The sequence below is a fragment of the Streptomyces sp. TSRI0107 genome (assembly GCF_001905845.1).
Taxonomy (GTDB): domain Bacteria; phylum Actinomycetota; class Actinomycetes; order Streptomycetales; family Streptomycetaceae; genus Streptomyces.
Genome location: NZ_LIVZ01000016.1, coordinates 57,672 through 143,898, shown reverse-complemented (window position 1 = coordinate 143,898; position 86,227 = coordinate 57,672). Strand labels below are relative to the sequence as shown.

Genomic DNA, 86,227 nt, shown 5'->3' with positions numbered 1-86,227 from the left:
GTTGACGTTGCCGGCGGTGATCGTGAAGGCGAGCGGCCGGCCCTGCCCGTCGCAGGCGAGGTGGATCTTTGTGGTCAGCCCGCCGCGGGACCGGCCGATCGCCTCGCCCGGCCAGAGCCCCCTTTTCGGGCCCCGGCCGCATGCTGGTGGGCCCGCACGGTCGTGGAGTCGACACATGCCACGGTCCAGTCGACGGCACCGACGGCGTCGGAGTGCTGTTGGACGTGGGCCAGCAGCCGGTCCCAGGTGCCGTCGGCCGACCAGCGGCGGAAGCGTTCGTAGACCGTCTTCCACGGGCCGTAGCGTTCGGGCAGGTCCCGCCACGCCGCCCCGGTGGACAGCTTCCACAGGACACCGTTGACCACCTGACGGCGATCACGCACCGGACGGCCCATTCGAGGCGGGGCCAGCAACGGCTCGATCACCGCCCACAACTCATCAGTCAGCTCATGACGACGCACCACGAACAGACCAACGCGCCAACCACTTTGCGGACACGCCCTAGGGCCTGCCCCAGTCGTAGGCTGCGATCATGGCACCGAACATCGCGACCAACACCCGCGTATCGCTGACCGAGCTGCTGGACTTCGTACGTCCCCGCCACCGTGCCCTGCTGATCACCCGCCGTGCCGACGGCAGCCCCCAGGCGTCCCCGCTGACCTGCGGTGTCGACGACTCCGGGCGGATCGTGGTGTCCACCTACCCCGAGCGCGCCAAGACCCGGAACGCCAAGCGGGACGCCCGGGTCAGCGTGGTCGTGCTGAGCGACGACTGGAACGGGCCCTGGGTACAGATCGACGGGACCGCCGAGGTCGTCGACTCGCCCGAGTCCGTCGAGCCGCTCGTGGAGTACTACCGGAACATCGCCGGTGAGCACCCGGACTGGGACGAGTACCGGGAGGCGATGGTCAAGCAGGGCAAGTCGATCATCCGGATCACCCCCGAGCGGTGGGGGCCGGTCGCGACGGGCGGGTTCCCGGCGCGGCTGGTGTCCGGCGAGGGCGGGCAGTAGGCCGGGCTCAGCCCCGTTCGACCATCGCCTCGATGCCCGCGACCAGCAGGTCCAGGGCGTAGGTGAAGTCCCGGTCCAGCATCTCCTCGACCGTGTCGCCGCCGCGGGCCGCCATGATGTCCTTGGACTCCTGGAGGACCTCGGCGGTCTCCGGCACCTCGCTCACCGAGCGCATGGCCTGCTCGAAGTAGTCGTCCGGGCTCACCCCGGCGTCCGCGACGCGGGCGAAGAAGTGGCCCTCGATCGTGCCGTAGCCGTAGACGAACTGGAAGACCGCCGAGATCGCGCTGGTCACCCGGTGCGCGGGCATTCCGGTCCGGCGGATCACCCGCTGCACGACCCGGGAGAAGGCGAGCGAGTTGGGGCCGATGTTGAGGTACGTGCCGGCGAGCGGCGACAGCCATGGGTGGCGCACCAGCAGCGAGCGGTACTCGGCGGCCAGCCCGCGCAGCTGGTCGCGCCAGTCGTCGCCGGCGTCCGGGTCGGGCAGCCGCAGCTCGCCGTAGACGGCGTCCAGGGCGAGTTCGAGCAGGTCGTCCTTGGTGTCGACGTACCAGTACACGGACATGGCCGTCACGTTCAGCTCGGCGGCCAGCCGCCGCATGGAGAACCTGGCCAGTCCCTCCGCGTCCAGCAGCCGCACGGTCACCTCGGTGATCCGCTCCCGGTCCAGCCCGGACGGCTGCCCCCCGCCGCGCCGACGACGCGCCTCGCCCAGCCAGACGCTGGCCCGCGCCCCCGAGTCCTTCGCCATACCGTTCCTCACCTTCCAGCGCGGGTTCCGTGAGGCACCCTAGGGGGTCTGCGCGAACGACCGCGACGAACCCGCGGCCGCCGACGCGCGGCGTCCCCCAGGCTCTCAGGCCTCTTCCCGCTCGGCCCGCCGCAGCAACACCGCGGCGACCACACCACCGAGCAACACCGCCACGGCACCGACCAGCTGACTGACCGACAACCCGTCGGCATACGCGTCGATCACCCGCTCCCGCTCCGCGGCGGTGCCGGCCGCCGCCAGCGCCACCGGCAGGGATACCGCCGCGAACCGGGAGTTCAGCACCGCGCCCAGCACGGCCACCCCCAGCCCGTTGCCGAACTCGGCCAGCGTGCCGTTGACGCCGGCGCCGACCCCGGCCTTGGCCGGCGGGATGGCGCTCATGACGGCGTGGGCCATCGCGGGGTTGGCGACCGCGCAGCCCACCCCGATCAGCACCAGCCCGAGCAGCATCCCGGCGTATCCGGCGGATCCGAGCGTGGCGATCGACACCAGGCCCGCGGACATCAGCACCATGCCGAGCGCGACGGACACCGGGGTGCCGAGCCTGGTCAGCCACTTGGCGGACAGCCCGGAGAAGTTCAGCACGACGACCACCAGCGCCAGCGGCGCCGTCCGCAGCCCCGCCTCCAGGGGGCCGTAGCCGAGTACGAACTGCAGGTGCTGGGTGAGCAGGAACAGCGCTCCGCCCATGCCGAAGGTGATCAGCACCGCGCCGGCGACCGCGCCGGTGAACCGGCGGTCGCGGAAGAAGTGCATGTCGAGCATGGGGTACGGGATCCGGCTCTCCCACCAGGCGAACAGGGCGAGTACGACGACGGCGACGCCGCCGCTGGACAGCACCCGGCCCGAGGACCAGCCGTGCTCCGGCCCGGAGATGATCGCGAAGACCAGCGACGACATGCCGATGGTGGAGAGCACCGCGCCGAGCAGGTCCGGCCGGTCGCCCCGCGGATTCCTGGACTCGGGGACCAGCGCGACCACGGCGGCCAGTCCGAGCGCCGCCACGGGGAGGTTGATCAGGAAGATCGCGCCCCACCAGTAGTGGTCGAGCATGAAACCGCCGACCAGCGGGCCGGTCGCGAAGCCGAGCGCGTTGACCGCGCTCCAGATGCCGATCGCCTTGGGGTGCTCCTCCGGCGTGAAGATCTGCATGGCGACGGCGAGGGTGGTGGTCAGCAGCAGCGCGCCGCCCACGCCCATGCCGGCCCGCGCCGCGATGAGCTGGGCGGTGGAGTCGGCGAGTCCGGCGGCCAGCGAGCCCGCGCCGAACAGGGCGAGCCCGGTGATCAGCATCTTCTTGCGGCCGTAGCGGTCGGCGGCGCTGCCCGCGGTGAGCAGCAGACCCGACTGGACCAGCGAGTAGGCGTTGATCATCCACTGGATGTCGGACGTGGCGGCCCCCAGTTCCTCGGTGAGGGAGGGGATCGCCACGTTCAGGACGGTGTTGTCGAGCAGCACCGTGAGCTGTGCGAGACAGATGACGCCGAGGATCAGCCAGCGTTGCGGGTGGCCGCCCCGGGTGTCCTGCGGGGACCGCACCTGGGAGGTCGATGACATGCTGTACACCGTATAGGGACTCCCATACGGTGTACAGCAATTATCGGGCCGAGGGCCGAGATGTCGGTGCCGGTCAGCTCCCGCTCTTCGGCTGGGTCAGGTCGTAGAAGGTGGCCGAGCCGGCCGTCACCTCCTCGAAGTTCTCCTCGACCCAGGAGCTGATCTGCGAGGAGCTGCCGTCGGCGCCGCCGCCCGGGCCGCCGCCCATGCCGCTCGCGATGAAGTAGTGGATCCTGCCGTCCGCCACGTACTGCTTGAACCGGGCGAGCGTCGGGGACGGGTCGGTGCCGTTGAAGCCGCCGATCGCCATCACCGGCTCGCCGGTCGCCAGCTGGTAGCTCGCGGCGTTCTGGGAGCCGATGGCCGCGGCCGCCCAGGTGTAGTCCCCGGCGTTCGCCTCCAGCAGCTCCTTGGCCTCGTCGGAGACGGAGGCGCCGTTGAGGAGGCCGCCCATGCCGCCGCCGCCCATGCCGCCCCCCTCGCCCGTCTGGCCGCCGGGGGCCTGGCCGCCGGGCGTCTGGTTCTGCGGGCCGCCTTGCCGGCCCTGCTGGTTCTGGCCGCCGCCGGGGAACCCGCCGCCGAAGCCGCCCGCCGGGGGCTGGCCCATGCCGCCGCCCTGCTGACCCTGCCGGCCCTGCTGACCGCCCTGCTGACCGTCCTGCTGGTTCTGGCCCCCGCCCGGGAAGCCGCCGCCCCCGCCGGGACGCCCGCCGCCCATGCCTCCCATGCCGCCCGCGACCGACGGGCCCGCCGTGACGATGGAGCCGCTGTGGCCCTCGCCGAGGGTGGTGAGGCTGTACGCCGCCGGACCGGCCACCCCGGTCACGACGCTCAGCGCGACCACGCCGAGGGCCACCCGGCGGCCCAGCCGGTTCGCGAAGAGCAGGCCGAGCGCGGCGAGCAGGCCGCCGACGAGGACCAGCCACTTCAGCCACGGCAGGTAGTCGGAGGAGCGGTCGAGCAGGACGTATCCCCACGCCGCGGTGGCCGTCATCGCCGCCGCCAGGGTCGGCGAGGCCCAGGCCCGGCCGCGCTCCGCCCACAGCAGGGCCGCGCCCATGCCGGCCAGCGGGGCGATGTACGGGGCGAGGGCGACGGTGTAGTACTCGTGGAAGATGCCCTGCATGAAGCTGAAGATCACCATGGTGATCAGCAGGGAGCCGCCCCAGAGCAGGAACGCGGCGCGCGTGGCGTCCGTGCGCTTCAGCCGACGGGTGGCGAACAGCGCGCCGACGAGGAGGATCAGCGCGGCCGGGATCAGCCAGGAGATCTGGCCGCCGATGTTCGAGCCGAACATCCGGTCCCAGCCGGTCTCGCCCCAGCCGCCGCCCCCGTTGCCGCCACCGCCGCCGACACTGCCGGTCTCCTCGCCGTTGATGCGGCCGAGGCCGTTGTAGCCGAAGGTCAGCTCCAGGAAGGAGTTGTTCTGCGAGCCGCCGATGTACGGCCGCGAGGACGCCGGCCACAGCTCGACGACCGCCACCCACCAGCCGCCCGCGACGACCATCGCCGCACCGGCGAGCAGCACCTGCCCGATCCGCTTCCTCAGCGGCGCGGGCGCCAGGGCGACGTAGACGAGCGCGAGCACCGGCAGGATCAGGAACGCCTGGAGCGTCTTCACCAGGAAGGCGAGGCCGACCGCCGTACCGGCGAGGAGCAGCCACTTGGTCCGGGCCTTCTCCAGGGCGCGCTGCGTGCAGTACACGGCGGTGGCCATCAGCAGGGCGAGCGCCGCGTCCGGGTTGTTGAAGCGGAACATCAGCGCGGCGACCGGGGTGAGCGCGAACACCGCCATGGTGAGCAGTCCGGCCGGCGCGGGGAAGCGGCGGCGCACCGACGCGTACAGCACGCCGGCCGTCGCCACCGCCATCAGCACCTGCGGGAACAGGACGGCGAAGGAGTTCAGGCCGAGGAGCCGCACCGACAGGGCCATCGGCCACAGGGCGGCCGGGGGCTTGTCGACGGTGATGGCGTTGCCCGCGTCCAGCGAGCCGAAGAAGAACGCCTTCCACGACTGGCTGCCCGCCTGGACGGCCGCGGAGTAGAAGGAGTTGGCGTAGCCGGACGCCGTCAGGTTCCAGGTGTAGAGCGCGCCGATGACGAGGAGCGCGCCGAGGAAGGCCGGGCGGACCCAGCGCGCGTCCTCGGGACGGCCGCGCCACAGCCGTCGTACGAACGACCGCTCCCGGGTCTGCGGCGAGGGCGCGGGGGTGTCGACGGGCGGGCCGTGCAGGGTGGTCGTGGTCATCGGAAGTCCCTTGGATCGGTGTCGTACGGACGCACCGGCTGCAACCGCATGGTGTCGTCCCCCCAGGTCGTGGTGGTGCGGTCCGGGAAGACCCAGGCCCGGAAGAGCAGGAAGCGCAGCACCGTCGCCGCGAGGTTCGCGGCGATCAGCACGGCGAGTTCGGTGGAGTGCGCGGGGTCGGGGGTGGCCGCGCCCAGGGCGGCGAGGGAGCCGCTGGTGAGGGCGAGACCGATGGCGAAGACCACCAGGCCCTGCGCCTGGTGCTTGACGGCCCCGCCGCGGCCGCGCACGCCGAAGGTGAGACGCCGGTTGGCCGCCGTGTTGGCGACGGCGGAGACGAGCAGGGCGAGCGCGTTGGCGATCTGCGACCCGGTGAAGGAGCGGAAGCCGCTGTAGAGGAGGAGGTAGAAGAGGGTGGACAGGGCGCCGACGAAGCAGAAGCCGAGGAGCTGGCGGGCCAGTCCCCTCGGGACGTCGGGCAGTTCGCGGTCGCGCGGGTCGTCGCCGAACGGCCGGGTGAGCCGGTCCAGCGGCAGCGAACCGGTGGCCAGGGCCTTGCCCACCCGCCAGACGCCCTTCAGGTCGTCGGTGGCGGTCCTGACGATGTGGACGGTGGAGTCGGGGTCGTCGACCCAGTCGACGGGCACCTCGTGGATCCGCAGGCCCGCCCGCTCGGCGAGCACCAGCATCTCGGTGTCGAAGAACCAGCCGGTGTCCTCCACCAGCGGCAGCAGCACCTGCGCGACGTCCCGGCGGATCGCCTTGAAACCGCACTGGGCGTCGGAGAAGCGCGCCTGCAGCGAGCCGCGCAGGATCAGGTTGTACGAGCGGCTGATGAACTCCCGCTTGGCGCCGCGCACCACGCGCGAGCCGCCGGCGAGCCGGGAACCTATCGCCAGGTCGGAGTGCCCGGAGATCAGCGGCGCGACCAGCGGCAGGAGCGCGTTGAGGTCGGTGGACAGGTCCACGTCCATGTAGGCGAGGACCGGCGCGTCCGAGGCCGACCAGACGGTGCGCAGGGCGCGCCCCCGGCCCTTCTGCTCCAGCCGCACGGACCGCACCTGCGGGATCCGGGCGGCCAGCCCGGCGGCGACCCGCGGGGTGGTGTCCGTCGACGCGTTGTCCGCGATCGTGATGCGGAACGCGTACGGGAAGGTGCGTGCCAGGTGCTCGTGCAGCCGCAGCACGCACGGCTGGAGGTCCTTCTCCTCGTTGTAGACGGGAATCACTACGTCCAGGACAGGCGTACCGGCTGCTGCGGCCGGGAGGTGCTCCCGCGCCGGCAGGGTGCCGGGAGAAGAGTCGGTTCGCATGGCACCGACTCTTCTCAACTCCCCTGTCGCACCCGTGTGGTGAGGCTGTGCCGTGCCTGTGAGTGCGGTTGCCGGTCCGTTTCGGCGGCTGTGGGCGTCGTGAGCGCCGGCAGGTGGACGGTGAAGACGGTCCGCCCGGGCACGCTGTCGACGGTCACCGCGCCGCCGTGCGCGGTCGCGACGGCCTGCACGATGGCCAGCCCGAGGCCCGTGGAGCCGGTGGCGCGGGAGCGCGCCGAGTCGCCGCGCGCGAACCGCTCGAAGACGTGCGGCAGCAGTTCGGGCGGGATGCCCTGACCGTCGTCCTGCACGTCCACGCACAGCCACGCACCGCTGCGCCGCACCCGCGCGGTGACCGTCGTACCGGGTGGGGTGTGGGTGCGGGCGTTGGCGAGCAGGTTGACGAGGACCTGCTGGAGCCGGGCCGCGTCCGCCGACACCGGCGCCGGCTCGTCCGGCAGCTCCAGCCGCCAGTTGTGGTCCCGTCCGGCGGCCCGCGCGTCGCTGATCGTGTCGACGACGAGCGGGACGAGGTCGGTCTGCTCGAACTGGAGCGGGCGTCCGGCGTCCAGCCGGGCGAGCAGCAGCAGGTCCTCGACCAGCAGGGTCATCCGGCCGGCCTCGGACTCGATCCGGCCCAGGGCGTGCCGGGTGTCCGGGCCGACCGCCTCCCGGCCGCGCCGGGTCAGCTCGGCGTAGCCGCGGATGGAGGCCAGGGGCGTCCTGAGTTCGTGGCTGGCGTCCGCGACGAACTGCCGTACCCGCGTCTCGCTCCGCTGGCGGGCGTGCAGGGCGCCGTGCACGTGGTCCAGCATCCGGTTCAGGGCCGCGCCCACCTGGCCGACCTCGGTGTGCGGGTCGCACTCCGACTCCGGTACCCGCTCGTCGAGGTTCACCTCGCCGCTGTGCAGCGGGAGTTCGGAGACCCGGGTGGCGGTCGCGGCGACCCTGCGCAGCGGGCGGGTGGCGACACCGACGATCACCACTCCGGCGAGGAAGGCGGCGGCCAGGCCGGCGGCGGTGACGCTGACCTCGACGATGATCAGGGTGTTGACGGTGCGGGTGACGTCGGAGGTCGGGATGGCGACGTAGTAGCTGCCGTTGGGGCCGGTCTGGTACCGCGCGAGGTATCCGCCGAGGCCGGGGATGTCCACGGTGTGCGCGTCGCCGTCCCGGGCGACCGAGCCGAGCGCCTCGGTCTGGGCGTCGCTCAGCGGCTCCGGGTTCAGCTGGGGCACGTTGTTGTCGTCGGCGGCCTTCTTGCCGACCTTGGCCTCGGCGATCGAGCCGTCGCGCACCTCGGCGGCGATGGTGCCGACGGGCTGCGGGCCACGGGCGACGAACTTGGTCAGGTCGATGTCCTCCGGCGGCTTGTCCTGCCCGCCGATCAGACCGGCGCCGCCGCCCCCGGTCACGTCCTTGTCGGGCGGGTCGAACCTGCCGGACGCGCGCGCGGCGACCTCCTTGAGCTGGCCGTCGAGCTGGCCGTAGAGATAGGAGCGCAGCGCGAGCGTCGTCACCGAGCCGATCACCGCGCAGACGACGGCGATCAGCACCACGGACGCGACGACGAGCCGCGTCCGCAGGGTGCGCGGCTGCGGACGCGGCCGTCGTCGCCCGCTCATGAGACGGCGGGCTTGATCAGGTAGCCGGCGCCGCGCCGGGTGTGGATCATCGGCTCGCGGCCGGCGTCGATCTTCCGCCGCAGGTAGGAGATGTACAGCTCGACGACATTGGCCTGCCCGCCGAAGTCGTACGACCAGACCCGGTCCAGGATCTGCGCCTTGCTGAGGACGCGCCGCGGGTTGCGCATGAGGAAGCGCAGCAGCTCGAACTCGGTCGCGGTGAGGTGGATGGAGTCCCCGCCGCGGGTGACCTCGTGGCTGTCCTCGTCCAGGGTGAGGTCGCCGACGACCAGCAGCGAGTCGGAACGCCGGTCGGCGGCGCCGGAGCGGCGGATCAGCCCGCGCAGCCGCGCGACGACCTCCTCCAGGCTGAACGGCTTGGTGACGTAGTCGTCGCCGCCGGCGGTCAGCCCGGCGATACGGTCCTCGACGGCGTCCTTGGCGGTCAGGAAGAGGACGGGGACGTCCGGCAGCTCGCGGCGCAGCCGCCCGAGCACGGTCAGGCCGTCCATGTCCGGCAGCATCATGTCCAGCACGACGGCGTCCGGACGGAACTCCCGCGCGGTCTGCACGGCACCGTGGCCGTCGCCCGCCGTCCGGATCTGCCAGCCCTCGTAGCGCAGGGCCATGGACAGCAGCTCGGTGATCGACAGCTCGTCGTCCACCACAAGCACCCGGACGGGGCTCCCGTCCGGCCTCAGCAGTTCGGTGCGCCCCTGGGGCGAGGTCGTGGTCATGCTGAACACCCTGTCGGGGCGCTCTGAGAGCGTCCTTTCGGCAACCTGTGATTTTCCTGAGAAACACACAGGCCGTGGACAGAGGTCTCTCAGCTACCGCACGGGTCCCTGCTCGTCCACGTGGAAGGCGGGAGTGCCGAGGAAGACGTCGGCGGCCGGTACCTCGCCGTAGGCGATGTTGAACGTGTCCAGCCAGTACGTCCAGTCCCGCATGCCGGCCGCGCTGCTGAACCGGTGGTTGAGCTGCCAGCGCACCCATTCGCCGGGCGCGAGCCGCACGGCGGGCGGGCGGCGGGGCCGCGGGGGCTGCCCGTACAGCGGCTCCACGCGGGGCAGCACCCGCAGCCGCCCGTCCCGCTCCCGCAGTTCCACGCCGACCCGTCTCGGCTCCGCCCACCCGTGCCGGGGCGTGAAGTCGTCCCACTCGTGCAGCCGCACCGTGTGGGCGCGGGCGGGGACGCCGTCCGGCAGGGCGAAGGCGACGGGTACGGCGTTCCGCCGGACGGCGGCCGGGCCGCCGCGGGACCGCTTGGTCCACAGCGTGCGCACCCACTGCACGGTGATGTCCACGCCCGTTCCTCCTCCCGTCGCCGCGCCCGGTGTCAGAAGAGCCCGCCCTGCTCATGGGCCGGCGCGCCGCGCAGCTCCCGCACCGGCACCGACAGCTCGTCACCCCCAGCGGACACCAGGTCCCAGCCCGTCATCAACCGGATATCGAGTACGACGACCCGGCCGCCGCCCGTCGCCACATGCAGGTCGGGCCCGGCCGCCGCGACCAGCTCCCCGCTCACCGCCCCGCCGGGCACCAGCTCGGTCACCTCCGCCACGGCGGGGGGCGCGGCGGCGAGCCCGAAGGCCCGGACGTGGTCGACGGGCCGGAACGGCTCCGGGGCCAGGGACTCCGGCCAGCCGGGCAGGGCCACCGCGCGGGCGTGCAGCTCGGCCGGCTCGGCGGCCCGCTCGGCCTCCGTCGCCGGCAGCGCGGCCCGCACGGCCCGCTTCTCGGCGTACGCAATCCGGTCCGGCACGCCCAGCGCGGCCCGCAGCAGCTCCTCCGTCCGCCGCGCGGCCATCAGCGGCCCGGCGCCGAGCCAGCTGAAACAGACCGCGCCCTGCTCCAGCAGCCGCGCGGAGCCCCGTTCCACGGCGGTGATGCCGACCTTGGTCATGCCGGGCCCGAACCAGGCCAGGTAGACGTGGTACGGCCGTGGATCGTCGGCGACCGTGTCGGCGGCCACCGAGTGCGCCCGCTCCAGCCGCGCGCACTCCTCGCACCGCCCGCCGGTACTCCGGCCCGCCACCACGGCCCGCACCGGGCACCCGTGCCCCCGCGCCCCGAGACACCTGCGCTCACCCCCGTCCACCACCCGGAACGCCACCCGCCGCCCCCAGCCCAGCGCACTGCGCCGTCCCCCGCCCCACCGGAGGACGGGTCCGCTGTCCGTCCACCGGAGACCGACGCATGTCCATGTCCGTGCCATCACTTGCGAGCGTAGGGGCAGGCACTGACAACGCGATGCGCCGCAGGTGGGGGCCCTGAGGTCTGGCCACCGGCAGGCAGTGACCACCGGCAGCCGCCGACGGCGACGGCATCCCACGGGGGCCACCCGCACCCGACGACGAAGTTCGACGGGTGCGGGTGGGAACCCTCGACGGCCGAAGGCGAAGCCGAGGCCGAGCCGGACTACAACCGCGGCTCCACCCGAGCCACCCTCCGCAATACCCCCGGCAGGAACCGCGCCAGCAGATGCGCCCCGCGGGCCTCGGGAGTCACCGGCACCACGGCCTGGTCCTCGACCACCGCCCGCAGGACCGCGTCGGCGACCTTCTCCGGCGGGTAGTTCCGCAGCCCGTACAGCCGGGCGGTCCGCTTCTGCCGCCGCCGCTCCTCCTCCGCGTCGACCCCCGCGAACCGCGCCGTGGCGGTGATGCTGGTGTTCACCAGCCCCGGGCAGATCGCGCTGACCCCGATGCCCTGCCCGGCCAGCTCCGCTCGCAGACACTCGCTCAGCATCAGCACCGCCGCCTTGGAGGTGCTGTACGCCGGCAGCACCTTGGACGGCTGGTACGCCGCCGCGGACGCGGTGTTGACGATGTGCCCGCCCTGGCCCCGCTCCGCCATCTGCTTCCCGAATAGCCTGCACCCGTGGATGACACCCCACAGGTTCACGTCGAGGACCTTCTTCCAGTCCTCGGGCGTGGTGTCGAAGAAGGACCCCGACAGCCCGATCCCGGCGTTGTTGACCAGCACGTCCACCACGCCGTACTCGGCGGCGACCTTCTCCGCGAGCTTCTCCATGCCCTGCTCGTCGGAGACGTCCACGGTCTCCGCCCACGCCGCCGGCGCTCCCAGCAGCCGCGCCATCTCCGCCGTACGCGCCGCCGTCTCCGCGTCCCGGTCGACGGCGATCACCCGCGCCCCGGCCTCGGCGAACGCGTACGCCGTGGCCCGCCCGATGCCGCTGCCGGCGCCGGTGACCAGCACCAGCTGGCCGCCGAACCGTTCGGCGTAGCGTCCCTTGCCGGTGGCCGGGGCGGTCCGTCCGCCCTCCACGCCGGTGACGAACTCCTCGATCCACGCGGCCAGCCGGTCGGGCCGCGTCCGGGGCACCCAGTGCTTCGCGGGCAGCGTACGCCGGGTCAGCTGCGGCGCCCACTGCTCCAGTTCGTCGTACAGCCGCTCGGACAGGAACACGTCACCGACAGGGGTGATCAGCTGCACGGGCGCGTGCGCGTACGCGTCACCGCGCGGGCGCCGCAGCCGGGACCGCACGTTGTCGCGGTACAGCCAGGCGCCGTGGGCGGCGTCGGTGCGCAGCGAGGAGGTGGGGTAGTCGCCGGCCGGGACGTTCTCCAGCCGCGCCAGCATGCGCGGCCAGGCCTTGCCGAGGGGGCCGCGCCAGGCGAGTTCGGGCAGGGCGGGAGTGTGCAGCAGGTAGACGTACCAGGACTTGGCGCCCTGGCCGAGGAGCTGCCCGACCCGGCGGGGGGTGGGCCGCTTGAGGCGGTTGTTGATCCAGTGGCCGAAGTGGTCGAGGGAGGGCCCGGACATCGAGGTGAAGGAGGCGATCCGGCCCTCGGTGCGCTTGACCGTCACGAACTCCCAGGACTGCACCGAGCCCCAGTCGTGCCCCACCAGGTGCACCGGCCGGCCGGGGCTGACCGCGTCGGCGACGGCGAGGAAGTCGTCCGTCAGCTTCTCCAGCGTGAACCCGCCCCGCAGCGGCTGCGGCGCGGTCGAACGCCCGTGGCCGCGTACGTCGTACAGCACCACGTGGAAGCGGCCGGCGAGCCGCGTCGCCACCTCCGACCAGACCTCCTTGCTGTCGGGATAGCCGTGCACGAGGACCACCGTCGGCTGTTCGGGGTCGCCCAGCTCGGCCACGCACAGCTCGACGCCACCGGTCCGTATCCAGCGTTCCCGCGCGCCCCTGAGCACCGTCACTTCTCCTCCGTCCAGCGCCGCACGTGCGGCAGATCGTCGTCCAGCCAGAAGGCGCTCTCCTCGGGGTCCCGGGAGTCGGTGACGACCAGGATCTCCTCGAACTTCGCGCCCGTTCCCCGGAAGCCGAGGTGGGGTTCGACCGCCCACAGGCCCGGCTGCGGCGGGTGGTCGGAGAAGCGGTACGGCGACCACAGCGGCGACCAGCCCTCCCGGTGGCCGTGCAGCGCGTCGGCCGCGAGCCCCTTCAGGGACTGGGTCCCGAACCCGAACAGCCGGGGCGAGAAGCGCCGTTCACGCACCCGGTCGACCTTGTGCGCGATCACCCCGAAGGGATACGCGCGGTGCCGGTTGGCGTAGCCCTGGCGGACCATGAGGCGGTCGACGTCCTCGTAGATCTCCCGCAGCGAGCGGCGCTCGCGCACCTCGCGCAGGATCAGCTCGCGGTGCGCCTCCAGGTCGGCCATCAGCTTGTTCTGCACGGGGTTGATGCCGAGCGAGCCGGAGTAGCCGATGTCGGCGGTGTGGCCCCGGTGAACGGGTGCCATGTCCAGGATGAACGGCATCCCGGGCTCCAGCCGGCGGTTGGTGGGGAAGAACTGGAGCGGGACGCGGAAGTTCACGAAGGCGGTGCGGTCGCCGAACCAGGCGAACGGCAGGTGGAACCAGTCCCGTACGCCCCGCGCGCCGAGCCATTCCCGCTGCATGCGCGCCGCCTCGCGCTCGGTCACGCCCGGCTTGAGCTGTGCGGCGACGGCCTCCGCGCACTCGTAGGCGAGCCGTTGGACCTGCCGGAACCCGTCCAGCTCCGCGGAGAGTGCCGCCGCTGAGAGTCCGCTTGTCAACGCCGTGGTCATGCCGGCTCCTTCGACTGCGCTACGCGCCCGTAACTTGACAGGCCTGAATCTCGCAGTTGTTAGAGTCCGCGTCAATAGGCGTGATCGCTCGCGCTCCGACGCGTGATCCGTAGCTCTCAGGCACTGCATCCCCTACGGGTCCGTACGACTGAAGGCTGACGCGAAGACGGCTCTGCGGGGTGACGCCCGGCGTGGTCCGCGTCACTACCTTCTATGACGTGACTGTGATCGCGACCGAAAGCCTGAGCAAGCGGTTCCCCCGGGTGACCGCGCTTGACCGGCTCTCCGTGGACGTCGGGCCCGGTGTCACCGGACTCGTCGGAGCCAACGGTGCCGGCAAGTCCACACTGATCAAGATCCTGCTGGGTCTGTCCCCGGCCACCGAGGGCCGCGCCGAGGTGCTCGGCCTCGACGTCGCCACCGAGGGCGCCGCCATCCGCGAGCGCGTCGGCTACATGCCGGAGCACGACTGCCTGCCGCCCGACGTCTCGGCCACCGAGTTCGTCGTCCACATGGCCCGCATGTCCGGCCTCCCGCCCGCCGCCGCCCGCGAACGCACCGCGGACACCCTGCGGCACGTGGGGCTGTACGAGGAGCGCTACCGCCCCATCGGCGGCTACTCCACGGGCATGAAGCAGCGCGTCAAACTCGCCCAGGCCCTGGTGCACGACCCGCGGCTGGTCTTCCTGGACGAGCCGACCAACGGGCTGGACCCGGTCGGCCGCGACGACATGCTCGCCCTGATCCGCCGCATCCACACCGACTTCGGCATCTCGGTCCTGGTCACCTCCCACCTGCTCGGCGAACTGGAACGCACCTGCGACCACGTGGTCGTCATCGACGGCGGCAAGCTGCTGCGCTCCAGCTCCACCACCGACTTCACCCAGACCACGACCACCCTGGCGATCGAGGTCACCGACAGCGACGAACACCCCGACGGCACCCGCGCGATGCGCGACGCCCTGCACGCCCGCGGGATCACCGCCGACCACGCCGGCGGCCTGCCCGGCGCAGGCCACGTCCTGCTCCTCACCGCCCAGGGCGAGGAGACCTACGACCTGGTCCGCGACATCGTCGCCGACCTCGGCCTCGGCCTGGTCCGCATGGAGCAGCGCCGTCATCACATCTCGGAGGTCTTCCAGGAGACCGGCGACCAGCGGAAGGAGGCCGTGGGCCATGGCGGTTGAGCATCCCCTGCCCACCTCGGACGCCCCGTCGGGCCCGGGCGACCAGAGCCGCATCCACAACATCGGCTACCGCGGTTACGACGGCCCCCGCCTGGGCCGCGCCTACGCCCGCCGCTCGCTCTACTCGCAGTCCCTGCGCGGCGCCTACGGCCTCGGCCGCTCGGCCAAGTCCAAGGTGCTGCCGATGCTGCTGTTCGTGGTGATGTGCCTGCCCGCGGGCATCATGGTCGCCGTGGCCGTCGCCACCAAGGCCGACGACCTCCCGGTCGACTACACCCGCTACGCGATCCTGATGCAGGCCGTGATCAGCCTCTACGTCGCCTCGCAGGCACCCCAGTCGGTCTCCCGCGACCTGCGCTTCAAGACCGTCCCGCTGTACTTCTCGCGGCCCATGGAGACCGCCGACTACGTCCGCGCCAAGTACGCGGCGCTGGCCTCGGCGCTGTTCCTGCTGACTGCCGCCCCGCTGCTCGTGCTCTACATCGGCGCGCTGCTCGCCAAGCTCGACTTCGCCGACCAGACCAAGGGATTCGCACAGGGACTCGTCTCCGTGGCACTGCTCTCGCTGCTCTTCGCCGGCATCGGCCTGGTCATCGCCGCGGTCACCCCGCGCCGCGGCTTCGGCATCGCGGCCGTGATCGCCGTACTGACCATCACCTACGGCGCGGTCACCACCCTCCAGGCCATCGCCTTCGAACAGGACACCACCGACGCCATCGCCTGGATCGGCCTCTTCTCGCCGATCACCCTCATCGAGGGCGTGCAGTCCGCCTTCCTGGGCGCCACCTCGACGTTCCCCGGCAACGTCGGCCCCGGTGACGGCCAGGGAGCCGTCTACGTCCTCGTCTCCCTCGGCCTCATCGCCGGCTGCTACGGCCTGCTGATGCGCCGCTACCGGAAGGTGGGCCTGTGACCACGCTCAGCATCGACCACGTCTCCCGCTGGTTCGGCAACGTGGTCGCCGTCAACGACATCACCATGACGATCGGCCCCGGCGTCACCGGCCTGCTCGGCCCCAACGGCGCCGGAAAGTCCACCCTCATCAACATGATGGGCGGCTTCCTCGCCCCCTCCACCGGCACGGTCACCCTCGACGGGCAGCCCGTGTGGCGCAACGAGCAGATCTACAAGCACATCGGCATCGTCCCCGAGCGCGAGGCGATGTACGACTTCCTCACCGGCCGCGAGTTCGTCCTCGCCAACGCCGAACTCCAGGGCCTGGACGCCAAGGCCGCCCAGAAGGCGCTGGCCACGGTGGAGATGGAGTACGCGCAGGACCGCAAGATCGCCACCTACTCCAAGGGCATGCGGCAGCGCGTGAAGATGGCCTCCGCGCTCGTCCACGACCCCTCGCTGCTGCTGCTCGACGAGCCGTTCAACGGCATGGACCCGCGCCAGCGCATGCAGCTCATGGACCTGCTCCGGCGCATGGGCGACGAGGGCCGCACGGTGCTGTTCTCCTCCCACATCCTCGAAGAGGTCGAGCAGCTGGCCTGGCACATCGAGGTCGTGGTCGCGGGCCGGCACGCGGCGAGCGGCGACTTCCGCAAGATCCGCCGTCTGATGACCGACCGTCCGCACCGCTACCTGGTCCGCTCAAGCGACGACCGCGCCCTCGCGGCCGCGCTCATCGCCGACCCGTCGACCTCCGGCATCGAGGTGGACCTCGCCGAGGGCGCGCTGCGGATCCAGGCCGTCGACTTCGGCCGCTTCACCGCCCTGCTGCCCCGGGTGGCCCGGGACCACGGCATCCGGCTGCTGACGGTCTCGCCGTCCGACGAGTCCCTCGAGTCCGTCTTCTCGTATCTGGTCGCGGCGTAGGAGGCCGAAGATGTACGACCCCACCGTCGCCCGGCTCACCTACCGGGCCCTGCTCGGCCGCCGCCGCGCGCTCATCCTCGGCGCGCTGCCGCTGCTGCTGATCGTCATCGCCGTCGCGGTGCGCGCCCTGTCCGGCGCCGACGACCAGACGGCCGTGAACGTCCTCGGCGGCTTCGCCCTCGCCACCATGGTCCCGATCATCGGCGTCATCGCCGGCACCGGCGCGATCGGCCCGGAGATCGACGACGGCTCCGTGGTGTACCTGCTGTCCAAGCCGCTGAAGCGGCCGACGATCATCTACACCAAACTCATCGTCGCGATCGCCGTGACCATGGTGTTCTCGGCGATCCCGACCCTCGTCGCGGGCCTGATCCTCAACGGCAACGGACAGCAGATCGCCGTCGCCTACACGGTGGCCGCGCTGGTGGCGTCCATCGCCTACGCGGCGCTGTTCCTGCTGCTCGGCACGGTCTCCCGGCACGCCGTGGTGTTCGGGCTGGTCTACGCCCTGGTCTGGGAGGCGCTGTTCGGCTCCCTGGTGCCCGGCGCCCGCACCCTCAGCGTCCAGCAGTGGTCGCTGGCGGTGGCCCAGAAGGTCTCCGGCGGAGATCTGATCACCTCGGACGTGGGGCTGACCACGGCGACGGTGCTGCTGGCCGCGGTGACCGTGCTCGCCACCTGGTACGCCGGGCAGAAACTGCGCTCCCTGACCCTCGCGGGCGAGGAGTAGCCGCCCCGCCGCGGACGGCCCCGTTAATCGGTGGCGCCCGACTCCTCACACCGGCACAGTGGTTGTCGTCCACCACGAACCGGGAGAGGAGTCCGGCGATGCCCATGCACGGCAGTACGCCGCACTCCCTTCAGGGCAGCCGCCGGCGGGCTCCGGAGTAGTCAGCACCCCTCCGTAGAGCCCGCCGCACACGGGGAGCTGCCCGGGGCGGCCGCTTCGAGCACGCGACGCACACTCGCGTGGGCCGCCCTTCCCGCCTTCGCCTCTGTTCGAAAGAGGCGTCCTGGGCAGCCCGAGGCTAGGCCAGCAGTCGTTCCAGCGCCACGGCGATCCCGTCCTCCTCGTTGGAGGACGTCACCTCGTCGGCGACCGCCTTCAGCTCCTCGTGGGCGTTGGCCATGGCCACGCCTCGGGCCGCCCAGCCGAACATCGGGATGTCGTTGGGCATGTCGCCGAAAGCGAGCGTGTCGGCCGCCTTCAGGCCCAGCCGCCGCGCCGCCAGGGACAGACCCGTGGCCTTGGACAGTCCGAGCGGCAGCAGCTCCACGATGCCCTCGCCCGCGATGAGGACGGTGACGAAACCGCCGGCCACCCGCGTGGCGATCGCGGCCAGCTCGTCGTCGTCGAGGGTGGGGTGCTGGATGTACAGCTTGTTCAGCGGCGCGGTCCACAGGTCGGAGGCGTCCGTGAACGGGACCGCCGGAAGGGTGCCCTGCACCTCGTAACCGGGGCCCACCAGCACATCGCCGTCCAGACCGTCCCGGCTCGCCGCCAGATACAGCGGGCCGGTCTCCGCCTCGATCTTGGCCAGCGCCACCCCGGCGAGCTGCCGGTCCAGCGTGACCGAGGTCAGCAGACGGTGCTCGCCGGCGTGGTACACCTGGGCGCCCTGGCCGCAGACGGCGAGGCCCTGGTAGCCGAGGTCGTCGAGAACGGGCCGGGTCCACGGGACCGCGCGCCCGGTGACGACGATGTGCGCGGCGCCCGCCGCGGTGGCCGCGGCGAGCGCGTCACGGGTGCGCCGCGACACCGTGTCGTCGGAGCGCAGCAGCGTTCCGTCGAGGTCGGTGGCGATCAGCCGGAACGGGAACCCGGAGGCCGTACTCACTTGGCGACCGGCTCCAGAACCTCACGTCCGCCCAGGTAGGGGCGCAGCACCTCGGGCACGCGCACCGAGCCGTCGGCCTGCTGGTGGTTCTCCAGGATCGCCACGATCGTGCGCGGCACGGCGCACAGGGTGCCGTTGAGCGTCGCCAGCGGCCGGACCTGCTTGCCGTCACGGACCCGGATCGACAGGCGGCGGGACTGGAACTCGGTGCAGTCCGAGGTCGAGGTCAGCTCGCGGTACTTGCCCTGGGTCGGGATCCACGCCTCGCAGTCGAACTTGCGGGAGGCCGAGGAACCCAGGTCGGCCGAGGCGACGTCGATGACGCGGAACGGCAGCTCGAGCGAGGTCAGCCACTGCTTCTCCCACTCCAGCAGGCGCTGGTGCTCCGCCTGCGACTCCTCCGGAGCCACGTAGGAGAACATCTCGACCTTGTCGAACTGGTGCACGCGGAAGATGCCGCGCGTGTCCTTGCCGTGCGAGCCGGCCTCGCGGCGGAAGCAGGGCGAGAAGCCCGCGTAACGCAGCGGGAGGCGGTCGGCCTCGATGATCTCGTCCATGTGGTAGGCCGCGAGGGCCACCTCGGAGGTGCCGACCAGGTACAGGTCGTCGTTCGGCAGGTGGTACACGTCCTGCGCGGCCTGGCCGAGGAAGCCGGTGCCGGCCATCGACTGCGGGCGCACCAGCGCGGGCGTCAGCATCGGGGTGAAGCCCGCCGCCGTGGCCTGCGCCATCGCGGCGTTGACCAGCGCGAGCTCCAGCAGCGCGCCGACGCCGGTGAGGAAGTAGAAGCGGGAGCCGGAGACCTTCGCGCCGCGCTCGACGTCGATGGCGCCGAGGAGCTGGCCGAGCTCCAGGTGGTCCCTGGGCTCGAAGCCCTCCGCGCCGAAGTCGCGGATCGTGCCGTGCGTCTCCAGCGTGGCGAAGTCCTCCTCGCCGCCGACGGGCACGTCGGGGTGGACGAGGTTGCCGAGCTTGAGCAGCAGCTCCTGGGTCTCGGAGTCGGCGGCGTCGCGCTCGGCCTCGGCGGCCTTGACGTCGGCCTTGAGCTGTTCGGCCCGCTTCAGCAGCTCGGCCTTCTCTTCCGGCGAGGCCTTGGGGATGAGCTTGCCGAGCGACTTCTGCTCGGACCGCAGCTCGTCGAAGCGGACGCCGGACGACCTGCGCCGCTCGTCGGCAGACAGGAGAGCGTCGACGAGCGCGACGTCCTCTCCACGGGCGCGCTGGGACGCGCGCACACGGTCGGGGTCCTCACGGAGCAGGCGAAGGTCAATCACGCGCTCAAGGCTACCGGTGCGGGGTGACGGCTCACGACCCACTATTCCGCGTCGCCACTTACGTTCCGTTATGCGCCATTTGCCGACTGTGCTCTACGCTGTCAATAAAAAGGATCTCACCCCCCGGAACGGGGCACTCCGGAAGGTCGCCCGTTGACCGGAACCTTCTGGAATCCCTTGTGGCGGGCGGGACTTGAGGACCGTTCGTCCACAGGAATCCACAGCCGCGAAGAGTTATCCACAGGCTGTGCGAAAGATCTGTGGACACCGGAAGTGATCATTCCGAATCGGGCAAGCGGGACGAGGAATTCCAGATCCAAACCACCCCCGCCTCCACTTTCGAGTGGAATTGGGTCACCCCAAAGGATTGATCGAAGGAAACAGATGGACGAAGGGTGACCTGTGGCCCTGTGGACGGCCTTGCCGCCTGTAGGGCGATTTGTCGACTACATCGCACTTCGTTGTCGACTTGTCCCCAGGTCGAGAAGCGGACCTGTGGATAACTTCTGTGGACAACGAAAATCGGCAGGTAGGACCAGTGGGACAGTGGGACTGGCTAGAACCGACCGTCCTGGCAGCGCGCCACCCAGTCCGACGCCGTCGTGAACGCCTCGTCCGACGTCCCCTGCCGAGGCGGCAGCACCTCGCCCGGCCGGACATCCGCCCGCGGGTACGAACCGAGGAAGCGCACCTGGAGACAGATCCGCTTCAGTCCCATCAGCGCCTCGGCGACCCGGCGGTCGGAGATATGGCCCTCGGCGTCGATGCAGAAGCAGTAGTTCCCGATGCCGGCGCCCGTCGGGCGGGACTGGAGCAGCATCAGGTTGATGCCGCGTGACGCGAACTCGCCCAGCAGGTCGCGCAGCGCGCCCGGGTGGTCGTCGCGCTGCCACAGCACCACGGAGGTCTTGTCCGCACCGGTCGGCGCCGCGGGCCGGGCGGGGCGGCCGACCAGCACGAAGCGGGTCTGGGCGTTCTCCGCGTCGTGGATCTCCGTCTCCAGGGCCTCCAGGCCGTACCGGGCGGCCGCGAACTCACCGGCGAAGGCGGCGTCGTAGCGGCCCTCCTGCACCAGCCGGGCGCCGTCCGCGTTCGAGGCGGCCGACTCCCAGGTCACGTCCGGGAGGTTCGCCTTCAGCCAGTTGCGCACCTGGGGCTGCGCGGCCGGGTGGGCGGTGACCGTCTTGATGTCCGACAGCTTGGTGCCCGGGCGCACCAGCAGCGCGAAGGTGATCGACAGCAGCACCTCGCGGTAGATCATCAGCGGCCGGCCGGCGACCAGCTCGTCGAGGGTGGTGGTGATCCCGCCCTCGACGGAGTTCTCGATCGGCACGAACGCCGCCTCGGCGTCACCGTTGCGCACCGCGTCGAGCGCGGACTGCACGGACACGTACGGGATCAGCTCCCGCGTCGCCGCCTCCGGGAGGGTGCGCAGGGCGACTTCGGTGAAGGTGCCTTCGGGGCCGAGATACGCATAGCTGGCTGGCATGACCTCACCCTAATGCGGCGTCTCACCCCATGGCTCGGACGTCTCACCGCCGCGCACCCCGGTCAGCCCTCCAGCAGCCGCTGCCCGACGTACTCGCCCTCCGCCGCCCCGCCCGGCACCGCGAACAGCCCGCTCGCCTCGTGCCGGATGAAGCGTGACAGCGCGTCGCCGCGGTCGAGCTTGCGCTGCACCGGCACGAAGCCGCGCAGCGGGTCCGCCTGCCAGCAGACGAACAGCAGCCCCGCGTCGGGCACCCCGTCGGCGTCGATGCCGTCGTGGAAGGAGAAGGGGCGCCGGAGCATCGCCGCGCCGCCGTTCTGGTCGGGCCGGGTGATGCGGGCGTGCGCGTTGATCGGCACGACCAGGTTGCCCTCGGCGTCGACCTTCTCCAGGTCCATCTCGGTGGTCTCGTCGCCCCCGGACAGCGGCGCCCCGTCGGACTTGCGGCGCCCGATGACGTCCTCCTGGGCCTTGAGCGACAGCTTCTCCCAGTCGTCGAGGAGCATGCGGATCCGGCGTACGACGGCGTAGGAGCCGTTCGCCATCCACGCGGGCTCCCCGCTCGCGGGCACGAAGATCCGCTGCTCGAAGTCGGGCTCGGCCGGCTTCGGATTGCGGGTGCCGTCGACCTGGCCCATCAGGTTGCGGGCGGTCATCGGGTGGGCGGTGGCGCCCGGCGAGCGGTTGAAGCCGTTCATCTGCCAGCGGACCCGGGCCGCGCTTCCCGCGTCCTTCTGGATGGCGCGCAGCGCGTGGAAGGCGACCAGGGCGTCGTCGGCGCCGATCTGCACCCACAGGTCGCCGTCGCTGCGCTTCTTGTCGAGCTGGTCGGAGGAGAAGTCCGGCAGCGGGTCCAGGGCGACCGGGCGCTGCTTCTCCAGTCCCGTACGGCCGAAGAAGCCGTGCCCGAAGCCGAAGGTGACCGTGAGGGACGACGGTCCGGCGTCCCGGGCGACGTCCGTGTCGTCCTGCCCGGCCGGTTCGCCGGCCATCAGCCGCCGGGCCGTCTCCGACCAGCGACGCAGCAGCGCGGCGGCCTCCTTGCGGCCGGCGCCGGGCGCGAGGTCGAAGGCGACGAGATGGCCGCGGGACTGCGTCGGGGTGGTGATGCCGGGCTGATGTTTCCCGTGAAACATCACCTCCCCGGCGCCGAGCGAGGTGAGCGGCGTCGCCGCGGAGGGCGCCGAGGCGTAGCCCACGGCGCCGCCCGCCGCGCCGAGCACGAGCCCGGTGGCACCGGCGGTGCCGAGCAGCCGGCGACGGGACAGGCCGTCCCTCAGGGGCGTGCCGGACGTACCGGGGGCGCCGGGGGTGCCGGGCGTCCGGGCCTCCGCAATGGACTTGTCAGCCGTCTGGTCAGGCATGGTGTGGGGTTCAGCCGATCTGCGCGTTCTTGTCGACGGTCACCTGGTCGATGTCGGAGGTCCGCACGGTCACGGCGATCTTCCACTCGCCCGCCATGGGGATCTGCACTCCGCTCGCCGACCAGTGTCCGGTGGTGATGTGGTCCGGGACGACGGGCAGCGGCCCGATGTCCTGGGACTCCAGGGTGAAGGCGACCTTCACCTCGGGGACGTCGAAGGCCCGGCCGTTCGGCCGGGTCACATAGACGTGCATCTCGTTGGCGCCGGTCCGCGCGGGGTCGAGGTCGACACGGACGACGCCCTTGCCGTCCTCGCCGCCGGTGTCGAAGGGGATGTCGAGGGTGACGGTCCCGGTCGTGGAGGTCGACGACGAGGCCGCCGTGGCCGCCTTGGCCTCCTCCTCGGTACGGCCCGGCTCGGTGGACGTCAGCGCGGTGGTGACGGCCAGCAGGACGACGGCGACACCCGCCTCGGCCAGCACCGAGCGGCGCAGTCCGTACCGGTTCGGGTCGGCGTCCCGCTCCCGCTTCTGCCGCGCGGTGTCGACGGCGGCCCGCTGCCGGGCGAGCTGAGCGGCGCGCTCGGGGTCGGGTTCGGCGTCGGAGGAGGAAGACGAGGCCGACGAGGACGAGGACGCCCCCTTCTCTGCACTGTCGCCCTTCTCGCCGGCGCCCTCCGCCGTCCCGGCACCCTCGGCCCGACGCTCGGCCCCAGCGCTCCCGACCCGTGCCTCGACGCGCTCCCCGCGCTCTTCCACCGCCACGTTCACCGTGTCCGCCAGCCTCGCGGTCCATCGGCGTGAGATCCACGCGACCCCGAGGAGCAGCAGCACGAGCCCGACCTTCACGCACAGCAGCTGCCCGTACCGGGTGCCGGTGAGCGCCGACCAGGAGCCGACCTGGCGCCAGGACTGGTAGATCCCGGTCGCGACCAGCGCGACCACGCTGCCGAAGGCGACCTGGGAGAACCGCCGTACGACCGTGGTCCCGAGCGGGGTCTCCACGGGTGCCCGGTACAGCGCGACGAGCAGCGCGCCGAGTCCGCCGAGCCAGGCCGCGACGGCCAGCAGATGGGCGACGTCGACGGGCATGGCGATCCCGGGCTGGATGCCGGTGGAGGCGTGCTCGGCCATGGCCCAGCTCGCCGCGAGCCCGGCGGCCACGACGACCCCGCCGACGGCGAGTCCGAAGGCGAGGTCCCGCGTCTCCTTCCGGTCCTGCTCGCCCTCGCCCTCGACCCGCCGGGCGAACGCCCCGAAGAGCACGGAGATGAACAGCGCCGCCGCGGCGAGCAGCAGCAGCCGGGAGACGAGGGCCGCGCCGGTCTTGGTCTGCAGCACCTGCCCGAGCAGGTCCAGGTCGAAGACGTCCGCGAACTTCCCGGACGTCGTGTAGGAGCCGCGCAGGAGCAGCAAGCCGAGCGTGGCCGCGGTGAGGGCCAGCCATCCGGAGACGACGAGCCGCTGCACGGCCCGTACGCCCGCGCCGCGCGGCCAGCAGGCGAGCACGAACGCGGCGCCGCCGACGAGCACGATGAACCCGGCGTAGGACGCGTACCGTCCGAGGTCGTACAGCAGGCCGACGACTCCGCCGTCCGACGTCTCGCCGGACACCGTGACGGTGGTCTCGGAGGGCGCGCCGACGGAGAAGGTGAACGCCCCGGCGACGGGATGGCTGTCCGCCGACACGACCTGGTACGACACGGTGTACGTGCCGTCGGGCAGGCCGGGCTTCAGCTTCACCGAGTAGGTGGCGCCGCCGGTGCCGGTCGGCTCGCCGGTGTCGACGCGCCCGCCCTTGGGGTCGAGGACCCGCAGCGCGTCGTCGGACAGCGAGACCGTCTCGGAGAAGGTGAGCGAGACCTGCGCGGGCGCCTTGTCGACCACCGCACCCTGCTGGGGGTCGCTGCCGGTGAGCGCGGCGTGCGCGGAGGCGGGCGCCGCACCGGCGAGGAGCGCGCCGACGACGGCCAGGAGCAGCAGCACCAGGCTTCGGACGCGCGGGGCGATGGTCTGCGGCACGGTGGTTGGTCCCTCCCTCAGTGTCCGGACGCCGGGCGGTACGTCGCCGGCTTCACGGGCATCTCGACCGTGACCGGGTCGGTCCCGGCGAAGTGCAGTTCGATCTCGACCGTCTCACCCTGCTTCGGCTTGCGCTTCAGCTTCTCGAACATCAGGTGGTTCGCGCCGCTCTCGAAGACGAGCCGGCCGTGCGCGGGCACCTCGGCGTCCGTCATCTCGCGCATCGCCGAGTCGACGGTCTCGTGCAGGGTGACCTGGCCGATCTGGCTGGTTATCGAGGTCAGCTCGGCGGCCTCGTCGCCGTCGTTGGTGACGGTCAGGAAGCCGGCCGCCATGGAGTCGGAGACCGGCTGCGGCATGTAGGCGCCGCTGACGGAGAGGTCCGCGCCCGAGTCGCCGGAGCCGGAACCGGAACCGGAGTCCGAGCCGGTGCCGCAGCCCGCGAGGGCCAGCGCCCCGGCGGCGAGCAGGGCGGTCGCCGCGACGCGCCTCACGGCTTCTCTCCCTTGACCAGCTTGGGCAGGTCCGCGGTGTAGTCGTCGACGGTGGCGTCCTCGCCGTAGAGCACGTACCCCGCGTCGGTCTTCGGCGAGAAGGCGATGACCTGGGTGCCGTGCATGGAGACGACCTTGCCCTTCTCCTTCGTCGTCGGCTCGATGGAGATGCCGATGGTGCGGGCGCCGGCCTGGATGGTGTCGAAGTCGCCGGTCAGGCCGACGACCTGGGGGTCGATGCCCTTCAGCCACTTGCCGAGGGCCTCGGGGGTGTCGCGCTCCGGGTCGGTGGTGACGAACACGACGCGCAGCTCGTCCTGGTCCGCCTTGGGCAGCTGCTTCTTGGCGACGGCGATGTTGCTCATCGTCGACGGGCAGACGTCGGGGCAGTTGGTGTAGCCGAAGTAGATCAGCGTGGGCTTGCCCGCGGTCTCCTTGCGGAGGTCGTAGGGCTTGCCGTGGGTGTCGGTCAGCACCAGGTCCGGCTTCTCGAACGGCTGATCGAGGACGGTGGCGGCCTTGTCGGAACCGGTCTCCTCGGAGACCACGGAGACCGGCGAACCGGCCTCGTCGTCACCGCCGCAGGCGGTCAGGGTCAGGGAGGCGGCGGCGAGCAGCGCGGCCGCCGCGAACATCTTCTTGCGCATGTCGGTATTTCCTGGGATGGGAGTGATCCGGCGGGCGCCGGGGCCTGCCGCGGCCCCGGCGCCCGCCACGAGCGGACTGGCCTCAGGCGTTGCCGCGCCGACGGCCGGCCAGCACGCCGTAGGCGACGCCGGCGGCACCCACGACGATGCCGACGATGCCGAGGACCCGGGCGGTGGTGTCGGTGCTGTCGCCGGACTCCTCGGAGGCGGTGGTCTGCGCGGCCGCCTCGGTGTCGTCGGCGGTCTCCTCGGACGCCTCCTCGGCACCGGAGCCGCCGTGGTGGTCGTCCCCGGCCTCGGACAGGGTCAGCACGGGCGCCGGGCTGTCGGGCTCCTCCTGGCCCTCCTGCGGCACCTCGATCCAGCGCACGACGTCCTTGTTGTCGTAGGTCTGGATCGCCTTGAAGACCAGTTCGTCGGCGTCCTCGGGCAGCTGGCCGACGGAGACCGGGAACTTCTGGAGGTAGCCGGGCTCGATGCCGTCGCCCTTCGCCGTCCAGGTGATCTTGGAGACGGCCTCGGTGATCTTCTCGCCGTGCGAATCGATCGGCTTGTCCAGCTCGGTCTTGGTCACCTTGACGTCCCAGCCGTCGACCGGCACGGGCAGCGCCGAGGTCAGCGGGTGGTCGGCCGGGAAGCTGACCTCCAGCTTGATCGTCGCGGCGTTGTCGCGCTCGTTGGGGACCCGGAAGTCCACGATCGCGTAGCCGCCCTTGGCGGCCGTGCCCTCCGGCTGCACGGTGACGTGCGCGAAGGCGGGCACGGACAGGGCGAGGACGGCCGAGGCGGCGAGGGCGCCGGCGGCGGCGATACGGGAAGCCTTCATGGTGATGAGCACTCCACTTCGAGTGAGAGTCCGTTGACGGACGTGATCGCGGTGGCGGACCGCGGACGGTCCACCGCTCGGGAGGGATACGCGCGCAAAACGGCGCACCGTCGAAGACGGAAGTGCGCACGCGCGCGTGCCGCGCGACGGCGGACCCTCCCCACCGCGGGTGGAGTGCCGGGTCGCGTCGCGTCAGGCGGCGAGGGCGAACACGGCGGTCGGCGGGCCGCGCCGGATCACGGTGTGCTGGAGTGCGAGAGTGCGGGGCTCGGGAACGGTGAGCGGCGTGGCGCGCGTCAGCCGCGGGCCCGCGTGGGGCGCGGCCGGGAGCCCGGCGCACAGGGCGCGCACCAGCGCGAGCGCCGCGCGCAGGGAGCGTACGAACGCGCCGTCGGCGACGGTTTCCGCCGACAGGCCGAGGATGCGCAGCAGCGCCAGGTCACCGCGCCGCAGCAGCCAGCCGGCGGTGACGGCCGCCAGGACGTGGCCGAGCAGCATCGGCAGGGACGGCAGCAGCGCGGCCGGTGAGCCCGCCGCCGTGGACAGGGCGTCCGACGGCTGATGGGCCAGGTGCGTGCCGGGATCGATCCGGGCGTCCGCGAGGATGCGCTGGGCCTGGGTGGGGCTGAGGGCCGCGGCGGTGGTGCCGCACACCAGCCGCGCGGCCTGCTGGACCAGCGAGGCGTCGGTCGCGGCGGTCGCCGCCGTGCCCGCCGTGCCCGCCGTGCCGTGCTGCCCCAGTCCGAACAGCATGTGCAGGAGCGTCTGTCCGCCCGCGAGGAGCACCGCGATCCCCGGCAGCGAGCGCGCCCGCCCGGCGAGCGGCGCCGCGACCAGGACGGCCCCCAGGAAGCCCGCGCCCAGCGTCCACAGCGGCACTGTGGCGCACGAGGCGATCGCGTGACCGGCCGCGGCCAGCACGACGCAGACCGCGGCGAAGACCGCGGCCCGCAGCATCCGGAGATCGCGTCCGGCGGGCGCCGGGCGCGCGTGGGGGGCAGACATGGCGGGCTCATCATCCCACTGGACTTACCGCCGCCATACGGCAGGTCCGCAAAATCGCCGACTGACGCATTCGGCCCTACATACACCGATTGGCGCCCTCGGCGCATCCCCCGTATGGGCGGCATCACGTTGACGGAGGGCTTACGGACGGACGCGCGCGGTAATACGTAACGGTATGTCGAGCCGCGGCCAGGAGGCCGGCGCCCAGGAGGCTGGAGCATGAGCATCTGGTGGTCACTCCATCTACGGCGCGAGGCCGCGAGCGTGCCGCTCGCCCGCAGGCTGCTGCTCGGCACGATGGAGACGGCGGGCGTCGACCCCGAGGTCTCCTACGACCTGTCCGTCGCCCTCACCGAGGCCTGCGCGAACGCCGTGGAGCACGGCGGCGGACGCGCCTCCGGGGCGTACCGGGTCACCGCGTACCTCGATGGCGAGAAGTGCCGGATCGAGGTGACCGACTCGGGCCCGGGCTTCACCCGTACGACCTCCCGCCCGGCGCCCGCCCCCGCCGCCGACGACGCGGAGCACGGCCGCGGCATGTGCCTCATCCGGGAACTCGCCGACCACGTCCACTTCGGCAACAAGCCGGGCCGGGGCGGCGCGGTGGTCAGCTTCGACAAGATGCTGAAGTGGCGTGACAACGCCCCCCTGATGACGGCGTCCTGAGCCCCTGCCGCATTCACAGCGCCCTCTTACGCGGGACCCAACTCCCTGACGGGCTGCGCTCCTACGTTCCCGCTCATGACGGAGAACACGACGGGCGCCCCGAAACGGGCGGCCCACAAGGACACATCCCTCACCCGGCGCCGCGCCCTCGCGGTGACCGGCGGCACGGTCGTCGCCGGCGGTCTCGCCGTCGCCGGCTACCAGGCGGCGTTCGCCGGCACGGAGGCGACCGCGTCGGCCTCGGCGAGCACCGGCGCGGCCTCGGCGAGCGAGAGCTGCATGCAGCTGATGACGAGCGTCACCGAGGGGCCGTATCACCTCGACGGCGCCCTGGTCCGCAAGGACATCACCGAGGGCAAGAGCGGCGTCCCGCTCACCCTGCGCCTCACCGTCGTCGACGCCACCGACGGTTGCACCCCGGTCCCCGGCGCCGCGGTGGAGATCTGGCACTGCGACGCGTGGGGCTACTACTCCGGTTACACCACCGCCAGCCCCGGCGGCTCGGCCCCGGCCGAGAGCGAGGACGGCTCCACCGCCGACGACGACACGTACCTGCGCGGCTACCAGATCGCCAACGCCAACGGCGTGGTCAAGTTCGAGACGATCTTCCCCGGCTGGTACACGCCGCGCACCTGCCACATCCACGTCAAGGTCCACACCGGCGGCGAGAAGGAGGACGGCACCTACGAGGGCGGCAAGGTCAACTTCACCGGCCAGCTGTTCTTCGCCGACGACATCGCCGAGCAGATCTTCACCCTGGAGCCGTACGACCGGCACACCGGCACCTACACCCGGCTCGACGACGACATGGTCTACGACGGCGGCGGCGCCGCGAGCGGCCTGCTCACCCTGGAGCCGGTGAAGAAGAAGGACCCGTCCAAGGGCTACAAGGGCTTCCTCACCCTCGGCGTCGACCCGGACGCCGAGAACACCGGCGCGGGCGGCGGCGCCGGCGGCGGCACACCCCCGAGCGGCGCGCCCACGGGTACCCCGCCGAGCGACGCGCCGGGGCCCACCGCTTCGTCGTAGGAGATACGGCCAGGAGATACGGCGATGGACAGCCGCGAGGACGAGGCGCTGGCGCGGACCGCGGTGACCGCCCTGACCGGGCAGCTGGCGCTGACCCCCAAGCCCGGCCTGCCCGACCCACGCGATCGGGGCGCCCGCGGCACCGGCCGCGACCACCGCACCCTGCGCTGGACGGCCAAGGCGCTGGCGCCCGGCCTCGCGGCGATGGCCGCCGCCGCCCGCCGCACCGGCGCGCCCACGCCCGGGCTGCGGGCGGAGCTGGGCGCCATCGGCAGATCCACCGAACACACGCTGGCCCTCGCGGGCGGCGGCCACCGGGGCGCCCTGTGGGCGCTGGGTCTGCTGGTCGCGGCCGCGGCCCTGGCTCCGGGCAACGGCACCGGCCGGCGTCCTGGCGCGGGCCAGGCGGCTCGCCGCCCACCCGGACCGCGCCGCCCCGCGCAGGCCCTCCCGGGGAGCGGCGGTGTCGGCGAAGTACGGGGCGCCGGGGGCGCGGGGCGAGGCCCGCGCGGGGTTCCCGCACGTACGGCGGGCAGGGGAGGCACTGGCCGGGGCCCGCGCGGCGGGGGCCACCGAATCTCAGGCGAGGCTCGACGCCCTGCTCACCGTGATGTCCACCCTCCAGGACACGGAACTACTCCACACCGCGGGCCCGGCGGGCCTGCGCCACGTCCAGGCGGGCGCGCGGACGGTACTGGAGGCGGGCGGCACGGCGACCCCGGCGGGAACCAGGGCGCTGACGGCCCTGGACACCGACCTGCACTCCCGTGGCTGGGCCCCGAGGGGAAGCGCGGGCCTGCTGGCAGGCGCCCTGTTCCTGGACGCCCTCCAAGGGGCGCGGGGCTGAGCCGGCACACGGCTCCACCGCGACAATGGCCGGACACCCGGTCGGTGCCCGGCCATCAAGCGGGAACGTCAGCCCTTCAGCGCGGCCATCCAGGCCTCGACCTCGTCCGACCTGCGGGGCAGCCCAGCGCTCAGGTTCCGGTTGCCGTCCTCGGTCACCAGGATGTCGTCCTCGATCCGCACGCCGATCCCCCGGTACTCCTCCGGCACGGTCAGATCGTCGGCCTGGAAGTACAGCCCCGGCTCCACGGTCAGGCACATGCCCGGCTCCAGCACACCGTCGACATACGTCTCGGTCCGCGCGGCGGCGCAGTCGTGGACGTCCATGCCGAGCATGTGGCCGGTTCCGTGCAGCGTCCACCGGCGCTGGAGACCCAGCTCCAGCACCCGCTCGACCGGCCCCTCGACGAGCCCCCACTCGACCAGCTTCTCGGCCAGCACCCGCTGGGCGGCGTCGTGGAAGTCCCGGTACTTCGCGCCCGGCTTCACCGCCGCGATACCGGCCTCCTGGGCCTCGTACACGGCGTCGTAGATCTTCTTCTGGATCTCGCTGTAGCGGCCGTTGACCGGCAGCGTGCGGGTGACGTCGGCGGTGTAGTACGTGTGCGTCTCCACACCCGCGTCGAGCAGCAGCAGATCACCGGACCGCACGGGCCCGTCGTTGCGCACCCAGTGCAGCGTGCAGGCGTGCGGTCCGGCGGCGGCGATGGTGCCGTAGCCGATGTCGTTGCCCTCGACGCGCGCGCGCAGGAAGAAGGTGCCCTCGATGTACCGCTCGCTGGTCGCCTCGGCCTTGTCGAGGACCTTCACGACGTCCTCGAAGCCGCGCACGGTGGAGTCGACGGCCTTCTGCAGCTCGCCGATCTCGAACTCGTCCTTGACCAGCCGGGCCTCGGAGAGGAAGACCCGCAGCTCCTCGTCGCGCTCGGCGGTGACCTTGTCGGTCAGCGCCGCCTCGATGCCGGCGTCGTAGCCGCGGACGACGCGCACCGGGCCGGTGGCCTCGCGCAGCTTGCCGGCCAGCTCGCGCACGTCGGAGGCGGGGATGCCGTACAGCTTCTCGGCCTCGGTGAGGGAGTGCCGGCGGCCGACCCACAGCTCGCCCTGGCCGTCCAGCCAGAACTCGCCGTTCTCGCGGTTCGAGCGCGGCAGGAGGTAGATGGTCGCCGTGTGGCCGTCGGTCGTCGGCTCCAGCACGAGGACGCCGTCCTCGGTCTGGTTGCCGGTGAGGTACGCGTACTCGACCGACGCGCGGAAGGCGTACTCCGTGTCGTTCGAGCGGGTCTTCAGGTTGCCGGCGGGGATCACCAGGCGCTCACCCGGGAAGCGGGCGGAGAGCGCGGCACGGCGGGCGGCGGTCTCGGCGGCCTGGGCGATCGGCTGCAGGTCGTGCAGCTCGGTGTCGGCCCAGCCGGAGCGCATGTTCTCGGCCAGCTCGTCGGACACGCCCGGGTACAGGCCGTTCTTCCGCTGCTTGATCGGCTCTTCCGTCTCCTCCGGGGTCTCCGGGGTGAGCTCGTCGGCCACGGTCATCCTCCTTGATACGGCACTGGACCTCCCCCATCGTACGGTCGTACAGCTGGGAGCCCAGGTGCCGAAGGACCCGTCACCTGCCGTTGTGGCCCTTCACTCGAACCGCGCCGCGAGCAGGACCACGTCCTCCTCGCTGTCGGCCTCGTCCAGCCCGTCGGGCAGCACGGTCCGCAGGACGTGGTCCACCACCGCCTCCGGGTCGCGCCGCTTGGTGCGGGGCAGGCCGGCCGCCGCCGCGTGCAGGCGGGCGAAGGCGCGGTCGGCCGGGTCGCCGGTGCGGTGCAGCAGCCCGTCGGTGTAGAGCAGAACCGTCTCTCCGGGTTCCGCCTCGATCTCCACGCTGGGCGCCTCCCAGCAGGCCAGCATCCCGAGCGGGGCGGAGACGGAGGTCTCCGCGAACTCGGTGCGCCGCTCGCCGATCAGCAGCGGCGGGCTGTGCCCGGCGCCGGCCAGGGTGATCTTGCGCAGCGCGGGCTCGCAGAACGCGAACAGCGCGGTGGCCGAGCGGGCCGGTTCGGTCAGCCGGAGCAGCAGTTCCAGGTCGGACAGGACGGCGACCGGGTCCTCGCCCTCCATCACGGCGTACGCCCGCAGCGACGCCCGCAGCCGGCCCATCGCGGCAATCGCGCTGGGCCCCGAGCCGGTCACCGAACCGACGGCGAGACCGAGGGCCGCGTCCGGCAGCGGCAGCGCGTCGTACCAGTCACCGCCCCCGCGCGGGCCGGTGCGGTGCCGCGCGGCGAGCTGTACACCGGAGACCCGGGGCAGCCGGGAGGGGAGCAGTTCCTCGGCGATCGTCGTCATGCACGCGCGCGTGTGCTCGACCTCGAGGAGCCGGGCGAGGTGTTCGGTGGCGTAACGGATGTACAGGCCGACGAGATGGCGCTGCCGCTCGGTGGGCTCGGCGGGCTCGTCGTAGACCCATACGGCGGCGCCGAGGCGGCCGGCGGTGTCGGTGGACAGCCGCAGGGCGTAGCTGGCGGCGTAGCCGAGGCGGGCGGCCACCTCGCGGTGGCGGGGGTCGAGCCCGTCCTCGGCGAACAGGTCGGGGCGGACGATCTCGGCGACGCCGCCGGGCCGTCCGGCGGGCGGGTCGAGGAGGTCGCCGTACGGCAGCGCACCGCGCGGGACGGTCTCCAGGTGGCCGAGATCCGACGGGCCGAGGCCGAGGCCGACGGTGCCGCGGGGCGCCAGGCCGTCGGCGGGTTCCAGGACGACGAGTCCGCGCCGGGCGCCCACGAGCGCGGCTCCCGCGCGCAGCAGCTCGTTCAGGGCGTCCGCGAGGGTGTCCGTGCGGACCAGGCGTTCGGTGAGCTCGTGCAGGGTCGTGAGATCGGAGACCCAGCCGGCGAGCCGGTCCTGGAGCAGAGCCCCTGGTCCGGTCGCCGCGGCAGGGACGCCCGGGGCCAGCGACGCGGGCGCGACAGTGTGTGCGGGCGCCGGAACCGTTGAATCGATTCCGGCCACTTTCGGAGGGTGCGGGGCGTTCATGGCGTCCGGCTTTCCGACCGGCGCGTATTGCTCAAAAGCATCGCAAACCCCCATGTCAATCTGCGCCGCTGGCAATGTCTCCACATGTACACGCAGTCAGGAGGAGATGTCCAGCATTGTCCTGGTGGGATTGGTGGTGTCAGTGTGATTTCAGGGACTTGGAGCCGACTCTCTTGCGGAAAGGCAAAGTTGGCTTAAAACTGCCTCGGGTAAGCCCATATTGCGGTCGACTGGGCTTGCTCGACGGAGCGTCACAGCGGTCGTGATGGGTACGTACTTCGGTGAAGGCCAGGGGTGGTTGGGAACCGCCCGGAACCTGGCGACGGACCCGGGCGTCCTATCCACCGACGACCGTGCCCCATCCTCCCGTGGCGGCGGCGGAGAGAAATACGCGGGACGGCAAACGCCACACTTCGCCACCCCACGCCAGGCCCCACGCTTTTGAAACACGGCGGCGGAGGCAGCCAACGCTCGGCCCATAGGGGTTCCCCGCGCTTCGACGCAGGGTGTGATGCGCCAGCAGGTACGCACAGTGAAGTGATCGACACATGATGTGATGTGGCCCACGGTGTTGCCAGGCGTGCAACGGAAAGGACGAGCGCTCATGCGCGAGATCCCCGGAAGGCGACGCAGGCTCCTGTCCAGGCGGAACGACGGGAGGCGTGAACTGATCAGCGCGGCCCTGACCTTCGCGACGGAATGGCAGTGGCCCGTACTCCCGGGTGTGGCGGCCGACCCGCAAGGGCGCGACCGCTGCGGCTGCCCGGACCCGGAGTGCCCGGTGCCCGGCGCCCATCCCTTCGACCCCGGCCTGCTCGCGGCCACCACCGACGAACGCATGGTGCGCTGGTGGTGGACCAACCGGCCGACGGCACCGATCGTCCTGGCCACCGGCCACAAGGCGCCCTGCGCGGTCAGCCTGCCCGCCTCCGCCGCCGCCCGCGCGCTGGCCGCGCTGGACCGCGAGGGCGTCCGCGTCGGCCCGGTCGTCGCGTCCGCCGCCCGGTGGGCCGTGCTCGTCCGGCCGTACTCCATGGAACGGCTGGGCGACCTGCTGTACGCCCAGGACTTCGTCCCCGGCTCGCTGCGCTTCCACAGCGAGGGCGGCTATCTCGCCCTGCCCCCCTCCGAGACCGGACAGGGCCGGATCCGCTGGGAGCGTGCCCCGCTGCCCGGCCCGGCCGCCCCCTGGGTCCCGGACGTGGAGACCGTGGTGGGCGCCATGGTCGACGCCCTCACTCGTACGGGTGTGAGCGCGCCCGAGTTCTAGGGTGTCGGGCGCGCGCGGAACCGGGCGCCCGACATGGATCGTTATCGTCCTGTTCATGCCGCGTCACTCAGGGGGCCCCAGGTCCCGAACGCCGCGCCGCCACCGGTCAACGGCCGCACCGAACGCCCGAAGGTTCCGACTGCTCGCCGTCGCGGGCGCCGCCACATGCGCGGTGGCACTGCCGCTGGCGGTGGCCTACGGAGGGTCGGTGGGGTCCCGGGGCGCCACGAGTACGGCGGAGCCGGGCACCGGGTGGCCCCTGGGCGCCGGGCCGGCCGCTGGGCCCGAATCCGCGCGGGAGGGCGCCTGGGAGGCCTCGGACGCCGAGGGCGCCGGGCATGCCGGAGAGGACGGGGGCGCCGGGGACGACCGGGCGCCGTCGGACCGGGGCGGCGCCGGACCCGACGCCCGCCGCTCCCCGTTCCTCCTCGGCCTCGGACTGTCCACCGCCGCCCGCTGCGGGCCCGAGCTCACCTCGCCCGACGGCATCGAGGCGCAGACCTGTGTGCTGACCCAGAACGAGGAGAACTGGGCGCGCACCTACTACCGCAACGCCACCGGCCGCTCCCTGGACGCCGTACTGACCCTGATGGAGCCCGGCGGACGTACCGTGCGGATCCGCTGTGCCGTCGGCGCCGAGGACGAGCCGGCGAGCTGCGAGACCCCCCGCGAGGGCGGCCGGGGTCCGGTGAGCGGGTACACGGCGGTCGCGGAGTTCGCGGAACGGGGCGGCCGGGGGCCGCTGCTGCTGCGGGTCGGCAGCAACTCGGGGCCACTCGACGGCAGTTGAGGCGCGGCCGCGCACCGGGCGCCGGATCGCACATGGAAAGACCCGGTTGCTGGCGACGGGGGATGCACCAGCAACCGGGCTACTGGAACGGTAACAAGAGATCGGCGGTTCGCAAATTCGATCTCAGGATTGCCTCGGCTATTCGGACACCGACTCCCCCTGTTCCAGGGGGAGTTGTGACACGATTCATCCGATGCGCCGGACCCGGTTCGGCTGACCGGTCGGTCAGCCGGGCCGGGTCCGCGGGGCTCGCGTCAGCTGAGCGTGACCTGCCGGTTGGTCAGTCCGCCGCGCGCCCGGCGCTCCTCCGGGGTGAGCGGCGCGTCCGTGGCGAGGGCGGCGGCCAGGCGCTCGGCGAACTCGGCCGCCGGCTTCTCGATGTCCTCGGCCGAGACGCCGCTCGGCAGGTCCCAGACCGGCACCGTGAGCCCGTGAGCACGGAAGGAACCCACCAGACGGGTGCCCTCACCGAGGCTGGAACGGCCCGCGGCGTGCAGCCGCGCCAGCGCGTCCAGAAGCTGCTCCTCGGGGTGCGGCATGACCCAGCGCAGGTGGTTCTTCTCCGGGGTCTCGCACCAGTAGGCGGCATCGACGCCGGTCAGCTTCACGGTGGGGATGGCCGCGGCGTTGGCCCGCTCCAGGGAGGCGGTCACCTCGGGGGTGGCGTTCTCCACGTCCGGCACCCAGAACTCGAAGCCGCTGTGCACCACCGGCTCGAACGCGCCCTCGGCGTCGAGCAGGTCCTGCAGGCGCGGTCCGTCGGCCGGCGCGCGGCGGCCCTGGACGGGCGTACCGGGCTTGGCCTGAAGGGCTCGCTCGAGGGTGTCGGCGAGGTCGCGGCTGATGTCACCGGACGCCGTGTCGTTCTGCAGGCCGAGCAGGACCGAGCCGTCCTCGCGGCGCAGGGCGGGCCAGGCCATCGGCAGCACCGTGGCCAGGGTGACCGACGGGACGCCCTCGGGCAGGCCGCCCTTCAGGGTCAGCTCGGCGGTGGCGGCCGGCACCAGCTCGCGCAGCGCCACCCAGTCGCACTCGCCCGGCAGCCCTTCGAACGGGCGGTGCACCAGCTCGGTCACGGCGTGGGCCGCGGCCCGGCCGTGGCAGGCCTTGTAGCGGCGGCCGCTTCCGCAGGGGCAGGGCTCACGGGCACCGACGACCGGGACCTCACCGTCGGTGATCTGCGGCCGCGTGGCCTTCGTCTGGGGTCGCTTCTTGGCCATGGTGGGTGTCTCCCGGTGACGGCTCATCTCGTACGTCGGGAGCCTAGCCGTTTGCGCCATGACCGACGGGCCCCTGTGGACAACGCCCCGGGCGTGGACTACCCGGGCGGCGGTGCGGAGGTGCTCCCCCGAGGGCCCCGGACGGTGCTCAGTCCAGGTCGTCGAAGGCGTCCGCGAAGTCCAGCTCCGGCATGGCGGCCACCGACGGGGCGGCGACGCGCGTAGCGAAGTCGTCGCGGCGGTGCCCGGCATCCGGATCATGGACGTCCTCGTGGACCACGACCCATACGGTGACCTCGCCGTGGAGCTCGTCCCGTACGCCCCAGTCGTCGGCCAGGGCCGTGATGATGTTCAGCCCGCGGCCGCCGTGGGCCGTGACCGACGGAGTGGCCGGGGCCGGGCGGGTCGGGCCGCCCCCGTCCGTCACCTCGACCAGGAGTCGGCCGCCCGGATCGACGCGCCACGCGGCCCGGACGTCACCGTCCCCGGCGAGGGCATCACCCAATGGCCGGCCATGTTTGCAGGCGTTGCTCAAAAGTTCCGAAAGGATCAGTACGGCATCGTCGATGACCGATTCCGCCACGCCGCCTCTGCGCAATTGATCACGCATACGGTGCCGTGCTTTCCCCACGCCCGCAGGGCCATGGGGTACGGCCATGCTCGACGACGTGGGCACCTCCTGTGCCACCACCAACGCCACCCCCGAGACCTCCTTCGCCCCACGCCACGGTGTGGATGCCCCATTGGCCTGTACCGGAAACCGGCCGATTCATCTCCGGTGACGCATTCGAAACGATCGAATACGGACCGAACACGCCGGAGCACTACCCGTGACGAAGCTGCGGTCAGGGGCGGTTTTCGGTCAGCGGCCGAGCCGGTCCAGCACCGCGCGGGGGCGGTTGGTGATGATCGCGTCGACCCCCAGCTCCACACAGAGGTCGATGTCCTCCGGCTCGTTCACCGTCCAGACGTGCACCTTGTGCCCGGACTGCCGCAGCCGCTCCACATACCCCGGGTGACCGCGGACGATCCGGATCGACGGGCCGGCGATCCCGACGCCGACGGGCAGCCGCCCGTCGCGCAGCCGGGGCGAGACGAACTGCATCAGATAGACCGTCGGCAGCGTCGGGGCGGCGGTCCGCACGCGGTGCAGCGAACGCGCCGAGAAACTCATGATCCGCACCGGGGACTCCTCCGGGGCGGCCGGCGCGTCCAGGCCGAACCGCTTCAGGAGCACCAGCAGCCGTTCCTCGACCTGCCCCGCCCACCGCGTGGGGTGCTTGGTCTCGATGGCCAGTTCCACGCGGCGCCCGGCGTCGGCGACCAGTTCCAGCAGCCGCTCCAGGGTCAGCACCGACGTCTCCGCGGGGTCCTCCGGGCGGTGCTCCCAGTCGGGGTCCTCGTCCCGCACGCGCCCCGCCGGGGTCCGCTTCCAGGAGCCGAAGTCGAGGGCGGCGAGATCGGCGAGCTCCAGGGCGGAGACCGCTCCGCGGCCGTTGGACGTACGGTTGATCCGGCGGTCGTGCACACAGACCAGATGGCCGTCCGCGGTCAGCCGTACATCGCACTCGAGGGCGTCGGCGCCGTCCTCGATCGCTTTCTTGTACGCGGCCAGGGTGTGCTCCGGGGCGTCTTCGGAGGCTCCCCGGTGGGCGACGACTTGGATCCGGTGCTGTCGTGCGAGGGTCACCGCGTCATGGTGCCACCGGGACGGGGTAGCCGTCGGGTCGGATGGAATGCGGGGAGCCTGCGGGCCTCTGCAAGGCGCCTGAGATGCACCGCTTGTCGATAAAAGATCCTATATAAAGAATGACCGCGGACCCACAGGCACGGCTTATGGTGCCCTGACGGCCCGTGGGAAAAGCTGACGGCATACAAAAACACCGGCACAGCTGCGTGACCGAGCATGAGGAGAAGAGCTGTGAGCACCGAGAACGAGGGCACTGCGGTACCCCCGGCCCCGTCCGCGCCTCCGGTGCCGGTGGACACTCCGGCAGCTTCCCCCGCGCCCGCGCCTCCGGCCCCGGACCAGCCCCCGGCGCCCGCGCCGCCGGCCGCCCCGGAGACCGGCTCCCCGTACGCCGCCCCCGCGGCCTCCGGCTCCGCCCCCGACAGCAGCTGGCCGCCCCCGCCGCCGCCGAGCGGCCCGTCGGCGACGCCGACGCAGACCTCGGCGTACGGCCAGGACGGGCTCGGCACTCCGGGTGCTCCCGGTGCTTCCGGCGGCCCGGACGCCGGATGGGGAGCCCCGTACCAGCAGGCCCCCGCCCCCGAGCCCAAGCGCAAGCGTGGCGGGCTGGCCGCCGCGATCCTGGTGGCGGCGCTGCTCGCGGGCGGTCTGGGCGGCGGCCTCGGCTACACCCTGGCCAAGAACGACGACAGCTCCAGCTCCACCACCGTCTCCTCCTCCGAAGCCGGCGGCGACTTCAAGCGCGACCCCGGCACGATCGCGGCCGTCGCCTCCACGGCACTGCCCAGCACGGTCACCATCGAGGCCGAGAGCAGCAGCGGCGAGGGCGGCACCGGCACCGGTTTCGTCTTCGACACCGAGGGCCACATCGTCACCAACAACCACGTCGTCGCGGACGCGGTGGACGGCGGCAAGCTCACCGCGACCTTCCCCAGCGGCAAGAAGTACGACGCTGAGGTCGTCGGCCACGCGCAGGGCTACGACGTCGCGGTCATCAAGCTCAAGAGCGCCCCGTCGGATCTGAAGCCGCTCACCCTCGGCGACTCCGACAAGGTCGCCGTCGGCGACTCCACGATCGCCATCGGCGCCCCCTTCGGCCTGTCCAACACGGTGACGACCGGCATCATCAGCGCCAAGAACCGCCCGGTCGCCTCCAGCGACGGCACCGGCAGCCAGGCCTCCTACATGAGCGCCCTGCAGACCGACGCCTCGATCAACCCCGGCAACTCCGGCGGCCCGCTGCTGGACGCCAAGGGCAACGTCATCGGCATCAACTCCGCCATCCAGTCCGCCGGCAACGGCCTGGGCGGCACCAGCCAGTCCGGCTCCATCGGCCTCGGCTTCGCCATCCCGATCAACCAGGCGAAGTACGTCGCCCAGGAACTGATCAAGACCGGCAAGCCGGTGTACGCCAAGATCGGCGCCTCGGTCTCCCTGGAGGACGCCGCCGGCGGCGCGAAGATCACCGACACCGGCGCCGGCGGCTCCGACCCGGTCGAGGCGGGCGGCCCCGCCGACCAGGCGGGCCTCAAGCCCGGTGACGTCATCACCAAGCTCGACGACACGGTGATCGACAGCGGCCCCACCCTGATCGGCGAGATCTGGACCCACAAGCCCGGCGACGAGGTCACCATCACCTACGAACGCGACGGCAAGACCCGGACGGTCGAACTCACCCTGGGCTCACGGGTCGGCGACAGCTGACACAGGGCCGCACCCAACCGTTACTCTTGTCCCGCGCCGCCGATCACCGACGGCGCGGGGTGGGTTGCCCGAGCGGCCTAAGGGAACGGTCTTGAAAACCGTCGTGGCGCGAGTCACCGTGGGTTCAAATCCCACACCCACCGCACGGTGAACGGCCCCTGACCGGATGGATCGGTCAGGGGCCGTCGTGTGCCCGAGATGCCTCGACAGGGTCTTCGGGTGCGACGCACCATGAGGGGGAGGCGGCGCCGACGCGCCTGCCCGGTACGTCGGAGCTCCTCCCGATGAAGTGGAGGCCCCGATGAAGCGCAGGATCGCGGTGTGCGGCGCGGGGTCGGCCGCGCTGGCCCTGGGGATGGCGTTCGGCCCGGTCGGGCAGGTCTCCGCCGTCCCCGCGCAGGTCTCTCTCGTGCCCACCCTGGAATGCGTGAGCGAGGACACCAACGGGGACGGCATGATCGACGCCGTCTTCACGGACCAGGACGGCGACGGCTACATCGACACCGCTGCGTACGACCGGAACTTCGACGGGAACGCCGATGAGTTCGTGACGACGGGCCGGTGTATCAGGGACGTGGACTTCGACGGCACACCCGACGAAGTGATCTATGAGAACGGTCCGTACGAAGATCCGCCCGGGACGGATCGGGAACCCGGAGAACCCGGCACGCGGCAGGACGAACCGGAGACGCAGCAGCACGAACCCGAGGACCAGCAGGACCAGCAGCACGAACCCGAGACGCAGCAGCAGGAACCCGCGGCGCAGCATGATTCGGAAGCCGGGCAGGACGAGTAGTGCCCGCCTGCCCGGACGTGAACGTGTTCAGAGCCGCCGCGCCCGCAGCAGCCGTAGTTGCCCGATCTCCGCGACGTTCTTCATGAGTTCGGCGTTCACCCAGCCGATCATGTCGGCGACGGTGTACCGCGGGTCGCTCGGCCAGGGGAAGGGGGCTGTGGCCGTGAGGGACGCGGGGGCCAGGTCGTCCAGTGCGGTGAGCCAGGCGGTGCGCAGGTCGCGGAGCCAGGCCACGGCCGCGGTGCCGTCGCCCGGCCAGGTGACGGCGGTGCGGTCCCGGGGCGGGCGGCCCTGAAGGTGGTCCTGGGCGACGGTCCACCACCAGCCGATATGCCAGGTCAGCCAGCCGATGGTGGGGACCGGGACGGGCTCGGGCTCGGTGTCCGACCAGTCCGGCAGCCAGGTGCCGTCGGCCGTCGGGCGGACGGTCCAGGAGCCCGGCGCGGGCTCCCAGAGGAAGTCCTCCGGGGCCAGCCGCTCCAAGTGGTACTCGAACAGCGCCCACGTCAGGTCGAACTGGCGGCGCAGCAGCGCCACCGTCGCGTCAGAGTTCGTAGTCAACGGCCAGCTCCTCCCAGGCGATTGCGCGCAGCCCTTCGTCCGCGTCGTGCTCCGCCGGGATCCGCGGTGTCGGCTGGTACCAGACCACGGTGAGGCCGGAGCGGTACTCGACCGGGTCGTGCTCCGGGTCGACGGCGGTGGAGTGGAACGAGCCGACGCAGGAGACGGACGGCAGCACCTCGACCGGGCCGAACGGGCCGGCCGGCTCGTCGTGCCGTTCACGCGGGGGCGGGACGAGGTGCACCGGCAGGAAGGGGAAGGCCGTTTCCGCGGCGGCCACCAAGGTGTCGACCTTGCGGTCGTTCAGCGGCTTGCTGGGGTAGCCCTCCAGCATCCCGCCGTAGGTCGACGTCAGCCGCAGTTCGACCAGCTCGAGCGAGCGACCGGAGGCGAGCACTACTCGGGTCAGGGACATGGCGCTCACCCTAGGAGCGCCACCGGGGCGCGGGCCCGGGATTTTCCCCTCTCAGCGACGCTGCCCCGTCAGCCGCGCCGCCGAGGCGATCGTCGCGCGGGCCTCGCGTTCGGTGAGGCCGGTGCTGCGGGCCGCGTCGATCAGCGGGGCGACGAGGTCGGGGCCGATGCCGTTCTCGTAGGCGCGGCAGGCCGCCCAGAACAGGCGGGTGTTGCGCTGGCCCTCGTGTGCGGCGAGGACGAACTGGACGAGGCCCTGGCCGTGCCCGCCGGACGAGGCGGGCGGTGGGGCAGGGGTGCGGGGCGGGGGCAGGAGGAGCCGCAGCAGGGCCGGCGGGCAGGGCGCCGGAGGCAGGCCGGCGGTGCCGGGGGCCGTGCCGTACACGCCGTGCTCGGTGCGGGAGCCGGGGCCGACGAGGTAGCCGCCGGCGCCCCGGATGTCGATTCCGGGGGCGAGGCGGCCGGCCGAGTTGGGGACGACGACGTCCGGCGGCCCGGTCAGCCAGAGGTGACGGCCGCCGCTCGGGGTCAGGACGACGACCGTGTCGGGGATCGTGAACAGATGCCGCAGGGCGAGTTCGCGCAGGGCCGCCGAGGAGTCGGTGCCCGTCTTGGTGTCCAGGTCGATGCCGATGAGGTGGTGCGGGGGGAGTCCGCAGGCGATGCCGTAGCCGGTGGCCCAGGGGGCGGCGGCGAACAGGGCGCGGATGCGCGCGGGATCCGTCGAGGCGTCGTACACGCCGTGGCCGAACCGGCCGCATTCGCCGTGGCAGGGGAGGGGGACGGGGTCGAGGCGGTGGGGGGAGCGCAGGGCCGGGAGCTTCGTCCGGGACAGGGGGATGACGGCCAGTCCGCGTTCGGCGGCTGACAGGGCGTGCGCGAGGGCCAGCGTCGTGGCCTGCCGGTCGGTGGTGGCCATACTTCATGTTCGTACGCACGTTCGAAAAAGGAAAGGGGCAGGCCAGGGCGACGCGCCGGGGCGGGGAGATTGGCCGGAACCGTGCCGGAACGCTTCACCTCTTGTGGCGCTTGGGGTGGAGGTGTCCCGCCTGCCCCGTCGTGGGGCTCCAGTGAAGTAAAGGCAATGAAAGGGGTTTATCGACTTGTCATCACGCTTGAGGGCGAATCGGCACTTCCGGGATGGTTCGCCAGGGATTCGGTGGGCAACTCTGGTCTCGCGACGTCGTGCACAGCACCGAGGTGGTCGGCCAACTGCCTGGGTGAAAGCCGTACTTACGCACTGAACGGCCACAGGCCGGTGCGACATTTGCTTCTGAGAGGAACCAACATGGCAAGCATCCGTACCGCCCGCGTCATCGCCGCCGTCTCCGCCCTTCCGCTCGCGGCCGCCCTCTTCAGCGGCATTGCGACGGCTGACAATGGCGCGATCGCGGACAACGGATCCAGCGCGGCCGTCACCAACGCCATCCAGGGCAGCCTCGGCAGCGGTGTCGGCGGTGACAACAGCGGCAACTCGGCCACCACGCAGCAGCAGGCGATCGGCTCGGGTGCGTCGAACCAGAGCAACACCGCCCAGGTCGACGGTTCCGCCTTCACCGCCGTCAACCAGGGCAACGACAACGTCGCCGTCTCCTTCACCCCGCTGTGGTGGTGAGCTGAGGGGCCGGTGCCGGGGTACCGGCCCCTCGACTTCCGGTGGGTGTTCCGTGGGGTGAGCAAGGTCCGGCTGCGCGGCGGTGCTTCGGCACCGCCGCGCAGTCGTTTCCGCCCTTGACCGGGCCCCGCACCTGACGGACAGTCAGATTCCCGCCGGAGGGAGGGCACCGCAGTGGACGACGACGACCTCGCCGCACGGCTCAAGGCCTTCGAAGGCCTCCGCGCCACCGTCGCCGACCGGGGCAAGGACCCCGTCAACCTGCCCATGATCCGGCACTGGTGCGAGGCCCTGGGCGACACCAACCCCGCGTACACCGGTCCGGACGCCATCGCCCCGCCGACCATGCTCCAGGCGTGGACCATGGGCGGCCTCTCCGGCCACACGAGCCGCACGCGCGCGTACGACGACCTGCTCGCCCTGCTGGACGAGGCGGGCTGCACCTCGGTCGTCGCCACCGACTACGAGCAGGAGTACCCGCGACCGCTGCGCCCCGGCGACGAGATCACCTTCGACACGGTGATCGAGTCGGTCTCCGCGCGGAAGACCACCAGGCTCGGCACCGGCTACTTCGTCACCACGCGGACGGACATCCACGCGGACGGACATCCGCGCGGGCGGCGAACTCGCGGGCACCCACCGCTCCGCATCCTCGAGTACGCCCCGCGCAAACAGGCCCCCGCGCGGGACCCCGAAAGACCCCGCCCGGCCGAACACCGCCCCCGCGCGGTCGTCAATCGCGACAACACCGGGTTCTGGGAGGGCGTCGCCCGCCACGAGCTGCTGATCCAGTGCTGCACCGGCTGCCGGGCACTGCGCTTCCCCTGGCTGCCGGGCTGCCACGCGTGCGGCAGCCCCGACTGGGACACCGTCCGCGCGCTCGGGGACGGCACCGTCTTCTCGTACGTCGTCCTGCACCACCCGCCCTTCCCGGCCTTCGACCCGCCGTACGCGGTCGGCCTGATCGAGCCGGCGGAGGGCGTGCGGATCGTGAGCAACGTGACCGGGGTGCCGTACGACGAGGTGCGGATCGGGATGCCGGTACGGCTGGAGTTCCGGCGGTACGACGAGGAGCTGGTGCTGCCGGTGTTCCGGGCGGCGGGAGAGGCGGCGTGATGCGCGTCGGCGACCAGCTGCCGCCGCTGGAGGTGGCGATCACCCGCACCCTCATCGTCGCGGGAGCCCTCGCCTCCCGCGACTACCAGGACGTGCACCACGACCCGGAGCCGGCCCGGCGCAGGGGCTCCCCCGACGTCTTCATGAACATCCTGACCACGAACGGCCTGGTCGACCGCTACATCACCGACCACTTCGGCCCCACGGCCGTCCTGAGCAAGGTCGCCGTCCGGCTCGGCGCGCCCAACCACCCGGCGACCCATCCGCCGGCCGTGATCGCGGCGGCCGCGCAGGGCGCGGGGCGGGCGCAGGAGCAGATGACCGGCTTCCACCACGGCGACCTGACCGGCCTGCCGGAGGCCCGGGTGGTGGCGCGGCAGCTGTGGCGGCGGTCCGGGCTGGGGCCCGCCGACATCGACGTGGGGATCCTGTACGACCACTTCACCCCGTTCGTCCTCATGCAACTCGAGGAGTACGGCTTCTGCGGCCCCGGTGAGGCGGCCGGCTTCGTCGCCGAGGACCGGCTGCCGCTGAACACCCACGGCGGCCGGCTCGGCGAGGCCTACCTGCACGGCATGAACGGCGTCGCGGAGGCGATGCGGCAGCTGCGCGGCACCTCCCCCAACCAGGTGCGCGGCGCGGAAAGGGTGCTGGTGACGGCGGGGACGGGGGTGCCGACGCCGGGACTGGTGCTCACCGCCGACCGGTGAGCACCGCGGCGCCCTCCGCCTCGTCCCTCCAGACGATCCCTCAGGGGTAAACCCCCAGGCGTTCTCCACCTCTCGTCCGCCTTCAGGAGGTGCGGCGGACCCCACCTCTACAACCTGAGGGGGAGTCGTCTTCGGGACCTGCGGGCGATGAGGACTACACGCTCGCGAACCTAGCGTTGAGCCATGACCACACCCGTCTGCACCAGCGCCTCGGACGCCGCCACGTTGGCCACGCGGGTCCTGCCGCACGCCGCGTACCCGTCGTTCTCGTCGTACGTGCGGGCCCGGCAGCCGGTACTGCTGCGCACCGCCCGGTCGCTGACCGCGAACCCGAGCGACGCGGAGGACCTGCTGCAGACCGCGCTGACCAAGACGTATGTCGCGTGGGACCGCATCGAGGACCACCGCGCGCTCGACGGCTATGTGCGCCGCGCCCTGCTGAACACCCGCACCTCGCAGTGGCGCAAGCGCAAGGTCGACGAGTTCAGCTGCGACGAGCTGCCCGAACCCGAGCCGATGCCCCACGGCGACGACCCGGCGGAGCGCCAGGCGCTGCACGACGCGATGTGGCGCGCGATCATGCGCCTGCCCGCCCGGCAGCGGGCGATGGTCGTCCTGCGGTACTACGAGGACCTGAGCGAGGCCCAGACCGCCGAGGTGCTGGGCGTCTCGGTCGGCACGGTGAAGTCGGCGGTCTCCCGCGCCCTCGGCAAACTCCGCGAGGACCCGGAGCTGGAGCCGGTCCGCTAGACGCCCCCCCCCCAGGCACTCGGGGCGCCGTCGCCCCCGCCGCCCGGCGATAGCAGCGCGCCATTGTTGCCGCAAGGTGACAAGTTCTATCGCCCGCGCCTAGTGACATACCGCGCGGTATGCGTCCAGAATCAGCGCAACCTTTACCACCGCGCAGGCAATGCCGCCCCGGGAGGACGCCGTGCTGAGCACCATGCAGGACGTACCGCTGCTGATCTCCAGGATCCTGACCCACGGGTCCACGATCCACGGATCGTCGCAGGTGACCACCTGGACCGGCGAGGGTGAACCGCACCGCCGCTCCTACGCCGAGATCGGCGCCCGCGCCGCCCAGCTGGCGCACGCCCTGCGCGAGGACCTCGGCGTCGCCGACGACGACCGCGTGGCCACCCTGATGTGGAACAACGCCGAGCACGTCGAGGCGTACTTCGCGATCCCCTCCATGGGCGCGATCCTCCACACCCTGAACCTCCGCCTGCCCCCGGAGCAGCTGGCCTGGATCGTCAACCACGCCGCCGACCGGGTCGTCATCGCCAACGGCTCCCTGCTCCCGCTGCTCGCCCCGCTGCTGCCGCACCTGAAGACGCTGGAGCACGTCGTGGTCTCCGGCCCGGGCGACCGCTCCCTGCTCGCCGGGGCGTCCGTGCGGGTCCACGAGTACGAGGACCTGATCGCCGGCAAGCCGATCACCTACGACTGGCCCGAGCTGGACGAGCGCCAGGCCGCCGCCATGTGCTACACCTCCGGCACCACCGGCGACCCCAAGGGCGTGGTGTACAGCCACCGTTCGATCTACCTGCACTCCATGCAGGTCAACATGGCCCAGTCGATGGGCCTGACCGACCAGGACACCTCCCTGGTCGTGGTCCCCCAGTTCCACGTCAACGCCTGGGGCCTGCCGCACGCCACCTTCATGACCGGCGTGAACCTGCTGATGCCGGACCGCTTCCTGCAGCCCGCGCCGCTCGCCGAGATGATCGAGGGCGAGAAGCCGACGCACGCCGCCGCCGTCCCCACCATCTGGCAGGGCCTGCTCGCCGAGCTGACCGCCAACCCGCGCGACGTCTCCTCCCTCGGCCAGGTCACCATCGGCGGCTCCGCCTGTCCGCCCTCCCTGATGGAGGCCTTCGACAAGCTGGGCATGCGGGTCTGCCACGCGTGGGGCATGACGGAGACCTCCCCGCTCGGCACGATCGCCCGCCCGCCGGCCCACGCGGTCGGCACCGACGAGGAGTTCGGCTACCGCCTCACCCAGGGCCGCTTCCCGGCGAGCGTCGAGGCCCGCCTCACCGGCCCCGGCGGCGAGCGCCTGCCCTGGGACGGGGAGTCGGCCGGTGAGCTGGAGGTCCGCGGCCCGTGGATCGCCGGCGCCTACTACAACGGCCCGGACGCCGAACCGCTGCGCCCGGCCGACAAGTTCAGCGAGGACGGCTGGCTGAAGACGGGCGACGTCGGCACCATCTCCGCCGACGGCTTCCTCACCCTCACCGACCGCGCCAAGGACGTCATCAAGTCCGGCGGCGAGTGGATCTCCTCGGTGGAGCTGGAGAACGCCCTGATGTCCCACCCGGAGGTCGCCGAGGCCGCGGTCGTCGCCGTCCCCGACGAGAAGTGGGGCGAGCGCCCGCTGGCCACGGTCGTCCTCAAGGAGGGCGCCACCGCCGACTTCGAAGCCCTGCGCGCCTTCCTCACCGAGGAGGCCAAGATCGCCAAGTGGCAGCTCCCGGAGCGCTGGACGGTCATCGCGGCGGTGCCGAAGACGTCCGTCGGCAAGTTCGACAAGAAGGTGCTGCGCAAGCAGTACGCGGAGGGCGAGCTGGACGTCACCAAGCTCTGACCCCCCGCGCGGACGGCAGCGCGATCGTCGTACGGCGGCCTCACCGCCGTACGGCGGTCGTCCCCCAGCCCAGCAGCAGCCACAGCCCCGCCACCGCGCACACCCCGCCCCAGCCGAAGTGGGCGTAGGCGGAGCCCGCGAGGGCGGACGCGGTGGCGCCGCCCGCGAAACCGGCGACGACGTAGGCGGTGTTGGCGGTGGCCGGGGTCGAGGTGGTGGTCAGGGCCAGGGTCTGGTTGGCGACGTGCGAGGCCACCAGCGCCGCGTGGATCGCGATCGCGGCGACGAACAACGCCGCGAGGACCTGACCGCCGGCCCAGAACAGCGGCACGGACACGGCGGCGAGCAGATACGCGGTACGGACGACCCGGGCCGCCCCGAACCGGTCCACCAGCCCGCCCGCCAGCGGCGCGACCACGGTCGCCGCCAACCCGAAGAGGCCGAAGAGACCGGCGGTCGCCGTGGACAGACCGTACTCCGGGCCGGTCAGCAGCAGCGCGAGCGAGGTCCACAGCGCGCTCCACGCGCCGAACATGCCCGCCTGCCGGACGCAGGCCCGCCACAGGTCGGGCGAGTGGCGGACGACTCCGGGCAGCGCGGCGATGCCGCCGAACAGCGATCCGGTGCGCGGCCGCCGCTCGGACGGCAGCACGAGCGAGGTCGCGAGACCGAGGGCGAGAGTCAGTACGGCCGCGCCCGCGAACACCCAGCGCCAGCCGAAGGCCTGCCCGGCCAGCCCGCCGGCCACCCGGGCCGCGACGATGCCGGTGAACAGCCCCGCGACGACGGCCGCGACATGCCGTGCCCGGCGCTCGACGGGCGCCCGTTCGGCGACCAGCGGCACGAGCAGCTGGGGGATGACGGTCGCCGCGGAGGCGACGAGTACGGCGGCCGCGAGGGCGGCGGAGCCGGGGGCGGCCGCGGCGGCGGCCAGCGCCAGGGCGGTGACCACGGTGAGACCGGAGACCAGCCGGCGCCGGTTCACGCCGTCCCCTAGCGGGGCGAAGAGCAGCAGGCCGAGCGCGTAGCCGAACTGCGCGACCGAGGCGATCCAGGCCACGGCGGAGGGCGCGGAGCCGAAGTCGCGGGCGATGAGGGTGAGCAGCGGGGCGGCCAGATAGATGTTGGCGGCGGTGACCGCGCTGCACACGGCCAGAAGGGTGAGGAAGAGGGCGGGTGCGGGCGTGCGGGGCCCTCCCGCGGAGGGCGTACCGGACGCACCACGTGGCGCGGTGATCTGCTGGGTGATCTGCTGGGTGGTGCTGCTCGCTGGCGGCATGAGCGGGAGACCCTTCGAGCCGACTCTAATAACTAACTGGTTGGTTGGACGATGGGTGAACAGTCTGGGACGCCCCCGGATTCCCTGTCAACCAAACAGTTGGTTACCCGCTCTTCCGCGCTACCCTGTCCCCCATGGGAGCAAGGGACCCCGAGGCCACCAAGGCCCGGATCTTCGAGGCGGCCGTCGCCGAGTTCGCCCGCCACGGCATCGCGGGCGCCCGGATCGACCGCATCGCGAGCGAGGCCAAGGCCAACAAGCAGCTGATCTACGCCTACTTCGGCAACAAGGCGCAGCTGTTCACCCACGTCCTCGAGAAGAAGATGCTCGACCTCGCCGCCTCGGTCCCCGTCGACCCGGACGACATCGAGGCCTGGATCGACCGCCTCCTCGACCATCACTCCGCCCATCCGGAGATCCTGCGCCTGCTCTACTGGGAAGGCCTCGAGTACGGCTCGTCCGAACTTCCCGACGAAGCCGAGCGCCAGGAGCACTACGCCCGCAAGGTCGCCACCGTCGAGGACGGCCAGCGCCGGGGCGTCATCACCGACGCGATCCCGGCCCCCGACCTGCTGCTCCTGCTGACCGCGCTGGCCAACTGGGCCACCGTCGTCCCGCAGATGGCCCGCATCCTGGTCGGCGCGGACAGCCCCGACCGCGAGCGCCTGCGCGCGTCGATCAAGGAGGCGGCACGCAGGCTGGTCGCCCCGTAGGCCCGGGCGTCGTACCCGAAGGCGCGGGGGTCAGTTGGTGCCGATCCGCGCCAGCAGGTCCACGATCCGCGACTGCACCTCTTCGCTGGTCGACCGCTCCGCCAGGAACAGCACCGTCTCCCCCGAGGCGAGACGCGGCAGGTCGGCCTGGTCGACGGCGGCCGTGTAGACGACCAGCGGGGTCCGGTTGAGCTGCCCGTTCGCCCGCAGCCAGTCCACGATCCCGGCCCGGCGCCGATGCACCTGCATCAGGTCCATCACGACCAGGTTCGGCCGGAACTGCCCCGCCAGCGTCACCGCGTCCGTGTCGCTCGCCGCCCGCGCCACCTGCATCCCGCGCCGCTCCAGCGTCGCGGTCAGCGCCAGCGCGATCTCCGCGTGCTCCTCGATCAGCAGGACGCGCGGCGGGTGCTGCTCGCTGTCGCGCGGGGCGAGCGCCTTCAGCAGGACGGCGGGGTCGGCGCCGTACGCCGCCTCGCGCGTCGCCTGACCGAGCCCGGCCGTCACCATCACCGGCACCTCGGCGGCGACCGCCGCCTGACGCAGCGACTGCAGGGCCGTACGGGTGATCGGCCCGGTCAGCGGGTCCACGAACAGCGCCGCCGGGAACGCGGCGATCTGCGCGTCGACCTCCTCGCGCGAGTGCACGATCACCGGCCGGTAGCCGCGGTCGCTGAGCGCCTGCTGGGTGCTGACGTCCGGCGCCGGCCACACCAGCAGGCGCCGCGGGTTGTCCAGCGGTTCCGGCGGCAGCTCGTCGTCCATCGGCTGCGGACGTGGGGTGTCGGCCACCTCGACGGCCCCACCGGGACCGTCCAGCGGCTCGGGACCCTCGGCGGCGTTCTCGTCGGGTGCGCCTATGGCGTACGACCGCCCGGCGCCCTCACTGGCCTGCCCGGGCAGCCGCGGCGGCTGCGCCGACGGCGCCGGCGGCTGGGGGACGGGGTGCTCGGCCGAGGGGTGCGGACGGGCGGCGGCCGGGTCCGGGGGCGTGCCCAGCTTCCGGCGCCGGCCGGAGCCGCCCGGCTGGTTCGGGGGAGGCGTCGCGGTCGACGGCTGCTGCACCTGGGCGGCCTGCCGGGTGAACGGCACGCCCTGGCCCAGCGTGCGCACGCTGATCGACCTGCCCTGTGTGGAGGTGGAGTCGGTGTCCGTCGGCGCCTCGGCGGGCAGCGGCTGGGCGACCCGCGCGGCGGTGGCCTCCGGGGGCAGCGGGGTGCCGGAACTCGGGGTCGGCTGCGGCTGCGGCTGCGGCACGGCCTGCGGCGGTACGGCGGCACCGTCGGCCGGTACGGCCGTCCCCGCGCCGGACGTGTCGCCGTCGGCGGCCGGCCACGGCTGGGGCGCCGGGGTGCCCGCGGCCGGGGTCGCGGCGCCGGGGGCCGCCTCGGCCGGGAGCGGCCGGCCGGGCAGCGGGGGCGCCACGGGCTGGACGGCGGGCTGGGCGACCGAGTGCCCCACGGGCTGCGGCGCGGCCTGCGCGGGCACGGTCACCTGGCCGGTGCCGGACGCGGGCTGCGCGGGGGCCGCCACCGGGGCCGCCGGGACAGGGGCGGGAGCCTGGGCGGGCCCGGCGTCGGGCCGCGCCACCGGCGTCGCCTGATCGGCGTGCCCCTGCGGGGCGGCCACCTGCGCCGGGATGCCCTGCGGGGGCGTCACGGACGCCTCCGCGGGCGGGGCCACGGCCCGCCGGCGACGGCCCGTCGGCGCGCTCGCGGGGTGCGGCTGCGGCGGGGTGTGGTCGTGGGACTGGTCGTGCGGTACGGCGTCGTGCCGGCCGTGGTCGAGGGCGTCGGCGTGCGCGTCGGCGGCCGCGTCGGCCGGCGCGGCCTGGTGCGGGACCTGGGCCGGTACGGGCGTCGGCAGGGGCGCGGACGCGGGCGCGGACGCCGGGGCAGCAGGGGCCGGGGCGGGCGCGGGCGCGGGCTGCTGTACCGGAACCGGCACGGGGACGCCGGGGGCCCCAGGGACGAGGGCGTCGGCCTGCGGGGCCTGCGGAACCTGCGGGACGGGCTGCTGAGCGGTCCGCGGCTGCTGCTGTTGCTGTTGCTGTTGCTGCTGCTGTTGCTGTTGCTGTTGCTGTTGCGGGAGCGAGGCCTGCTCAGGCAGCTGAGGCGACGCCTGCTCGGGGAGCATCTGCTGAGGCAAGGCCCGCTGCGGCAGCGCCTGCTGGGACATCGCCTGCGGCGGCAAGGCCTGCTGCGGCCCCGCCTCCCCCTGCGGCCCGTCCGGCGTCCGGTCCGCCTCCGCGGGCGGCAGCGCGAACACCGTGCGCGGCCCGGCCTCCTGCGCCGCGGCGCGCTCCTGCGCGGCGGCCAGGGCACGGCGCCGACGGCCCGTCGGCTGCTGGTCCTCCCCCTGCACGGCCGGCAACGCCGGTGGCAGGGCGTGCTGTTCCTCCGGGGCGCGCCGGGCACGCCGGCCACCGGACGCGGGAACGCCCTGCGGCGGAACCGTGCCGCCCAGGCCGCTGCCCACGGCCGCGGTCCCCGCGGCATGCTCGTCGGCCGTGACGACGGACCCCTCGGCCACGCCCTCGCCCGCGTCGGCCTGCTCGGCGCCCTCGGCGGGCCGGCCGCGCCGGCGGCCCGTGCCACCGGCGGCCTCGGGCCCGTCGGCCGGGACGTGCAGCTCGACCTCCGCCGCCGCGGCCGCGGCACGCCTGCGCCGCCGTCCGGTCGGCACCGGGGCGGCCTGCTCGGACTCCGCCTCCGGGCCGCCCTCGGGCGCGCCCGGCACGTCGCTCTCCAGGAAGGCGTCGGTGGAGGCCCGCCGGGCCCGCCGCCGCCCGCCGCCGGAGGTCTGCTCGGAGGCAGGGACCACGTCGCTCCCGGGAGCGGGTGCGGGTGCGGACACGGCGCCCGCGCCGCCGCCGAGGGGCACTTCGAGCACGTAGGCGCTGCCGCTCATGCCCGGCACCTCATGGGTCTGCAGCACACCGCCGTGCGCCCGGACGATGCCGCGCACGATCGGCTCGTGCACCGGGTCGCCCCCGGCGTACGGCCCGCGCACCTCGATCCGTACGACCTCGCCCCGCTGCGCCGCCGCGACCACGACGGTGTTGTCCATGTAACCGCCCGCGGACACCGGGGAGTTCCCGGTCGCGTCGACCCCGGCGACATCGGCGACGAGATGCGCGAGCGCGGTCGCCAGCATCCGGGCGTCGACCTCGGCCTCGATGGGCGGCGCGTGCACGGCGAACTGCACCCGCCCCGGCCCGATCAGCTCGACGGCCCCGTCGACACCCGAGGCGACCACGGAGTCGAGCATCACCTTCGTACGGGTCACCTGCTCGGTGCCGGAGTCGAGGCGCTGGTAGCTGAGGACGTTGTCGATGAGGGCGGTGATGCGGGAGTACCCGGCGGAGAGGTGGTGGAGGACCTGGTTGGCCTCGGGCCACAGCTGGCCGGCGTCGTCCGCGGCGAGCGCGGACAGCTCGCGGCGCAGTTCGTCGAGGGGCCCGCGCAGGGACGTGCCCAGCAGGGTCAGCAGCTGCTCGTGCCGCCCGGCCAGCGCCTCGTAGCGGTCCTTCTCCCGCTCGCCGAGGGCGGCGTACCGCTCCTCGCCGGCGGCCAGCTCCTCCTCGTGCCGCTCGCGCAGCTCCTCCAGCTCGGTGACGTGCTGCTGGCGCAGCGCGGTGAGGTCGGAGGCGTGCTCCTCGGCGAGCCGTTCCAGCTCCTCGGCGTGCCGCCGCTCGGCCTCCTCCTTCTCCTCCACCAGCGCGTCGTACGGCCGCCGGTCGAGGAAGGTCATCACGGCGCCGACGAGCTGGTCGCCGTCGCGCACCGGCGCGGTCGTCAGATCGACCGGCACCTTGTCGCCGCTCTTGGACCACAGCACCTGCCCGCGCACCCGGTGCTTGCGCCCGGAGCGCAGCGTGTCGGCGAGCGGGGACTCGTCGTACGGGAACGGCGTGCCGTCGGCGCGCGAGTGCAGGACGAGGTCGTGCAGCTCCTTGCCGCCGAGGTCGCTGGCGCGGTAGCCCAGTATCTGCGCGGCGGCCGGGTTGACGAGGACGATCTGTCCGTCGGTGTCGGTGCCGACGACGCCCTCCGCGGCGGCCCGCAGGATCATCTCGGTCTGCCGCTGCGAGCGTGCCAGCTCGGCCTCGGTGTCGACGGTCCCGGACAGGTCGCGGACGACGAGCATCAGCAGCTCGTCGCCGGTGTAGCCGTAGCTGTCGTAGGCCTGCTGGCCGTTCTCCAGATTCGCGGACGTGACCTCGACCGGGAACTCGCTGCCGTCGGTGCGCCGGGCCGTCATCCGGGTCGGCTTGGTCCGGCCGCGCGGGTCCATGTGGTCGGGCCGCCGCATGGAGCCGGGGATGAGCTTGGAGTCGAACTCCGGCAGCAGATCGAGCAGGCCGCGCCCGACGAGGGCGGTGCCCGGCGCCTCGAAGGCCTCCAGGGCGATGGCGTTGGCGTTGACGACGGTTCCGTTGGCGTTGACCAGGACCAACGCGTCGGGCAGCGCGTCGAGTATGGCTGCGAGGCGAGCAGCGCCTCGGGGTGGCCTGCTGCTCACGAGACGCTTCCTCCCTGTTACCGCACCTTGCCGACCGCTCGGGCCATCTTGCCAACCGGCCCGCGGCGTGTCACGCGAGGGAGTCTAAGGGCTGGGGTTGCGCTCGCGACGCCGGATGGGAGAGAGGTCGCACGAGCCGGTGACGACCGGTGGCGTCGGACCGGCAGGGAGCGCATGACCGCGTACGTCCGCGCCCATGCGCTCCTTCTCGCCACCTCCGCAGGACGTCTACAGAGGCCCGCGTTTTCTCCTTCTCCCGTCCACCTGCTCTTCCCGCTCTTCCGGGGCCGGTCCTACTCGCCCGGGGCGGGCAGCAGCGGTACGAGCCGGTTCCAGCGGGCGATCTCGCAGCCGTTGCTGCGGTCGAACGTGGCGTCGACGGGGCGTCCGGCCCAGGTTCCGGTGACGCGCGCGGTGGCGGAACCGCCGTACTGCATGGTGCAGACGGTGCCTTCGGGCACGGGCGCGAAGACGTCCTCGCCCCACCGGGTGTTCCGGTCGACGCTCGCGCACGCCCCGCCCGCGTCCGGGTGGCTGCCGCCGGCCGGGTGGCAGGCCAGCCGGAACGTGCCGTCCGCGCCGCCGCCCATGTGCCGGACGGTGACCGTGAGGTGGTCCCCCGGGCCGGCGCCGTGAAGGGGCGGCGGCGGGGCGGGGGACGGAGCCGTGGTGACGGCGACGGCGGCGGGCGCGGCGGAGAGCGAGCCGAGCGCGGCGAGAGAGGTGCCGACGGCGACGATCAGCCGGCGGAGTGCGTGGGGGGTGGTGACCTGCGACATGCCCTGACTAACGCCGCACGCGTCTCCGCGTTGCGTTCGACGCCCCCGGCGAATCTCCCTCGGGCTTCACCCGGGAAGCCCTTTGCTCTGTGGCCCGCCTGCCTAGTACCGTGGGGGGCGATTGGTGACAGCACGCTCGACTGTGTCATCATCTGCACGCACCACTCGCGCTCGCGCGGGCGGCTGTGCTGGAGGCGTCGCCTAGTCCGGTCTATGGCGCCGCACTGCTAATGCGGTTTGGGCCTTAAAGCCCATCGAGGGTTCAAATCCCTCCGCCTCCGCGCAAGATCACCGAAGCCCCGGTCCACACGGACCGGGGCTTCGTCGTTCCCGCCTGGTCACCGCCCCCGCCGCGCTCCGCGCCCTACACCCCCCATCCGGCGTTTTCGCAGGTCAGGTGGGGTGAGGCAATCGGATTTCACATGACGGCGGCAGTCATGTAATGTTCTTCCTGTCGCCGCGAGCGGGCCGAAAGGACCGGGAGCGGCGGAGAAAAAAGAACAAGCACTCGTAGCTTAACGGATAGAGCATCTGACTACGGATCAGAAGGTTGCAGGTTCGAATCCTGCCGAGTGCACACAGAACAGAGGCCCCGGAGTGATCCGGGGCCTCTGGCGTTGCCGGGGATTGTCCACAGGAAGCACCAAAATCCCTGTGGATAACTGCACTTGCTGTGGATCAAACCTCAGGATGTATATCAACTGAGTGATCCACGTCTCTCCCGAGGCCCGTCTCTCCGTCCGTGGCCGGTCTGCCGCGCACGGTGACTGTTTCACGTGAAACACCGAGCGGCGCATACGCTCGATGCATGAGTCTGCGTCTGAGCACCGTGATCCTCCCGTACCGCCGCTGGCACGAGGGTGCCAAGGAGACGTGGCAGCGTGCGGATCAGCTCGGCTTCCACACCGCTTACACCTACGACCATCTGTCCTGGCGCAGCTTCCGGGACGGCCCGTGGTTCGGTGCCGTGCCGACGCTGACGGCCGCGGCGGCCGTGACCGACCGGCTGCGGCTGGGCACCCTGGTGACCTCGCCGAACTTCCGGCACCCGGTGACCCTCGCCAAGGAGCTGATCTCCCTGGACGACATCTCCGGCGGCCGGGTCACGCTCGGCATCGGCGCGGGCGGCACCGGCTTCGACGCCACCGCGCTCGGCCAGGAACCGTGGACGCCGCGCGAGCGGGCCGACCGGTTCGCCGAGTTCGTGCCGCTGCTGGACCGGCTGCTGACCGAGGACTCGGTGTCGTACGAGGGCGACTTCTACTCGGCGCACGAGGCTCGGAACATCCCCGGCTGCGTGCAGCGGCCCCGGCTCCCCTTCGCCGTCGCCGCCACCGGCCCGCGCGGGCTGAAGCTGGCCGCCCGCTACGGGCAGGCGTGGGTGACCACCGGCGACCCGAAGCTGTACGAGACGGGGACGCCCGAGCAGTCCGTCCAGGCGATCCGCGGGCAGATCGAGAAGCTGGCGGACGCCTGCGCGGTGGCCGGGCGTGATGTGCGGGCGCTCGACAAGGTTCTGCTCACCGGCTTCACCCCGGACCGCGGCCGGCCGCTGGAGTCCCTGGACGCCTTCGTCGACTTCGCGGGCCGGCACCGGGAGTTGGGCTTCACGGAGATCGTGATCCACTGGCCCATCCCCGACTCGGACTTCGCCGCGGACCTGAAGGTCTTCGAGCAGATCGCCATGGACGCGCTGGCCCAGCTGGGATGAGACAACGGAGCGTGACGGTGCTGGTGAGCACCGTCACCACTCAGATGTGCGGAGACCCGCACGACCGTGCGGGCATATGCGGGAGAATGACGCGGTGACCTCAGCGACTCGACAGCCCGAGACCCCGGCCCCCGCGATACCGCCCCGCCTGATCGCCACCGACCTCGACGGCACGCTGCTGCGCGACGACAAGTCGGTGTCCCCGCGCACGGTCGCCGCCCTCGCCGCCGCCGAGGAGGCGGGCATCGAGGTCTTCTTCGTCACCGGCCGCCCGGCCCGCTGGATGGACGTCGTCAGCGACCACGTCCACGGCCACGGCCTGGCGATCTGCGGCAACGGCGCCGCCGTGGTCGACCTGCACGGCGGCCCCGGCACCCACCGGTTCGTGAAGGTGCGCGAGCTGGCGCGGGAGAACGCGCTGGACGCCGTACGACTGCTGCGGGACGCGGCACCGGGAACCGTCTACGCGGTGGAGCAGACGTACGGCTTCCACCAGGAGCCGGACTACCCCAAGCTGCACATGGAGATCCCGGACACGCTCGCGCCGGCCGAGCGGCTGCTGGCGCCGGACGCCCCCGGTGCCGGGGAGCCGGTGCTGAAGATCCTCGCGTACCACCCAACGCTCGACCCGGACGCCTTCCTCACCCTGGCCCGGCTCGCCATCGGCGAGCGCGCCAACGTCACCCGCTCCAGCCCCAGCGCGCTGCTGGAGATCAGCGGACCGGGCGTCTCCAAGGCCAGCACGCTCGCCCTGTGCTGCGCCGACCGGGGCATCTCGCACGAGGAGGTCGTCGCCTTCGGGGACATGCCGAACGACGTCGAGATGCTGACCTGGGCCGGCCGGTCGTACGCCATGGGCAACGCCCACCCGGACGTGATCGCCGCCGCCTCGGGCCGCACGGTCGCCAACAACGACGACGGGGTCGCGGTCGTGATCGAACGGCTGCTGGCGGAGCGGGGCTAGCTTTTTTAGGGGCGGGCCGGTGCCGCGCTAGCCGATCGGGACGTTTCGCTCCGTCAGCCACGGCACCGGGTCGACGCCCGAGCCGTGCTCCGGGGTGACCCGGACCTCGAAGTGCAGGTGCGGGCCGGTGGAGTTGCCGGTCGTACCGGCCTGGCCGATCCACTGGCCGGTCTCCACCCGCTCGCCCTGGTCGACGGCGACGGACGCGAGATGGGCGTACTGCGTGTAGTAGCCGTCCGGGTGTTCCAGCACGATCTGGATGCCGAAGGCACCGCCGCACACCACCCGCACCACCTTGCCCTCGCCGACCGCCCGCACCGGCGTGCCGATGGGCACCGCGAAGTCCTGCCCGGTGTGCACGTTGGCCCACCGGGCCCCGCCGCTGCCGAACCCGGCGGACATCTCGTACGTCTCCACCGGCGCGACCCAGGCGTTCGTGAAGGACGTCTCCGGCTGGTCCAGGCGTACCGCGCCCCGGCAGGTGCCCGCCGCCGCCGACGCGTCCGCCTCGCCCTGCAACTGGACGCGCGCCTCCGCCAGCTTCTGCTCGATGGACTGCTTCATCGCAGCCATCTCGGCGTTCCGGTTCTCCAGCTCCTGCCAGGCCTTCTCGGCCTTCGTCTCGTCGGCCGCCAGCCGGGCCTCCGCGTCCCGGCTCTTGCCGATCGCGTTCTTCACCGCCTGATCAGCCCGCGAGAAGACCTGCTGACTTCGCATCAGCGCCTCCGGATCGTCCGCGAGGAGCATCTGGGCGGCCAGTGGCACACCCCCGCCGTCGCGGTACTGAGCACTGGCGATCCGGCCCAGGTCCTCGTGCAGCGCACCGATCCGCTGCCGCTGCCGGTCCAGCAGGCCCTCCAGCCGCTCGACCTCGGCCCGCTGCGTGTCCGCCTCGCGCCGCGCCTGCTCGTACCGCTGCGTCACCACCGCCGCTTCCCGGTACAGCCGCGCCACCTCCAGGCTGGCGCCGCCCGCCACGACACCGCCGTCGCCCGAGGGCTCGGCGGGCCGGGCGGCGAGCACGGCGAGCGCGCAGGCGAGCGCGGCGTAGAGCTTGGGGTGACGACGAGGTGACAACATGTCAGCGATCCTGGCCCGTACGGACACCGCACCGCTTGTTCAAGTCGTACGCATGGGGGATCCACGGGCTCGGATGGAGCAGTCCCGGGCCCTGCTGACGGCGTGTCAGCCGGGAGGACGGCCGGACGAACCTAGGGTCAGTGCGGCACGCCTGCGCTTTGTCATACCGCCGCCGGCAGCTCCGCCTCCGCCTCCCGCGCCACCATCTCCCGCAGCGGCCCCTCCACCGCGGCCAGTTCGGCGTACGGCCCGCGCTGCACCACACGGCCCGCGTCCAGCACGATCACTTCGTCCACGGCCTCCAGCCCGGCCAGCCGGTGGGTGACCAGGAGCGTCGTACGGCCCTGGGTGGCGGCCAGCAGGTCGGCGGTGAGGGCGTCGGCCGTCGGCAGGTCCAGGTGCTCCGCCGGCTCGTCGAGGACCAGCACCGGGAAGTCGGCGAGCAGCGCCCGCGCGAGGGCCAGCCGCTGCCGCTGGCCGCCCGACAGCCGGGCCCCGTGCTCGCCGACGAGCGTGTCCAGCCCCTCGGGCAGGCTGTCCGCCCAGTCCAGCAGCCGGGCCCGGGCGAGCGCGTCGCGCAGCTCGCCCTCCGTGGCGTCCCGCCGGGCGAGCAGCAGGTTCTCCCGCACGGTGCTGTCGAAGAGGTGCGCGTCCTGGGCGCACAGACCGACGAGCCGCCGCACGTCGTCGCCGTCGAGGGCGTACGCGTCCACACCGGCCAGCGTGTAGGAGCCCGCGCGGGCGTCCACGAACCGCAGCAGCACCTGCGCCAGGGTCGTCTTGCCGGACCCCGACGGGCCGACGATCGCGATCCGTCGTCCGCGCTCCAGCGTCAGGTCGAGACCGGCGAGCGCGTCCCGGTCCTGGCCGGCGTGGCGGGCGTCCAGATCGCGCAGCACGAGCGGGAACGGTGTCGCGGGCGCCTGCCGGGGCCGCGCGGGCTCCCGGACGGGCTCGGGGGCGTCCAGCACCTCGTACACGCGCTCCGCGCTGCGGCGCACCCGCTGCCGGTACTGCACGGCCAGCGGCAGCCCGAGAACCGCCTCGAAGGCGGCGAGCGGAGTGAGCACGACGACGGCCAGCGCGACGCCGCTCAGCCGTCCGTCCGCCACGGCCTGGACACCGGCGAGCGCGGCGGCGGCGACGGTCAGGCCGGAGATCAGCGCGGTCAGACCGTCGCCGAGGGCGGTGGCGGTGGCCGCGCGCGAGGCGATCCGGGTCAGCTCGGCGTCGGCCCGCCGGGTCTCGGCGGTACGGGCGGGCAGGGCGCCGGCGACGGTCAGCTCGGCCGTGCCGGTGAGCAGGTCGGCCACCCGGGTCGCGAGCACGCCCCGCGCGGGGGCGAGCCGGCGTTCGGCGCGCCGGGCCACGGCACCGGTGATCAGCGGGACCCCGGCGCCGGCCGCCAGCAGGCCCACGGCGAGCCCGGCCCCGGCCTCGGGCAGCAGCCAGGCCGTGAAACCGACGGACAGCGCGGACACGGCGATCGCGGCGCCGGCCGGGAGCAGCCAGCGCAGCCAGTAGTCCTGGAGGGCGTCCACGTCGGCGACCAGCCGGGACAGCAGGTCGCCCCGGCGGGTCGTCCGCAGGCCCGCGGGCGCCAGCCGCTCCAGGCGCCGGAAGACGGCGACCCGGGTGTCGGCCAGCATCCGCAGCACCGCGTCGTGCGACACCAGCCGCTCGGCGTACCGGAACACCGCCCGGCCGATGCCGAAGGCCCGCGTCGCCGTCACGGCCACCATCAGATACAGCACGGGCGGCTGCTGCGAGGCCCGCGAGATCAGCCAGCCGGACGTCGCCATCAGCCCCACGGCACTGCCGAGCGCGAGGCTGCCGAGCAACAACGCGAGGGCGAGCCGGCCACGGCGTGCGGAGGACAGGAGACGGACGCGGGCGAGGATGCCGGTGGGGGCGGGGTTCGCCGGGAAGTGCGGCGCGGGCTCGGCGAGGGTGCCGGCGGGGGCCAACTCCGCCGGGATTCCCGATGCCGGCTCCGCGAAGGTGCCGACGGGGGCCGACTCCGCCGGGATTCGCGGCGCGGGCTGAGCGAAGGTGCCGACGGGGGCGGGGGTCGCCGTGATTCCCGGCGCGGGCTCCGCGAGGGTGCCGTCAGGGTGGGACTGTGCCGGGGCCTCCGGTGCAGGGCCGGGGCGGATGCCGTCCGGGGCGGGTTCCGTCCGGGCGGGGGGTATCGAGGGAGTCGCGGAAGGAGTCGCCGGCGGTACCGCCTGGGCGTCGGTGACAGCCTGTCGTACGTCCTGGTCCGCCGTGTCCGCCCGCAGGGGGCTGTCGGCCCCGTCCAGCCGTACGACCCGGTCCGCCACGCCCAGCAGCGCCGGGCGGTGCACCACCAGCAGGACGGTGCGCCCGGCGGCGAGGCGGTGGACCGCTGCGACGATCTCCGCCTCCGTCGCCCCGTCGAGCGCGGCCGTCGGCTCGTCCAGCAGCAGCACGGGCCGGTCGGCGAGGAACGCGCGGGCCAGGGCGAGGCGCTGACGCTGCCCGGCCGAGAGGCCCGCTCCGTCCTCGCCCAGCACGGTGTCGACGCCCTGGGGGAGGGCGTCCACGAACTCCAGCGCGCCCGCGTCGCGCAGCGCCCGGCGCAAGGCACGGTCGTCGGCGTCGGGGCGGGCCAGCCGTACGTTCTCGGCGATCGTCCCGGCGTACAGATGCGGGCGCTGCGGCACCCAGGCGATGCGTGAGCGCCACTGCTCCAGGTCGAGGTCGGTGAGGTCGGCTCCCCCGATCCGGACCCGGCCCTCGGTGGGCCGTACGAATCCCAGCGCCACGTTGAGCAGCGTGGACTTGCCCGCGCCGCTCGGGCCGACGAGGGCGACGGTCTCACCGGGTTCGACGGTGAGCGAGACGTCGGAGACCGCGTCCGCCGAGCGTCCCGGGTAGCGGACGGTCACGTTCTCGAAGGTCATCGCCCCGGCCTGGACGGGCGTGGTGCCCGAGGCCGGTACCGGGGTCTCCAGGACCGAGAAGATCTCCTCGGCCGCCGCCAGGCCCTCCGCCGCCGCGTGGTACTGGGCGCCGACCTGCCGCAGCGGCAGATAGGCCTCCGGAGCCAGGACGAGGATGACGAGGCCGATGTACAGGTCCATGTCGCCGTGGACCAGCCGCATGCCGATGGTCACGGCGACGAGCGCCACGGAGAGGGTGGCCAGCAGCTCCAGCGCGAAAGAGGACAGGAAGGCGATGCGCAGGGTGCGCATGGTCGCCTGCCGGTACTCGCCGGTGATGCGCTTGATCGACTCGGCCTGGGCCTTGGCCCGTCCGAACACCTTCAGTGTCGGCAGCCCGGCGACCACGTCCAGGAAGTGCCCGGACAGCCGGGACAGCAGCTGCCACTGGCGGTCCATCCGGGACTGGGTGGCCCAGCCGATCAGCACCATGAAGACGGGGATGAGCGGCAGGGTGCCGACGATGATCGCCGCCGACACCCAGTCCTCGGTGACGATCCGCGCCAGCACCGCCACCGGGACGACCACCGCGAGGCCCAACTGGGGCAGGTAGCGCGAGAAGTAGTCGTCGAGGGCGTCCACTCCCCGCGTGGCCAACGCGACCAGCGAGCCGGTGCGCTGTCCGCTCAGCCAGCCCGGGCCGAGTGCCGCCGATCGTTCCAGCAGCCGCCCGCGCAGCTCCGACTTCACCGCCGCGCTCGCCCGGTGGGCGGCCAGCTCGGTGAGCCAGGCGACCAGAGCGCGGCCGCAGGCGACGGCCACCAACAGCAGCAGGGGAGTGCGGAGTTCCGCGACCGCCATCCCGTGCTGGAAGGCGCCCACCACCGTCTCGGCGATGAGCATCGCCTGCGCGATGACCAGCCCGGCGCCGACGGCACCCAGGCCGACGACGGCCACCAGGAAGAACCGGGTGGCCCGGGCGTAGCGGAGCAGCCGTGGATCGATCGGTTTCACGTGAAACACACCTCAGTGCGCGGCTTCGGGGGTGGTGTGCGATTCGGGAGTAGTACGCGATTCAGGAGCCTCGTGCGCTTCCGGGGCAGCGTGTGCGCCGGGAGCCGCGTGCGGGTCGGGAGCGATGTGCTGGATGCCGATCCGCTTGCGGAACACCCAGTACGTCCACGACTGGTAGAGCAGCACGAGCGGCGTGGCGATCGCCGCGCACCAGGTCATGATCTTCAGGGTGTACGGGCTGGACGAGGCGTTGGTGACCGTGAGGCTCCACTCCTCGTTCAGCGACGACGGCATGACGTTCGGGAAGAGCGACAGGAAGAGCATCGCCACGGCGGCCACGATGGTGACGCCGGACAGCGCGAACGACCAGCCCTCACGCCCTGCCTGGTTCGCCGCCAGCGCCGCCAGCAGCGCGGCCACGGCCACGACGAGGGCGACCAGGCTCTTGCCGTCCCCGCTGTCGGCCTGCGTCCACAGCAGGAAGACCAGCGCGAGGACAGCCGTGACGAGGCCGACCTTGAGCGCCAGCTTCCGGGCGCGTTCCCGGATCTCTCCGACCGTCTTCAGGGCGGTGAACACCGCCCCGTGGAAGGTGAACAGGGTGAGCGTCACCAGGCCGCCGAGCAGGGCGTACGGGTTGAGCAGGTCCCCGACGGTGCCGACGAACTCCATGTCCTGGTCGATCTTCACGCCTCGCACCAGGTTGCCGAAGGCCACGCCCCACAGGAACGCGGGGAGCAGCGAGGTCCAGAAGATCGCGGTCTCCCAGTTGCGCTGCCAGTGCTCCTCGGGTCGCTTGGCGCGGTACTCGAAGGCGACACCGCGGATGATCAGGCAGACCAGGATGAGCAGCAGGGGCAGGTAGAAGCCGGAGAAGAGGGTGGCGTACCACTCGGGGAAGGCGGCGAAGGTGGCGCCGCCCGCGGTGAGCAGCCACACCTCGTTGCCGTCCCAGACGGGTCCGATGGTGTTGATCAGCACCCGCTTCTCGGGCCGGTTCCGGGCCAGCAGCCTGGTGAGGATGCCGACCCCGAAGTCGAAGCCCTCCAGGAAGAAGTAGCCGATCCACAGGACGGCGATCAGAACGAACCAGACGTCGTGCAGTTCCATGACTGTGCAGCTCCCTCGGCCTAGTACGAGAAGGCCATCGGCTTGTCGGCGTCACGGAGGTCGCCGCCGATCTTCGTGGGCGGGTTGAGGTCGGCCTCGGTCAGCTCGGGCGGGCCGGCCTTGACGTACTTCACCAGCAGCTTGACCTCGATCACGGCGAGGACGGCGTAGAGCACGGTGAAGGTGATCATCGAGGTGAGGACCTCGGCTGTGGACGTGCCGGGGGAGACCGCGTCCCGGGTCTGGAACAGGCCGTAGACGACCCACGGCTGGCGGCCCATCTCGGTGAAGATCCAGCCCCAGGAGTTGGCGATCAGCGGGAAGCCCATCGTCCAGAGCGCCAGCAGCCAGTACAGCCGGGTGAGGCGGGATCCGAGCGGCTTCTTCAGCAGCACCAGTCGCGGCACCTCGTCGTCGCCGGTGCGGTGAGCGGCCGGCAGCAGGAACTTCTTCCGGGTGAGCCACAGGCCCAGCACGCCGAGCGAGAAGGAGGCCATGCCGAAGCCGATCATCCAGCGGAAGCCCCAGTAGGCGACGGGGACGATGGGCTTGTAGTCGCCGGGCCCGAACTGCTCTTGAAGGGCCTCGTTGGTGTCGTTGATGCCCGGTACGTACGACTCGAAGTCGCTGTGGGCGAGGAAGGACAGCAGGCCGGGGATCTCCAGGGCGACCTTGTTGTGCCCCTTGTCGACGTCCCCGTACGCGAACACCGAGAACGGCGCGGGCTTCTCGCCGTCCCACAGGGCCTCGGCGGCGGCCATCTTCATCGGCTGCTGCTCGTACATGACCTTGCCGAGGGTGTCGCCGCTGACCGCGGTGAACAGGCCGCCGACAGCCAGGGTGACCAGGCCGAGACGGAGCGACGTCCGCATCACCGGGATGTGCTTCTTGCGCAGCAGGTGGAAGGCGGCGATGCCCACCATGAAGGCGCCACCGGTGAGGAACGCGGCCGAGAAGCTGTGGAAGACCTGGTTGAGGGTGGTGTTCTGGGTGAGGACCAACCAGAAGTCGGTCAGCTCGGCCCGGCCCTTCTCCTCGTTGATCCGGTAGCCGACCGGGTGCTGCATCCACGAGTTCGCCGCGAGGATGAAGTACGCCGACAGCAGCGTGCCGATCGACACCATCCAGATGCAGGCCAGGTGAATCTTCTTGGGCAGCTTGTCCCAGCCGAAGATCCACAGGCCGATGAAGGTGGACTCGAAGAAGAAGGCGATGAGCGCCTCGAAGGCGAGCGGCGCGCCGAAGACGTCACCGACGAAGCGGGAGTAGTCCGACCAGTTCATGCCGAACTGGAACTCCTGCACGATGCCGGTGACGACACCCATCGCGATGTTGATCAGGAAGAGCTTGCCCCAGAACTTCGTCGCCCTGAGGTACTTCTCCTTCTCCGTGCGCACCCATGCGGTCTGCAGGCCGGCCGTGAGGGCGGCGAGCGAGATCGTCAGGGGGACGAACAGGAAGTGGTAGACGGTGGTGATGCCGAACTGCCAACGCGCCAGTGTCTCCGGCGCCAAAGCCAATTCCACGTCGTCAGTCTCCTTACATCGCCGTGGACGCGGCAGTTTGCCCCTTATGTCACGCACAACACGGGAGCAATCGGGACGCGCTTGTGAACGCGTTCACATTCACAAGTAATTATGACGCACTGATTTTCGGTCTGGACAGGGGGGTCCCTCCTTGGCCTCTGCGTCAACCCCTTGGCAGCGACTTCAACCTCTTGTTGAATTGCGCGCCATGCACACAGAGCACTCACAGACACACGCAGAGGCGCGGACCCGCATACGGATCTCCTGGCCGACGGGCCACCTGACCGCGGTCCTCGATGACACCCCGACGACGCAGTCCCTCACCAAGGCGCTGCCGCTCACCTCCACCGCCCACACGTGGGGTGAGGAGGTCTACTTCGATACCGGCGTCGCGGTTTCACGTGAAACCGACGCCCGTCAGGTCGTCGAACCGGGCACGGTCGCCTTCTGGACCGACGGCGACGCCCTCGCCCTCCCCTACGGCCCCACGCCGATCTCACACGGCGACGAATGCCGACTCGCCAGCCCCTGCAACATCCTCGGACGCCTCGAAGGCGATCCCCGCCTGCTGGCGACCGTGCGCAACGGTGATCCGGTGCGCGTGGAGCTCATGGATCTGTAGATCGTCTCCTAGCCCTGTTCCAGGTGCCGCACCACCGGGACGGGCGTGTGATGGACGGCATGCGATGGACGGCGTCGGCGGCGATGCAGGCCGGGCACGGCGCGCGACGCGCCGGAGCGCGAACGAACGCCGTGACCATGTCCCGCTCTCGGGCTCACAGAGCCCTTGATTCAGACTTTCCTGCCGAGCTCCTGGCTCAGACTTCCTTGCGGAGCGCCTCCGCCACCTTCAGGAAGATGTCGTTGCCCTCGGCCTCCCCGATCGTCACCCGGACACCCTCACCGGGGAACGGCCGCACGACCACGCCCGCCTGCTCGCAGGCCTCGGCGAAGGCCGTCGTGCGCTCCCCCAGCCGCAGCCACACGAAGTTCGCCTGGGTCTCCGGCACCGTCCAGCCCTGGGCGCGCAGCCCGTCGACCACGCGGATGCGTTCGCACACCAGCGAGCCGACCCGGCCGAGCAGTTCGTCCTCGGCACGCAGGGAGGCGATCGCCGCCTCCTGGGCCAGCTGGCTCACGCCGAACGGCACGGCCGTCTTGCGCAGCGCCGCCGCCACCGGCTCGTGGGCGATCGCAAAGCCGACCCGCAGCCCGGCGAGGCCGTACGCCTTGGAGAAGGTGCGCAGCACACAGACGTTCGGCCGGTTCCGGTACAGCTCGACGCCGTCCGGCACCTCGGGGTCGCGGATGAACTCCCGGTACGCCTCGTCGAGGACGACCAGCACATCGCTGGGCACCCGGTCCAGGAAACGCTCCAGCTCGGCCCGGCGGACCACCGTGCCGGTGGGGTTGTTGGGGTTGCAGACGAAGATCAGCCGGGTCCGCTCGGTGATGGCCTCCGCCATCGCATCCAGGTCGTGCACATCGCCCGGCGTGAGCGGCACCTGTACCGAGGTCGCCCCGCTGATCTGCGTGATGATCGGGTATGCCTCGAAGGACCGCCAGGCGTAGATCACCTCGTCACCGGGGCCGGAGGTGGCCTGGATCAGCTGCTGGGCCACACCGACCGAGCCGGTGCCGGTGGACACGTGGGTGACGGGCACCCCGAACCGCTCGGCCAGCTCGTTCATCAGGCCCGTGCAGGCCATGTCCGGGTAGCGGTTGAAGGACGAGGCCGCGGCCGTGACGCTCTCCAGCACCCCGGGCAGCGGCGGATAGGGGTTCTCGTTGGAGGAGAGCTTGTAGGCCACCGGGCCGCCTGCGGCCGCGGGCTTGCCCGGCTTGTAGGTGGGGATACCCTCCAGCTCGGCGCGCAGCTTGGGGCTCGTCTCGCTCACCGCAGTCCTCCTCGCGACCACCGACGCCGCCTGACCGCCGCCGGCTTCCAATGCTTCTCACCTTATGAGGATTCGGCCCCGCTGCGAACAGGTGAGCGCGGACCTCCTCGCTGAGAGGAAAACCTCAGGTGTCTCACGGGCAACAGGGGCATCTCCGAGCGAAGGCGTACGAAGCCGGGGGGCGCGCCGTACATATATCTATGCGCCGGTGGCTCACGCCGTGGCGCGCGTCCCTCGTGAAGGTGAGTTGAGACCTCTTCGATACCTCGGCGACTTGGCAGGCGGGTGCACGCCAACAAGTCACGTCCTATGCCATGAAGCCCCAACTCCCTTGCATTCAAAGGTAATTGGCCTGCTTTCGCCATGCAGAAACGTGCCTGTCAACGGTTGCATATGCGTCCGCACTACCCCGGCGCATGAGCCCTACTATCGGCTCGCCATGACAGCAGCAGGGAAGCACCAGGTGAGCCGCGCGGAAACCTCACGTCGAGGCAGCCGGCCGGGCCGGGCGGGCATCAGAGACGTGGCCGCCGCCGCCGGGGTCTCCATCACGACCGTCTCCGACGCCCTCAACGGCAAGGGCCGGCTCCCGGACGCCACCCGACGCCATGTCCGAGAGGTCGCCGACCGGCTGGGCTATCGCCCCTCGGCCGCGGCCCGCACCCTCCGTACCGGCAAGTCGGGCCTCATCGGCCTGACCGTGACCACGTACGGGGATGAACCTTTCACCTTCACCGAGTTCGCGTACTTCGCGGAGATGGCGCGGGCCGCCACCTCGGCCGCGCTCGCCCGCGGCTACGCCCTGGTCATCCTCCCCGCGACGTCCCGCCACGACGTCTGGTCGAACGTCGCCCTGGACGGCACGGTCGTCATCGACCCCTCCGACCAAGACCCGGTCGTCAGCGAACTGGTCCGGCAGGGTCTACCGGTGGTCTCCGACGGCCGCCCGGCCGGCTCGCTGCCGGTCACCGCCTGGGTCGACAACGACCACGAGGCCGCCGTCATGGGCATCCTCGACCACCTGGCCGACGCCGGCGCCCGCCGGATCGGCCTGCTCACGGGCACCACCACGGACACGTACACCCACCTGTCGACCACCGCCTACCTGCGCTGGTGCGAGCGAGTCGGCCAGGACCCGGTGTACGAGGCCTACCCGGCGCACGACCCCTGCGCGGGCGCGGTCGCCGCGGACCGGCTGCTCGCCCGCCCCGACCGGCCCGACGCGGTGTACGGGCTGTTCGACCCCAACGGCACCGACCTGCTCGCCGCCGCCCGCCGCTACGGACTGCGCGTACCGGATGACCTGCTTCTGGTCTGCTGCAGCGAGTCCGCCGTCTACGCCAACACCGAGCCGCCGCTCACCACGCTCTCCCTGAAGCCGCGCCGGATCGGCACGGCCGTGGTCCAGCTCCTCATCGACGCCATCGAGGGCGTGGAGTCGGAGCAGCCCGTCGAGCAGGTGATACCGACCGAGCTGATCGTGCGCACCTCGTCCCAGCGACGCCAGCCGCGGACGACGGTCAACCCTCCACGATCGCCCGAGAAGGGCTAGTGGGAGCGGTCACCAGGTCGGGCCAAGACCTGCCCAATCGGGGCGAAAGCCACGATGAACCGGAGTCTTGCCCTGATTCACCACCCCTGGGTCATCACACGGCGCGATCCGCATTCCTATGATGGGCCCACGACACCGCGGGCCGCTGCGACCAGGCAGTCCGAAGCGGTGCAGCGGCGCGCGATGGTGGAGGGGTCGATGACTCAGGGGGCCGGTCAGGGACCCGAGGTGGAGCGGACGGCGACGTTGCGCGACTTCCGGGTACCCGCGTACGTCCACGAGACCGGTCCGTACGTCCGCAGCGCGCACCCCGGCGACGCCGCCGGGCCCGTCGCGGAGCCCGTCGGCTTCCCGCAGGAGTACACGCCGACCGAGCGCGACCTGCCCGTCATCAACCGCGGTGACACGGTTCAGGTGCACGTCGACCCGACGCCCGTGGCCCCGCCCGCCGCCGGCCCCGGCCCCGGCCCGCTGTTCGTCGTGGGCGACGTGCACGGCTATCTCGAGGAACTGGTGGCCGCCCTCCAGGAGAAGGGCCTCATCGACGCCGCCGGGCACTGGTGCGCGGGCACGGCCCGGCTGTGGTTCCTCGGCGACTTCACCGACCGTGGCCCCGACGGCATCGGCGTCATCGACCTCGTGATGCGCCTGTCCGCCGAGGCCGCCGCGGCCGGCGGCTACTGCAAGGCCCTGATGGGCAATCACGAGCTGCTGCTCATCGGCGCCAAGCGGTTCGGCGACACGCCCGTCCACTCCGGCGCGGGCACCGCCACCTTCCAGGCGGCCTGGCTGCTCAACGGCGGCCAGAAGACCGACATGGACCGGCTCCAGGACCACCACCTGCAGTGGATGGCCCGGCTCGACGCCCTCACCGAGACGGACGGACACCTGCTCGTCCACTCCGACACCACCGCCTATCTCGACTACGGCGACTCCATCGAGGCCGTCAACGACAACGTCCGTGAGACCCTCACCCGCAACGACGCGGACGAGGTCTGGGACCTCTTCCGCAAGTTCACCAAGCGCTTCTCCTTCCGCGACGAGGGCGGCGCGGACGCCGTGCGCTCCCTGCTCGATACGTACGGCGGCACCCGCATCGTTCACGGCCACAGCCCGATTCCGTACCTGCTGGGCGAGGTCGGCTCCGAGGACGGCGAGGACAACGGCGGCCCCGTGGTCGAAGGACCGCATGTCTACGCCGACGGTCTCGCCATCGCGATGGACGGCGGAGTGACCATGGCCGGAAAGCTGCTGGTCCAGCAACTCCCCTTGCATAACTGACGTTTCACCGGGCAGGCGTCCCCCGACGCCGGACCGGCGAGTGACGGCGCAGGCCAGGGCCCAATTTCGGCAAACCCCCTGTCACCACGTACCGTCACCGCTCTACCATCGGCTTATCCGTAGCAGGCTCCCCTCCGTTTCTGCCCGACGGCTCGTCAGCGTGCGAGCCCCAAGCCCTACGGAGCATCGGGGGATGCACATGAACAGCGTTCCGCAGCACCTGCTGAGTGAGGACCGCCAGGACTACGAGCGGCTCCTCGACGAGGCGCTGCGCTCCGCACCACACCGCCCGGAACTGGCCGCCGTCGGCCGGCGGCTCAACACCGAACAGCTGCGCACCATGGCACTGGGCGCCACCGCCCTCATCACGGCGGCCGCCTCGACCGAGTACCAGCACTATGTGAAGGTCCGCGAGGAACTGCGCCGTCCGGCGCCGTCCACCCCGTCGTCGGTCCGCGCCTCCGGCTCCGAGGAGCCGGGACCGAGCGCGATGGGGCTCGCCACCACCGTGGGGGAGGCCGCCGAGACCGTCGGCGCGGGTGTCATAGCCGTCGTCGCCGTCCTCGCCCCCGTCCTGGCCGGAACCGCCGCGGCGATCTTCCTGCTCGTCGGGTACATCCTGCGGATGCTCGCCCCCGGACAGGCGTTCGCCCAGACCATGCTGACCACCGGATGGGTGTTCGGAGCCGTGGCCGCCCTGGCGACCCTGGTCGCCGCCGGCGGTCTGCTGCTCACCGCCCTGCGCAACCGGCCCTCCCCGGAACCGGGTCCGTACGGCGAACCCGCCGGCGAGCTGGCCCTGGCCAGGGAAGCCTGGCGTGAAGCCCTGCTGGAGCGCGGCATCCTGCCGTTCCTGCGGGACGCCCTCGCCGAGCCCGGTACGGCCGCACTGCACCACACCGCCCCGCCCGCGCCGGCCGGCCGGATGCCGCACCTCGGGTACGACCGCCCAGGCTTCACCAGCCCGGGCGGCGGCCCGACGACCGGACCCCGGCCGAGCTTCAGCAGCCCGGACTACACGAGCCCGGACTTCGGGGGCCCTGAACACCGGCCGGAGTGACCCTCGGTCCGCGCCCCCGCCCAGGGGAGCGCAATCCGAGACTCGATCCGACGACTCGATCCGACGGCTCGATTCGACGACCGGCTCCTCGCCGGGCCGCCGCAGGACGACGGCGTGCCCGGAGGCGCCGGCCCGGCGCGAAGGCCGTCCGGCGCGGAGACGGGGTCCGGCGAGGACGGGCCCGACGAGGACGTCCGGCGAGGACGGGGTCCGGCCGGGCGCGGGTCAGTCCGCGATCGGCAGGTACACCCGGTTGCCGGCCGCGGCGAACTCCTTCGACTTCTGGGCCATGCCCTGCTCGATCTCCGACTGGGTACCGCCGTGTTCGCGGCGGATGTCCTGGGAGATCTTCATCGAGCAGAACTTCGGCCCGCACATCGAGCAGAAGTGCGCCGTCTTGGCGGGCTCGGCCGGCAGGGTCTCGTCGTGGAACTCGCGGGCCGTGTCCGGGTCGAGGGCCAGGTTGAACTGGTCCTCCCAGCGGAACTCGAAGCGGGCGTCGGACAGCGCGTCGTCCCACTCCTGCGCACCGGGGTGCCCCTTGGCGAGGTCGGCCGCGTGGGCTGCGATCTTGTAGGTGATGACGCCGGTCTTGACGTCGTCCCGGTTGGGCAGCCCCAGGTGCTCCTTGGGCGTGACGTAGCAGAGCATGGCCGTGCCCCACCAGGCGATCATCGCGGCACCGATGCCGGAGGTGATGTGGTCGTACGCGGGAGCGACGTCCGTCGTCAGCGGGCCGAGCGTATAGAACGGAGCTTCATCACAGATCTCCTGCTGAAGGTCGATGTTCTCCTTGATCTTGTGCATCGGGACGTGACCGGGGCCCTCGATCATCGTCTGCACATTGAAACGCTTCGCGATCCGGTTGAGTTCCCCGAGCGTCTTCAACTCGGCGAACTGGGCGGCGTCGTTGGCGTCCGCGATCGAACCGGGCCGCAGGCCGTCACCGAGCGAGTAGGTGACGTCGTAGGCGGCGAGGATCTCGCAGAGCTCCTCGAAGTTCTCGTAGAGGAACGACTCCTTGTGGTGCGCCAGGCACCACGCCGCCATGATCGAGCCGCCGCGCGAGACGATGCCGGTCTTGCGGTTCGCGGTGAGCGGGACGTACGCCAGCCGCACACCCGCGTGGACCGTCATGTAGTCCACGCCCTGCTCGGCCTGCTCGATGACCGTGTCCTTGTAGATCTCCCAGGTCAGCTCCTCGGCCTTGCCGTCCACCTTCTCCAGGGCCTGGTAGAGGGGCACGGTGCCGATGGGGACGGGGGAGTTGCGCAGCACCCACTCGCGGGTGGTGTGGATGTTGCGGCCGGTGGAGAGGTCCATGACGGTGTCGGCGCCCCAGCGGGTCGCCCACGTCATCTTCTCGACCTCCTCCTCGATGGAGGACGTCACCGCGGAGTTGCCGATGTTGGCGTTGACCTTCACCAGGAACCGCTTGCCGATGATCATCGGCTCGATCTCCGGGTGATTGACGTTGGCCGGCAGCACCGCCCGCCCCGCGGCGATCTCCTCGCGGACCACCTCGGGAGAAACGTTCTCCCGGATGGCCACGTACTCCATCTCCGGCGTGATCTCGCCGCGGCGCGCATACGCCAGCTGCGTGACCGCCTCACCGCCACGCGCCCGGCGCGGCTGCCGCGGTCGTCCCGGGAAGACCGCGTCGAGGTTGCGCAGCCCGCCGCGCGGCGAGGTGTGCTTGATGCCGTCGTCCTCGGGGCGGACGGGTCGGCCCGCGTACTCCTCGGTGTCGCCGCGGGCGATGATCCAGTTCTCCCGCAGCGGCGGCAGGCCCCTGCGGACGTCGGTTTCGACGTGCGGATCGGTGTACGGGCCCGACGTGTCGTACAGCGTGACCGACTGCCCGTTGGTGAGATGCACCTGACGGACCGGCACCCGCAGATCGGGGCGGGTGCCCTCGATGTACGCCTTGTGCCAGCCGATGGACTTCCCGGCCTCCTCGTTCGTCGACGTCTCCGTCGCGATCTCAGCGTTCTGCGTGGAGGCAGGCGTGCGCGCGTCCTTGATGGTCATGAGACCTACTCCCTACGCCGGCATTACCCGGTAACAGGTTCGGCGGTCGACGCAGCGGTATCCGTCTGCCGATGTCCCGTGTGAAACATCACTCGTGTGAGGTGATGTTTCATGTGAAACATCGCTGGGACGGAGGTCAGCGCCCTCTCAGCCCGGTGCTCCGAGCTCCCGCGTGTACAAAGGTGCCCCCACGCTAGCGTCAATTCGGGCGCGGTGAACAGGGGGCCCCGTTCGTACTTGCGATGATCGGTCGGTGACCACGACGCAGCATCCCCCGTTCCCGCCGTCCGAGCCTCCCCACGGAGGTGGTGCCGGAGCCGGTGGTGGAGCGGGATCCAATGGCGGGCGCGGGGCGGGAGGCGGCCACGGGGCCGGAGACGGGAACAGTCATGGGAAGGGGAACGGAAACGGCCATGGGCATGGGCATTCGCACGCCCATGGACCCGCCGCGCCCGTCTCCAAGCACCTGCGCAAGCTGATCGCGGCGGTGCTCATCCCGTTCGCCACCGCCGTGCTGGTCGGGCTGGCCGTGCTGTGGCCGGGTGGCGCGCCACCCCACGAGCGGACCGGGGTCGGCTTCGACCGGCAGACCGAGCAGGCCACCGTCACCGAGGTCGTGGAGGTGAGCTGCGATTCGGTCAACGCCTCGGCACCGCCCCCGACCGGCGACACCTCCACCGCCGAGGGTTCCTCGGCCCAGCAACAGGCCGACGGCACCTGCAAGAAGGCGACGATCCGGGTCGACACCGGCGAGAACAAGGGCCGTACCTTCACCGAGATCGTCCAGCCGGACCAGTCGCGCCAGCTGCACGAGGACCAGAAGGTGATCGTCGCCTACGAGCCCTCGGCACCCGAGGACCTGCAGTACTCGGTCGCCGATGTGAACCGCAGGCTGCCGATGACGGTGCTCGCCGGGCTCTTCGCCCTCGCCGTCGTGGTCGTCGGGCGGATGCGGGGCGTCATGGCTCTGATCGCGTTGGCCATCAGCTTCCTGGTGCTGAACTTCTTCATCCTGCCGGCCATTCTGCAGGGCTCGAACCCGCTGCTCGTGGCGGTGATCGGGGCGAGCGCCATCATGCTGATCGCCCTCTATCTCTGCCACGGGCTGTCGGCTCGTACATCCGTGGCGGTGATCGGCACCCTGATCTCGCTGCTTCTGATCGGCGTTCTGGGCTCGGTGTTCATCGACTGGGCCGCGCTCACCGGCAACACGGACGACAACACCGGGCTGATCCACGGTCTGTATCCGTCGATCGACATGAGCGGTCTGCTGCTGGCGGGCATCATCATCGGTTCGCTCGGTGTGCTGGACGATGTGACGGTCACGCAGACGTCGGCCGTGTGGGAGCTGCACGAGGCCAACCCGACGATGGGCTGGCGCGGCCTGTACCGCGCGGCCATCCGGATCGGCCGCGACCACATCGCCTCTGTCGTCAACACGCTCGTCCTGGCCTACGCGGGTGCCGCGCTGCCCCTGCTGCTGCTCTTCTCGATCGCGCAGAGCAGTGTGGGGACGGTCGCCAACAGCGAGCTGGTCGCGGAGGAGATCGTGCGGACGCTAGTGGGCTCGATCGGCCTGGTGGCCTCCGTACCGGTCACCACGGCCCTGGCCGCGCTGGTGGTCTCGGCCGACAAACCGGGCGCGGAACCGGCGACCACGGGCACCCGGGCTCCCCTGGCGCTCGGCGGCGGCCGAGGGCGGCGCCGCAAGCGCTGAGGGCGCGGGTGATGCGGGACGCCCCGTGAGGAAACCGCGCCACCGGGGCGCCCGTACCCGCACCGGTTCGCCCATCCTCCGATACGCCGGTAAGCCAAAACGGAAAGAAGAAGCGTTACGCCACTCGTGGTACGCGACGCCTCAACCCGCGCTCTGCTCCTCCGCGAGGATCCGGTCCAGCGCCTCGTCGAGATGCGCGTCGAAGTCGGCGAGCGACCCTTCCTGCCCCAGCGGCACCAGCTTGTCGGTACGGTCCAGAAAAGCGACGAGCGGCGCCGCGGAGGAGCGGAACAGCGCCTGGTCGGCACCGACCTGAAGCCGGATCAGAACCTCGCCCAGCGAATCGGGCTCCACGGGCGACACCCGCACATCACCCTCGCCGCACGGCCGGCCCACTCCGTCGATCAGCAGCTCACGACCGAAGGCCCAGGTGACCGGAGCGTCACCGGGCAAATGGAAGGTGAGCCGCACGGCATAGGGATCACAGGTCTCGTAGCGCAGTTCCACCGGAATGCGGAAGGAGAGCTCCTCGGAAACGAGGAAGCTCATCATGACCTCTGCCTGTACGGACTCGCGCATCGCCTACCCCGTCTTTGCCGTCGACTGGCCGGGAATCAACCGTTGAATACTGGAGGCATCTTGCTGAACGTACACGAGAGATCACAAGGAGTGAGTTTTCAGATACTGATAGAGATCGCCAGTGACCCCAGAAGCCGCCCGACCTCGGCCTGCAATTGCCGTGCCGCGGGCAGCAGACGGTCGGCCTGATGACATGGCAGAGAGATGGCCATCGTGGCCGCTGTCGTACCCACCGTGATCGGAATCGCCGCACAGACCGTCCCCAGTGCGTACTCCTGTCGCTCGATCACCGGTTCCATCCGGCCGATCCGGTCCAGGCGCTGAAGCAGGGTGTGGGTGTCACGGACCGTGTACGGGGTGATCGACTGGACCGGGTAGCGGTCGAGGTGGTCGCGGCGGGCGGACGGGGGGAGCTGGGAGAGCAGGCACTGGCCGATGGCGTGCGCGTGGCCGGTCTCCCGGAAGTCGGCCCACTCCTCGACCGCCGGGCTGCTGGGGCTGTCCGAGACGCACACGACCTCGATCTCGCCGTCCCGGTAGATCGCGTAGTACACGGGTACGCCGATGGAATCCCGCCAGCGGGCGAGCAGCTCGGCGACCGTGCTGCGACGTTTCTCCTGTGCCCCGCTGCTGCTCAGCCGCTCGGCCGCCTCACCGAGGAAGAACAGTCCCTTCTCGCGGCGCAGATAGCCCTCGTGCACCAGGGTGCGCAGCAGGTGGTACGTCGTGGGGAGGGCCAGGCCGGTCTCGCGGGCCAGTTGCTTGGCGGGCGCACCGTACTCGTGCCCGGCGACGCACTCCAGGAGACGCATCGCGCGCTGCACGGATCCGATGAGGGTGGTGGTCTGCTGCGGTGCGGGGGAGGCCGTCAGCGGTGCCGCCGAGGCCGCCGGCGTCGGTGCGGCCGGTGCCGAGAGGGCCGTACGCCGGTCCTCCTCCGGGTTTCTCGGTGTCGACCTCGGTGGGGCGGGCTGCACCGGTGGCCGGACGCGGAGGGCCTCGGCGGAGAGTGCGGCTCGGGTGGGCGGTGCGTGGGGTCCTGCGGGGGCGGTGTCAGCCGTGGCCATGGGTCACTCCCGAAGCGCGAGGTGGCCGGCCCGTGCGGAGGGACACGGGCGGGTTGTACGGGGGTGTACGCCGCTCGCGGTGTCGTCTCCGCGAGGGGTTCCGGACTCTAACCGTCCGCCACGGCTCGCAGACTCTGTGCTACGGAAACTTCCCTCGCCCGAGGGAACCGGTCAGTCTCGCTACCGGTCCCCGTCACCCACTCCTCTACCAGTCGCCCCGTGAGGACGAGCTCGTCGTGAACTTCCGCACGACGTAGATGAGACCGCCGACCAGCGCCACGAAGACCAGCACCTTGAACAGCAGACCGATCACAAAACCGACGACGTTGGCTATCAGACCGCCGAACACGACGAGGGCGATGACCGGCACCGCGACCCACTTGACCCACCACGGCAGCCCCGCGAAGATCTCTCGCATCGCCCCAGCCTTTCTCTCGACTGCGATGTCCTGCCCTCGATGCTAGGTCCGCGACCAGGCCGGACGGGTGCCTCGCATCCCTTGTCCTCCCCTGACCGGTCCCCTAGGGAATCCGGGGGCGGCGGATCAGCTCTCGGGCGGAGAGAACACCACCATCACCCGCAGGTCTTCGGTGATGTGGTGGAACTTGTGTGCCACCCCGGCCGGGACGTACACCACGCTGCCGCGCGCGACCTGCGTGGTCTCCATGCCGACGGTGATCGAGGCACGGCCGCTGACCACGAAGTACACCTCGTCCTGGTCGTGCGGCTTCTGCGGGTCGTGCTCCCCCGCGTTCAGCGCGTAAAGGCCGACCGACATGTTCCGCTCCCGCAGGAACTGAAGGTAGGCCCCGTCGTTGGCGGCGCGCTCCGCCTCCAGTTCGTCCAGCCGGAATGCCTTCATCGTTGCGTCGCCTCGCACCCCTGCTCGTATCCGATCGCGTCTGCCACGATCAGACACATGATGAATTTCCTAGTCAAGACGATCGCCAACGCGGGCGCCCTCGCGGTCGCGGTATGGCTGCTCGACAAGATAACCCTCACCGGGGACAGCACCGGCAAGAAGGTCGGCACCCTGCTGATGGTCGCGCTGATCTTCGGGCTGGTGAATTTCCTGGTCAAGCCGATCGTGAAGCTTCTCAGCCTGCCGCTGCTGATCCTCACGCTCGGCCTGTTCACCCTGGTGGTGAACGCGCTGATGCTGCTGCTGACCTCGTGGCTGGCCGACAAGCTGGACATCGGCTTCCACGTCGAGGGCTTCTGGACCGCCGTCCTGGGCGGCCTGATCATCTCGATCGTGTCCTGGGCCCTCAACGTCGTCCTGCCCGACAAGGACTGAGCACCATGACGTACCGCCTCTGCTTCGTCTGCACCGGCAACATCTGCCGCTCCCCGATGGCCGAGTCCGTGTTCCGCGCCCGCGTCGAGGAGGCCGGGCTGGACGGCCTGGTCGAGGTCGACAGTGCCGGCACCGGCGGTTGGCACGAGGGCGAGGCGGCCGACCCGCGTACCGTCGCGGTACTGGAGGAGCACGGGTACGACAGCGCGCACACCGCACGCCAGTTCCATTCGGCCTGGTTCGACCGGCTCGACCTCGTCGTGGCCCTGGACGCCGGCCACGCGAAGGCGCTGCGCCGCCTCGCGCCCACCGAGGAGGACGCCCGGAAGGTCCGGCTGCTGCGCTCCTACGACCCCGCCGCAGGCGGCGACCTCGACGTTCCCGACCCGTACTACGGGGGCCTGGACGGCTTCGAGGAGTGCCTTGAGATGGTGGAGGCGGCGAGCACCGGGCTGCTCGCCGCGATCCGTGAGCACGTGGAAGGGCAGACGGCATGAACGATTCGGAGCGTTTCGCGGGCGGTGACGGCACCCGCGCGGTGCGGGCGGGGCTGCCCGAGCCGGTCAAGTACGAGCCGACCCTGCCGGGACCCGTGTTCGCCGCCCACTTCCACCTGCCGGGCGAGCCCACCGGGCCGTACACCTACGGCCGCGACGAGAACCCGACCTGGACGCACCTCGAGGCGGCGATCGGGGAACTGGAGGCGCCCGGCGAGGAGGGCGTGGAGACGCTGGTCTTCGCGTCCGGCATGGCCGCCATCTCGTCGGTGCTCTTCTCCCAGCTGCGCGCCGGGGACGCGGTCGTGCTGCCGAGCGACGGCTACCAGGTGCTGCCGCTGGTGCGGGCGCAGCTGGAGGCGTACGGCATCGAGGTGCGCACCGCCCCGACGGGCGGCGACGCCCAGCTCGGCGTCCTGGACGGCGCGAAGCTGCTGTGGATCGAGAGCCCGTCCAACCCCGGGCTGGACGTCTGCGACATCCGCCGGCTCGTCGAGGCGGCGCACGCGCGCGGAGCCCTGGTCGCCGTGGACAACACCCTCGCGACCCCGCTCGGGCAGCGGCCGCTGGAGCTGGGCGCGGACTTCGCCGTGGCCAGCGGCACCAAGCAGCTCACCGGGCACGGCGACGTCCTGCTGGGGTACGTCACCGGCCGCGCGGGCGAGCCCATGACCGCCGTACGCCGCTGGCGCAAGATCGTCGGGGCGATTCCGGGGCCGATGGAGGCCTGGCTGGCGCACCGCTCGATCGCCACGCTCCAGCTGCGCGTGCAGCGGCAGAACGCCGCCGCTCTGGTGGTCGCCGAGGCGCTGCGGCAGCGGCCCGAGGTGTCCGGGCTGCGTTATCCGGGGCTTCCCGACGACCCGTCCCACAAGGTGGCGGCACAGCAGATGCGCGGCTTCGGCTGCGTGGTGTCCTTCACGTTGCCCTCACGCGCGCGTGCGGACCGTTTTCTCGACGCGCTGCGGCTGGTGGACGACGCGACGAGCTTCGGCGGGGTGCGCTCCACGGCCGAGCGGCGCGGTCGCTGGGGTGGTGACGCGGTGCCGGAGGGCTTCATCCGGCTGTCGGTGGGCGCCGAGGACCCCGAGGACCTGGTGGCGGATCTGCTGCGCGCGCTGGACGAGTCGGCGGACTGACTACGTAGAACGGACGGTCCGAGCCTCCCCCCTCGTGGCTCGGACCGTCCTCGGTTCCGCGCGCGAAGAACCGCGCTAGCAAGGCTAGTTGACTGTGTGTCAGTGTCCAATCACAGTAGCGACAGCGACCTATCGACATATTTATAGTTGGGCCCTGTCCGGGGGCTGGGAGATGGGCAGGGGAAGGGGGACGTCGCCATGGACCTGGCCTTGCTGCGCACCTTTGTGACGGTGCACCGGGCCGGTTCCTTCACCCGCGCAGCCGCCCTGCTGGGTCTGTCCCAGCCCGCCGTCACCTCGCAGATCCGCACCCTGGAGCGGCAGCTGGGCCGCCCGCTGTTCCTGCGGCAGGCCCGGGGCGTGACCCCGACGACCATCGGCGACGAACTCGCGCACAAGGCCGCGCCGCACCTCGACGCCCTGGTGGAGATCGCCGAGCGGGGGCTCGACGACGAGTCCTCGTTACGCACCCTGCATCTCGCCGGCCCGCCGGAGTTCACCGCCGAGCGTGCCCTGCCCGCCCTGGTGGAGCTGACCGGCGACGACGGCCAGGGGTTCGCTCTGCGGACCTCCTTCGGGAACGCCGAGGAGACCCTGGAAGGGCTGGCCGCCGGGCATCACGATCTGGCCATCAGCACCGCCCGGCCCCGCGGCGCCCTGCTCACCGCGACTCCCCTCTGCGACGAGGAGCACGTCCTGGTCGCCTCCCCCCGCTGGGCCGAACGCGCCGGCCTCGGCGAGCTGCCCCTCAAGGACGCGGCCGCCCTGGAGCGCCTGCCCGTCGTCGAAGTGCACGAGTCGCTCCCCTTCGTCTCCCGTTACTGGGCCTCCGTCTTCGATTCCCGTCCGACCGCCTCCGGCACGGTGATCGTCCCCGATCTGCGCGCGGTGCTCGGATGCGCGGCCGCGGGTGCCGGGCTCGCCGTGCTGCCCCGTTATCTGTGTACGACCGCGCTGGAGCGCGGTGAGGTCGTCGCCCTGCACGAGCCCGCGGTGCCGCCGCTGCGCACGTATTTCCTGGTGGTCCGCACCGGGACGCTGGCGATGCCGCACATCGCGCGGGCCCACGAGTGGCTTCAGCGGGCGGCGTCCGACTGGTGCTGAGCGCATCGGCCCTGACCACGGCCGCAGCGTTACTCCATGAGCCCCATCGGTCACATTTCGCGATGTTTCACGTGGAACCAGCCGGGCCACATTTCACCCATGACCGTCCGACCCGTGGTCAAGCGCACCGCCCGCGCCGTTCTGCTGGACGGTGACGACCTGATCCTGATCAAGCGCACCAAGCCCGGCGTGGACCCTTACTGGGTCACTCCCGGCGGCGGTGTCGAACCCGAAGACCCGACCGTCGTCGACGCCCTGCACCGCGAGGTGTACGAGGAGCTGGGCGCCAAGATCGTCGATGTGGTGCCGTGCTTCGTGGACACCGTCGAGCACATCGGCGAGGACGGCGGCGCGACCGGTGTGAAGGTGCAGCACTTCTTCGTCTGCCGGCTGGAGTCCATGGACCCGGCGCTGCGCCACGGCCCGGAGGTGGACCAGCCCGCGGGCGAGTACGAGATCGTGCGGGTGCCCTTCACCCGTGTCGGCATCGCGTCCGTCCATCTCGTGCCGCTGTCGCTGCGGCACTACCTCGACGGGAACATCGAGGGCGTACGGGCCATGCACGCGCCGGACCTGGGCTGAACCGCCGGCTGCTCGACATCGGCTGCCCGGCCTCAGCTGTTCGCGGCGACCAGATCCTCCAGCGAGTCATGCCGTATGCGGTCCGACGGGATGCCGGCGTGCCGGAGGACGTCGACACCACTGCGGATCATGCCGGGCGGGCCCGAGAGGTAGGCGTCGTACTCGTTCCACGGCCCGTACTCGCGGATGGCGTCGGGGAGCCGGCGATGCGCCTGCTGGTCGGTGATCGCGCGGACCGAGAGCCAGGGGTGGCTCTGCTGGAGTCGGAGCATCGTGTCGATGTCGTACAGGTCCTGGTCGGTGCGGGCGCCGTAGAAGACCTCGACCGTCCGCCGCTCACCGTGCTCGGCGATGTCCTCGACGAGCGCCTTGATCGGGGCGATGCCGGTGCCGCCGCCCAGACAGAGCAGTCCGCTGCCGGTGCCGTGATCGACGGTCATGGAGCCCGTCGGCGGGCCGAGCCGGATGACGTCGCCGGGCCGGGCGCGATGCACCAGGGCGTTGGAGACCCAGCCCGCGGGGACGGCCTTCACGTGGAACGTGAGCAGGCCGTCGGAGCGCGGAGCCGAGGCGAAGGAGTAGTGCCGCCAGATCCGCGGCCACCACGGTGTCTCCACGCTCGTGTACTGACCGGCCAGGAAGGGGTAGGGCTGGTCCGGGCGGACCGTGAGGACCGCGATGTCCGGGGTCCGCAGCTCGTGTGAGACCAACTCGGCGTACCACCATGCCGGAGCGCGCAGTTCGTCCGCGGCCGCTGCGTCGATCATGACCTGCGAGATCGTCGTGTACGTCCGGACCCAGGCCGCTTCCGTCTCCGGGCCCCAGACCGCGTCTGCGTACCGGCTCAGCGCGCCGATCAGGCATTCCCCGAGGGCCGGATAGTGCTCCGGACGGGTGCCGTACTTGCGGTGCCCCCGGCCCAGGTTCTGCAGGTAGGCGACGAGCACGGGGGTGTTGTCGATGTGCTCGGCGGCGGTGAGGAGCGCCTTGAGCAGCCGGTCCCGCTGAATGTCCATCGCGGGCGGGAAGAGCGGCCTCAGCTCGGGGTGGCGCACGAAGAGCAGCGCGTAGAAGTAGGAGGTGACCTCGTCGGCGACCGGGGTGATCTCCGCCATGGTCCGCCGGACGAGGACGGCGTCCGGTGAAGCCTCCTGTGCCGACGAGGCCTCCTGTGCCGGTGAGGACGGCGTCGCGGCGTCGGCGGAGACGGGGGTGGGGGCGGGGGTGAACCAGCCGCCGCCGTAGGAAGTGCCGTTGTCGGCCGACGTGGTGGCCGGAGCGTCCATGCTGTGCCTCGCCTCGACATCTCTCGGTCGGTCTGCGCACTCGCCTCACCGTGGAAGGTGCCTGCCTCCCCCCACGGAGGGCTTGCTTTCCCTCACGTGCTGCCGCGTCCGATACGGCCCCATCCACCCCGTTCCGTCTCTTCACGGGCGCGAACCGGACTCGACCATACCGGCCACCGCACCGCACACAAGTACCCCCTGCGACCGTCATCGATCCACCCCTGGGGCGAACCAGCGGTTCCTTCAATTACCGGTCGCTGCGCACCAATTCATAGGCATCCCACAGATCCTTCCCCTCATAGGCATGGGTGGCGATCCCGGTCAGATGACGGTCCGCGTTGACCGCGACGGAAACCGGTACGGCAGCGAACAGATCCTTGTCCGACAGTGAGTCCCCATAGGCGACACAGTCCGCTCGCGTCACCCCGAACTCCTGGCACAGCCGGTCCGCGATCAGCACCTTGGCCGCCGCGCTGAGCACCCCTGCCGGATCGACGGGCTTGGTGAACGGCACGGCGGGAAAGCGCGAGCCGTGCGCCGCGTGCGCTCCCCATCCCGTGAGCCGTTCCACGAAGAACGAGGGTGACAGCGAGACGACGGCGCAGTAGTCGCCCCGCGCTCTGATCTCCGCCCAGACGTCCCGGATGCGGGCCAGCCAGGGAGCCCCGTCGAAGGCGGCCGCCACATGCGCCTCCGTCAGCTTCGCCCAGAGTGTGTGGACCCGCCGCGCGTACTCGAGCGGGTCTATCTCCCCGGCCGAGATCGCCCGGTCGAGCGCCACCGCCTCCGCCTCCAGCCCGAGTTGTCGTGAGATCTCCACCGGCGCGGAGGTCCCGTGGAGCAACGTGCCGTCCAGGTCGAAGAGATGCAGTCTCGCCATGGGCCTGGAGGCTACCGGCGCTCGTTCCCCGGCCACGGCACTCGGACGCCGGCGCATCAGGGCTACGCCCACCGTTCGCCGATGTTTCACGTGAAACGCCTCGTCCCCGTCCTCCGGTGCCGTGCACCGGGCCGCGACATGGCCAAAAGGACGTACGTCTCACCTGAAACGGCTGGACGCCGAGGGCACCCGTCGGACAGCCTGACCTGCGTGCCCACTCCTTCCCTCGCCGCTCTGCCCATCCGCCGTCTGACGCTTCGCGATCTCACCGCCTGCGCCGACCTGTCCGAGAACCGGGGGTGGCCACGCGAGGAGCACAAGTGGGGCTTCCTCCTCACCGCAGGGAAGGGGTACGGCATCGACGACCCCGACGGCGGACTCGTCAGCGCCTGTGCCGTCACCGAGTACGGCCCCCACGACCGGCCCGACCTCGCGGCCATCGGCATGGTGCTGGTCGCCGACCGGCACGCCCGTCAGGGCATCGGACGCCGGCTGATGCGCCACATCGTCTCCGCGATGGGCACCACCCCGCTGACACTGCACGCCACGCCGTACGGCCGCCCGCTCTACGAAGAGCTCGGCTTCAAGGTCACCGGCCGGGCCGAGATGCTGCTGGGCCGCTTCCTGCCGGGTGGGCCGACATCCCGCATCGCGACCCGGCCCGCCACGGCGGAGGACCTGCCGGCGATCCTGCGGCTCGACGAGGAGGTGTTCGGCGCCGACCGCACGCACATCATCACGCGGCTGCCCGCCTTCGCCGATCAGCTGCGGGTGGCCGAGGAGGACGGCCGGATCATCGGCTACACGGCCGCGTGGCCGAACATGGACACCCATGTGGTGGGCCCGCTGATCGCCCGGGACACGGAGACCGCTAAGGCGCTCATCACGTCTCTCGCCGCCCACACCGACCGGCCGCTGCGCACCGACATCGACGTACGGCACGAAGAACTGCTGACCTGGGCCAAGGAGCGAGGGCTCGCGTCCGTCGCCTTCAACGCGGTGATGACGTATGGCATCGAGGAGCTGCCCGGCGACTGGAGCCGCCGCTTCGCTCCGCTGACGGTGGCCGCGGGCTGAGGCATCCGGACACCGAAGACGCCGGTCCCCGTCGGGAACCGGCGTCTTCTCTGTGGGGGGTGTCAGGCGAGGCTGTGGGGGGGTCAGGCGAGGCTTTCCACGGCGGTGGTCGCGAAGGTGTGGTCCTGCTCCGGCGCGCCGCCGCCGACACCGATCGCGCCGATCAGCCGGCCGTCGCGGTGCACGGGCACGCCACCCGCGATGAACAGCAGCGGCTGGTTGAGCGCGGTCGGGAGGCTGTGGAACGGCCCGTCAGGCTTGACCGCGTCGACGACGTCGGCGGTCGCAGTGTTGAGCTGGAGAGCGGTGTACGCCTTGCGGGTGCTGGTCTCCCCGGAGATCAGGACAGCGCGGTCGTCCCGCCGGAAGGCCAGCAGATGGCCGCCGGCGTCCAGGACGGTGACGCTGACGGTGACTCCGGCGGCCTCGGCGGCACGGGAGGCCACCGCGACCAGGGTCTCGGCGTCCTGGGTGGTCAGGGGGGCGACGGCGGTGGTGGTGCTCATCAGGGGGTTTCTCCTTGTGAGGGGTTGTTGTCGGACCGACGGCCGCGGGGACGGCCCTGGCCCCGCGGGGATGCGGCCCGCGTCTGGTTGAACGGTGACCCGGGTGACGTCACGGGGACGGCCCTGGCCGCATGACGCCCGGATCGGTCAGTGGTGGACGGCGGCCGGCTGCGGCGCGACGGTCTCGGACGCCGGGACGGCGGCGGAGGCCTTCTCACGGCGCTCCAGGCCGGCGGAGACGAACGCCAGGACCAGGGCGGCGGCGGCCAGCAGGGCGCCCACCCAGTTCGGGGCGGTGTAGCCGAGGCCGGCCGAGATCACCAGTCCGCCGAGCCAGGCGGAGAGGGCGTTGCCCAGGTTGAAGGCGCCGATGTTCACGGCGGAGGCCAGCGTCGGGGCACCGTGCGCCTGGTCGAGAACGCGCTTCTGGAGCGGCGGGACGGTGGCGAAGCCCAGTGCACCGATCAGGGCGATGGTGACGGCCGCGAGGATCTTGCTGTGCGCGGTGAGCGTGAACAGCGCGAGCACGACGGCGAGGGCGCCCAGGGAGACGTAGAGCATGGGCATCAGCGCGCGGTCGGCGAACTTGCCGCCGACGAGGTTGCCGCCGACCATGCCGAGGCCGAAGAGGACCAGCAGCCACGTGACGGAGCCGTCGGCGAAGCCGGCGACGTGGGTCATCATCGGCGCGATGTAGGTGATGGCCGCGAAGACGCCGCCGAAGCCGAGGACGGTCATCGCCATGGCGAGCAGGACCTGGACGTTCTTGAAGGCGGCCAGTTCGTGGCGCAGATGCACGCCCTCCTGCTTGGGCATGTCGGGCACGAGCTTGGCGATGCCCGCCAGGCCGACGACACCGAGCGCGGCAACGATGGCGAAGGTGACGCGCCAGCCGACGGACTGGCCGACGAGGGTGCCCAGGGGGACGCCTACGACATTGGCGACGGTCAGACCGGTGAACATCATCGCGATGGCGCCGGCCTTCTTGTCCGGGGCGACCAGATCGGCGGCGACGACGGAGCCGATGCCGAAGAAGGCGCCGTGGGCGAGTGAGGCGACGATCCGGCCGATCAGCATGACACCGAAGACGGGGGCGACGGCGGACAGCAGGTTGCCGACGATGAACAGGCCCATCAGCAGCATCAGCATCCGCTTGCGGGAGACCTTGGTGCCGAGCACGGTCATCAGCGGGGCGCCGAACATCACGCCGAGGGCGTAGCCGGTCACCAGGTAGCCGGCGGTTGGGATGGAGACCCCGTAGTCGCTCGCGACCTCGGGCAGCAAGCCCATGATCACGAACTCGGTCGTTCCGATCCCGAAGGCCCCGATCGCGAGGGCCAGAAGCGCGAGAGGCATGGGTGGGTACACCTTCCCAGAAGATTGCAGGAGCGCTTTGCGTGCGTCCACAATAGTTGCAAGCGCGGGTTAAATGCAATCGCAGGCATTTGCAGGCCTGCTCTATCCTGGGATTCAGCCGCTCCGGGACGGAGGAAACGCCA

The 86,227-nt window shown here is 71.8% G+C and carries 72 protein-coding genes, 3 tRNA genes and 5 pseudogenes; 35 read left to right on the top strand and 45 right to left on the bottom strand.

Annotation, left to right across the window (positions count from 1 at the left end):
- A pseudogene (locus tag AMK31_RS35195) lies at positions 1-464 on the bottom strand (IS5 family transposase); the annotation flags it as partial.
- A gap of 68 nt (positions 465-532) precedes the next feature.
- On the opposite strand from AMK31_RS35195, the gene AMK31_RS35190 reads away from it, so the two are divergent.
- Complete coding sequence (locus tag AMK31_RS35190) at positions 533-1,012, top strand: PPOX class F420-dependent oxidoreductase (protein WP_073944813.1); 480 nt, start codon at positions 533-535, stop codon at positions 1,010-1,012.
- A 7-nt stretch (positions 1,013-1,019) separates the two neighbouring features.
- On the opposite strand, the gene AMK31_RS35185 is transcribed toward AMK31_RS35190, so the two are convergent.
- The 10 genes from AMK31_RS35185 to AMK31_RS35140 form a co-directional block, all read right to left on the bottom strand.
- Positions 1,020-1,766, bottom strand: coding sequence for a TetR/AcrR family transcriptional regulator (locus tag AMK31_RS35185; protein ID WP_073944812.1), 747 nt, complete (start codon positions 1,764-1,766; stop codon positions 1,020-1,022).
- A gap of 105 nt (positions 1,767-1,871) precedes the next feature.
- Positions 1,872-3,344, bottom strand: coding sequence for an MFS transporter (locus tag AMK31_RS35180; protein WP_107468816.1), 1,473 nt, complete (start codon positions 3,342-3,344; stop codon positions 1,872-1,874).
- 73 nt (positions 3,345-3,417) lie between these two features.
- On the bottom strand, positions 3,418-5,592 hold the full coding sequence (locus AMK31_RS35175; protein ID WP_073944810.1) for an ArnT family glycosyltransferase: 2,175 nt from the start codon (positions 5,590-5,592) through the stop codon (positions 3,418-3,420).
- Entirely contained in the window at positions 5,589-6,905 is a 1,317-nt protein-coding gene (locus tag AMK31_RS35170; RefSeq protein ID WP_073944809.1) for a bifunctional glycosyltransferase family 2/GtrA family protein, read from the bottom strand. Before AMK31_RS35170 ends, AMK31_RS35175 begins: the two co-directional genes overlap by 4 nt.
- Before the next feature lie 14 nt (positions 6,906-6,919).
- On the bottom strand, positions 6,920-8,530 hold the full coding sequence (locus tag AMK31_RS35165) for a sensor histidine kinase (protein ID WP_073944808.1): 1,611 nt from the start codon (positions 8,528-8,530) through the stop codon (positions 6,920-6,922).
- Positions 8,527-9,267 (bottom strand): response regulator transcription factor, encoded by a 741-nt coding sequence (locus AMK31_RS35160; RefSeq protein WP_073944823.1) that lies wholly within the window; start codon positions 9,265-9,267, stop codon positions 8,527-8,529. The genes AMK31_RS35165 and AMK31_RS35160 overlap by 4 nt, the downstream gene beginning before the upstream one ends.
- A 93-nt stretch (positions 9,268-9,360) precedes the next feature.
- Positions 9,361-9,837, bottom strand: coding sequence for a hypothetical protein (locus AMK31_RS35155; protein WP_073944807.1), 477 nt, complete (start codon positions 9,835-9,837; stop codon positions 9,361-9,363).
- 32 nt (positions 9,838-9,869) lie between these two features.
- Positions 9,870-10,748 (bottom strand): DUF2797 domain-containing protein, encoded by an 879-nt coding sequence (locus AMK31_RS35150; RefSeq protein WP_073944806.1) that lies wholly within the window; start codon positions 10,746-10,748, stop codon positions 9,870-9,872.
- Positions 10,749-10,951: 203 nt separating this feature from the next.
- Positions 10,952-12,712 carry an SDR family oxidoreductase gene (locus tag AMK31_RS35145; RefSeq protein ID WP_073944805.1) on the bottom strand — a complete coding sequence of 587 codons (1,761 nt, stop codon included), beginning with the start codon at positions 12,710-12,712 and terminating at the stop codon, positions 10,952-10,954.
- A complete protein-coding gene (locus AMK31_RS35140; protein ID WP_073944804.1) occupies positions 12,709-13,566 on the bottom strand; it encodes a M24 family metallopeptidase in 858 nt (285 codons plus the stop codon). The genes AMK31_RS35145 and AMK31_RS35140 overlap by 4 nt, the downstream gene beginning before the upstream one ends.
- A 224-nt stretch (positions 13,567-13,790) precedes the next feature.
- Between AMK31_RS35140 and AMK31_RS35135 the strand changes: the two genes are divergently transcribed.
- The 4 genes from AMK31_RS35135 to AMK31_RS35120 are packed head-to-tail and all read left to right on the top strand — an operon-like array spanning position 13,791 to position 17,304.
- Positions 13,791-14,753 carry an ABC transporter ATP-binding protein gene (locus tag AMK31_RS35135; RefSeq protein WP_073944803.1) on the top strand — a complete coding sequence of 321 codons (963 nt, stop codon included), beginning with the start codon at positions 13,791-13,793 and terminating at the stop codon, positions 14,751-14,753.
- The gene (locus AMK31_RS35130; RefSeq protein ID WP_073944802.1) at positions 14,743-15,666 is read left to right on the top strand and encodes a hypothetical protein; all 924 of its coding nucleotides are present in this window, start codon (positions 14,743-14,745) and stop codon (positions 15,664-15,666) included. The genes AMK31_RS35135 and AMK31_RS35130 overlap by 11 nt, the downstream gene beginning before the upstream one ends.
- Positions 15,663-16,574 (top strand): ABC transporter ATP-binding protein, encoded by a 912-nt coding sequence (locus AMK31_RS35125; protein ID WP_073944801.1) that lies wholly within the window; start codon positions 15,663-15,665, stop codon positions 16,572-16,574. Before AMK31_RS35130 ends, AMK31_RS35125 begins: the two co-directional genes overlap by 4 nt.
- Positions 16,575-16,584: 10 nt before the next feature.
- A complete protein-coding gene (locus AMK31_RS35120; RefSeq protein ID WP_073944800.1) occupies positions 16,585-17,304 on the top strand; it encodes an ABC transporter permease subunit in 720 nt (239 codons plus the stop codon).
- A 298-nt stretch (positions 17,305-17,602) separates the two neighbouring features.
- Here the strand turns inward: AMK31_RS35120 and AMK31_RS35115 are convergent, their stop codons facing one another.
- The 9 genes from AMK31_RS35115 to AMK31_RS35075 all read right to left on the bottom strand — a co-directional run bounded on the left by AMK31_RS35115 (position 17,603) and on the right by AMK31_RS35075 (position 27,531).
- Positions 17,603-18,412, bottom strand: coding sequence for an HAD family hydrolase (locus AMK31_RS35115; RefSeq protein WP_073944799.1), 810 nt, complete (start codon positions 18,410-18,412; stop codon positions 17,603-17,605).
- Positions 18,409-19,686, bottom strand: coding sequence for a serine--tRNA ligase (gene serS, locus AMK31_RS35110; RefSeq protein WP_073944798.1), 1,278 nt, complete (start codon positions 19,684-19,686; stop codon positions 18,409-18,411). The genes AMK31_RS35115 and serS overlap by 4 nt, the downstream gene beginning before the upstream one ends.
- A gap of 556 nt (positions 19,687-20,242) precedes the next feature.
- Entirely contained in the window at positions 20,243-21,175 is a 933-nt protein-coding gene (pheA, locus tag AMK31_RS35105) for a prephenate dehydratase (protein ID WP_073944797.1), read from the bottom strand.
- Between the two features lie 62 nt (positions 21,176-21,237).
- A complete protein-coding gene (efeB, locus tag AMK31_RS35100) occupies positions 21,238-22,539 on the bottom strand; it encodes an iron uptake transporter deferrochelatase/peroxidase subunit (protein ID WP_073944796.1) in 1,302 nt (433 codons plus the stop codon).
- Between the two features lie 10 nt (positions 22,540-22,549).
- Positions 22,550-24,559: a copper resistance CopC/CopD family protein gene (locus AMK31_RS35095; RefSeq protein WP_073944795.1), complete on the bottom strand. Its 2,010-nt coding sequence runs from the start codon at positions 24,557-24,559 to the stop codon at positions 22,550-22,552.
- A gap of 17 nt (positions 24,560-24,576) precedes the next feature.
- Positions 24,577-25,053 (bottom strand): copper chaperone PCu(A)C, encoded by a 477-nt coding sequence (locus AMK31_RS35090; RefSeq protein WP_073944794.1) that lies wholly within the window; start codon positions 25,051-25,053, stop codon positions 24,577-24,579.
- Complete coding sequence (locus tag AMK31_RS35085) at positions 25,050-25,700, bottom strand: SCO family protein (RefSeq protein ID WP_073944793.1); 651 nt, start codon at positions 25,698-25,700, stop codon at positions 25,050-25,052. The genes AMK31_RS35090 and AMK31_RS35085 overlap by 4 nt, the downstream gene beginning before the upstream one ends.
- Before the next feature lie 82 nt (positions 25,701-25,782).
- Positions 25,783-26,526, bottom strand: coding sequence for a YcnI family copper-binding membrane protein (locus AMK31_RS35080; protein ID WP_073944822.1), 744 nt, complete (start codon positions 26,524-26,526; stop codon positions 25,783-25,785).
- A gap of 192 nt (positions 26,527-26,718) precedes the next feature.
- The gene (locus tag AMK31_RS35075) at positions 26,719-27,531 is read right to left on the bottom strand and encodes a hypothetical protein (RefSeq protein ID WP_073944792.1); all 813 of its coding nucleotides are present in this window, start codon (positions 27,529-27,531) and stop codon (positions 26,719-26,721) included.
- A 219-nt stretch (positions 27,532-27,750) separates the two neighbouring features.
- Here AMK31_RS35075 and AMK31_RS35070 point away from each other — a divergent pair, with 219 nt between their 5' ends.
- The 3 genes and pseudogenes from AMK31_RS35070 to AMK31_RS35060 all read left to right on the top strand — a co-directional run bounded on the left by AMK31_RS35070 (position 27,751) and on the right by AMK31_RS35060 (position 30,073).
- Positions 27,751-28,197 carry an ATP-binding protein gene (locus tag AMK31_RS35070; RefSeq protein WP_073944791.1) on the top strand — a complete coding sequence of 149 codons (447 nt, stop codon included), beginning with the start codon at positions 27,751-27,753 and terminating at the stop codon, positions 28,195-28,197.
- Between the two features lie 75 nt (positions 28,198-28,272).
- Positions 28,273-29,226, top strand: a complete 954-nt coding sequence (locus tag AMK31_RS35065; protein WP_198948636.1) for an intradiol ring-cleavage dioxygenase — start codon at positions 28,273-28,275, stop codon at positions 29,224-29,226.
- Positions 29,227-29,250: 24 nt separating this feature from the next.
- Positions 29,251-30,073 (top strand): annotated as a pseudogene (locus AMK31_RS35060) (triphosphoribosyl-dephospho-CoA synthase).
- A 68-nt stretch (positions 30,074-30,141) separates the two neighbouring features.
- On the opposite strand, the gene AMK31_RS35055 reads toward AMK31_RS35060, so the two are convergent.
- Entirely contained in the window at positions 30,142-31,599 is a 1,458-nt protein-coding gene (locus tag AMK31_RS35055; RefSeq protein WP_107468817.1) for an aminopeptidase P family protein, read from the bottom strand.
- 99 nt (positions 31,600-31,698) lie between these two features.
- On the bottom strand, positions 31,699-33,150 hold the full coding sequence (locus AMK31_RS35050; RefSeq protein ID WP_198948635.1) for a PP2C family protein-serine/threonine phosphatase: 1,452 nt from the start codon (positions 33,148-33,150) through the stop codon (positions 31,699-31,701).
- A gap of 550 nt (positions 33,151-33,700) precedes the next feature.
- On the opposite strand from AMK31_RS35050, the gene AMK31_RS35045 reads away from it, so the two are divergent.
- Together AMK31_RS35045 and AMK31_RS35040 are read left to right on the top strand one after the other, a co-directional pair.
- Positions 33,701-34,366, top strand: a complete 666-nt coding sequence (locus tag AMK31_RS35045; RefSeq protein ID WP_073944788.1) for a bifunctional DNA primase/polymerase — start codon at positions 33,701-33,703, stop codon at positions 34,364-34,366.
- Positions 34,367-34,574: 208 nt separating this feature from the next.
- Positions 34,575-35,156 carry a hypothetical protein gene (locus AMK31_RS35040; RefSeq protein ID WP_338013066.1) on the top strand — a complete coding sequence of 194 codons (582 nt, stop codon included), beginning with the start codon at positions 34,575-34,577 and terminating at the stop codon, positions 35,154-35,156.
- Positions 35,157-35,410: 254 nt separating this feature from the next.
- Here the strand turns inward: AMK31_RS35040 and AMK31_RS35035 are convergent, their stop codons facing one another.
- The 3 genes from AMK31_RS35035 to AMK31_RS35020 form a co-directional block, all read right to left on the bottom strand.
- Positions 35,411-36,376 carry a DUF5926 family protein gene (locus tag AMK31_RS35035; RefSeq protein WP_073944786.1) on the bottom strand — a complete coding sequence of 322 codons (966 nt, stop codon included), beginning with the start codon at positions 36,374-36,376 and terminating at the stop codon, positions 35,411-35,413.
- 148 nt (positions 36,377-36,524) lie between these two features.
- Positions 36,525-37,034 carry an ATP-binding protein gene (locus AMK31_RS35030; RefSeq protein WP_241842826.1) on the bottom strand — a complete coding sequence of 170 codons (510 nt, stop codon included), beginning with the start codon at positions 37,032-37,034 and terminating at the stop codon, positions 36,525-36,527.
- Positions 37,035-37,238: 204 nt separating this feature from the next.
- Positions 37,239-38,066, bottom strand: coding sequence for a glycerophosphodiester phosphodiesterase (locus AMK31_RS35020; RefSeq protein ID WP_073944784.1), 828 nt, complete (start codon positions 38,064-38,066; stop codon positions 37,239-37,241).
- A 231-nt stretch (positions 38,067-38,297) separates the two neighbouring features.
- On the opposite strand from AMK31_RS35020, the gene AMK31_RS35010 reads away from it, so the two are divergent.
- From AMK31_RS35010 to AMK31_RS35000, 3 genes are all read left to right on the top strand, one after another.
- Positions 38,298-39,770 carry a S1C family serine protease gene (locus AMK31_RS35010; RefSeq protein ID WP_073944783.1) on the top strand — a complete coding sequence of 491 codons (1,473 nt, stop codon included), beginning with the start codon at positions 38,298-38,300 and terminating at the stop codon, positions 39,768-39,770.
- A gap of 58 nt (positions 39,771-39,828) precedes the next feature.
- Positions 39,829-39,913, top strand: a tRNA-Ser gene (locus AMK31_RS35005).
- Positions 39,914-40,071: 158 nt separating this feature from the next.
- Positions 40,072-40,566 carry a hypothetical protein gene (locus AMK31_RS35000; protein ID WP_073944782.1) on the top strand — a complete coding sequence of 165 codons (495 nt, stop codon included), beginning with the start codon at positions 40,072-40,074 and terminating at the stop codon, positions 40,564-40,566.
- Between the two features lie 27 nt (positions 40,567-40,593).
- On the opposite strand, the gene AMK31_RS34995 is transcribed toward AMK31_RS35000, so the two are convergent.
- From AMK31_RS34995 to AMK31_RS34985, 3 genes are read right to left on the bottom strand one after another with little or no spacing between them, the layout of a single operon-like run.
- Positions 40,594-41,127 carry a DinB family protein gene (locus tag AMK31_RS34995; RefSeq protein WP_073944781.1) on the bottom strand — a complete coding sequence of 178 codons (534 nt, stop codon included), beginning with the start codon at positions 41,125-41,127 and terminating at the stop codon, positions 40,594-40,596.
- Positions 41,111-41,542 (bottom strand): hypothetical protein, encoded by a 432-nt coding sequence (locus tag AMK31_RS34990; RefSeq protein ID WP_073944780.1) that lies wholly within the window; start codon positions 41,540-41,542, stop codon positions 41,111-41,113. Before AMK31_RS34990 ends, AMK31_RS34995 begins: the two co-directional genes overlap by 17 nt.
- A 51-nt stretch (positions 41,543-41,593) precedes the next feature.
- Positions 41,594-42,460 carry a bifunctional DNA primase/polymerase gene (locus AMK31_RS34985; RefSeq protein ID WP_073944779.1) on the bottom strand — a complete coding sequence of 289 codons (867 nt, stop codon included), beginning with the start codon at positions 42,458-42,460 and terminating at the stop codon, positions 41,594-41,596.
- Positions 42,461-42,829: 369 nt separating this feature from the next.
- Between AMK31_RS34985 and AMK31_RS34980 the strand changes: the two genes are divergently transcribed.
- From AMK31_RS34980 to AMK31_RS34960, 6 genes and pseudogenes are all read left to right on the top strand, one after another.
- The gene (locus AMK31_RS34980; protein ID WP_073944778.1) at positions 42,830-43,156 is read left to right on the top strand and encodes a hypothetical protein; all 327 of its coding nucleotides are present in this window, start codon (positions 42,830-42,832) and stop codon (positions 43,154-43,156) included.
- Positions 43,157-43,330: 174 nt separating this feature from the next.
- Positions 43,331-44,272 (top strand): bifunctional MaoC family dehydratase N-terminal/OB-fold nucleic acid binding domain-containing protein, encoded by a 942-nt coding sequence (locus AMK31_RS34975; RefSeq protein ID WP_073944777.1) that lies wholly within the window; start codon positions 43,331-43,333, stop codon positions 44,270-44,272.
- A pseudogene (locus tag AMK31_RS41160) lies at positions 44,272-44,526 on the top strand (acyl dehydratase); the annotation flags it as partial. The gene AMK31_RS34975 and the pseudogene AMK31_RS41160, both read left to right, overlap by 1 nt.
- A gap of 6 nt (positions 44,527-44,532) precedes the next feature.
- Positions 44,533-44,982 (top strand): annotated as a pseudogene (locus AMK31_RS34970) (thiolase C-terminal domain-containing protein); the annotation flags it as partial.
- Positions 44,983-45,165: 183 nt separating this feature from the next.
- A complete protein-coding gene (locus tag AMK31_RS34965; protein WP_073944776.1) occupies positions 45,166-45,732 on the top strand; it encodes a SigE family RNA polymerase sigma factor in 567 nt (188 codons plus the stop codon).
- 160 nt (positions 45,733-45,892) lie between these two features.
- The gene (locus AMK31_RS34960; protein WP_073944775.1) at positions 45,893-47,569 is read left to right on the top strand and encodes a long-chain fatty acid--CoA ligase; all 1,677 of its coding nucleotides are present in this window, start codon (positions 45,893-45,895) and stop codon (positions 47,567-47,569) included.
- A gap of 40 nt (positions 47,570-47,609) precedes the next feature.
- On the opposite strand, the gene AMK31_RS34955 is transcribed toward AMK31_RS34960, so the two are convergent.
- On the bottom strand, positions 47,610-48,848 hold the full coding sequence (locus AMK31_RS34955) for an MFS transporter (protein WP_073944774.1): 1,239 nt from the start codon (positions 48,846-48,848) through the stop codon (positions 47,610-47,612).
- A gap of 134 nt (positions 48,849-48,982) precedes the next feature.
- Here AMK31_RS34955 and AMK31_RS34950 point away from each other — a divergent pair, with 134 nt between their 5' ends.
- Positions 48,983-49,561 (top strand): TetR/AcrR family transcriptional regulator, encoded by a 579-nt coding sequence (locus AMK31_RS34950; RefSeq protein ID WP_073944773.1) that lies wholly within the window; start codon positions 48,983-48,985, stop codon positions 49,559-49,561.
- Between the two features lie 30 nt (positions 49,562-49,591).
- Here the strand turns inward: AMK31_RS34950 and AMK31_RS34945 are convergent, their stop codons facing one another.
- On the bottom strand, positions 49,592-54,085 hold the full coding sequence (locus AMK31_RS34945) for a hybrid sensor histidine kinase/response regulator (RefSeq protein WP_107468813.1): 4,494 nt from the start codon (positions 54,083-54,085) through the stop codon (positions 49,592-49,594).
- A 293-nt stretch (positions 54,086-54,378) separates the two neighbouring features.
- On the bottom strand, positions 54,379-54,864 hold the full coding sequence (locus tag AMK31_RS34940) for an SSI family serine proteinase inhibitor (RefSeq protein ID WP_073944772.1): 486 nt from the start codon (positions 54,862-54,864) through the stop codon (positions 54,379-54,381).
- 190 nt (positions 54,865-55,054) lie between these two features.
- Here AMK31_RS34940 and AMK31_RS34935 point away from each other — a divergent pair.
- From AMK31_RS34935 to AMK31_RS34920, 4 genes are all read left to right on the top strand, one after another.
- Positions 55,055-55,145 (top strand) — tRNA-Ser (locus AMK31_RS34935).
- Between the two features lie 223 nt (positions 55,146-55,368).
- Positions 55,369-55,441 (top strand) — tRNA-Arg (locus AMK31_RS34930).
- A gap of 231 nt (positions 55,442-55,672) precedes the next feature.
- Positions 55,673-56,575 (top strand): LLM class flavin-dependent oxidoreductase, encoded by a 903-nt coding sequence (locus tag AMK31_RS34925; protein WP_073944771.1) that lies wholly within the window; start codon positions 55,673-55,675, stop codon positions 56,573-56,575.
- Between the two features lie 76 nt (positions 56,576-56,651).
- Positions 56,652-57,539: an HAD hydrolase family protein gene (locus tag AMK31_RS34920; protein WP_198948634.1), complete on the top strand. Its 888-nt coding sequence runs from the start codon at positions 56,652-56,654 to the stop codon at positions 57,537-57,539.
- A 27-nt stretch (positions 57,540-57,566) separates the two neighbouring features.
- On the opposite strand, the gene AMK31_RS34915 is transcribed toward AMK31_RS34920, so the two are convergent.
- From AMK31_RS34915 to AMK31_RS34900, 4 genes and pseudogenes are all read right to left on the bottom strand, one after another.
- On the bottom strand, positions 57,567-58,619 hold the full coding sequence (locus AMK31_RS34915) for a M23 family metallopeptidase (RefSeq protein ID WP_073944770.1): 1,053 nt from the start codon (positions 58,617-58,619) through the stop codon (positions 57,567-57,569).
- 161 nt (positions 58,620-58,780) lie between these two features.
- A complete protein-coding gene (cydD, locus tag AMK31_RS34910) occupies positions 58,781-62,539 on the bottom strand; it encodes a thiol reductant ABC exporter subunit CydD (protein ID WP_073944769.1) in 3,759 nt (1,252 codons plus the stop codon).
- Positions 62,540-62,647: 108 nt separating this feature from the next.
- A pseudogene (cydB, locus tag AMK31_RS34905) lies at positions 62,648-63,649 on the bottom strand (cytochrome d ubiquinol oxidase subunit II); the annotation flags it as partial.
- Positions 63,650-63,669: 20 nt separating this feature from the next.
- On the bottom strand, positions 63,670-65,175 hold the full coding sequence (locus tag AMK31_RS34900; protein WP_073944768.1) for a cytochrome ubiquinol oxidase subunit I: 1,506 nt from the start codon (positions 65,173-65,175) through the stop codon (positions 63,670-63,672).
- 208 nt (positions 65,176-65,383) lie between these two features.
- Between AMK31_RS34900 and AMK31_RS34895 the strand changes: the two genes are divergently transcribed.
- The gene (locus tag AMK31_RS34895) at positions 65,384-65,797 is read left to right on the top strand and encodes a cyclophilin-like fold protein (protein ID WP_073944767.1); all 414 of its coding nucleotides are present in this window, start codon (positions 65,384-65,386) and stop codon (positions 65,795-65,797) included.
- 196 nt (positions 65,798-65,993) lie between these two features.
- On the opposite strand, the gene hisC is transcribed toward AMK31_RS34895, so the two are convergent.
- The gene (gene hisC, locus AMK31_RS34890; protein ID WP_073944766.1) at positions 65,994-67,073 is read right to left on the bottom strand and encodes a histidinol-phosphate transaminase; all 1,080 of its coding nucleotides are present in this window, start codon (positions 67,071-67,073) and stop codon (positions 65,994-65,996) included.
- 439 nt (positions 67,074-67,512) lie between these two features.
- Between hisC and AMK31_RS34885 the strand changes: the two genes are divergently transcribed.
- The 3 genes from AMK31_RS34885 to AMK31_RS41155 all read left to right on the top strand — a co-directional run bounded on the left by AMK31_RS34885 (position 67,513) and on the right by AMK31_RS41155 (position 70,966).
- Positions 67,513-68,625 carry a LacI family DNA-binding transcriptional regulator gene (locus AMK31_RS34885; protein ID WP_073944765.1) on the top strand — a complete coding sequence of 371 codons (1,113 nt, stop codon included), beginning with the start codon at positions 67,513-67,515 and terminating at the stop codon, positions 68,623-68,625.
- A gap of 183 nt (positions 68,626-68,808) precedes the next feature.
- Positions 68,809-69,906: a metallophosphoesterase gene (locus AMK31_RS34880; protein WP_274535989.1), complete on the top strand. Its 1,098-nt coding sequence runs from the start codon at positions 68,809-68,811 to the stop codon at positions 69,904-69,906.
- A 193-nt stretch (positions 69,907-70,099) separates the two neighbouring features.
- Positions 70,100-70,966 carry a hypothetical protein gene (locus AMK31_RS41155; RefSeq protein WP_198948633.1) on the top strand — a complete coding sequence of 289 codons (867 nt, stop codon included), beginning with the start codon at positions 70,100-70,102 and terminating at the stop codon, positions 70,964-70,966.
- Between the two features lie 225 nt (positions 70,967-71,191).
- On the opposite strand, the gene thiC is transcribed toward AMK31_RS41155, so the two are convergent.
- Positions 71,192-72,997, bottom strand: coding sequence for a phosphomethylpyrimidine synthase ThiC (gene thiC, locus AMK31_RS34870; RefSeq protein ID WP_073944762.1), 1,806 nt, complete (start codon positions 72,995-72,997; stop codon positions 71,192-71,194).
- A gap of 253 nt (positions 72,998-73,250) precedes the next feature.
- Here thiC and AMK31_RS34865 point away from each other — a divergent pair, with 253 nt between their 5' ends.
- Complete coding sequence (locus AMK31_RS34865; protein ID WP_073944761.1) at positions 73,251-74,714, top strand: YibE/F family protein; 1,464 nt, start codon at positions 73,251-73,253, stop codon at positions 74,712-74,714.
- A 141-nt stretch (positions 74,715-74,855) separates the two neighbouring features.
- Here AMK31_RS34865 and AMK31_RS34860 read toward each other — a convergent pair whose 3' ends face one another.
- The 4 genes from AMK31_RS34860 to AMK31_RS34845 form a co-directional block, all read right to left on the bottom strand.
- Entirely contained in the window at positions 74,856-75,293 is a 438-nt protein-coding gene (locus tag AMK31_RS34860) for an SsgA family sporulation/cell division regulator (protein WP_073944760.1), read from the bottom strand.
- A gap of 98 nt (positions 75,294-75,391) precedes the next feature.
- The gene (locus tag AMK31_RS34855; RefSeq protein WP_241842823.1) at positions 75,392-76,360 is read right to left on the bottom strand and encodes an IclR family transcriptional regulator; all 969 of its coding nucleotides are present in this window, start codon (positions 76,358-76,360) and stop codon (positions 75,392-75,394) included.
- Between the two features lie 205 nt (positions 76,361-76,565).
- Positions 76,566-76,778, bottom strand: a complete 213-nt coding sequence (locus tag AMK31_RS34850; protein WP_073944759.1) for a DUF5326 family protein — start codon at positions 76,776-76,778, stop codon at positions 76,566-76,568.
- A 126-nt stretch (positions 76,779-76,904) separates the two neighbouring features.
- Complete coding sequence (locus tag AMK31_RS34845) at positions 76,905-77,222, bottom strand: cupin domain-containing protein (RefSeq protein ID WP_073944758.1); 318 nt, start codon at positions 77,220-77,222, stop codon at positions 76,905-76,907.
- Positions 77,223-77,279: 57 nt separating this feature from the next.
- Between AMK31_RS34845 and AMK31_RS34840 the strand changes: the two genes are divergently transcribed.
- The 5 genes from AMK31_RS34840 (at position 77,280) to AMK31_RS34820 (ending at position 80,979) form a co-directional block, all read left to right on the top strand.
- The gene (locus AMK31_RS34840) at positions 77,280-77,657 is read left to right on the top strand and encodes a phage holin family protein (protein WP_073944757.1); all 378 of its coding nucleotides are present in this window, start codon (positions 77,280-77,282) and stop codon (positions 77,655-77,657) included.
- Between the two features lie 5 nt (positions 77,658-77,662).
- Positions 77,663-78,154, top strand: coding sequence for a low molecular weight protein-tyrosine-phosphatase (locus AMK31_RS34835; RefSeq protein WP_073944756.1), 492 nt, complete (start codon positions 77,663-77,665; stop codon positions 78,152-78,154).
- Positions 78,151-79,293: a cystathionine gamma-lyase gene (locus AMK31_RS34830; RefSeq protein ID WP_073944755.1), complete on the top strand. Its 1,143-nt coding sequence runs from the start codon at positions 78,151-78,153 to the stop codon at positions 79,291-79,293. Before AMK31_RS34835 ends, AMK31_RS34830 begins: the two co-directional genes overlap by 4 nt.
- Positions 79,294-79,491: 198 nt before the next feature.
- Positions 79,492-80,397, top strand: a complete 906-nt coding sequence (locus AMK31_RS34825) for a LysR family transcriptional regulator (RefSeq protein WP_073944754.1) — start codon at positions 79,492-79,494, stop codon at positions 80,395-80,397.
- A 99-nt stretch (positions 80,398-80,496) separates the two neighbouring features.
- On the top strand, positions 80,497-80,979 hold the full coding sequence (locus tag AMK31_RS34820; RefSeq protein ID WP_073944753.1) for an NUDIX domain-containing protein: 483 nt from the start codon (positions 80,497-80,499) through the stop codon (positions 80,977-80,979).
- Between the two features lie 32 nt (positions 80,980-81,011).
- Here AMK31_RS34820 and AMK31_RS34815 read toward each other — a convergent pair whose 3' ends face one another.
- Together AMK31_RS34815 and AMK31_RS34810 are read right to left on the bottom strand one after the other, a co-directional pair.
- Positions 81,012-82,265: a globin domain-containing protein gene (locus AMK31_RS34815; protein ID WP_073944752.1), complete on the bottom strand. Its 1,254-nt coding sequence runs from the start codon at positions 82,263-82,265 to the stop codon at positions 81,012-81,014.
- Positions 82,266-82,512: 247 nt separating this feature from the next.
- A complete protein-coding gene (locus AMK31_RS34810) occupies positions 82,513-83,145 on the bottom strand; it encodes an HAD family hydrolase (protein ID WP_073944751.1) in 633 nt (210 codons plus the stop codon).
- Between the two features lie 210 nt (positions 83,146-83,355).
- On the opposite strand from AMK31_RS34810, the gene AMK31_RS34805 reads away from it, so the two are divergent.
- Positions 83,356-84,222, top strand: coding sequence for a GNAT family N-acetyltransferase (locus tag AMK31_RS34805; protein ID WP_073944750.1), 867 nt, complete (start codon positions 83,356-83,358; stop codon positions 84,220-84,222).
- Between the two features lie 83 nt (positions 84,223-84,305).
- On the opposite strand, the gene AMK31_RS34800 is transcribed toward AMK31_RS34805, so the two are convergent.
- Complete coding sequence (locus AMK31_RS34800; RefSeq protein WP_073944749.1) at positions 84,306-84,728, bottom strand: GlcG/HbpS family heme-binding protein; 423 nt, start codon at positions 84,726-84,728, stop codon at positions 84,306-84,308.
- A 147-nt stretch (positions 84,729-84,875) separates the two neighbouring features.
- Positions 84,876-86,084, bottom strand: a complete 1,209-nt coding sequence (locus tag AMK31_RS34795; RefSeq protein ID WP_073944748.1) for an MFS transporter — start codon at positions 86,082-86,084, stop codon at positions 84,876-84,878.
- Positions 86,085-86,227 lie beyond the last annotated feature (143 nt).

Coding starts and splice junctions, on each gene's coding strand:
- AMK31_RS34820 (WP_073944753.1), top strand. CDS start 80,497: ATGACCGTCCGACCCGTGGTCAAGCGCACCGCCCGCGCCGTTCTGCTG.
- AMK31_RS34920 (WP_198948634.1), top strand. CDS start 56,652: ATGCGGGAGAATGACGCGGTGACCTCAGCGACTCGACAGCCCGAGACC.
- AMK31_RS34940 (WP_073944772.1), bottom strand. CDS start 54,864: ATGTCGCAGGTCACCACCCCCCACGCACTCCGCCGGCTGATCGTCGCC.
- AMK31_RS35160 (WP_073944823.1), bottom strand. CDS start 9,267: ATGACCACGACCTCGCCCCAGGGGCGCACCGAACTGCTGAGGCCGGAC.
- AMK31_RS34985 (WP_073944779.1), bottom strand. CDS start 42,460: ATGGCCACCACCGACCGGCAGGCCACGACGCTGGCCCTCGCGCACGCC.
- AMK31_RS34960 (WP_073944775.1), top strand. CDS start 45,893: ATGCCGCCCCGGGAGGACGCCGTGCTGAGCACCATGCAGGACGTACCG.
- pheA (WP_073944797.1), bottom strand. CDS start 21,175: ATGCCAGCCAGCTATGCGTATCTCGGCCCCGAAGGCACCTTCACCGAA.
- AMK31_RS34800 (WP_073944749.1), bottom strand. CDS start 84,728: ATGAGCACCACCACCGCCGTCGCCCCCCTGACCACCCAGGACGCCGAG.
- AMK31_RS35175 (WP_073944810.1), bottom strand. CDS start 5,592: ATGACCACGACCACCCTGCACGGCCCGCCCGTCGACACCCCCGCGCCC.
- AMK31_RS35185 (WP_073944812.1), bottom strand. CDS start 1,766: ATGGCGAAGGACTCGGGGGCGCGGGCCAGCGTCTGGCTGGGCGAGGCG.
- efeB (WP_073944796.1), bottom strand. CDS start 22,539: ATGCCTGACCAGACGGCTGACAAGTCCATTGCGGAGGCCCGGACGCCC.
- AMK31_RS34980 (WP_073944778.1), top strand. CDS start 42,830: ATGGCAAGCATCCGTACCGCCCGCGTCATCGCCGCCGTCTCCGCCCTT.
- AMK31_RS34885 (WP_073944765.1), top strand. CDS start 67,513: ATGACAGCAGCAGGGAAGCACCAGGTGAGCCGCGCGGAAACCTCACGT.
- AMK31_RS34965 (WP_073944776.1), top strand. CDS start 45,166: ATGACCACACCCGTCTGCACCAGCGCCTCGGACGCCGCCACGTTGGCC.
- AMK31_RS35140 (WP_073944804.1), bottom strand. CDS start 13,566: ATGACCACGGCGTTGACAAGCGGACTCTCAGCGGCGGCACTCTCCGCG.
- AMK31_RS34850 (WP_073944759.1), bottom strand. CDS start 76,778: ATGCGAGAGATCTTCGCGGGGCTGCCGTGGTGGGTCAAGTGGGTCGCG.
- AMK31_RS34815 (WP_073944752.1), bottom strand. CDS start 82,265: ATGGACGCTCCGGCCACCACGTCGGCCGACAACGGCACTTCCTACGGC.
- AMK31_RS34830 (WP_073944755.1), top strand. CDS start 78,151: ATGAACGATTCGGAGCGTTTCGCGGGCGGTGACGGCACCCGCGCGGTG.
- AMK31_RS35030 (WP_241842826.1), bottom strand. CDS start 37,034: ATGGCCGTACCCCATGGCCCTGCGGGCGTGGGGAAAGCACGGCACCGT.
- AMK31_RS34925 (WP_073944771.1), top strand. CDS start 55,673: ATGAGTCTGCGTCTGAGCACCGTGATCCTCCCGTACCGCCGCTGGCAC.
- AMK31_RS34950 (WP_073944773.1), top strand. CDS start 48,983: ATGGGAGCAAGGGACCCCGAGGCCACCAAGGCCCGGATCTTCGAGGCG.
- AMK31_RS35000 (WP_073944782.1), top strand. CDS start 40,072: ATGAAGCGCAGGATCGCGGTGTGCGGCGCGGGGTCGGCCGCGCTGGCC.
- AMK31_RS41155 (WP_198948633.1), top strand. CDS start 70,100: ATGCACATGAACAGCGTTCCGCAGCACCTGCTGAGTGAGGACCGCCAG.
- AMK31_RS35130 (WP_073944802.1), top strand. CDS start 14,743: ATGGCGGTTGAGCATCCCCTGCCCACCTCGGACGCCCCGTCGGGCCCG.
- AMK31_RS34955 (WP_073944774.1), bottom strand. CDS start 48,848: ATGCCGCCAGCGAGCAGCACCACCCAGCAGATCACCCAGCAGATCACC.
- AMK31_RS35080 (WP_073944822.1), bottom strand. CDS start 26,526: ATGAAGGCTTCCCGTATCGCCGCCGCCGGCGCCCTCGCCGCCTCGGCC.
- AMK31_RS34840 (WP_073944757.1), top strand. CDS start 77,280: ATGATGAATTTCCTAGTCAAGACGATCGCCAACGCGGGCGCCCTCGCG.
- AMK31_RS34825 (WP_073944754.1), top strand. CDS start 79,492: ATGGACCTGGCCTTGCTGCGCACCTTTGTGACGGTGCACCGGGCCGGT.
- AMK31_RS35070 (WP_073944791.1), top strand. CDS start 27,751: ATGAGCATCTGGTGGTCACTCCATCTACGGCGCGAGGCCGCGAGCGTG.
- AMK31_RS35085 (WP_073944793.1), bottom strand. CDS start 25,700: ATGCGCAAGAAGATGTTCGCGGCGGCCGCGCTGCTCGCCGCCGCCTCC.
- AMK31_RS35150 (WP_073944806.1), bottom strand. CDS start 10,748: ATGGCACGGACATGGACATGCGTCGGTCTCCGGTGGACGGACAGCGGA.
- AMK31_RS34810 (WP_073944751.1), bottom strand. CDS start 83,145: ATGGCGAGACTGCATCTCTTCGACCTGGACGGCACGTTGCTCCACGGG.
- AMK31_RS35075 (WP_073944792.1), bottom strand. CDS start 27,531: ATGTCTGCCCCCCACGCGCGCCCGGCGCCCGCCGGACGCGATCTCCGG.
- AMK31_RS35190 (WP_073944813.1), top strand. CDS start 533: ATGGCACCGAACATCGCGACCAACACCCGCGTATCGCTGACCGAGCTG.
- AMK31_RS34845 (WP_073944758.1), bottom strand. CDS start 77,222: ATGAAGGCATTCCGGCTGGACGAACTGGAGGCGGAGCGCGCCGCCAAC.
- AMK31_RS34835 (WP_073944756.1), top strand. CDS start 77,663: ATGACGTACCGCCTCTGCTTCGTCTGCACCGGCAACATCTGCCGCTCC.
- AMK31_RS34855 (WP_241842823.1), bottom strand. CDS start 76,360: ATGGCCACGGCTGACACCGCCCCCGCAGGACCCCACGCACCGCCCACC.
- AMK31_RS34895 (WP_073944767.1), top strand. CDS start 65,384: ATGCACACAGAGCACTCACAGACACACGCAGAGGCGCGGACCCGCATA.
- AMK31_RS34860 (WP_073944760.1), bottom strand. CDS start 75,293: ATGCGCGAGTCCGTACAGGCAGAGGTCATGATGAGCTTCCTCGTTTCC.
- AMK31_RS34915 (WP_073944770.1), bottom strand. CDS start 58,619: ATGTTGTCACCTCGTCGTCACCCCAAGCTCTACGCCGCGCTCGCCTGC.
- AMK31_RS35045 (WP_073944788.1), top strand. CDS start 33,701: ATGCGCGAGATCCCCGGAAGGCGACGCAGGCTCCTGTCCAGGCGGAAC.
- AMK31_RS35065 (WP_198948636.1), top strand. CDS start 28,273: ATGACGGAGAACACGACGGGCGCCCCGAAACGGGCGGCCCACAAGGAC.
- AMK31_RS35120 (WP_073944800.1), top strand. CDS start 16,585: ATGTACGACCCCACCGTCGCCCGGCTCACCTACCGGGCCCTGCTCGGC.
- AMK31_RS34795 (WP_073944748.1), bottom strand. CDS start 86,084: ATGCCTCTCGCGCTTCTGGCCCTCGCGATCGGGGCCTTCGGGATCGGA.
- AMK31_RS35170 (WP_073944809.1), bottom strand. CDS start 6,905: ATGCGAACCGACTCTTCTCCCGGCACCCTGCCGGCGCGGGAGCACCTC.
- AMK31_RS35050 (WP_198948635.1), bottom strand. CDS start 33,150: ATGGGGGTTTGCGATGCTTTTGAGCAATACGCGCCGGTCGGAAAGCCG.
- thiC (WP_073944762.1), bottom strand. CDS start 72,997: ATGACCATCAAGGACGCGCGCACGCCTGCCTCCACGCAGAACGCTGAG.
- AMK31_RS35165 (WP_073944808.1), bottom strand. CDS start 8,530: ATGAGCGGGCGACGACGGCCGCGTCCGCAGCCGCGCACCCTGCGGACG.
- AMK31_RS34990 (WP_073944780.1), bottom strand. CDS start 41,542: ATGTCCCTGACCCGAGTAGTGCTCGCCTCCGGTCGCTCGCTCGAGCTG.
- AMK31_RS35035 (WP_073944786.1), bottom strand. CDS start 36,376: ATGGCCAAGAAGCGACCCCAGACGAAGGCCACGCGGCCGCAGATCACC.
- AMK31_RS34880 (WP_274535989.1), top strand. CDS start 68,809: ATGGTGGAGGGGTCGATGACTCAGGGGGCCGGTCAGGGACCCGAGGTG.
- AMK31_RS35180 (WP_107468816.1), bottom strand. CDS start 3,344: ATGTCATCGACCTCCCAGGTGCGGTCCCCGCAGGACACCCGGGGCGGC.